Annotated in this window: 102 protein-coding genes and 1 pseudogene (2 of these 103 only partly in view); 46 read left to right on the forward strand and 57 right to left on the reverse strand. The window is 62.2% G+C overall.

Translation table 11 applies throughout. The annotated features are described in order from the left end of the window. The 8 genes from groL to BLR13_RS12525 all read left to right on the forward strand — a co-directional run. Positions 1-1,250, forward strand: the 3' portion of a protein-coding gene (groL, locus tag BLR13_RS12490; RefSeq protein ID WP_074823758.1) for a chaperonin GroEL. 400 nt of this gene lie to the left of the window's left edge; only the last 1,250 of its 1,650 coding nucleotides appear in the window; its start codon lies off the left edge, out of view; the stop codon is at positions 1,248-1,250. A gap of 123 nt (positions 1,251-1,373) precedes the next feature. Continuing rightward, positions 1,374-2,573 (forward strand): hypothetical protein, encoded by a 1,200-nt coding sequence (locus tag BLR13_RS12495; protein ID WP_074823757.1) that lies wholly within the window; start codon positions 1,374-1,376, stop codon positions 2,571-2,573. 330 nt (positions 2,574-2,903) lie between these two features. Next, complete coding sequence (locus tag BLR13_RS12500) at positions 2,904-3,113, forward strand: dodecin (protein ID WP_091977472.1); 210 nt, start codon at positions 2,904-2,906, stop codon at positions 3,111-3,113. 239 nt (positions 3,114-3,352) lie between these two features. Next, a complete protein-coding gene (gene bfr / locus BLR13_RS12505) occupies positions 3,353-3,835 on the forward strand; it encodes a bacterioferritin (RefSeq protein ID WP_074823754.1) in 483 nt (160 codons plus the stop codon). Positions 3,836-3,841: 6 nt separating this feature from the next. Next, entirely contained in the window at positions 3,842-4,102 is a 261-nt protein-coding gene (locus BLR13_RS12510; RefSeq protein ID WP_074823752.1) for a hypothetical protein, read from the forward strand. Positions 4,103-4,373: 271 nt separating this feature from the next. Further along, on the forward strand, positions 4,374-6,518 hold the full coding sequence (locus BLR13_RS12515) for a GAF domain-containing protein (protein ID WP_079586385.1): 2,145 nt from the start codon (positions 4,374-4,376) through the stop codon (positions 6,516-6,518). Positions 6,519-6,635: 117 nt separating this feature from the next. Next, a complete protein-coding gene (locus BLR13_RS12520) occupies positions 6,636-8,174 on the forward strand; it encodes a phytoene desaturase family protein (protein WP_074823751.1) in 1,539 nt (512 codons plus the stop codon). Between the two features lie 109 nt (positions 8,175-8,283). Then, positions 8,284-8,967: a nitroreductase gene (locus BLR13_RS12525; RefSeq protein ID WP_074823748.1), complete on the forward strand. Its 684-nt coding sequence runs from the start codon at positions 8,284-8,286 to the stop codon at positions 8,965-8,967. An 18-nt stretch (positions 8,968-8,985) separates the two neighbouring features. On the opposite strand, the gene BLR13_RS12530 is transcribed toward BLR13_RS12525, so the two are convergent. From BLR13_RS12530 to BLR13_RS12550, 5 genes are all read right to left on the reverse strand, one after another. Further along, positions 8,986-9,906: a DMT family transporter gene (locus BLR13_RS12530; RefSeq protein WP_074823746.1), complete on the reverse strand. Its 921-nt coding sequence runs from the start codon at positions 9,904-9,906 to the stop codon at positions 8,986-8,988. Positions 9,907-10,015: 109 nt separating this feature from the next. Then, positions 10,016-10,435, reverse strand: coding sequence for an META domain-containing protein (locus BLR13_RS12535; protein ID WP_074823744.1), 420 nt, complete (start codon positions 10,433-10,435; stop codon positions 10,016-10,018). Between the two features lie 151 nt (positions 10,436-10,586). Further along, positions 10,587-10,880 carry a hypothetical protein gene (locus BLR13_RS12540; protein ID WP_074823741.1) on the reverse strand — a complete coding sequence of 98 codons (294 nt, stop codon included), beginning with the start codon at positions 10,878-10,880 and terminating at the stop codon, positions 10,587-10,589. Positions 10,881-10,903: 23 nt separating this feature from the next. After that, positions 10,904-11,146: a PilZ domain-containing protein gene (locus BLR13_RS12545; RefSeq protein ID WP_074823738.1), complete on the reverse strand. Its 243-nt coding sequence runs from the start codon at positions 11,144-11,146 to the stop codon at positions 10,904-10,906. Positions 11,147-11,597: 451 nt separating this feature from the next. Beyond that, a complete protein-coding gene (locus BLR13_RS12550) occupies positions 11,598-13,262 on the reverse strand; it encodes an L-lactate permease (protein WP_074823736.1) in 1,665 nt (554 codons plus the stop codon). Positions 13,263-13,575: 313 nt separating this feature from the next. On the opposite strand from BLR13_RS12550, the gene BLR13_RS12555 reads away from it, so the two are divergent. Continuing rightward, a complete protein-coding gene (locus tag BLR13_RS12555; protein WP_074823734.1) occupies positions 13,576-15,312 on the forward strand; it encodes an ABC transporter ATP-binding protein/permease in 1,737 nt (578 codons plus the stop codon). A gap of 4 nt (positions 15,313-15,316) precedes the next feature. Here BLR13_RS12555 and BLR13_RS12560 read toward each other — a convergent pair whose 3' ends face one another. The 7 genes from BLR13_RS12560 to BLR13_RS12590 all read right to left on the reverse strand — a co-directional run bounded on the left by BLR13_RS12560 (position 15,317) and on the right by BLR13_RS12590 (position 23,224). Beyond that, positions 15,317-15,829: an HPP family protein gene (locus BLR13_RS12560; RefSeq protein WP_079586384.1), complete on the reverse strand. Its 513-nt coding sequence runs from the start codon at positions 15,827-15,829 to the stop codon at positions 15,317-15,319. Between the two features lie 64 nt (positions 15,830-15,893). Further along, on the reverse strand, positions 15,894-16,916 hold the full coding sequence (locus tag BLR13_RS12565) for a TorF family putative porin (protein ID WP_074831592.1): 1,023 nt from the start codon (positions 16,914-16,916) through the stop codon (positions 15,894-15,896). 397 nt (positions 16,917-17,313) lie between these two features. Beyond that, complete coding sequence (locus tag BLR13_RS40110) at positions 17,314-17,685, reverse strand: histone (protein WP_074823732.1); 372 nt, start codon at positions 17,683-17,685, stop codon at positions 17,314-17,316. A 222-nt stretch (positions 17,686-17,907) separates the two neighbouring features. Beyond that, a complete protein-coding gene (glcF, locus tag BLR13_RS12575; protein ID WP_074823729.1) occupies positions 17,908-19,236 on the reverse strand; it encodes a glycolate oxidase subunit GlcF in 1,329 nt (442 codons plus the stop codon). Continuing rightward, positions 19,233-20,516 carry an FAD-binding protein gene (locus BLR13_RS12580; protein WP_074823727.1) on the reverse strand — a complete coding sequence of 428 codons (1,284 nt, stop codon included), beginning with the start codon at positions 20,514-20,516 and terminating at the stop codon, positions 19,233-19,235. The genes glcF and BLR13_RS12580 overlap by 4 nt, the downstream gene beginning before the upstream one ends. 8 nt (positions 20,517-20,524) lie before the next feature. Beyond that, on the reverse strand, positions 20,525-21,703 hold the full coding sequence (locus tag BLR13_RS12585; RefSeq protein WP_074823724.1) for an acyltransferase family protein: 1,179 nt from the start codon (positions 21,701-21,703) through the stop codon (positions 20,525-20,527). Positions 21,704-21,730: 27 nt separating this feature from the next. Next, the gene (locus BLR13_RS12590; protein WP_074823722.1) at positions 21,731-23,224 is read right to left on the reverse strand and encodes an FAD-linked oxidase C-terminal domain-containing protein; all 1,494 of its coding nucleotides are present in this window, start codon (positions 23,222-23,224) and stop codon (positions 21,731-21,733) included. A 283-nt stretch (positions 23,225-23,507) separates the two neighbouring features. Between BLR13_RS12590 and cycA the strand changes: the two genes are divergently transcribed. Further along, positions 23,508-23,915, forward strand: coding sequence for a cytochrome c-550 CycA (gene cycA / locus BLR13_RS12595; protein ID WP_074823719.1), 408 nt, complete (start codon positions 23,508-23,510; stop codon positions 23,913-23,915). A 48-nt stretch (positions 23,916-23,963) separates the two neighbouring features. On the opposite strand, the gene BLR13_RS12600 is transcribed toward cycA, so the two are convergent. Both BLR13_RS12600 and BLR13_RS12605 read right to left on the reverse strand, forming a co-directional pair. Further along, positions 23,964-24,257 carry an antibiotic biosynthesis monooxygenase gene (locus tag BLR13_RS12600; protein WP_074823716.1) on the reverse strand — a complete coding sequence of 98 codons (294 nt, stop codon included), beginning with the start codon at positions 24,255-24,257 and terminating at the stop codon, positions 23,964-23,966. Between the two features lie 178 nt (positions 24,258-24,435). After that, positions 24,436-25,401 carry an alpha/beta fold hydrolase gene (locus BLR13_RS12605; RefSeq protein ID WP_074823713.1) on the reverse strand — a complete coding sequence of 322 codons (966 nt, stop codon included), beginning with the start codon at positions 25,399-25,401 and terminating at the stop codon, positions 24,436-24,438. Positions 25,402-25,665: 264 nt separating this feature from the next. Between BLR13_RS12605 and BLR13_RS12610 the strand changes: the two genes are divergently transcribed. Beyond that, a complete protein-coding gene (locus BLR13_RS12610; protein ID WP_074823710.1) occupies positions 25,666-25,845 on the forward strand; it encodes a hypothetical protein in 180 nt (59 codons plus the stop codon). A gap of 125 nt (positions 25,846-25,970) precedes the next feature. Here the strand turns inward: BLR13_RS12610 and BLR13_RS12615 are convergent, their stop codons facing one another. The 3 genes from BLR13_RS12615 to ykgO form a co-directional block, all read right to left on the reverse strand. Beyond that, entirely contained in the window at positions 25,971-26,159 is a 189-nt protein-coding gene (locus BLR13_RS12615) for a hypothetical protein (protein ID WP_349517922.1), read from the reverse strand. 198 nt (positions 26,160-26,357) lie between these two features. Further along, positions 26,358-27,026, reverse strand: coding sequence for a tetratricopeptide repeat protein (locus tag BLR13_RS12620; protein ID WP_074823706.1), 669 nt, complete (start codon positions 27,024-27,026; stop codon positions 26,358-26,360). Between the two features lie 111 nt (positions 27,027-27,137). After that, positions 27,138-27,263 (reverse strand): type B 50S ribosomal protein L36, encoded by a 126-nt coding sequence (gene ykgO, locus BLR13_RS12625; RefSeq protein WP_002718645.1) that lies wholly within the window; start codon positions 27,261-27,263, stop codon positions 27,138-27,140. Between the two features lie 332 nt (positions 27,264-27,595). Between ykgO and BLR13_RS12630 the strand changes: the two genes are divergently transcribed. Then, positions 27,596-28,624, forward strand: a complete 1,029-nt coding sequence (locus BLR13_RS12630) for an acyl-CoA desaturase (RefSeq protein WP_074823703.1) — start codon at positions 27,596-27,598, stop codon at positions 28,622-28,624. A 145-nt stretch (positions 28,625-28,769) separates the two neighbouring features. Here the strand turns inward: BLR13_RS12630 and BLR13_RS12635 are convergent, their stop codons facing one another. Together BLR13_RS12635 and BLR13_RS12640 are read right to left on the reverse strand one after the other, a co-directional pair. Beyond that, on the reverse strand, positions 28,770-29,207 hold the full coding sequence (locus BLR13_RS12635; protein WP_074823700.1) for a MaoC family dehydratase: 438 nt from the start codon (positions 29,205-29,207) through the stop codon (positions 28,770-28,772). A gap of 12 nt (positions 29,208-29,219) precedes the next feature. Continuing rightward, the gene (locus tag BLR13_RS12640) at positions 29,220-29,696 is read right to left on the reverse strand and encodes a MaoC family dehydratase (RefSeq protein WP_074831591.1); all 477 of its coding nucleotides are present in this window, start codon (positions 29,694-29,696) and stop codon (positions 29,220-29,222) included. A gap of 131 nt (positions 29,697-29,827) precedes the next feature. On the opposite strand from BLR13_RS12640, the gene BLR13_RS12645 reads away from it, so the two are divergent. From BLR13_RS12645 to BLR13_RS12665, 5 genes and pseudogenes are all read left to right on the forward strand, one after another. Beyond that, the gene (locus tag BLR13_RS12645; protein WP_074823697.1) at positions 29,828-30,712 is read left to right on the forward strand and encodes an amidohydrolase family protein; all 885 of its coding nucleotides are present in this window, start codon (positions 29,828-29,830) and stop codon (positions 30,710-30,712) included. A 47-nt stretch (positions 30,713-30,759) separates the two neighbouring features. Further along, entirely contained in the window at positions 30,760-31,593 is an 834-nt protein-coding gene (locus tag BLR13_RS12650; protein WP_074823694.1) for a dienelactone hydrolase family protein, read from the forward strand. A gap of 80 nt (positions 31,594-31,673) precedes the next feature. Then, positions 31,674-32,495 carry a dienelactone hydrolase family protein gene (locus tag BLR13_RS12655; protein ID WP_074823691.1) on the forward strand — a complete coding sequence of 274 codons (822 nt, stop codon included), beginning with the start codon at positions 31,674-31,676 and terminating at the stop codon, positions 32,493-32,495. 99 nt (positions 32,496-32,594) lie between these two features. Further along, a complete protein-coding gene (locus BLR13_RS12660; protein WP_074817123.1) occupies positions 32,595-33,842 on the forward strand; it encodes an IS701 family transposase in 1,248 nt (415 codons plus the stop codon). Positions 33,843-34,065: 223 nt separating this feature from the next. Further along, a pseudogene (locus tag BLR13_RS12665) lies at positions 34,066-35,225 on the forward strand (IS30 family transposase). A 150-nt stretch (positions 35,226-35,375) separates the two neighbouring features. On the opposite strand, the gene BLR13_RS12670 reads toward BLR13_RS12665, so the two are convergent. Continuing rightward, positions 35,376-37,136 (reverse strand): adenylate/guanylate cyclase domain-containing protein, encoded by a 1,761-nt coding sequence (locus tag BLR13_RS12670; RefSeq protein ID WP_074823688.1) that lies wholly within the window; start codon positions 37,134-37,136, stop codon positions 35,376-35,378. A 317-nt stretch (positions 37,137-37,453) separates the two neighbouring features. On the opposite strand from BLR13_RS12670, the gene BLR13_RS12675 reads away from it, so the two are divergent. Next, complete coding sequence (locus tag BLR13_RS12675) at positions 37,454-38,308, forward strand: Bug family tripartite tricarboxylate transporter substrate binding protein (protein ID WP_074823684.1); 855 nt, start codon at positions 37,454-37,456, stop codon at positions 38,306-38,308. Positions 38,309-38,531: 223 nt separating this feature from the next. Here the strand turns inward: BLR13_RS12675 and BLR13_RS12680 are convergent, their stop codons facing one another. Together BLR13_RS12680 and BLR13_RS12685 are read right to left on the reverse strand one after the other, a co-directional pair. Continuing rightward, positions 38,532-38,717 (reverse strand): hypothetical protein, encoded by a 186-nt coding sequence (locus BLR13_RS12680; protein WP_138833647.1) that lies wholly within the window; start codon positions 38,715-38,717, stop codon positions 38,532-38,534. Positions 38,718-38,914: 197 nt separating this feature from the next. Next, complete coding sequence (locus BLR13_RS12685; RefSeq protein ID WP_074823678.1) at positions 38,915-42,169, reverse strand: AMP-binding protein; 3,255 nt, start codon at positions 42,167-42,169, stop codon at positions 38,915-38,917. Positions 42,170-42,781: 612 nt separating this feature from the next. Here BLR13_RS12685 and BLR13_RS12690 point away from each other — a divergent pair. Both BLR13_RS12690 and BLR13_RS12695 read left to right on the forward strand, forming a co-directional pair. Then, complete coding sequence (locus tag BLR13_RS12690; protein WP_074823675.1) at positions 42,782-43,522, forward strand: haloacid dehalogenase type II; 741 nt, start codon at positions 42,782-42,784, stop codon at positions 43,520-43,522. Between the two features lie 4 nt (positions 43,523-43,526). Next, on the forward strand, positions 43,527-43,994 hold the full coding sequence (locus BLR13_RS12695) for a YbaK/EbsC family protein (protein ID WP_074823673.1): 468 nt from the start codon (positions 43,527-43,529) through the stop codon (positions 43,992-43,994). A 132-nt stretch (positions 43,995-44,126) separates the two neighbouring features. Here BLR13_RS12695 and BLR13_RS12700 read toward each other — a convergent pair whose 3' ends face one another. Beyond that, positions 44,127-44,498 carry a hypothetical protein gene (locus tag BLR13_RS12700; RefSeq protein ID WP_074823668.1) on the reverse strand — a complete coding sequence of 124 codons (372 nt, stop codon included), beginning with the start codon at positions 44,496-44,498 and terminating at the stop codon, positions 44,127-44,129. Between the two features lie 123 nt (positions 44,499-44,621). Continuing rightward, the gene (locus BLR13_RS12705) at positions 44,622-45,611 is read right to left on the reverse strand and encodes a tripartite tricarboxylate transporter substrate binding protein (RefSeq protein ID WP_074823666.1); all 990 of its coding nucleotides are present in this window, start codon (positions 45,609-45,611) and stop codon (positions 44,622-44,624) included. A gap of 347 nt (positions 45,612-45,958) precedes the next feature. Here BLR13_RS12705 and BLR13_RS41690 point away from each other — a divergent pair, with 347 nt between their 5' ends. Next, the gene (locus BLR13_RS41690) at positions 45,959-46,222 is read left to right on the forward strand and encodes a hypothetical protein (RefSeq protein WP_074823663.1); all 264 of its coding nucleotides are present in this window, start codon (positions 45,959-45,961) and stop codon (positions 46,220-46,222) included. A gap of 227 nt (positions 46,223-46,449) precedes the next feature. Here the strand turns inward: BLR13_RS41690 and BLR13_RS12720 are convergent, their stop codons facing one another. Continuing rightward, entirely contained in the window at positions 46,450-47,364 is a 915-nt protein-coding gene (locus BLR13_RS12720) for a LysR family transcriptional regulator (protein WP_074831589.1), read from the reverse strand. 115 nt (positions 47,365-47,479) lie between these two features. Between BLR13_RS12720 and BLR13_RS12725 the strand changes: the two genes are divergently transcribed. The 4 genes from BLR13_RS12725 to BLR13_RS12740 all read left to right on the forward strand — a co-directional run bounded on the left by BLR13_RS12725 (position 47,480) and on the right by BLR13_RS12740 (position 50,871). After that, positions 47,480-48,232 carry an SDR family NAD(P)-dependent oxidoreductase gene (locus BLR13_RS12725; RefSeq protein ID WP_074823660.1) on the forward strand — a complete coding sequence of 251 codons (753 nt, stop codon included), beginning with the start codon at positions 47,480-47,482 and terminating at the stop codon, positions 48,230-48,232. Positions 48,233-48,301: 69 nt separating this feature from the next. Next, positions 48,302-49,000, forward strand: coding sequence for a pirin family protein (locus tag BLR13_RS12730; RefSeq protein WP_074823658.1), 699 nt, complete (start codon positions 48,302-48,304; stop codon positions 48,998-49,000). A gap of 152 nt (positions 49,001-49,152) precedes the next feature. Then, positions 49,153-49,752 (forward strand): NAD(P)H:quinone oxidoreductase, encoded by a 600-nt coding sequence (wrbA, locus tag BLR13_RS12735; RefSeq protein WP_074823655.1) that lies wholly within the window; start codon positions 49,153-49,155, stop codon positions 49,750-49,752. A gap of 171 nt (positions 49,753-49,923) precedes the next feature. Then, positions 49,924-50,871: a DUF5996 family protein gene (locus BLR13_RS12740; RefSeq protein ID WP_074823652.1), complete on the forward strand. Its 948-nt coding sequence runs from the start codon at positions 49,924-49,926 to the stop codon at positions 50,869-50,871. A gap of 111 nt (positions 50,872-50,982) precedes the next feature. Here the strand turns inward: BLR13_RS12740 and BLR13_RS12745 are convergent, their stop codons facing one another. After that, complete coding sequence (locus BLR13_RS12745; RefSeq protein WP_074823650.1) at positions 50,983-51,165, reverse strand: hypothetical protein; 183 nt, start codon at positions 51,163-51,165, stop codon at positions 50,983-50,985. Between the two features lie 358 nt (positions 51,166-51,523). Here BLR13_RS12745 and BLR13_RS12750 point away from each other — a divergent pair, with 358 nt between their 5' ends. Next, entirely contained in the window at positions 51,524-52,645 is a 1,122-nt protein-coding gene (locus BLR13_RS12750) for a glycosyltransferase (protein WP_074823647.1), read from the forward strand. A gap of 281 nt (positions 52,646-52,926) precedes the next feature. Beyond that, on the forward strand, positions 52,927-54,294 hold the full coding sequence (locus BLR13_RS12755; RefSeq protein WP_143039744.1) for a hypothetical protein: 1,368 nt from the start codon (positions 52,927-52,929) through the stop codon (positions 54,292-54,294). Here the strand turns inward: BLR13_RS12755 and BLR13_RS12760 are convergent. The 5 genes from BLR13_RS12760 to BLR13_RS12780 all read right to left on the reverse strand — a co-directional run bounded on the left by BLR13_RS12760 (position 54,284) and on the right by BLR13_RS12780 (position 60,198). Further along, on the reverse strand, positions 54,284-54,748 hold the full coding sequence (locus tag BLR13_RS12760) for a hypothetical protein (protein WP_074823642.1): 465 nt from the start codon (positions 54,746-54,748) through the stop codon (positions 54,284-54,286). The two genes, BLR13_RS12755 and BLR13_RS12760, sit on opposite strands and share 11 nt — an antisense overlap. A gap of 21 nt (positions 54,749-54,769) precedes the next feature. Next, positions 54,770-57,376, reverse strand: coding sequence for a lipopolysaccharide biosynthesis protein (locus BLR13_RS41695; RefSeq protein ID WP_244525165.1), 2,607 nt, complete (start codon positions 57,374-57,376; stop codon positions 54,770-54,772). A 73-nt stretch (positions 57,377-57,449) separates the two neighbouring features. Beyond that, positions 57,450-58,103 carry a PIG-L deacetylase family protein gene (locus BLR13_RS12770; RefSeq protein WP_074823639.1) on the reverse strand — a complete coding sequence of 218 codons (654 nt, stop codon included), beginning with the start codon at positions 58,101-58,103 and terminating at the stop codon, positions 57,450-57,452. After that, on the reverse strand, positions 58,103-58,900 hold the full coding sequence (locus BLR13_RS12775; protein ID WP_074823635.1) for a sugar phosphate nucleotidyltransferase: 798 nt from the start codon (positions 58,898-58,900) through the stop codon (positions 58,103-58,105). Before BLR13_RS12775 ends, BLR13_RS12770 begins: the two co-directional genes overlap by 1 nt. Beyond that, positions 58,897-60,198 carry a class I SAM-dependent methyltransferase gene (locus BLR13_RS12780; protein ID WP_074823631.1) on the reverse strand — a complete coding sequence of 434 codons (1,302 nt, stop codon included), beginning with the start codon at positions 60,196-60,198 and terminating at the stop codon, positions 58,897-58,899. Before BLR13_RS12780 ends, BLR13_RS12775 begins: the two co-directional genes overlap by 4 nt. 198 nt (positions 60,199-60,396) lie before the next feature. On the opposite strand from BLR13_RS12780, the gene rfbC reads away from it, so the two are divergent. Next, positions 60,397-60,927 (forward strand): dTDP-4-dehydrorhamnose 3,5-epimerase, encoded by a 531-nt coding sequence (gene rfbC / locus BLR13_RS12785; RefSeq protein ID WP_074823628.1) that lies wholly within the window; start codon positions 60,397-60,399, stop codon positions 60,925-60,927. A 19-nt stretch (positions 60,928-60,946) separates the two neighbouring features. Here rfbC and BLR13_RS12790 read toward each other — a convergent pair whose 3' ends face one another. The 4 genes from BLR13_RS12790 to BLR13_RS12805 all read right to left on the reverse strand — a co-directional run bounded on the left by BLR13_RS12790 (position 60,947) and on the right by BLR13_RS12805 (position 66,765). Continuing rightward, positions 60,947-62,245 (reverse strand): DUF4910 domain-containing protein, encoded by a 1,299-nt coding sequence (locus BLR13_RS12790; RefSeq protein ID WP_074823625.1) that lies wholly within the window; start codon positions 62,243-62,245, stop codon positions 60,947-60,949. A 39-nt stretch (positions 62,246-62,284) separates the two neighbouring features. Next, positions 62,285-63,370, reverse strand: coding sequence for an NAD-dependent epimerase/dehydratase family protein (locus tag BLR13_RS12795; protein WP_074823623.1), 1,086 nt, complete (start codon positions 63,368-63,370; stop codon positions 62,285-62,287). A gap of 153 nt (positions 63,371-63,523) precedes the next feature. Continuing rightward, positions 63,524-64,480, reverse strand: coding sequence for a GNAT family N-acetyltransferase (locus BLR13_RS12800; protein WP_074823620.1), 957 nt, complete (start codon positions 64,478-64,480; stop codon positions 63,524-63,526). A 383-nt stretch (positions 64,481-64,863) separates the two neighbouring features. Continuing rightward, entirely contained in the window at positions 64,864-66,765 is a 1,902-nt protein-coding gene (locus BLR13_RS12805; RefSeq protein WP_244525166.1) for a glycoside hydrolase family 55 protein, read from the reverse strand. A gap of 264 nt (positions 66,766-67,029) precedes the next feature. Here BLR13_RS12805 and BLR13_RS41700 point away from each other — a divergent pair, with 264 nt between their 5' ends. Further along, positions 67,030-68,832, forward strand: a complete 1,803-nt coding sequence (locus tag BLR13_RS41700; RefSeq protein ID WP_244525167.1) for a WecB/TagA/CpsF family glycosyltransferase — start codon at positions 67,030-67,032, stop codon at positions 68,830-68,832. A 15-nt stretch (positions 68,833-68,847) separates the two neighbouring features. Beyond that, positions 68,848-70,059: a non-hydrolyzing UDP-N-acetylglucosamine 2-epimerase gene (wecB, locus tag BLR13_RS12820; protein WP_074823617.1), complete on the forward strand. Its 1,212-nt coding sequence runs from the start codon at positions 68,848-68,850 to the stop codon at positions 70,057-70,059. Between the two features lie 55 nt (positions 70,060-70,114). On the opposite strand, the gene asnB is transcribed toward wecB, so the two are convergent. Continuing rightward, positions 70,115-72,055 carry an asparagine synthase (glutamine-hydrolyzing) gene (asnB, locus tag BLR13_RS12825; protein ID WP_074823614.1) on the reverse strand — a complete coding sequence of 647 codons (1,941 nt, stop codon included), beginning with the start codon at positions 72,053-72,055 and terminating at the stop codon, positions 70,115-70,117. Between the two features lie 155 nt (positions 72,056-72,210). Here asnB and BLR13_RS12830 point away from each other — a divergent pair, with 155 nt between their 5' ends. After that, positions 72,211-73,452, forward strand: coding sequence for a glycosyltransferase family 4 protein (locus BLR13_RS12830; protein ID WP_079586378.1), 1,242 nt, complete (start codon positions 72,211-72,213; stop codon positions 73,450-73,452). A gap of 30 nt (positions 73,453-73,482) precedes the next feature. On the opposite strand, the gene BLR13_RS12835 is transcribed toward BLR13_RS12830, so the two are convergent. Continuing rightward, on the reverse strand, positions 73,483-74,724 hold the full coding sequence (locus BLR13_RS12835) for an acyltransferase family protein (RefSeq protein WP_074831585.1): 1,242 nt from the start codon (positions 74,722-74,724) through the stop codon (positions 73,483-73,485). A gap of 257 nt (positions 74,725-74,981) precedes the next feature. Between BLR13_RS12835 and BLR13_RS12840 the strand changes: the two genes are divergently transcribed. The 3 genes from BLR13_RS12840 (at position 74,982) to BLR13_RS12850 (ending at position 80,492) form a co-directional block, all read left to right on the forward strand. Further along, positions 74,982-76,436, forward strand: a complete 1,455-nt coding sequence (locus BLR13_RS12840) for an O-antigen ligase family protein (RefSeq protein ID WP_244525168.1) — start codon at positions 74,982-74,984, stop codon at positions 76,434-76,436. A gap of 211 nt (positions 76,437-76,647) precedes the next feature. Further along, positions 76,648-78,921, forward strand: a complete 2,274-nt coding sequence (locus tag BLR13_RS12845; RefSeq protein WP_074823604.1) for an AAA family ATPase — start codon at positions 76,648-76,650, stop codon at positions 78,919-78,921. 356 nt (positions 78,922-79,277) lie between these two features. Further along, positions 79,278-80,492: a polysaccharide biosynthesis/export family protein gene (locus BLR13_RS12850; protein ID WP_074823601.1), complete on the forward strand. Its 1,215-nt coding sequence runs from the start codon at positions 79,278-79,280 to the stop codon at positions 80,490-80,492. A gap of 86 nt (positions 80,493-80,578) precedes the next feature. On the opposite strand, the gene BLR13_RS12855 is transcribed toward BLR13_RS12850, so the two are convergent. After that, a complete protein-coding gene (locus tag BLR13_RS12855; protein WP_074823598.1) occupies positions 80,579-81,184 on the reverse strand; it encodes a 3-keto-disaccharide hydrolase in 606 nt (201 codons plus the stop codon). Between the two features lie 259 nt (positions 81,185-81,443). On the opposite strand from BLR13_RS12855, the gene BLR13_RS12860 reads away from it, so the two are divergent. From BLR13_RS12860 to BLR13_RS12870, 3 genes are all read left to right on the forward strand, one after another. After that, on the forward strand, positions 81,444-81,878 hold the full coding sequence (locus tag BLR13_RS12860; RefSeq protein ID WP_074823595.1) for a cupin domain-containing protein: 435 nt from the start codon (positions 81,444-81,446) through the stop codon (positions 81,876-81,878). A 48-nt stretch (positions 81,879-81,926) separates the two neighbouring features. Next, complete coding sequence (locus BLR13_RS12865; protein WP_074823592.1) at positions 81,927-83,078, forward strand: amidohydrolase family protein; 1,152 nt, start codon at positions 81,927-81,929, stop codon at positions 83,076-83,078. A gap of 132 nt (positions 83,079-83,210) precedes the next feature. Then, positions 83,211-83,552, forward strand: coding sequence for a hypothetical protein (locus BLR13_RS12870; RefSeq protein ID WP_074823588.1), 342 nt, complete (start codon positions 83,211-83,213; stop codon positions 83,550-83,552). Positions 83,553-83,561: 9 nt separating this feature from the next. On the opposite strand, the gene BLR13_RS12875 is transcribed toward BLR13_RS12870, so the two are convergent. Continuing rightward, positions 83,562-87,698, reverse strand: a complete 4,137-nt coding sequence (locus BLR13_RS12875; protein WP_079587901.1) for a bifunctional diguanylate cyclase/phosphodiesterase — start codon at positions 87,696-87,698, stop codon at positions 83,562-83,564. A 409-nt stretch (positions 87,699-88,107) separates the two neighbouring features. Between BLR13_RS12875 and BLR13_RS12885 the strand changes: the two genes are divergently transcribed. The 3 genes from BLR13_RS12885 to BLR13_RS12895 are packed head-to-tail and all read left to right on the forward strand — an operon-like array spanning position 88,108 to position 91,369. Beyond that, on the forward strand, positions 88,108-89,160 hold the full coding sequence (locus tag BLR13_RS12885; RefSeq protein WP_074823585.1) for an Ldh family oxidoreductase: 1,053 nt from the start codon (positions 88,108-88,110) through the stop codon (positions 89,158-89,160). A 25-nt stretch (positions 89,161-89,185) separates the two neighbouring features. Continuing rightward, entirely contained in the window at positions 89,186-90,553 is a 1,368-nt protein-coding gene (locus BLR13_RS12890; protein WP_074823581.1) for an LLM class flavin-dependent oxidoreductase, read from the forward strand. A gap of 30 nt (positions 90,554-90,583) precedes the next feature. Further along, positions 90,584-91,369, forward strand: a complete 786-nt coding sequence (locus tag BLR13_RS12895) for a fumarylacetoacetate hydrolase family protein (RefSeq protein WP_074823578.1) — start codon at positions 90,584-90,586, stop codon at positions 91,367-91,369. Here the strand turns inward: BLR13_RS12895 and mctP are convergent, their stop codons facing one another. From mctP to BLR13_RS12915, 4 genes are all read right to left on the reverse strand, one after another. Continuing rightward, positions 91,370-92,866: a monocarboxylate uptake permease MctP gene (gene mctP / locus BLR13_RS12900; RefSeq protein WP_074823575.1), complete on the reverse strand. Its 1,497-nt coding sequence runs from the start codon at positions 92,864-92,866 to the stop codon at positions 91,370-91,372. It abuts the gene before it with no gap. 10 nt (positions 92,867-92,876) lie between these two features. Then, positions 92,877-93,056, reverse strand: a complete 180-nt coding sequence (locus BLR13_RS12905; protein ID WP_074823572.1) for a DUF3311 domain-containing protein — start codon at positions 93,054-93,056, stop codon at positions 92,877-92,879. 152 nt (positions 93,057-93,208) lie between these two features. Continuing rightward, the gene (locus BLR13_RS12910) at positions 93,209-93,823 is read right to left on the reverse strand and encodes a hypothetical protein (RefSeq protein WP_143039743.1); all 615 of its coding nucleotides are present in this window, start codon (positions 93,821-93,823) and stop codon (positions 93,209-93,211) included. Positions 93,824-93,922: 99 nt separating this feature from the next. Then, positions 93,923-94,915 (reverse strand): Bug family tripartite tricarboxylate transporter substrate binding protein, encoded by a 993-nt coding sequence (locus BLR13_RS12915; protein ID WP_074831583.1) that lies wholly within the window; start codon positions 94,913-94,915, stop codon positions 93,923-93,925. 170 nt (positions 94,916-95,085) lie between these two features. Between BLR13_RS12915 and BLR13_RS12920 the strand changes: the two genes are divergently transcribed. Next, positions 95,086-96,156, forward strand: coding sequence for a peptidyl-alpha-hydroxyglycine alpha-amidating lyase family protein (locus tag BLR13_RS12920; RefSeq protein ID WP_091976472.1), 1,071 nt, complete (start codon positions 95,086-95,088; stop codon positions 96,154-96,156). A 25-nt stretch (positions 96,157-96,181) separates the two neighbouring features. On the opposite strand, the gene BLR13_RS12925 is transcribed toward BLR13_RS12920, so the two are convergent. From BLR13_RS12925 to BLR13_RS12935, 3 genes are read right to left on the reverse strand one after another with little or no spacing between them, the layout of a single operon-like run. Next, entirely contained in the window at positions 96,182-97,369 is a 1,188-nt protein-coding gene (locus BLR13_RS12925) for an acyltransferase family protein (protein WP_079587900.1), read from the reverse strand. 44 nt (positions 97,370-97,413) lie between these two features. After that, the gene (locus tag BLR13_RS12930; RefSeq protein WP_074823567.1) at positions 97,414-98,697 is read right to left on the reverse strand and encodes a serine hydrolase domain-containing protein; all 1,284 of its coding nucleotides are present in this window, start codon (positions 98,695-98,697) and stop codon (positions 97,414-97,416) included. Positions 98,698-98,755: 58 nt separating this feature from the next. Beyond that, positions 98,756-99,667, reverse strand: coding sequence for a LysR family transcriptional regulator (locus BLR13_RS12935; protein ID WP_074823564.1), 912 nt, complete (start codon positions 99,665-99,667; stop codon positions 98,756-98,758). Positions 99,668-99,807: 140 nt separating this feature from the next. On the opposite strand from BLR13_RS12935, the gene BLR13_RS12940 reads away from it, so the two are divergent. The 3 genes from BLR13_RS12940 (at position 99,808) to BLR13_RS12950 (ending at position 103,235) form a co-directional block, all read left to right on the forward strand. After that, positions 99,808-101,046 carry an HlyD family secretion protein gene (locus BLR13_RS12940; protein ID WP_074823562.1) on the forward strand — a complete coding sequence of 413 codons (1,239 nt, stop codon included), beginning with the start codon at positions 99,808-99,810 and terminating at the stop codon, positions 101,044-101,046. A gap of 57 nt (positions 101,047-101,103) precedes the next feature. Continuing rightward, positions 101,104-102,705, forward strand: a complete 1,602-nt coding sequence (locus BLR13_RS12945) for an MDR family MFS transporter (protein WP_074823560.1) — start codon at positions 101,104-101,106, stop codon at positions 102,703-102,705. A gap of 68 nt (positions 102,706-102,773) precedes the next feature. After that, positions 102,774-103,235: a carboxymuconolactone decarboxylase family protein gene (locus tag BLR13_RS12950; protein ID WP_074823557.1), complete on the forward strand. Its 462-nt coding sequence runs from the start codon at positions 102,774-102,776 to the stop codon at positions 103,233-103,235. A 138-nt stretch (positions 103,236-103,373) separates the two neighbouring features. On the opposite strand, the gene BLR13_RS12955 is transcribed toward BLR13_RS12950, so the two are convergent. The 11 genes from BLR13_RS12955 to BLR13_RS13005 all read right to left on the reverse strand — a co-directional run bounded on the left by BLR13_RS12955 (position 103,374) and on the right by BLR13_RS13005 (position 113,966). Further along, entirely contained in the window at positions 103,374-104,231 is an 858-nt protein-coding gene (locus tag BLR13_RS12955; RefSeq protein ID WP_074823555.1) for a D-amino-acid transaminase, read from the reverse strand. 129 nt (positions 104,232-104,360) lie between these two features. Continuing rightward, positions 104,361-105,092: an amino acid ABC transporter ATP-binding protein gene (locus tag BLR13_RS12960; protein WP_074823554.1), complete on the reverse strand. Its 732-nt coding sequence runs from the start codon at positions 105,090-105,092 to the stop codon at positions 104,361-104,363. Positions 105,093-105,101: 9 nt separating this feature from the next. Next, entirely contained in the window at positions 105,102-105,794 is a 693-nt protein-coding gene (locus BLR13_RS12965) for an amino acid ABC transporter permease (protein WP_074823551.1), read from the reverse strand. A gap of 10 nt (positions 105,795-105,804) precedes the next feature. Continuing rightward, on the reverse strand, positions 105,805-106,536 hold the full coding sequence (locus BLR13_RS12970; protein WP_074823550.1) for an amino acid ABC transporter permease: 732 nt from the start codon (positions 106,534-106,536) through the stop codon (positions 105,805-105,807). A 234-nt stretch (positions 106,537-106,770) separates the two neighbouring features. Then, positions 106,771-107,682: an amino acid ABC transporter substrate-binding protein gene (locus BLR13_RS12975; protein ID WP_074823547.1), complete on the reverse strand. Its 912-nt coding sequence runs from the start codon at positions 107,680-107,682 to the stop codon at positions 106,771-106,773. Between the two features lie 236 nt (positions 107,683-107,918). Then, positions 107,919-108,830, reverse strand: a complete 912-nt coding sequence (locus BLR13_RS12980) for an amino acid ABC transporter substrate-binding protein (RefSeq protein ID WP_074823546.1) — start codon at positions 108,828-108,830, stop codon at positions 107,919-107,921. A 20-nt stretch (positions 108,831-108,850) separates the two neighbouring features. Further along, complete coding sequence (locus BLR13_RS12985) at positions 108,851-109,705, reverse strand: alpha/beta fold hydrolase (protein WP_074823543.1); 855 nt, start codon at positions 109,703-109,705, stop codon at positions 108,851-108,853. Next, a complete protein-coding gene (locus BLR13_RS12990; RefSeq protein ID WP_074831579.1) occupies positions 109,702-110,118 on the reverse strand; it encodes a hypothetical protein in 417 nt (138 codons plus the stop codon). The genes BLR13_RS12985 and BLR13_RS12990 overlap by 4 nt, the downstream gene beginning before the upstream one ends. Before the next feature lie 120 nt (positions 110,119-110,238). Beyond that, positions 110,239-111,072: an IclR family transcriptional regulator gene (locus BLR13_RS12995; RefSeq protein WP_074823541.1), complete on the reverse strand. Its 834-nt coding sequence runs from the start codon at positions 111,070-111,072 to the stop codon at positions 110,239-110,241. 57 nt (positions 111,073-111,129) lie between these two features. After that, a complete protein-coding gene (locus BLR13_RS13000) occupies positions 111,130-112,470 on the reverse strand; it encodes an MFS transporter (protein WP_244525169.1) in 1,341 nt (446 codons plus the stop codon). A gap of 89 nt (positions 112,471-112,559) precedes the next feature. After that, positions 112,560-113,966, reverse strand: coding sequence for a M20 family metallopeptidase (locus BLR13_RS13005; RefSeq protein WP_244525170.1), 1,407 nt, complete (start codon positions 113,964-113,966; stop codon positions 112,560-112,562). A gap of 149 nt (positions 113,967-114,115) precedes the next feature. Between BLR13_RS13005 and BLR13_RS13010 the strand changes: the two genes are divergently transcribed. Together BLR13_RS13010 and BLR13_RS13015 are read left to right on the forward strand one after the other, a co-directional pair. Further along, entirely contained in the window at positions 114,116-114,742 is a 627-nt protein-coding gene (locus BLR13_RS13010; RefSeq protein ID WP_079586372.1) for a carboxymuconolactone decarboxylase family protein, read from the forward strand. A gap of 75 nt (positions 114,743-114,817) precedes the next feature. Beyond that, on the forward strand, positions 114,818-115,343 hold the beginning of the coding sequence (locus tag BLR13_RS13015) for an LLM class flavin-dependent oxidoreductase (RefSeq protein WP_074823539.1). 863 nt of this gene lie beyond the right edge of the window; the window shows 526 of its 1,389 coding nt (coding positions 1-526); the start codon lies at positions 114,818-114,820; its stop codon lies off the right edge, out of view.

Consider the following 115,343-nt stretch of genomic DNA (forward strand, 5'->3'; position numbering starts at 1 on the left):
GCGCCAAGCCGGTTGCGGCCTCCTCCGAGGTCGCCCAGGTCGGTACCATCTCGGCCAACGGCGATGCCGCCATCGGCAAGATGATCGCACAGGCGATGCAGAAGGTCGGCAATGAAGGCGTCATCACGGTCGAGGAAAACAAGTCGCTCGATACCGAAGTCGACATCGTCGAGGGCATGAAGTTCGATCGCGGCTATCTCTCGCCCTACTTCGTCACCAATGCCGAGAAGATGACCGCCGAGCTCGAAGACGTCTACGTGCTGCTGCATGAGAAGAAGCTCTCCGGCCTGCAGTCGATGCTGCCGGTGCTGGAAGCCGTGGTGCAGTCCGGCCGTCCGCTGCTGATCATCGCCGAGGACGTCGAAGGCGAGGCGCTGGCCACCCTGGTGGTCAACCGCCTGCGTGGCGGGCTCAAGGTTGCCGCCGTCAAGGCGCCGGGCTTCGGCGATCGCCGCAAGGCGATGCTGGAAGACATCGCGATCCTGACCGGCGGTCAGCTGATCTCCGAGGAGCTCGGCATGAAGCTCGAAAGCGTCACCGTCAACATGCTCGGCCGCGCCGGCAAGGTGGTGATCGACAAGGAGAACACCACCATCGTCAAGGGCGCCGGCAAGAAGAAGGACATCGAGGCCCGCGTCCAGCAGATCAAGTCGCAGATCGAGGAAACCACCTCGGACTACGACCGCGAGAAGCTGCAGGAGCGCCTGGCCAAGCTCGCCGGCGGCGTCGCGATCATTCGCGTCGGCGGCGCGACCGAGATCGAGGTCAAGGAAAAGAAGGACCGTGTCGAGGACGCCCTCAACGCGACCCGCGCGGCGGTCCAGGAAGGCATCGTGCCGGGCGGCGGCGTGGCGCTGCTGCGCGCCAAGAAGGCGGTCGGCCGTATCCAGAACGACAACTCGGACGTCCAGGCCGGCATCAACATCGTGCTGAAGGCGCTGGAAGCCCCGATCCGTCAGATCTCCGAGAATGCCGGTGTCGAAGGCTCGATCGTGGTCGGCAAGATCCTCGAGAACAAGTCCGAGACCTTCGGCTTCGATGCGCAGACCGAAACCTATGTCGACATGGTCGAGAAGGGCATCATCGACCCGGCCAAGGTGGTGCGTACCGCCCTGCAGGACGCCGCTTCGGTGGCCGGCCTGTTGGTGACGACCGAAGCCATGGTCGCCGAACTGCCGAAGGAGCCGGCTCCGGCGATGCCCGGCGGTGGTGGCGGCGGCATGGGTGGAATGGGCGGCATGGGCTTCTAAGCCCCTCCCAGATCCTGCTAAACAGATCGAAGGCCGCCTCCGGGCGGCCTTCTTTTTTTGGTGATGTTGTAGAGGTTTGCTAGGTACTGAACTTATCGATTCTGTCGCTTCAGGGAATTTCATATGCGCGCGCTGATGCTTTGCCTGCTCGGTCTGTTGACGGCCTCCCCGGATCTCGCTTTCGCCCAGATGAAACTCCCGACCAGGACCGCGCCGGGCTCAAGCGAAGTACGATATTTCACCTCGATCGACGGCCTGATGGACGGCAATGCCGACGTGGTCCTCAAGGAGACCCGCCAGGGCAAGGCCGTCACCGCGGCCGTGCTCGACGTCTGCTATCCCGCCGAGAAGGGTTCCGACCGCAAGGAGCGTTTCGTCGCCAACCTCGCCGTCAACGGCCAGAACCTGACCGGCACGACGCAGACCACCGGCGACAAAAAGCCTGTCACGGTCAAGCTGCTGCGCAAGCCGAGCGGCGACGGTTTCGAATTCCGCGGCCAGATCACCATCGGCACCAACGTGATCGAAGTGACTTCGACAGATAATTCCGATCTCAGCGAGAAGGAATTTCTCGATAACCAGACCAGCGACGACGGCATCACGCCACAGCCCAAGGACTTTACCGAAGTCTCGCCGGAATCGGTCGGCGTGCGGGTCAAGCTGGACACGGCGCTGGATTTCCTCAAAAGCCTCAGGGGCGAAGGCGTCGAGGTCGGACTGGGCAGCCTCGCGATCTCCTGCGACGCGCTGCGCTCCGGCGAGCAGACCATCAACCTCACCGTCGATCCGGAGCGCGCGGGCGCCCTGATCGCCAAAACCAAAGCGGCGCCGGGCGTGACCGCCGTGGGCTGGACCAGCGGCACCGTCGAGATGGACCGCACGATCCGGTTTGCCGCCGCCGAATGGCGCGATGGCGACAAGATCAACAAGGACAAGATCGCATCCGCAATATCGGGCGTGCTGAGCAGGACACTGTCGGCCAAGGCGGCCAGCGCCGACTGGAACGTCAACACCGGAAAGCTGAAACTGACCTTGAAGCGTCCGAGCCAGACCTATCCCGCGCTCGGCCTGACCGAGAGTCTCGAGATCACCGCGCTGGTCTCGTCGGACAAACCGGGCATTTCCGACCGGCTGATACTGTGGATCTCGAGCCCGGTCATCACGACCACGGATGAAAGCACCGGTCCCAAGCTGAACCTGTCGGAAGAAGCTGCCGGCGACGAGGAAGGCGGCGATCCCAAGGACGACAACGGTTCGGTCGACGCGCTGGCCAAGGAATTCAAGGGCCAGCGCTGGGACGCCGACAAGTCGGTCTGGAAGTAGCGCCCGCGCCGTCCCGGCATGGAGTTGCGGCCGCGGCAGCGCACCAGGCCGCAACAGTGCGCTTCGAACTTGTCGATCAATGTCCCCCGTTTGAGTTTCTTTGAGGCGCCAAGACCTTTTGAGGCGCCAAGACCTGGGCTCTTGAACAATAGCAACGGCAATTGCTGCAGTGCATGCGTCTCTGCCTGACCTTTCTCGTACATCGCGCGAGAACGCTCGTTCGGAATGGACTTGGCTCGCGATCGGATTAAGACTCCGGGTAGAAGGAGATAAGTCCAGGTTGCCCCACTGACATCACAACGGAGGTTCGTCATGCCGGTTGCTGCTGAAATGAAGGGTCACGTCTACAAGATCCTGGAGCTCGTGGGATCTTCCGAAAAAAGCATCGAAGACGCCATTCAGAATGCCTTGGCCCGCGCATCGAAGACCATTCGCGACATGAAATGGTTCGAAGTCACGCAAACGAGAGGGCATATCGAAAATGGGACTGTTGGCCATTACCAGGTCACACTGCGCGTTGGATTTACTCTAGAGGAGTAAATTTCGGCAAAACACCCAGAGTCGATTTTGAAGCGCTGCGATGCTTGGCTGCATGAGCTTTTGCGACCATCCGCTTCTGCACCAATGCGAAGCGTCGCGATGTAGGCTGCACGGGCGCCATAGGGGTACATTCGCAGCAACGCCATGAGCCGGAACGCTGGCGATGGCCGACCGGTGATCGAATGAATAGGCTCCGTCCACGCTACGCATCGGAGGCGATCGGCAACAGGGAGTGGTCCATGAAAGGTAACCCCAAAGCTATCGACTACCTGAACAAGGCGCTGCGCCACGAGCTCACCGCAGTGAACCAATACTGGCTGCATTATCGCCTGCTGGACAATTGGGGCTACAAGGGGCTTGGAAAGCAATGGCTTAAGGAGTCCATCGAGGAAATGCAGCATGCCGACAAGCTCATCGAGCGGATCATCTTCCTCGATGGCAACCCCAACATGCAGACCCTCGAATCCCTTCGTATCGGCAAAACGGTGAAGGAGGTGCTTGACCGCGATTTAAAGGCAGAAATGGAAGCGCGGGCGCTTTACCAGGAAGCGGCAACCCACTGCCACGATGTGAAAGACTATGTGACGCGCGACCTGTTTGAGCAGCTGATGCACGACGAGGAGCATCATATCGATTTTCTTGAAACCCAAATCGACCTCGTTGCCAGGCTTGGCCTTGAGCTCTACGCCCAACATCATATTGGCATGCTCGACCAGACCTGACGGCGATTGCATCGCGATCACCGGAGCGACCAGAGCGGATGTTGCCTGGCAGCCAAGCCGGCCGGCACCGAGTGGAACGCCAATACCGGAAAGCCGAATCTGACGTTCAAGCGGCCGAGCCAGATCTACCCGGCGCTCGGTCTCACCGAAAGCCTCGAAGTCACCGCGCTGGCGTCGTCGGACAAACCCGGCGCGTCGGACCGGCTGATGCTGTGGATTTCGGGCCCGGTGATCTCGACCACCGAAGAGGGCACCGGTGCGAAGTAGAACCTTTCGGAAGAATCCAGCGGCGACGAGGAAGGCGGCGAGCCCAAGGATGACAATGGCTCGGTCGAGGCGCTGGCGAAGGAGTTCAAGGGCCAGCGCTGGGACGTCGACAGATCGCTCTGGAAATAGCCTCTCTCGTCATTCGTTGCCCTGAGGCGGCCGTGCCCCAGCACGGGCCCTCGAAGGGCCACAACCCACCGCCCGGCCAATCCAGCCCCTTCCAGAACGATGCCGTAACCCGATAGAATGCCTATTCTGACGTGGGGTGGAAATGGCGCGGCTTTCAACGACGGGCGGCAAAGCGAGCAAGGCGAAGGCCCGCAAGACAAAGCCTCGTAAGGCAGGTCCGGCAAAGGGCCGCAAGACTTCCAAAGCCAAGACCTCAAAGGCCAAGACCACGAAAGCCAAGACCGCCAAGACCAGGCGCCGCACGTCCCCGGCGGCCACCTTGCACAAGCGACTTTCGGTCTCCGATCTGGAATCCCAGCTCGACTTGCGCACCAAACAGCTCGACGAAGCTCTGGCACAGCAAGCCGCGACCGCCGACATCCTGAACGTCATCAGCAGTTCGGTCGCGGACACCGCGCCGGTCTTCGAGCAGATCCTGGACAGTTGCGAGCGGCTGGCGGCCTTCGAACGAATGGCAATTTTCCTGCTCGGGGAGGATGGCCTGGTCCACATCGGCGCCTATCGCGGAAGCACCGGTGAAGCGCTCAGGGCCACGTTCCCGCAGCCGCTCGCCAACACGCCGATGGCGCTGGCATTCGAACGCCAGCAGATCCTTTTTTTCGGCGATGTCCTCAACAATCCGGATGCGCCGCAATCGCTTCGCATCGTTGCGTCGAGGATGGGCAGTTTTTCGGTACTGGTCGCGCCTTTGCTGTGGGAAGGGCGGGGCATCGGCGCCTTTCATGTTTCCCGGAATGCGGACGCCACCTTTACCGACAGGGAAGTGGCGCTGTTCAAGACCTTTGCCGACCAGGCCGTGATCGCCATCCAGAACGCGCGGCTGTTCAACGAGGTGCAGGCGCGCACCCGCGACTTGAGCGAATCCCTGCAGCAACAGACCGCCACCGCCGACGTGCTCAAGGTGATCAGCCGGTCGACATTCGATCTGCAAACCGTTCTTGAAACGCTGATCAGGTCCGCGGTCGAGTTGAGCGGCGCCTACCGGGGTTCGATTTTCCTGCGCGAGGGCGATGTCTTTCCGCTCAAGGCGGCTTCCCATACCACGCCTGAATTTCTGCAATATTGGGCGGCGAATCCGCCGCGGGCGGGTCGTGGCTCGGCAACCCAACGCGTCATCGCATCGGGGAAGGTCGAGATCATTCCCGATGTTCTCGAAGACCCCGAAATGGAAATGCCTACCGGCGCGCTGGCGAGGATTCGCGCAACGCTGGGCGTACCGATGCTGAGGGACAACAAGGTCGAAGGCGTGCTGGTACTGACGCGGCCCGAACCCGGTCAGTTCAGCAAAAGCCAGATCGATCTGGTACAGACCTTTGCCGACCAGGCCGTGATCGCAGTCGAGAACGTGCGATTGTTTGACGAAACTCAGGCGCGCAGCAAGGAACTCGCCGCCTCGCTCGAAGAGCTCCGCACAGCCCAGGACCGGCTGGTGCAGACCGAGAAGCTGGCCTCGCTCGGCCAGCTCACCGCCGGGATCGCGCACGAGATCAAGAACCCGCTCAATTTCGTCAATAACTTCTCGTCGCTATCGGCTGAACTGATCGATGAACTGGACGAGGCGCTGGCGCCGGCAGCACTTGATCAGAAGACGCGCGACGAGGTCAGCGAATTGACGGCGATGCTGAAGTCCAATCTGGAAAAGGTGGTACAGCACGGCAAGCGCGCCGACTCCATCGTCAAGAACATGCTGCTGCATTCGCGCGAGGGTTCCGGCGAACATCGCCCTGCCGACATCAACGCCCTGGTCGAGGAGAGCCTCAACCTTGCCTATCACGGCGCGCGGGCCGAGAAATCGGCCTTCAATATCACGCTCACACGCGACCTCGATCCGGAGGCGGGCGCGGCCGAGCTATACCCGCAGGAGATTACCCGGGCCCTGCTCAACTTCATCGCCAACGGCTTCTATGCGGCCACCCGGCGCAAGTCCGAGGCAAACGACGAATCCTTCGAGCCTCGGCTGAGCGCGACCACGAAAAACCTTGGCAAATCGGTGGAGATCCGCATCCGCGACAACGGCACCGGCATCCCGCCTGACGTCAGGGAAAAGATGTTCAACCCCTTCTTCACCACCAAACCGGCCGGCGAAGGCACCGGGCTCGGGCTTTCCATGAGCCATGACATCATCGTCAAGCAGCATGGTGGCAGGATCGACGTCGAGACCGAGCCCGGGCTATTTACCGAGTTCATCATCACGCTGCCGCGCCATGCGGCAGCGTCGCCGGCGTGAGCCTCCCGCGCACCTGACCCATGCAGCGACGCATTTGACATGCCGGCTTCCGAACGGCAATGAACGTTTGCGATAAGTGTATGAGTTCCCAAGGAATTCCCAAGGATTTCACCTCGTATGGCGCCTTATGATGTAGTGGTGATCGGCGCCGGCCTCGGCGGCCTGACGGCCGGTGCGATCCTGGCGCGCGAGGGCCGCAAGGTGCTCGTCATCGAGCGCGGCAACTCGGTCGGGGGTGCTGCGTCGAGCTACAAATCCGGCGAGCTTTTTGTCGAGGGATCGCTGCACGAAACCAGCGACCCGCACCACCCGCGCGACCCCAAGCACGACGTGCTGACGCGTGCGGGCGTGATCGACAAGGTGACCTGGGTTCCTTCCGGCGCATTCTACCAGGCGCGCGGCGGCCCGATCGGCCAGCCTTTTTTGATGCCCGACAATTTCGACGCGGCGCGGCAGGCGCTTTCGCAACGCTTTCCGGAAGCGCGCAAAGGGATCGATCAGTTGCTCGGCGAGATGCAGGGGATCGTCGACGCGATGGCGACGATCTCGCAAGGCAAGGACGCGCTGAAGAAGCCGCGCCAAGCCCTGCACGCTTTGTTCAAGCTGCTGCCTTGCGCGCGCGACTGGTCGTTGTCGCTGTCGCAGAAGCTCGACCGGGTGTTCGGCGACAGCGAAGCCGTCAAATGCGTGCTCGCTGCCAACCTGTCCTATTTCCATGACGACCCGACCACGCTGTGGTGGATGTATTTCGCGATGGCGCAGGGCAACTATCTGCAGGGCGGCGGCCGCTACGTGCAGGGCGGCTCGCAGCGGCTGTCGAGCGCGCTGGCCCGCGCCATCAAGGTTGCCGGCGGCGACGTGCTGGTGCGGCGCGTCGTCAGCGGCATCGCGCTGGATCAGGCGGCGAAAACCGTCACCCACACCGCCAAGGACGGCAGCGATCCCAAGACCGTCGAATGCCTGCGGATCGTCGGCAACGCCGCGCCGGCGGTGCTGGAGCCGTTGATGGAAGCGGACGCCGCGGAGAAGCTGGGCCGGAGTTATGCGCGGCAAACCCCGTCGGCGTCGCTGTTTGCGCTGACGCTCGGGCTGTCGAAGCCGCCGCGCGAGTTCGGCGTCACCGCCTACTCCACACAATTGCTGCCGCCCTGGATGAAACAGCTCGCCGACTACGGGCAAGGCGCGGCGCTGATGGCCGAAGAGCCCGGCCAACGCATGCCGCCGATGTCGGTGGTCGATTATGCGGCGATCGATTCCGGCGTGGCGGCGCCACCTTATGCGCTGTCGGTGCTCGGCCCCGATCTGCTGTCGAACTGGGACAGTTCCGACATGGAGGCCTATCGCGAGAAGCGCGGCCGCTGGCAGGTCGCGATCGTTCGCTATCTGTCATCGATCTATCCCGGGCTCGGCGACGCCGTGGTGGCGTCCTCGTTCAACAGCGCGCTGTCGGTCCGGCAATATCTCAACGCGCCGGATGGCGCCGTCTACGGTTTTGCGCCAACCCCGCCGGCCTCGATCTGGCAAAACCCGTTCCGCTCGCCGCGCACGGCGATCCCAGGGTTTTATCTGGCCTCCGCCTATGCAGGGTTCGGCGGCTATACCGGCGTAATCCAGTCGGCCGGCGTTTGCGCCGACATGATTTTGCGCGAGGGTTAGGACGCGCGTACTCCTGAAGCCAGGGCTGCCGTCTCTCGGAAACGCTATAGACAAGACCAAAGCCGTGAGAGAGAACGCAGACCTCGCGCCAATTTCAGGAAATGCAAAGATGAAGTTTGATGACGTCATTCTCGGCCGGCGAAGCATTCGCGGTTACAAGCCCGATCCTGTCCCGCGGGAATTGATCAAGGAAATCCTGACGCTGGCGATGCGCGCGCCATCGTCGATGAATACCCAACCCTGGAATTTCTATGTCATCACCGGCGCACCGCTGGATCGCATCCGCCAGGGCAACACCGAGCGCAATCTGACAGGGGTGCCGCACTCGCGCGAGTTTCGAATTGGCCAGCCATTCGAGGGGGTGCATCGCGAACGCCAGATCGGCGTTGCCAAGCAGTTGTTCAGCGCGATGGGTATAGCGCGCGATGACAAGGAGCGGCGGCAAGACTGGGTCATGCGCGGCTTTCGCCAGTTCGACGCGCCCGTGTGCGTGATCATCACCTATGATCGCGCGCTCGCGTCCAGCGACGATACGGCCTTCGACTGTGGCGCCGTGGCTACCGCGCTTGTCAACGCGGCCTGGGCGCGGGGGCTTGGTGCCGTGATCAACAGCCAGGGGATCATGCAATCCCCCGTGGTGCGCGAGCATGCCGGGATCGCGGACGATCAGGTGATCATGAAAAGTATCGCCCTGGGCTGGCCGGATCACAGTTTTCCTGCCAATGCCGTTGTATCCGAGCGCAAATCGGTCGATGAAGCGACGACCTTCGTGGGATTCGAGGGTGGAGCCTAGAAGCAGTCCGAACAAGGACTATCGCTGCCGCTGCGCCAGATAAAATCCGAACAAGACAGTCGCCAATCCCGCCATCTGCAATGCGGTCGGCGGCTCACCCAGCAGCAGCCAGCCGAACAGCAATGTCAACGCCGGCACGGTCGCCGGAAAAATCGCGGCGCGGGAAGCGCCGAGATGCTGGATCGAAGCCGTGAACAGATACATCGCCGCGGGCCCGGCCAGGACGCCTTGTCCCAACGCCTGCAGCGCATTCTCATGAAGGCCCAGCGCCGCGACGCGGGCCAGTCCGCCCGATGCTGCATAGAACGGAAACAGCAGGAGTGACAGCACGCTGATGACGACGGCCGCGGAGACGGCAGAGACCCGCCAATACCGCACCAGCGTGCCAAAACCCGCGAACATCAGGCCGGTGAGGACGAAGATCAAATCGCCCTGCACGCCGTCGAGCCCGATATGCGCGATCGACTCGCTGCCGATCACGCCGAGACCGGCGACGATGACAAGCGCGCCCGCCAGCCGCGACGGCGAAATGTGCTCCCTGAGCAGGAAGGCTGCGAACAACAGGCCGCCCAAGGTCGCGCAGGAAGGCTGGATGACGCTGCCATGCCCCAGCGGCACGAACATGAAACCGGCATAGCTGATGAGCGACATCACCGGTCCGCCCAGCACCATCAGCGCCATGCCGCGGCCCCAACCGATGCCGCAGAGATCGCGCAGACCGGCGCGAAACACGAACGGCAGGAAGACAAGGCCCGACCACAGGAAGCGATGCATCAAGAGGTCGACGGGCGTGAATCCCGCTTTCAGACCGTGCCGCGTCGCCACAAAGCCCAGCGCCCAGAACAACGCCGCGCCGATGCCACAGGCGACGCCAAGCAGGCCCGGTGTCGTATCTGATGTTTGCACGGAAACGTCCGCGCCGCTGGCCGGCTCGTTCATCGCGGACGCTTAAGTCAGTTCGGTCAGCGGCTCAACCCACGGGAATGCAAGGCTGAGGAGCACGATGCGCCCCAGAGCCTTTTCCGTTCCGATGGAATCGGAAAACGCTCTAATTCGTGTTGATGCGAAACCGCAGCGTCCTGGCGCCGACGAACGAGACGAAATCGCCCTGCCGCTTCCAGGTGGCCGCGTCCGTCAGCGCCGCGATCAGATCGTCATCGGCCTGCGCCCGGTCCGGCGCACAGGTGCGGTTTTCCATCTCGCCCGCGACGAAAATCACGGTATTGCCGGCCACCGAAAACTGGCCCTTGCCGCCCTTGCACCAGAGTTCGAGCACGACTTCGCCGGCGTCGCCGATCTCGATATTCGGGATCCGCTTGGAACCGGGCTGGCGCCCGACATCGAGCGTCATTTCGCTGCCGAACGGAAAGCCGTCATCGGCGTGGGCGGGGCTGAAATGGGGGGCGACAGCCAGCAGCAACACCGTTGCGACGCCAGCCTGCTTCAACAAACGCGCGAGTGAAATCATAAAGCCCCTCGAAATATCCAGGCACCCAAAACTGCGCGCCGTTCTATTGAACAACGAGGTGATTGGCTAGGGTGTTTTGATGTTCCGATAATCCGTCAGGTCACGGAACTGTCTTGCGCAAACCGGCTTTGTGCGCGATCGTTGCCGGCTGTTATGATTCAGCGCCGGCCAGGGATTCGATCCATTCCACGAGGCGGGTGACTTCGGGATAGAACGTAAAATCCTGTTCTCCGACCGCTACTCCGAGAAAGGCCCGGCCTTTTTCATCACGCATCGTCCGCCTCAGGCGTCGTGCAAAAAGCAATAACTGTTCATCGGACGGCATTGGCTTTGCGGATTTGCGATCCGTTCGCCGCTCGATCCCGGACCGCCGCTCCCCAAGCAACTGCTTCTCGCTCTCCGAGCGCGTATCGATTCCGGATCGTCTTTCGCGAATAGTCATCATTCAGCCTCCTGCTCGACAGCGGCCTAATCGAACGCGACACCGATGCGAAACTCTCTGCGCCAGACCACGTGACAGGGCAGCTTCAATTTCTCCTCGGGCAGTATCAAGTTGAACGCCGCCGGGACGATCCCGGTGAGTTCGGAAATCTCCAATGCCGCGCCGGTGACCGATATGTCGCGGATCGTGCACGGCGTTTTCATGCCGCCATATTCGATTTTGGCGGGCTTCATGACTCGATGACGAGGTGCAACTCGGGTTTCAACCATCCGCGTTCCCCTACCGAAATGATTATTCCCAGAAATCAATCAATCGAAGCTGATCCGAAGCCGACGCAACAGAGGGCGGCTGCTCCGGTGCAGCGGATGCAAATCAAAACAACAAATCAAATCAAGCGACATGCGCACGGCACGAAATGCGTATGGCAGTGCCGTGTTGGATAATTGCCATTGTGCGACAGCAAAATTAACGCAGATTTAATGCCTATCTTTTGATCAGAAATGATGGCGCATTCATCCGGGCATCATCGCGGTTCACCCGAGAATGTCAGCCGAAGCCCAGCACCGACAACTGCATTCCCGTGCGAAGGCCCGCAATTGCATCGTGATCCCCTTGATTGGCCGGTGATGATGCGATGCGGCAAGCAAAAATACGGCACTGAAACGAAAATCCCCGCGGCACCGCCGCGGGGATCCTCGATGAAGCGCTTCGCCGGCAATCCTATTTCAGGACCATCAGCGTGAACGGATAGACGTAGGCCTGCAGCGTCACGAACAGGCCGACAAGGCAGGCCAGCACGATCGAATGCAGGAACACGTAACGCAGGATCGAGCCTTCGTGGCCGTACCAGTTGGTCGCGGTCGAGGCGACGACGATCGATTGCGCGTCGATCATCTTGCCCATGACGCCGCCCGACGAGTTGGCGGCCGCCATCAGGATCGGCGACAGGCCGAGCTGTTCGGAGGTGATCTTCTGCAGGTTGCCGAACAGCACGTTGGATGCCGTGTCCGATCCCGTCAGCGCGACGCCCAGCCAGCCGAGCAAGGTGCCGAAGAAGGGATAGAGCACGCCGGTCGCGGCGAAGGCGAGACCGAGCGTGGCGTCGACGCCGGAGAGCCGCGTCAGCGTGCCGATCGCGAGCATCGCCGAGATCGTGATCAGCGAGATCGCGCACAGCTTGATGGTGCGGCCGTATTCACCAATCAGCCTGGCCGGACCGACGCCCATCAGGAAACCGGAGATGATCGCCGCGATCAGCATGCCGGTTCCGGTGAAGGACAGATAGGTGAAGCCGAACACCGCGCCTTGCGGGGTCGGCTTGGCCGCGACCGGGGCCACCACGTTGATCAGGTTGTGCAGCTCGGGCACCGGATAGTTCCAGACGAAGATCGAGTTCGCCCAGGTCTTGAACGCGCCATTGCCCCAGATCAGCATCACGATGCAGACGATGATCCACGGCAGCAATGCGCTCCACAACTCGCTTTGGGTCAGCGGCGTCTTGTCGAGCGGCTTCGGCGTCGTCATGGTCGCGGCCGACTCGTCGGTGCCTCGCAAGGCCGGCGACAGCCAGAGCTGCTTCGGCTGCCAGACTTTCAGGAACAGGATCAGGCAACCCATCGAAATCAGCGACGCGCCGATGTCGACGATCCAGGGATTGATGTAGTTCGAGATCACGAATTGCGGGACGGCAAAGGAAACGCCGGTGACCAGGATGGCCGGCCATACGTCCTTCATGCCCTTCCAGCCGGCGAACGCGCACACCACCCAGAACGGCACGATCAGCGAGAACAGCGGCAACTGCCGGCCGACCATGGCGCCGAGGATATAGGGATCGAGACCGGTGACCTGGGCGAGGCCCGCGATCGGCGTGCCGAGCGCACCGTAGGCGACCGGCGCCGTGTTGGCGATCAGCGACAGGCCGGACGCGGCCAGCGGCGAGAAGCCGAGGCCGAGCAGGATCGAGCCCGTGATCGCGACCGGGGTGCCGAACCCCGACGCGCCCTCGAAGAAGGCGCCGAACGAAAACGCGATCAGGAGGAGCTGCAGCCGCCGGTCCTCGGTAACGCCGCCGACCGCGCGCTTCAGCAATTCGAAGCGGCCGGTCGAGACCGTGACCTGATAGAGGAAGATGACGTTGAGCACGATCCAGCCGATCGGGAAGAACCCGGACACCACGCCGAGCAGCGAGGCACGGATCGACATGCCCGCGGGCATCGTGAAGACCGCGATCGTGATGATGTTGGCGACAACCAGCGCGATGATGGCCGCAATGTGCGCCTTGACCCTGCCGCTCGCGATCAGCACCAGCAGCAAGACCACCGGAATGGCGGCGGCGACGGTCGACAACACGGCGTTGCCGAGCGGATTGTAGATCTGATTCCACATAAGCGGATCCTCCCCCACGCTATTATGCGACGCGGCCGCCTGCGTGAACGGTCAGGCGCGTCTTGCGTGATCGCGGGAGTCCCCCTGGGAAATGGTGCAAGATCGCCTGCGAATTGGGCACCGCCAAAATCGCTCACAAGCTCGCGAAGTAGGAGGGCCCCCCGCCCCTCGCCATTGCGGGCATGCTAGGGTTGACTCGAACACCGGGACAAGATGACGCTGCACATGAAACCTACGACTTTAGTCTAGCATTCCCGCCGATTATCCCGATTTTTCAGGCCTTTGAAGGCCATCCCCCGGAGACGGTAAATCTGTGAACAACATCCGCTCGACGCTCGCGACCGTATGGCGCATCGCCGTCCCCTACTTCCGTTCCGAGGACAAATGGGCCGGCCGCGGCCTGCTCGCCGCGGTGATCTCGATCGAACTGGCGCTGGTCGCCATCGACGTGCTCCTGAACCAGTGGAGCAACCGCTTCTTCAACGCGCTGCAGGAGTACAATTTTGACGTCTTCGTCCGCGAGATCGGCGTCTTCTGTCTGCTGGCGGCCTGCTTCATCGCGCTGGCCGTCTACCAGCTCTATCTCAATCAGTGGCTGCAGATCCGCTGGCGGCGCTGGCTGACCCGGCATTATCTCGGCGAATGGCTGCACCGCGCTAATCATTATCGCATGCAGTTGCAGGGCGACACCGCCGACAACCCGGACCAGCGCATCTCCGAGGACGTCAAGCTGTTCATCGAGCGGACGCTCGACATCGGCCTGAACCTCCTCAATTCGGTGGTGACGCTGCTCTCCTTTGTCGTGATCCTGTGGGGCCTGTCGGCGGCGGCACCGCTGCATCTGTTCGGCAAGGACTTCGACATCCCCGGCTACATGGTGTGGGGCGCGCTGATCTATGCGATCTTCGGAACGGCGCTGACTCAGTGGATCGGTTCGCCGCTGGTCCAGCTCGGCTTCCAGCAGCAGCGCTATGAGGCCGACTTCCGCTTCAACCTGGTGCGCGCGCGCGAAAACTCCGAACAGATCGCGCTGCTGAAGGGCGAGGGCGCGGAGCGCCAGCAGCTCTGGCAGCGCTTCAACAACGTGGTCGAAAACTGGTACGGCATCATGAGCCGCACCAAGCGGCTGACCGCGTTCACCGCGAGCTATTCGCAGGCCGCGGTGATCTTTCCCTACATCCTGGTGGCGCCGGCCTACTTCGCCAAGAAGATCCAGCTCGGCGGCATGACCCAGACCGCTTCCGCTTTCGGCAGCGTGCAGAAGGCGCTGTCGGTGTTCGTCACCATCTATCGAACGCTGGCGGACTGGCGCGCCGTCGTCGCCCGCCTCGACGGATTCGAAACCTCGATCGCCCGCGCCGCCGCGTTTGCGGACGGCGCCGGTTCGATCGGCGTAGACTCATCCGGCGGCGGCAAGGCGATCGACCTGCGCGGGCTCGAGGTGCGGCTGCCCGACGGCAAGCCGCTGGTCGCCGCCGACGGCCTCAGCCTTCGCAGCGGCGAGCGCACGCTGCTGACGGGTCCATCGGGGTCCGGCAAGTCGACGCTGTTCCGCGCCATCGCCGGCATCTGGCCGTTCGGCCAAGGGTCGATCGCCATTCCCGCGGACGCCTCGCTGATGATGCTGCCGCAGCGGCCGTATTTCCCGATCGGAACGCTGCACGGGGCGATCGCCTATCCCGGCAAAACCGAAAGCTTCAGCGCCGACCAGATCCGGGACGCGCTTGACCTGGTGGGGCTGCCGCAGCTCGGCATCCGACTGCAAGAAGATGCGCACTGGAACCGGATGCTCTCACTCGGCGAACAGCAGCGCCTCGGAGTGGCGCGCGCGCTGTTGCACGCGCCTAGCTATCTGTTTCTCGATGAAGCGACGGCTTCCCTCGACGAGCCCTCGGAAGCGGCGTTGTACAAGTTGCTGGCGGAGAGGTTGCCGCAGACCACCGTCATCTCGATCGGCCACCGCTCGACGCTGGATGCCTTCCATCAACGCAATATCGGCATGGTCCGCGACGGCGATCGCTTCGCCTTGCGGGACGGCAAGCCGGCCTAACCAACTAGAGCCAGCACCGCGGCCAGTTCTGGCGCCGCACCCAGCGGTGCCAGACAAAGGCGAAGGCGGTCAACAACACGGCGCCGGCCAGCACCGGCGCAAGCAGAAACGTCCCTGGCAGATTGCCGGACACCACCAGCAGCGGGTTGATGCCCGCCGGCGGGTGGAAGGTTCCGGTGAGGTACATCGCCAGAATGGAGAGACCGACAGCGGCGGCCGCCGCCCAGGCCTGCGGTCCCGTCAGCTTCAGCACGGCGAAACCGACCAGTGCCGTCACCAGATGGCCGCCGATCAGGGCGCGCGGCTGCGCCGGCTCGACATCAGGAGATCCGATCACCAGCACGATAGAGGTCGCGAACGGAATCACGGCCAGCGGATAATGCGCTGCAACCGAAAACCATTCCATGGCACCGATGGCGATCGCGCCGCCGAGGCCGGCGACCGCCCCCGCCAGCACATTGCGATGATCGTTGCCGGAAATCGCCTCGCCCAGCGCGCGCCGCCAGTCTCGTTCCATCCGGCCTCACCTAAAAAGAAAGGGGCGGCAGATTGCTCTGCCGCCCCCGGTCTTCAAGAAGATCTTACTTCAGGTTGGTCATCGCGGTCAGGTCAGCCGAGAGCTTGACGATACCGGTCGCGCCGCACCAGTTGGACTCGAAGCCACCCGGATTGATCGCAGAAATGCTGCCAACAGTCGCCCTCGTTGCAGTGTTGTCGCTGGTGAAGGCGTTGCAGGCACCTTTCGAGAGATTGGTGTCGGAGTAGCGCAGATCCAACGTGAATACCTTGTAGGTGAAGCCGACGCCGACGTTCCAGGTGTTGTAGCTCGGCTCAGGAATACCGGCAGCAAAGGCCGGGTTGATCGCGCCGGTGCCGTAGAAGGCGTCAGAGGTACCAAGCCACTGACGGCCGAACTCGCCGGAGATGTACATGCCGACGCCGGAAGAGCCGAAGGTCGTGCTCGGCGCGGTCCATTTGCCGGTGATCGAAGCGTAGTTGCCCCAGGCGCCGAGGTTAAGGAAGTTCGGCGAATAGTACTCGTTCAGGCCGACCGCGAACTGATCGTTGAGGGTGATGTTGACCTTGGCATAGCCTTCATAAAAGCTGGCGCTCTTCTTGGCGAAATTGCCGTTGATCGGCAATCCACCTACTCCGGGGACACCGAAGTCGATGTCGCCACCGCAACGTCCGTTCACAGAAGTTCCCTGTGAACCGAAGCACTGCCCACCCGGATAGAGGTAGCCCCAGACGCCGAAGTCGAAGGCGAACATGCCGATGGTCGGGCGGATACCGCCGTAGATGTCGACTTCAGCCGCCGCGCGGTTGGCGAAGGAGATGCTCTCGCCGGCCAAGCCGACATAAAGCTGGGTGTCCTTGTTAATGTTGTAGCGCGGCTCGAAATAGGCGGCGACCGAGGGCTTGTGGTTGGACTGGGTGACGCCGCGGAAGATGTAGTCGTTCATGATCGCGCTGCCAAAAGCAACGTCCCAGGGATCGAACGCGGCCGGCGGCGGAGCCTTCACAGCCTTGACGGCCATATCCGCAGCGAGAGCCGAACCCGAAACCATTGCCAGCGCCGTTGCCAACAAAGCCACTTTCTTCATGACGATCCCCATCACCTTTCAGACAGTCCCGTTCCGGCGCCCCCCGGGGCATGCGATAACCGACTGCAACCAAATTTCGTAACGTGATTGCAATCTGGAACGCCGCGCCGCGCCCGTGAAGCAAAAAAGTCAAGCATGTGCCGCCTTTTTAGGCGTTTGGATCGTTTCAAAAAATGTTGTCGGCGGGTGTTGCATTCCGAGCACAATTTCGGCGGTTTTCCTGCCCTTCGGGATGCATCTGAAATCTGAAAGACAGCGGAGACGGCGGCTGTCGGACAGCGATTTCCGCGAATCAATCGTCCGTAGAAATCCGGGGGCCGCGCCCAAGAGATGCGCTCAAACCAAAAGGGCCGCAGCGGTGCTGCGGCCCTTCGAGCGGAGTGTTGCTGGCAATGACCTAGTGCTGGTCGCCCCCGTTGGACGATCCCCATGACGGGGGTGACGGCTCCGGGGTAGCCCAGCTCGGGGCGGGCGCGGGTTCCGGTGCGGGCGCAGGTGCCGGGGCTGCCGCCGGCTTGGGGGCCGCCGCCTTCTTTTTCTTTGCCGGGCTCTTCTTGGCAGCCTTCTTCGGCGCGGCTTTCTTGGCCGACTTCTTGGCGGATTTCTTCACGGCCTTCTTGGCTGTCTTCTTGGCAGCCTTTTTGGCCTTCTTCGCCGATTTCTTGGCGGTCTTTTTCGACGACTTCTTCGCAGATTTCTTCTTCGCCGCTACCGCCTTCTTGGCCTTTTTAGCCGTCTTGCCTTTCTTGCTCTTCTTCGCCTTAGCCATCGTGGTCCTCCTGTTGCCGCTGGTCCATGAGCCTGTCGTTGCGTCGGTCGTCTGGTGCGTAGGTCGTCTGGTGTGTCGGTCGTCGAGCGCTTCGAATAGTCCATCAAGTTGGATCGTTGCGAGTTGGATCGTTGAGCCGGATCGTCTGAGCATGGTCATTTCAGAAACCCGTTGTCCGCTGTTCCGGACACGCTCGGGGCCGATCGATCCGTTCAATTTCGATCAGTTCAATCCTGCCCCTCTCAATTCAGGTTTTGGACCTCCTGTCGCCCAATCGAGAAGCTCAATGGTGTGCACCACAGGAACTGACGTACCGCCGGCAATTTGAACCATGCACCCGATATTGCCCGCAGCGATCATGTCCGGTTTGACTGTCGCAATATTGGCGATCTTTCGATCGCGCAATCTGCTCGCAATGTCAGGCTGGAGAATGTTGTAGGTCCCCGCCGAACCGCAACACAAATGGCTCTCGGGTACATCTTTCACCACGAATCCATTCTTGGAAAGCAATTCTTTCGGAAGCTGCGTGATTTTCTGCCCGTGCTGCAGCGAACAAGCCGAGTGATAAGCGACCGTTACGTCGCCTCGCTGTGTCGATGGAAGAAGATCGAGGCCGCTGAGATACTCGGTGATATCCTTTGCCAGAGCGGATATTTGCGCTGCGGGGCCAGCGAATTCGCGATCCTCGCGCAGCATGAAACCGTAATCCTTGATCACCGTCCCGCAGCCCGATGCGGTCACCAGGATGGCGTCCAGCCCGCCTTGTTCCGCTTCCCTTTGCCACACGCTGACGTTGCCTCGGGCCCGCGCCAGCGCGTCGCCGTCCTGCCCGAGGTGATGGGTCAGCGCGCCGCAGCATTGCTCGTCCTTGACCAGCACGACCTCGATGCCGTGGCGCGTCAAAAGGTTGATGGCGGCCTGGTTGATCCGCGGCGCCAGCACCTGCTGGGCGCAGCCCTGCAGCAGCGCGACCCGCCCCCGCCGCTCGCCGACGGCCGGAAAAACGCTTCCGCCTGATGGCCCCGGCGCCGGCAGACGGCTCGGCGCCAGCGCCAGCATCGCCTTGATCCGGCGCAGCAGCGACGGGGTCGCCGCGGCCTTCGGCGTCGGCAATAAAGCGGCGAACGGCCGGCCGAACCGCGCCAGGATCATACTGGCGCGAAACAGTTTTGGCCGCGGCAGCACGAAGGCCAGTACCGCGCGCAGGATCCGCTCCGGCAGCGGCCTGGAGAAATCCCGCTCGATCCGGACCCGCGCCTGGTCGACCAGGTGCATGTAGTTCACCCCCGACGGACAGGTGGTCATGCAGGCCAGGCAGGAGAGGCAGCGGTCGATGTGCTTGACCACCTCCGGCGTCGGCGGCTTGTCCTTTTCCAGCATCTCCTTGATCAGGTAGATGCGGCCACGCGGGCTATCGAGTTCGTCGCCGAGCAGCACATAGGTCGGACAGGTCGCGGTGCAGAAGCCGCAATGCACGCAGGCGCGCAGGATCTTGTCGGCTTCGGCGATATCGGGATCGGCGAGCTGGGCGAGCGAGAATTCGGTTTTCATGAGCGAGATCCCCGCGTCAGCCGGCCGCGGTTGAGGATGGTCTTGGGATCGAAGCTGTGGCGCACCCGTTCGCTCAACAAAGCAAGCCCGCCCGGTTGCGGATGGAATACATCGACGTTGCGCCGGACCGGTTCGGACGCCCGGACCAGCATGGCGTGGCCGCCGGCGGCCTCGACGCGCTGGCGCACCAGCGCGGCTTGCGCGTCCGGCCTGGGCGGCAACGCCGCCCAGATCAGGCCGCCACCCCAGTCGTAGATCACGTCGCCCCCGGTATCGCGCGCCAGCGCCTGGCCAAGGGCGCCACCGGCGGCCGGCGGACAGACGATCCGCCACACCGGCCACGCCCCGAGCGAGCCGCGCGCCGCGAACGGCTCGATATCGCGGATCGCACGCCAGACCGCGTTAGAGGCCGTATCCTGCAAAATCTCCACCGCCCCAAACGGCGCGAGTGTCTTGGACAATGAAACGGCGCGATCCGCGACCGAGGCGGCAATGCCTTCCAGCCGGATCAGCGTCACCGCCTGGTCCTGAGACCCAAGGCCCTGAGACCCAAGGCTCTGAGACTCAAGGCCCTTGGACCCCAGATCCGCCAGCGCGCCGCCGGCCGGCCGGAACGCCGAGGTCGGCAGGTGCGCGGCACCCGAGACGTCGAACGGCGAGCCGAGTGCCGCCGTCATCGCCCGATTCGCGGTCAGGTCGTCGAGGGCGCGCAGCATCAGCGTGCGCTCGCTTTCGGGCTTCGGCATCACCTTCAACGTCACTTCGGTCATGACCGCCAGCGTGCCCCACGACCCCGTCAGCAACTTGCAGAGATCGTAGCCGGTGACGTTCTTCACCACCCTACCCCCGGTCTTGAAGCTGTCGCCGAAGCCGGACACCGCATGCGCGCCCAGCAGATGATCGCGCGCGCCGCCGGCCTTGATGCGGCGGGGACCGGCGAGGCCCACGCCGATCATGCCGCCGATGGTGCCGTTGCCGGGCATGCCGAGCAGTAGCGAGGTGTCGACCGGCTCGAACGCGAATTGCTGGTTCTTGGAATCGATCAGCGACTGCACGTCGGCAAGCGGGGCGCCGGCCTGCACCGTGATGATCAGTTCGTTCGGCTCGTAGGCCGAGACCGCATTCAGCGCCGACAGATCCAGCAGCGCATTGGTCGCCATCGGCTGGCCGACCTGACGCCTGGTGCCATGGCCGACGATCTCGAGCGGCTGCTCGCTGGCGATCGCCGCCCGCACCACCTGTTCGACGTCCTGGGCGTCACGTACCTTGAGAGTGTCCATCGGAAGCCCTAGACGATTGCGCGCAACGGCGACTGCCGCAGCACGAAGGCGGATGCCGCGAAACTGCCGATCGCCGCAAGGAACGTCAGCAGCATGGCTTTCACCACCGCGCCCAGTGCGACCGGATGCAGCAGAATGGCGAAGCCGATCAAGATCGGCGGATGAATCAGGTAGATGCCGAACGCATTGTCGGAAAGCCGCCGTGCAACCGGTCCTTGCACGTCGAAATAACGTCGGTAGATCGCAAGCATCAAAAGACCCATTCCCACACAGACCAGCGCTTCCCACAGGCATTTTCCGGCACTCACCGGATTGAACCCGCCCGCATATTGCGCAGTCTCGCCCTGCAAGCCACCGCCAAACACGATGAGCGCAGCAAATAGCGGGACCGACAACGCCAGCGCGAGCGATCCCCACAGCAAAGACAGGCGCGCGGGAAATTCCGTGATCCAGTTGCCGCGATAGCCGAGGACGCCGGCCGCAAACATCAGGACGTATTGAGGGAAGTCGCCTGGGTGCATGTTGAGGATCGAGGCGTTCCCGCTTACGCCGACACGGACCAGAAAGGTCGAAGCCGCCATCACGGCGATGAAGGCCGCCACCGCTATGGCGCCACGGCGATCGCCGGCGAGTTCGATCCGGGACTCCTTCCACCCGGTCAGCCGGACCAGCGCGTAGACGATGGCAAACAGCAGAAGCGCGGCGCAGAACCACATCGGTCCGGTTTCCGAAAGCCACTCGCCGTCCCTGAGATGAAGCAGCCATTGGTGCCCGAAGCCACCGTCGCCCCATGTCGAGGACAGGAAATACTGGGTGAGCGGGCCGATCACGAGCATATACAGCAGTGTCGGCAAACCGAGCCGGAAACAGCGGTCGCGGAGAAACCGCGAAAACCCCTTCCGATCGTAAGCGGCGGCGGAAAAATAGCCCGCAATGAAGAAAAGCACCGCCATGAAAAATGCCTGCAGGAAACTCTGGTAAACGCCGAAGAAAACCGTGGTGCCGAAACCTGTCTTTTGCCGGTCCACGTAGTACCAGTTTCCGAACGGACTATAGGTGTCGCATGCATGCATGCTGAGCACCAGAACGATCATCGTCCATCTGATGTTGTCGATGAAAGCCAGGCGAGAAGCGGTGCGCTCTTCGCTCGCCGCGCGTGTCATCCCACCGATCGAGAAATCCGTCATGCGTGCCTCGGGTCGCTGCCAGGGCCCTCAGAATCGCGGAAGTTCGGGAAATGCCAGCTTGCCGCCGTGCACATGGACGCGGCCGAGTTCGGCGCAGCGGTGCAGCGTCGGAAACACCTTGCCGGGATTGAGCAAGCCCTGGGCGTCGAACGCGCATTTCAGCCGCTGCTGCTGGTTGAGATCGATCTCGGTGAACATTTCCGGCATCAGGTCGCGCTTCTCGATGCCGACGCCATGTTCGCCGGTGAGCACGCCGCCGAGTTCGACGCAGCAGCGCAGGATGTCGGCGCCGAAGGCTTCCGCCTTCTCCATCTCGCCGGGCTTGTTGGCGTCGTACAGGATCAGCGGGTGCAGATTGCCGTCGCCGGCGTGAAACACGTTGGCGACGCCGAGTCCGTATTTTTCCGACAGTTCGCGGATGCGCGTCAGCGCCTTCGGCAGCGCGCCGCGCGGAATGGTGCCGTCCATGCAGAGATAGTCGGGCGAGATGCGTCCCACCGCCGGAAACGCCGCCTTGCGGCCGGCCCAGAACAGATTGCGCTCGGTCTCGGACGTGGAAATCTGGCAGGTGGTCGAACCGCAGCCCTGCGCGATCGCCTCGACGCGGCGGATCAGTTCATCGACCTCGACGCTCGGCCCGTCGAGCTCGATGATCAGCAGCGCCTCGACATCGAGCGGATAGCCGGCGTGGACAAAGGCTTCGGCGGCGTGGATCGCGGGCTTGTCCATCATTTCCATGCCGCCCGGAATGATGCCGGCGCCGATGATGCGGGCCACGCACTCGCCGGCGGCCTCGACCTCGGCAAAACCGACCATCAGCGCGCGGGCGGTCTCCGGTTTCTGCAGGATCCGCACCGTGATCTCGGTGATGACGCCGAGCAGGCCTTCGGAGCCGGTGATGATGCCCATCAGGTCGTAGCCGGCATTTTCCGCCGACTTGCCGCCGATTTTCAGGATCTCGCCCGACATCAGCACGATTTCGCAGCCGAGCACGTTGTTGGTGGTCATGCCGTATTTCAGGCAATGCACCCCGCCGGAGTTTTCCGCGACATTGCCGCCGATCGAGCAGGCGATCTGCGACGACGGATCCGGCGCATAATAGAACCCGGCATGCGCCACCGCCTGGCTGATGGCGAGATTGGTGACGCCGGGTTCGGTGACCACGACGCGGTTGTCGAAATCGATCTCGCGGATGCGCTTGAACTTGCCCAGGCCCAGCAGCACGCCGTCGGCCAGCGGCAGCGCGCCGCCGGACAGCGAGGTGCCGGAGCCGCGCGGCACCACCTTGATGCCCTGCTCGGAACAGTATTTCAGGACTTTCGAGACCTGTTCCGAGGTGTCGGGCAGCACCACGACCATCGGCGGCTGGCGATAGGCCATCAGCCCGTCGGACTCGTAAGGCAGCATTTCGGCCGGCGTATCGATCACGCCCTCGCCCGGCACGATCGCGCGCAAGGCGGCGACGATGGCGTCGCGGCGATCCAGCACCGCCTGATCGGAGGCCGGCATCATGATGGCCATGCGCGTGTCCCTCCAGGGCGTTAAATTTCAAGGCGCTGGATTCCAGGCCGTCGGATTCCAAGCCCATGCGTTATCGATTTGTGGTGCCAAATCAAGCACGTCTGAGCAGATTTGGGTAGGCCACCAAGGTCGGATTGCCGTACCGGGCAACGATGAGTTCTCTCTGGGGCAAGTCCATCGTCATGAAACCTGTCAAGGTTTCATGACTTGTCCTGTCGAAGCCGGCCATGCCACAAGCGAGTCGCAGCGATAGTCACCCCACCGAAGAGACGAAGAGCATCCCATGATGAAACCGACCTTGAGCGCGCTGATTGCCCTCACCTCCCTGACTTTAGCGGCGGCGGGCGCGCTGGCGCAGGACGTCGACCTCGCCGCCGGCAAGGCCTCGTTCAACAAGTGCCTGGCCTGCCACGCGATCGGCGACGGCGCCAAGAACAAGGTCGGCCCGGAACTGAACGGGCTCGACGGCCGCCATTCCGGCACCGCGGAAGGCTATTCCTATTCGGACGCCAACAAGAACTCCGGCATCACCTGGAACGAGGCCCAGTTCAAGGAATATATCAAGGACCCCAAGGCCAAGATTCCCGGCACCAAGATGGCCTTCGCCGGCATCAAGAGCGAGACCGAGATCAACAACCTCTGGGCCTTCATCTCGCAATACGACAAGGACGGCAAGACCAAGTCCAAGTAAGGCTCGCCGGCGATTCCGCACGAGAATCGCCGGCCGGTCTCGGCGACGTTACGCCAGCGTATGCACGATCACCGGCCCGGCCACCGCCGTCGCCGGCCCGGTGAGCAGCTGCTCAAGATCGTGCTCGATCCAGGCCAGCGCGCGCTTGTTGGATTCCTCGGCGCCCGCAAAATTGTTGAACAGGCTGATCGCGATCACCGTGTCGTCGGGCGTATAGACCACGTAATAGCCCATGAAGCCCTCGACCCCGCTAATCACGGGAATGGCCCCCTCCTTGATCCGGCGTGTCAGCTCTTCGACCTTGCCGGCCTTTGCCTTGCCTTGACGTATGGCGGCGTACATGGCGCTCTCCCTCAAAGGTCAGCTGCCCGTAAACGAGAAACTTTCACGCGGTCGCATGCTGGGCGGGACGAGCAGCGGAATCCCGCAACAGTCGCCATCGTGCAATGGCTAGGCTACGCCGATCCCGCCAGGATGGAAGACGGCGCGAGCAGAGGCGGACCCGGGAATTGCCGCCGCCCTAATTGACGGCCGCCGCCGTGCTTGGCGCCATCGCGCCGATCATCGCCTCAATCTCGGCCATCACGCGATCGGGCGCGGCGTTCTGCACCATGTGACCGACGCCGGGCAGCACGACCAGTTTGGCATTGGGCGCGGTGGCGGCCAGCGGCTGCGAGTGGATATGGGTCGACACGGTCTTGTCGGAGCCGTCCCCCGAAATGATCGTGACCGGCACCTTAATCTCGGCATAACGCGGCGCCTGCCCGGCGACGGCGGCCTTCAGCGTCGCCAGGTCGTGCGCATTGGCAAGAAATTCGCGCGGCCGCAGCAGCAACATCGTCGCGGTCTCGCGGACATATCCGTCCGGCATCGCCTGCGGGAAGAACACGCTGCGCGCGCCGGGCTCGGCCAGAACGGCGCCGAGCGGCAGCGTGATCGTGTAGGCCAGTAGCGGGCCGATCACCGGCAGGGCCACGATCTTGTTGTAGCGTCCGACGCCGCCGGGCCATGGATAGGCCACCGGCGCCAGCATCACGAGGCCCGCGACCGCTTGCGGATAATCCAGTGCCATCCGTGCGCCCAGCGCGCCGGCCCAGGAATGCACCACGAAGATCGCCGTGGTGATGCCAAGCCTGGCCAGCGCCTCCGCGACCATCCGGCCCTGGATTTCCGGCGTCGAGTCGTCGAGGCGCGCGCGGGTGCTCCAGCCATGCCCGGGACGATCGATCAGGATCACGCGGTGATTTTTTGCGAGGCCCTCGCCGAGCGGCCGCCGCATCGCTTCGAGATTGGAACTGGCGCCATGCAGCATCACGATCGGCGGACCGGCCGCATCGCGCGGGCCGAGTTCGACGATGTGAAGGCTGGCCCCGGAAACCTCGACGATGGCACCGCGCACAGGATGCGCCCGCTGCACCAGCAGCACACCGGCCTGCGTGATCAGCGCCAGAACCAGCAGCGCAGCCCCGATAATCACCGCCACCATGGCAAATGCCTGAAAAATCTTTCGCACCAATGAGCTACGGCCGGAGCCTGCGCGGGGTTTCGGAACGGCTATCCACAGGACGCAGCCCCTGTGGATAACGGGGTCATCCGGCCGTCATCGCAACTTTATACGAATGCGTTGACACTTTCGCCATGTGTCGGCGTGCCTGATGGGGCAGCCGGCGCCCGAAACTGTACCCGAAATCCACAGGAACAGCGGCCGCGGCCACGACTTTTGTTCCAGAGTACAATCGGAGAACTAGCCATGATTTCCAATGCAAGCGAAGCGGCCATCGACCAGATCGTGGCAAACTGCAACGGCGACATTCGCGGGGCGCTGAAGGCGCTGTTGCTGGTAAATGAGCGGCTCGAGGCGGAGCTGGCGGAGTTCTACGCGGCCGTCGGACTCGACGGAATGGCCCGCGGCAGCAACGCCGTGCACTAGAATTTCCAGGATACCCGCCTAGCTCGAAAACGCTCTAATCGTTCTTGTCCGCTTTGTCCGCGTCCCGCGCTTCGTCGGGCGGTTCCGGCGGGCATTCGCGAATGGTCGAGCGCGCCAGCTTGGCGTCATCGTTCGACCGATAGGGGCCGGCTTCCAAACGTGACGTTGCCGCCGACCTGGCTGTTGACGACCGGGTTGCTGGTAATGATCTCGCATTTGCCGCTCGCGCGATCGCCGGTCACCCAGTAGCCTTGCGCGAAGGCGACGTTTCCGGCCGCGATCAAACTCGCGCCGGCCAGCAGCAATGACTTCATGGCTACGCTCCCAACACGCTGAGAAAAAGACGCTGTGACGCCAGATAATAGCGCGTCGGCGAGCTGTGTTCCCGTACCTCGGCACGCTGTCCGAAGTTGAGGTTAACCGGGGCTCTCTTTAATTGGGCATGATCTTATCGGAAAACCGGTACCCACTTTGCGCTTGCGCGGCCCTCCGGGTCCGGATCATGCCCGGAATCAGATATCGCGGCCTTCGACCTTTTCGGTCAGCGTCTTGACCAGCTCCGGCACCTTTTCCAGGTGCGGATTGACGGCGAGCGCCTTGCGGAACGCATCGAGCGCGCGCTTCTCGTCGCCGATGTCCTGCATGATCATGCCGAGGCCGGCCAGCGCGCCGAAATGGCGGGGTTCGCGGATCAAAACCTCTCGGATGTCCTCGAGCGAATGGGCATAGTCGTTCTTCAGATAAAACAGCGTCGCGCGCCGGTTCCACGCCTCGACGTAATCCGGGCGCAGCTTGACCACGGCATCCAGGAGCTTGATCGCAACATCCATCTGCTGCGCGTCCATCGCCGCCTTGGCGCGCAGCATCAACAGCGCCGCGGTATCGCTCGGGGTCTGCATCCACATCGCCCAGATCCGCGCCTCGACATGTTTGGCGCTGGCTTCATCGGGGGCGGCCTTCAGTGCACCGAACAGGAAATCCAGTCCGCGGCTGCGATCGGCGCCGATCTTGGGCAACTTGGCCGGCGCTTCCGGCAGCTTCTTCTGGCTCTTCGGCGGGGGGATGACCCGGGGATCGCGGGGAGAATCGCTCTGGGCAAAAGCCGTCAGCGGCACGGCTGCAATAACAGCGGCGAAGATCGCAATCCGGCAGTCTCTGGCATCCGGGAATCTCAAAGCCATGCGCCAAGTCTAGACGCGCAAAATCGCGCTGCAAAGCAGCACGTCGTCAAAGACCTGTGAAGCGAGGGGTGCTGGCGCAAAAACCCGCAGCCTAGGCTTAGCCTTGTCGGCTTAACCTTGGCGGGCCTTGAAGCGGCGCTGCACCTTGTTGATCACGTAAACCCGGCCCTTGCGGCGGACCAGACGGTTGTTGCGATGGCGACCGCGCAGCGATTTCAACGAGTTACGGACCTTCATGGGACAATCCTGATGCTTCGAAAGGCCGTGTTGAAGGCCGAACCTGAATACCTGCCCGATAGTGGCAAAATGGGATTAACCCCGCCAGCGGCGATCCGCCCGGGATGCGCGGTTTCTAAGCCATCGCGGGGCCGGATGTCAATCAACCCTGCAATGGCGCCTCAATCCGTTCTCCGGTTCCGCTATGGAACTGATTCTCCAGCGATTTTTGTCAAAGGCGAGCGTCAATTAGTCTCAGATTTTTGGACCCCGAAGCAGGTTCGAACCGTATAAGAGGCATCAGGGCCCGCAACGCGTTGGCCAGACCTCCTGCGAAATGGACCCATCCCGGAATGACGACCGCTCCCCGGCCGATCGCAAAAGCTGCGGTACTTGATCCCACCGACCTGGCCCCTTCCCTGGCGAACTCCCGGATACCGCTGCCGGCGGGCGTGCGGCCGTTTCAGCTCAACTGGCCCTACATCATCGTGATCGGGGCCTATCATGTGCTGGCGTTGCTCGCGTTCCTGCCCGGCTATTTCAGCTGGAGCGGACTGATCCTGGCCATCGCCGGCACCCATTTGTGCGGGCTGTTCGGCATCAACCTTTGCTACCACCGGCTTCTGACCCATCGCGGCCTGAAATGTCCGAAATGGCTGGAGCACGGGATGGTCGTGATCGCGATGTCGTGCCTGCAGGAAACGCCGGCGCGTTGGGTGGCAATCCACCGCCGTCACCATCAATTCGCCGACGAACAGCCGGATCCGCATACGCCGCTGGCGAGTTTTTTCTGGAGCCACATCGGCTGGATCCTGGTTCACCAGCCCGAACTGTCGCGGCTCGGGATCTACGAACGCTATGCCAAGGACATCCTGCGCGATCGCTTCTATGTCGCGCTCGAGCGCCACAACTGGCTGGTGTGGATCAATCTGCTGCAAATGCCGTTGTTCTTCGCCTTGGGCTTCGCCACGGCATGGCTATCAGGGGAAACGCCGGCCGCGGCTACACAGACCGGACTGAGCATCCTGATGTTCGGCGTGTTCGTGCGCACGGTGCTGGTTTGGCATATTACCTGGGCGGTCAATTCGGTGACCCATGTGTGGGGCTATCGCAATTACGAGACCGACGAGGACAGCCGCAACAACATCGTTGTCGGCCTGATCTCCAACGGCGAAGGCTGGCATAACAACCATCACGCCGACCCGCGCTCGGCGCGCCATGGTCATCGCTGGTGGGAAATCGACAACACCTGGCTCACCATCCGCTTTCTGGCGCGTATCGGCCTCGCCACCGACGTGGTGGCGCCGAACGCGCATCTCGCCGGACGGCCCAGGGGCAGCCGGCTGACGACCCGCGGAACGACTGGCGTTCCCGCCGAGTAGACGGTCCCAACCAAAAATATCAAAAACAACCCCATGCAAAGTAGCAAGGTGCTCGCTGGCGGGGAGGCTTTACAGCGAAAACATTTTGACACGTCGGGCAAATCACCGGCACTATTCCAACCTCGCGCTGCAACTCCCGCCGCCATCAATCGTGCGGAAATTCCACCATGGCCTCACCGGTCGCGACCTTTTCGCCGGCCTGGTTGCGGACCATGACGTCGATCAGCACCCAGCGCGAACTCTTGGTCACCTGCTTCGACTTGACGATGCCGGCCGGCTGGATGGTGTCGCCGGGCCGCACCGGCTTGACCCATCGCGTTTCCAGCCGGCGATGGATGGCGCCGCGCGGATAGGCCCAGTCGGTCAGCATCCGCGAGATCAGCCCGAAATTGTTCATGCCGTGCATGATGATGCCGCCGAAATTGGTCTTGCCGAAACTGCCCTTCATGTAGTCGTCGTCGAGATGCAGCGGGTTGTAGTCGAGCGAGGCGTCGCAAAACAGCCGGATGGATTCGCGAGAGACCGCGAAGGTGGGTCCGTCGATGGAGTCGCCAGCAGTGAGATTTTCGAATGTGGTGGTCATCGCGCCCTCCTTTTACACCGGCCGGATCGTCCAGCCGCGGCCGGAACAGATCACTTCATTGCGCTGATTGAAGAAGACGTTGTCGTGCACCACGAACAGCCGTTCGCGCTTGATGAACTTGTCGAGCGCGCGGGCCTCCAGCCGGATCACGTCACCCGGCCGCGCCGGGATGTTGTAGCTCCAGGACTGCCCGGCGTTGACGGTGCCCGGCGAGCGCATCCAGTCATCCGCCGGCGTGCAGGAGAACATCAGCAGGATATGGATCGAGGGCGGCGCAATCAGCCCGCCATAGCGGGTGGTCTTGGCATAGGTCTCGTCGAAATAGATCGGATGGTCCTCGCCGACCGATTTGCAGTACAGCTCGATCGCTTCTTTGGTCAGCGTGTAAGGCAGGGTCTTGCGCGGCGCGCCGGGGACGATGTCGTCCCATGCCTTGCGCAAATTGGCGTCTTTCCAGAAATCGGTCTCGAAGGCCTCCGCCTCCGACACGCCTCCAGGCTTGCCTTGGGCCATGCCGCACTCCCTGATGTCCGTGCTTTGTTTCTGCCGCCTTGCGGAATTTGTTATATAGTATAATCAATTTACCCAGCCCAAAAAGCAAGCCGCCTGGAAACCCCGAAATGCCCAAGCTCAAACTGCCCGATATCGAAAAAGTCGTCGCCATCGACATCCACACCCATGCGGAAGAACCGTGCGGCATGCATGGCGACGACGGCTATGACGATTTCCAGGCGCAGATGGCCGACTATTTCAAGTCGCCGAACAAGCATCCGCCGACCGTGCCGGAAACCGCGGCCTACTACCGCTCCAAGAACATCGCGGCCGTGATCTTCCCGGTCGACGCCGAGCGCGAAACCGGTTTTCGCCGCTACAACAATTACGAAATGCTGGAAGCCGCCGCCGACCATCTCGACGTCCTGATCCCCTTTGTCAGCATCGATCCGCACAAGGGCAAGCTCGGCGTGCGCGAGGCGCGCAAGCTGATCGAGGAATACGGCGTCCGCGGCTTCAAATTCCATCCGACCATGCAGGGCTTCTATGCCAACGACCGCATGGCCTATCCGCTCTACGAGGCGATCAACGAGGGCGGCGCGATCGCGCTGTTTCACACCGGGCAGACCGGCGTCGGCTCGGGCATGCCCGGCGGCATGGGCATGCGACTGAAATATTCCAACCCGATGTACATGGACGACGTCGCGGCGGATTTTCCCGACCTGAAGATCATCCTCGCCCACCCGTCCTTTCCCTGGCAGGAAGAGGCGCTGTCGGTCGCGACCCACAAGCCGAACGTCTATATCGACCTCTCCGGCTGGTCGCCGAAGTATTTCCCGCCGATCCTGGTGCGCTACATCAACTCGATCCTGCAGGACAAGATGCTGTTCGGTTCGGACTGGCCGGTGATCACGCCGGACCGCTGGCTCGCCGATTTCGCCAAGCTCGAGATCCGCGACGAGATCAGGCCCAAGGTGATGAAGGCCAACGCCCGGAAGATTTTGGGTATATAAGAAGCATCGCCATCGGCGGGGGCAATGAAGCGCGATGGAGGTCCGTCATGCACCTCGTCAAAGCGGCTGCTTTCGTTATCGTCCTTCTGGCCGGAACCGCGGCTGGTTGCCGTGCCATCGCCGAGCCTTCCGCCAGCCTGGTCGATTTCGAGACGCCGCTGTCGAAGCCGCAGCCGCTGCAGGGTTACCTGCGGCAACCGGCCGGCGCCGGTCCCTCGCCCGCCGTGGTGCTGCTGCACAGTTGCAATGGCAACGCCCAGCGGCTCGACGAACGCTGGGGCCGGCGGATTGCCGCCTGGGGCTATGTCACGCTCACCGTCGACAGTTTTGGTCCGCGCGGCCTGAAGAACACCTGCAGCGGCGGCGCACCGGTCGACCTCGCGCTCGATGCCTACCGCGCGCTGGGCTTTCTGGTGCAGCAGCGATTTGTCGACCCGGCCCGCGTCGCCGTGCTCGGGTTCTCGCAAGGCGCATGGCAGGCGCTGTCGTCGGTCGAACGCGGCATCCTCGAGCAGGCCTCGCCGAACAAATTCCGCGCCGCGATCGCCTTCTATCCGCACTGCCTCGGCTTCAAGGGTGACATGACGGTGCCGACGCTGGTCCTGATCGGCGAGCTCGACGATTGGACGTTGGCAACGGAGTGCCGCAATATGGTAGACGGTCGCGACGACTGGGGCATATCACGGCAGAAGGACCGGGGCGTTCCGATCAAACTGATCGTCTATCCCGGCGCCTATCACGCCTTCGATGCGCAGGGCCTTGCGACACCGATGCAGTTGCTCGGACACCATCTCGAATACAATTCGTCGGCGACGGACCAATCGATCGGCGCGGTGCGGGATTTTCTTGAGGCAACGATGACGAGATCAGGCCCAAGGTGATGAAAGCCAACGCCCGGAAGATTTTGGGTATATAAGAAGGCGTCCGACGCGCGGCGGACGGTTGAGCAAGATGGTGGCCTGTGACAAGCCTCGCCAAAATCGCTGCCGTCGTCGCCGCCCTCCTGACTGGAAATGCGGTAGAATGCATCGCGGCCGAACCGGCCCCGATCGTCGTCGAAATCGAGAGCCCGCTTGACAGTCCACATCCGCTTCAGGGATATCTGAGACATACCGGCGTTGCTGGCCCCTCGCCCGCGGTCGTCCTGTTGCATAGCTGCAATGGGAATTGGCGACGGCTCGACGAACGTTGGGGAAAACGGATTGCGTCCTGGGGTTATGTAGCACTCACCGTAGACAGCTTCGGACCGCGCGGCATCAAAAGCTGCGGTGACAAATATCCGAATGATCTGGCCGCCGATGCCAACCGTGCCCTGGACTTTCTGGTGCGGGATCCGGCAATCGATCCTGCTCGTGTTGCGGTGCTTGGTTTTGCACAAGGCGGTCGGATGGCTCTCATGTCGGTCGAGTACGGCTTCATGGAGCAAACATCTCCAAACAAATTTCGTGCTGCCGTCGCCTTCTATCCACCATGCCGTGGCTTTAAAGGTGACATAACGGTGCCGACGCTGATCCTGATCGGCGAACACGACGATCTGACGCCTGCCGAAGATTGCCGCAAGATGGTAGACGGTCGCGACGACTGGGGCATATCAAGGCAGAAGGACCAGGGCGTTCCGATCAAACTCATCGTCTATCCCGGCGCCTATCATGCCTTCGACGCGCCAGGCCTGACGACGCCGATGCAGCTGCTCGGACACCATCTCGAATACAATCCGTCGGCAACAGACCAATCGATCGGCGCGGTGCGGAAATTTCTGAAAACGACGATTGGCGGGAACTAGCACTACTTTGGCAGATTCTGGGAGTTGATCGGCGGGACTGGATTCCCGAATCACGTTTTCAATGATTCATGGGTGGTCGGCTTTTTGGAGGGCTGACCGGTGGATACGACGTCGAGGTGGGAAGATGAGCTTGGACGCTGGCTCGAGCCATTCCTGGATCGTTTAGGTCACAAGGCTCGGCGGCGGATGTGTCCGCTATATGTTTCAGGACTCATTGGGCCGGGCGACCGCAAGAGCGTCCAGCCAATGGCGGCGCGGCTGGCGCCGGGCGACTATGATCAATTGCATCATTTCATCGCTGATGGCGTCTGGGACGCGGCGCCGTTGGAAGCAGAATTGCTCGTTCAGGCCGACCGGCTCGTCGGCGGCACAGATGCAGTGCTGGTCATCGACGATACATCGATGCCGAAGAAGGGCGATCGCTCGGTTGGTGTAGCTCCGCAATATGCATCAACTCTCGGTAAAACGGCGAATTGCCAAACATTGGTGTCGCTGACGCTTGCGCGCGGTGAAGTGCCGGTAATGGTGGCGCTACGTCTCTTCCTTCCCGAGAATTGGACGAGCGATCCGGTACGTCTGAAGCGCGCCGGCGTTCCAATCGAGCATCGCGCGGCACGGTCCAAGCCGGAGATCGCGCTGGCTGAGATCGATCGCGTGATCGCAGCCGGTGTTCGCTTCGGCTGTGTGCTGGCGGACGCGGGATACGGATCGAGCGCGCCGTTCCGTCATGCTCTGAGCGAACGCGGCCTCTTATGGGCAGTTGGTATGTCGCGGCGCCAGAAAGTCTATCCGACCGATGTCACCATGATCTTTCCAACGGAGAAAGCCCGTAAGCCGCGCAAACACCATATCCCGGATATGTCGCCAGTTTCAGCCGAGACGATGCTGGTCGGCGTAAAGTGGCAGAAGATCAGCTGGCGCGGGGGTACGAAAGGCCCGCTGACATGCCTTTTCGCTGCGCGGCGCGTCCGCATCGCGGATGGCCCAAAGCACCGCGTGTTCGATAAAGGTGTCGAGCGTATGCCTGGCGATGAAGTGTGGATCCTGGGCGAACGACGATCGAGCGGAGAGCAGAAGTACTACATCTCGAATCTGCCCGCTGACGTTCCGCTTAAGACACTGGCAGCTGCCGTTAAGGCGCGTTGGATTTGTGAACAGGCGCATCAGCAATTGAAGGAAGAACTGGGGCTCGACCATTTTGAAGGCAGGTCGTGGGCCGGATTACACCGGCATGCCCTGATGACGATGATCGCCTACGCCTTCCTTCAATCCCGCCGCCTCACCGCAGCGGGACGGAAAAAAAAGAGTCTCAGGCCCACCGCCACAACCGAGCATGCCGGCCATTAGACAAGCCATCCTCAACCTCTTCGTGCGGCCCCCACCACTACGATGCACGCACTGTGAGATGCTGCTCGCAGGCAGCCTTAAGCCAAATCTGCCAAAGTAGTGCTAGGCCGTGTACGCGTAAAATCGAGATTCATTGGCGCGGCTTGACCGATGTCCGCTATCCGACGGCGGTCTCAACCGATCGACGCAACACTTTATCTTAGAGGAAAAGATGGAGTGTGGGATGGAGCGGAGATTTCATAGAGGGTTTACCACGGCCGAAAAGACGGAATTATGGGACCGTTGGAAGCGCGGGGAGTCGCTGAAGGCGATCGGACGAGCTTTTGGTAAGCAGTCATCGTCGATCTATTTTGTGGTTTCCCCGCATGGAGGGTTTCGTCCTTCGGAGCGACGTCGCTCCAGGCTGGCATTGACGCTTGCGGAACGCGAGGTGATTTCCAGGGCGTTACGGCACGCCAATCGTCCCGGTCGATCGCCAAATTACTTGGCCGCTCGCCCTCGACGGTGAGCCGTGAAATGAGCCGCAATGGCGGCTGTGATCGCTACCGGGCGACAGTTGCGGACGAGAATGCCTGGGCACGATCTCGTCGTCCAAAATGTTGTAAGCTGGCGACCAATCCGCGGCTTCGGCAGGTGGTGGCAAGGAAGCTCAGATTAGATTGGTCACCCGAGCAGGTCGCCGGCTGGCTGAAGAGAACGTTTCCTGAAGACGAGTGCAATCAGGTGTCACACGAGACCATCTATCGCGGCCTGTTTGTCCAAGCGCGCGGCGTGCTCAAAAAAGAGCTGCTTTGCCATCTTCGATCGACGCGCTCGATGCGTCGCTCCAGACCGGTTGATCCGAATGGCGATAGACGGGGACATATGAAGGATGCCGTCTCAATCCGTCAGCGACCGGCTGCGGTTGAAGATCGGGCGGTGCCTGGCCATTGGGAGGGCGATCTGCTGTCCGGGCCGAATAACAGCTACATCGCGACCTTGGTCGAGCGTCAAACGCGTTACGTGATGTTGGCCAAGGTGGCAGGCAAGGACACCCGGACTGTAGTCGATGCGCTCATCAAGCAGTCGAAGAAGCTACCAAAAGAGCTGTATAAGTCCCTGACCTGGGACCGGGGCAAGGAACTGACGGATCATCGCCGCTTTACGATGTCGACCAACATCGATGTCTATTTTTGCGACCCGCAAAGCCCGTGGCAGCGCGGGTCGAACGAGAATACCAATGGCCTGCTGAGACAGTATTTTCCAAAGGGCACCGATTTGTCGGTGCATTCGCAAGCCCATCTGAACAAAGTGGCTCGTCAGCTAAACGAACGACCACGCGAGACCTTGCAATTTGAAACGCCAGCAGAGAGATTTAACGCCTGTGTTGCGTCGACCGGTTGAGCCGGCAGACGCTTTGCGGACTGCCCCCAATGAGCGGACATTCTCAGAGTCCGTCGGCATGTCTCAAAGGTGCAACAAGCAAACTTCGGCCGAGCGACCACCGCGCAAGACGACAGGGCGACTGTCTTGCCGCTGCGCCTTTCGCCAAGACTATGGTGGAAGGCCGGCCTTTCGCAGCCCGTCAACCAGGTGCTCCAAGTCTTCGGCGCGTTTGAGAATGGATACCTGCTGCTGGGTGCCGCTGATGCTGTATCTTGGATTCAGGCGTAGAACCTCGCTTGCCTCTGCACGAGCATCTTCCATTCGTCCCAGTTGAGCGTATGTCGCGGCCAAGAAGGCGTGGCCATACTGGTGATTCGGCGCGCGGCCAATCGCTTCAGTCAACCAATGTTGGGCATCGTGGTACTCCTTGCGGTGGTAGTGAGCTACGCCGGCCATCAACGGTGCAAAATGCGGATGGAATGGATCAAGGCGCATTTGCGACTTGGCGATGGCAATAGCTCTGACCGGCTCTCCCACCGAGTAAAATATCTGCGCAAGGCGGTAATCCGCGAAATTGGGGTTTAGCGCAAGCGCTCTTTCGGCGGCGGCAGTCGCTGCGTCGAAGTCACGCTTCCGGATGATGTTGTAGCCCAATTCGGCATAGGCTTCGGGCAGGCTCGGATTGAGCGCAATTGCCGTGCGCGACAATTTGATAGCCAAGTCAAGGATAGTCGGGCTCAAATATTCATCGTTCAGGGGATTGAGCCAAGCCACCCGGTGAGTGCTGGCCAGCATTGCATAGCAACGGGCATATTTCGGATCGATGGCCAGCGAATCCGCAAGATGCCCTCGTGTCCTCAATAATTCCGCCATTTGCCACGAGGACTGGAACGATATCCAGGCCGCAGCCGCGCGCATGTAGTGATCGTAGGCCTGCCAAGTCGCGGGCGGCTTGAGCAAGGTGCGTTCGGCTTCCGCCATGTTCACATGCGCGACCAGAATTGCGGCGATTGTCCGCGCAACGTCGTCCTGAATCGCAAATACATCCTCTAACTTCTGATCATAGTGCTCGGCCCAGCGGTGGACGCCACTTGCAGCATCAATCAGCTGCGCCGAGATCCGAACTCGGTCATTGCCCCGCCGAACGCTGCCCTCTAGAACATAGCGCACGCCGAGTTCTTGCCCCACCTGACGCAAATCAACCGCTCTGCCCTTGTATCGAAAACTCGAATTGCGGGCGATCACGAACAAGTCGGAGAAGCGGGACAACTCGGTGATAATGTCTTCCGAAATTCCATCCGCAAAGTACTCCTGCTCCGGGTCGCGACTCATATTCTCAAAAGCCAGGACAGCGACCGATGGCTTGTCGGGAAGCGCAAGCGCCAATCGCGCCGGAGCATTGCCGAACGACACGCGATAGACCCGCACCGGTCGCGCAATGTTCTTCAGTTGATGCTCGCCACTATCTTCGAATTCGACGTCAAGCTTATCCTGCGTATCTTCTCGGACGCGTTGCGACACACAGATACCGCCCGGCTCGCAAAGCGCCTCGAGCCGAGCCGCAACATTTACCCCGTCTCCAAAGATATCGCCGCCTTCTATAATGATGTCGCCGGCATTGATGCCAATGCGGAACTCGATCCGTTTCTCAATTCGCACATCGGTGTTTCGGATGATCATGCCACGCTGTATCGCAACGGCGCATCGCATCGCGCTGACCACGCTGGCAAACTCCACCAACACTCCGTCGCCGGCGCTTCTGATGAGCCGTCCGCTGTGCTTTTCGATCTCGGGATGGAGGAGCGCGGACAGATGTTCGTTCAGCCGGGCGTGCGTACCCTCCTCATCAGCACCCATTAGGCGGCTGTAGCCAGCCACATCGGCCACGAAAATAGCACTCAGTCGCCGTTCCACACGGTCTGCGGCCATAAAAGCTCGCCCTGATCCGATCCGATCTTTAATCAAAGTCTATTGTCGGAAGCAGGAGGTGTCTATCGGGCTCCGAACACCGGTGTCCTTCAGGCCGTGCCAGCCCGCGTACGAGATCGGCGAGATCGACCTCGGTATCGAATTCTGCCTGTTTTGACAGCGACCGCGTGCGATTCGCGGACGGATGGGGCGCGCCCGCAGCGGGCCGGACAGCGCCAAGCTGGTCAGATAACGTTCTTTCGGAGGTTGCGGCCTTGAAGGGCGCGTGGTCCAGTTGTCTTTGAAAAACGCGATACTCGTCGAAAAAGGATTACCGCATGACGAGACTCACGCCGCTATTTCTCGCCGCGCTTGTGATGCTCTCCAGTCCCGCACTGCCGAATGATGGGCAGATTACATTGGTTGTGGGATTTGCGGCAGGGGGAACCTCTTCAACCGCAGCCAGAATCGTTGCTGAAGCAGCAGAGCAGATTACGCGAACCTCGACGATCGTGGAAAATCGACCTGGTGCAGGAGGGGGAATCGCGGCGGATTGGGTACTTCGGCAAAAGGGGACGCAGACACTCTTGTTCATGTCCTCCACGTCGTCGCTCAGAACGTCTCCTCAAAGCGGGCTCGTGCCCATCGGAATTTTGGCGACCTTCCCATACGTTGCTGTCACGAGAAAAGACGCTCCCGCGCATCTTGCTGAATACATGCAGGAAGCCTCGCGCGAGGAGAAATATCGCACCGTAGCCACCGCAGGCGCCGGCAGCATTCCCCATCTCATAGGTACAAAGCTTTTCAACGACTACGGAGTGCCGATGGTACACGTGCCCTATCAAGGGTCGGCGCCGGCGATCCTCAGTGTCCTTGGGGGGCACGTCGCGGTTGCGATTGTTCCTTTTCCAGACTTTCTCCCCTTTCAAGATTCGCTTCGCATTCTTGCGCAAACCGGCAGCGGGATTGAGACGGAAGGATGGGTCGGCATCTTCGCTCCGCCGGAAACATCAGCGGAGGACGTCGCCCGACTCTCCGAGATTTTCCGGCAAGCATCGCAACGTGCTCAGGATAAACTACAAAATGTCGGATTTGAGCACGTATGGCGATCCGGTGCCGAGGCACGAGCGATGCATGAGAAAGATTACACCCAGTGGACGCCAATACTTAAGGTGCTCGGAATTCAACCCTGACACAGCCGCAACGGTGGCCGGCCATGACGTGACTAAGGGCTTCACACCCTGCCGTCCGGAGCAGCGTCGATTTTGCGTGCCCTTTGGTCAGGCGCTCCGCCGTCTTTTCCGCATTCGGCAAGCCCATGTTTCGGGGCTGCCTCGAGCTCCGATCACGGAGCCCCGGCACGGATGAAGCACGGAGACCGGGTTGCAGCCTTGTCGGGCGCTAGCGGCCCGGGCACTAACGGCGCTTTGATACTTTCTGGACCGTCTTGAGCGCTTGGTTGACGCCCTTCAGCGATTCATTCACACCCTCCAGCTGCGCTTGCAGAGCATCCCTGCGCTTCTGTAGGTCCTTTAGCAGTGCTTTCCTTTGCGCCGCGCTCAATTCCTCGAAGTCGATGAGATCCACTGCAAATCTACACATGTCCGCCTCCAAGTGGCAAAACTAGATTTGATCAATCCCTTGTCCAGTACGCGGCTGAATTGTCGACAATTTCTAGTGGATAATCAAGCTGGATGATACTCGGATCGGACGAATTTTGGGCGACCTTGCGCGTGGCAGGACACCGGCACAAAGCGTTGCACTTTTTTCACCGGCTTGGTGCGACTGACCTGATCGTTTCAAGGATCCATCAATCGGCCAAGCTGCTCGTTGGGGTTTGCGGCCGCATTGGCCAAGATTGCCGTGTAATCGGCAATCCAATTCTGGACGGTGTTTGGCTTGAACAAGTCGTCCTTACGTCCGCATATGCCGGTAATCCCCGACGGGGTGTCCTTGAGGGTTATCGAAAGCCAAGCGCGATCGATCGGCATGGCGGACCGTTCTTCCTGGTAGCCGAACGGCCGAACCGTCAGATCGGGCGGCCGGAGCGCGCGGCGGAACGCAACTTGGAGAACGAAATAAACTTGAACGAGTGATGCCGGGCACAAGCCGGTTTCTTCCGCTAGTCGGCCGGCAATGATATCGAAGGGTAGTTCTTGTCTGGCGTAAGCCTCCAAGACGGCCTTGCGTACGCGATTGAGCGCTTCGCTAAAGGTCAGATCAGCATCAAGTTGGGTGCGGATGATGGTTGTGTTCGCGAACGGACCGATCACGCGTTCTGTCCTGAGTTGAGGCCGATTGGCCATCAAAGTCGCTACGCAAATGTCGTTGCGCTGGCTCCGGAGCAGCAGCATGGTCTTGAAACCGGCGAGTAGACTCATGAACAGAGTTACGCGCCGGTCACGGCTCATGGCGCTCAGCTGCGTCACCAGATTGTTCGATATTTGAAATGGTTCCTGGAGAACGCGCGAGGTCAATTCGCCTCCAACGCTGCTTTTCGGGGCCGCAAATGGAGGCGAGGCTTTGTCGAGGCACCGCTTCCAGTAAGCGAACTGTCTGTTTGCTTCCTCGGTGCTGGACCACAAACGCTGCCAGCGAGCGAAGTCGGAAAACTGAAACGGTGGTTCGGGCAGCTGCGCCTTCGCACCGGAAATCGTAGCTGCATAGATCTCCGAAAGCTCCTCCATGAAGATTGCCATCGACCAGCCATCAATGATGATATCGTGCATGACCAGAAGCAAAACATGGTCCCTAACGTCGAGCCGGAAGATATAGGCCCGGAACAGTGGCGCATTGTTCGTGTCGATCGGCGCCAAGGAGCCCCGCTCGGCTTCCAACTTCGCCTTTACCAGCAGAAGTTCCTTGGCCCGGGCATCTCCGGTATGCGCCGGGGCTGCATAATCCTTCACGGTCAGGATTGATCTGACATCGACGTCCGGCACGACGCGAGCGAGAGGAACCTCACCCTGCCAGATAAACACTGTGCGCAGAATATCGTGCCTACGCACGAGCGCGGCAAGGCTCTGCTCGAGCACGGGAATGTTTAGTCGGCCCTGCAATCGATAAGCGAACGGCAGATTGAACTGAGGCAAACCGGGTAGTTTTCGCTCGATGCGTAGCATGCGCTCCTGCACGATGGACACCGGCTGTGGACCATCTCGATCAGCGCGCGAGATCTCCGTTGGCGGATCGTGCGGGCGCGCCAACGAGCCGGCCCCCTGTTTTGATGAGTCAAGGCGAAGCGCAAGAGCCGCAACGGTCGACGAATTGAAGATATCCTCGAACGACAGGGTGATGCCGAAGCGCTCTTCCACACGCAAAATCATCTGCGTCATGGCAAGTGAATCTACCCCGAGCGCGAAGACATCCTGGTCAACGCTGATCTGATCGATGTCCAGGATGTCTTTCCAGATACCGGCCAGCTGACGCTCCAATTCCGAGCTGGGGGCAACTCCCTTGCCGCCGTCCTGGATTGGTCGGGTCTTTGAAAAGACGGCCGCAAGTTCATTGCGCTTGATCTTCCCGCCGGCGCCTTTCGGGATCTCCGGCACAATCAGGATGAGGCCAGGGACCTTAAACCCGGCCAGGCGTCCTCGGGCAAAGTCTCGGAGACTTTGTGCGCTCACCTTTGCGTCCTGACGCAGCATGATAGCGGCGGCGACGTCCGCGCCTAATCGCTCGTGAGGAACAGGGAAAACAGCGGCTTCGATCACAGCCGGGTGGCTCAGCAAGGCGCCCTCTACCTCGGCGGGGGCAACCTTCTGCCCGCCCTTATGGATGATCTCCTTGATGCGACCAACGATGAAGAGATACTGGTTGGCGTCCAGGTATCCGAGGTCGCCGGTCCGGAACCAGCCGTCCTGAAATGCGGACTCGGTAGCTGCGGCATCATTGTCGTACCCTCTAGTTATGGTGGGACCTCGCAACGCGATCTCTCCACGTTTGCCGGATGGCAAGGGACGGCCCGCACTGTCCAGTATCGCGATCTCGGGGCCCGCCGGCCGGCCGACTGAACCGCGCTTTCGCCGCTGCAAGGGATTTGCAGCTATCTGGGTGGCGGCCTCCGTCATGCCGTAGGTGTCGATAACGGGAACACCAAACAACGCTTCCAGTCCGTCGAGCACTTCAGGCGACAGAGACGTCGAAGCCGAACGAACGAGCCGCAAGGAAGACCGCTGCGCAGCCCGCCTGTAGGGATCCGCCGCTGCCAATAGCGCGCGATGGATTGCCGGTACCGCCGTGTACCAGGTTGGTCGAAACTCCGTCAGCCAGCCGAAGAACGCTGATGCATCGAAGCCTGGCGGACAGACCGCACTGGAGCCTGCCGCAAGCGTGGCCAGAAGTCCCGATATCAAGCCATGCCCATGAAAAAGAGGCAGCACGCTCAGCAATCGGTCGCGGGCCTCAAGCTCCAAGGCGGCGCCAACATTGTCGGCTGACAGACAGACGCTCGCATGGGTCAGAGGGACCGTTTTGGGCCGCGACGTACTGCCAGATGTCATCAGGATGAACGCGTCGTCAGCGCCGGACGCAAACTCATCGTCAGCCAGCCGTTGCGGCGCCCGACCGACAACAGTGAACGCGCCGGCCGCCTCGTTGGGCCGCATCGACACATCGATCACGGGCACGCCCTGGATGTGGGCGGCGCGTCGGCTGGCCGAGTTCAAGTCACCGTGCGTCAATAGCGCCGCTAGGTGCAATTCGCCGAAATAACGTTGGTATTCATCACAGGTGAAACCCGGATTGAGAGGTACACAAACTGCGCCGGCTGCAACCGTGATCGCCGCTACTGCAGCCTCTGGTCCGTCCGACAACACCACCGCGACCCTGTCAGTTCGGCGCACGCCGATGTTCCGCAACCCGAAAACCACCTCATTCGCCTGCGTCCACAGCGCGCCATACGCCATCGGGAGGCGCGCGGGGGCCAGAATGGCGTGGCGCTCCGGCGCATTTTCCGCATGGTCGGCGAGGAGATCTCGAATGCACGAAAAGGGGCGTCTGCCGGCGCTCTTGCGTGCGATACCTTTCTGCAATTCCCTGACAATATCCGACAATGCCGCCCCTCCTCGTCAATGTCGCTCCGTACCCTGCGCTGTCGAAGTCATTTCCCAGAACCCTCAGGCACATCGAAGCGCGAGAATGCGCGGATAACATCGTCGGGCAATCGACCGCAGGCGCCTCGGCTGCGCTCAGGCAAGTTGCCCGTTCTGACAGCATCTTAGGAAGCTCAACGCTTATAGCAGTATGTTGGGCCGCTGTCCGGCATGGCCGACGACCGTTTCGGGTCATTCGCGTCGATTTTGCCATATCTTCGATATGTCCGCTATCCGGCTCATTTCGGACCTGTACACTCGACGTTGCGAACCGAGTAGGCGTGATTCAAGCTGTTGAAATCAAGCGCGATGCAGTTCGCTGATCGAGTATATGACGCAGACTGGCCAGATCGCGCCATGATCGGCGCGGCGCGTATGCGGCGGTCGTCATCGGCGTGCCCGCGATCTCGCTGGTATCCAGGCGCAAAGCGTCAGCGTCGCAGTGCTGGTGATTCTGGCAGTCTGCGTTGCCGCCAGTTCACACCGGCGTGGTTCCGAGGTAAATCGGTGGATACCGACAAACGAAACTCGCCGCGGCCAACCGCGGCGCAATCAGACAGAAGAGTATCTATCGTGCCTATCAAAGCCGTCGTGTTCGATGCCTATGGCACGCTCTACGACATTCAATCCGTCGCCACCGTCACCGAACAGGCCTTTCCAGGCTATGGCGAGATCATCACGCAGATCTGGCGCATCAAGCAGCTCGAATATACCTGGCTGCGGTCGCTGATGCGGCGTTACGAGGATTTTTCCGTGGTGACGCGGGAGTCGCTGGCCTACACGCTGCGCTGCCTCGGCCTGAAATACGACGAGCAGGTATTCGCCGGCATCATGGACAAGTATCTGCACCTCGATCTCTATCCGGACGCACTTGCCTCATTGAGCGCGATGAAGGACAAGAAGCTCGCGATCCTTTCCAACGGCAGCCCCGATATGCTGAATGCGCTGGTGAAGAATTCCGGCCTCGACCGCCTGCTCGATGCCACCATCAGCATCGACGCCAACAAGATCTTCAAACCCAGCCCGGATGCCTACACCTTGATCGAATCCACATTGCAGATCCCGCCGAACGACGTGCTGTTCATCTCCTCCAATCCCTGGGACGCCTGCGGCGCCAAGGCGTTCGGGCTCAACGTCGCCTGGATCGAGCGGGTGAGCCCGGAGGCGATGGCACAGGCCTGTGTCAATAGCGAGCTCGTCGCGCCGCTGACGATGTTCAAGGCACTCCGCACCCAGATGGACGAACTCGGGCTCGCGCCCGATCATCGCATCCACGCCCTCTCCGAACTGCCCGCATTGGTGGCAAGGTCCTGACCCCATGAGCATCGAGTCCGTTCGCGCCTTCTTCGCCGAGAAGGCGTCCGACATTTCCGTGATTGAATCGACGATGAGTTCGGCGACCGTGGTTCTCGCCGCCGAAGCCTATGGCGTCGAGCCGGCGCGGATCGCCAAGACGCTGAGCTTACGGGTCGGCGACCGCGTGGTGCTGATCGTGGCGGCCGGCACCTCGCGGATGGACAACAAGAAGGTGAAGGCGCAGTTCGGCGGCAAACCGAAGATGCTCGGCGTCGACGAAGTTGCCGAAATCACCGGCCATGAAGTCGGCGGCGTCTGCCCGTTCGGACTGAAGACGCCGCTGCCGGTCTATTGCGACGTCTCGCTGAAGGCATTCGACATCGTGGTGCCGGCCGCAGGCTCGACCCACAGCGCGGTGCGCATTGCACCTGAACGCATGGCGGAACTGACCGCGGCCGAGTGGGTCGATGTGTGCGAGCACAAACCTTAGAGCCCCGTTCCGATTCATCGGCACAGGGCTCCAAGATTTTTGTTTTGACGCGTTTTCTACACGCGAACCGGTGTCCACCCACGGATCAAGTCCGAGGGCATGCTTCGCTTGAAAACGCTCTGAGCGACGACGCTAGTCGTCGTTATCGTAGGACGGCCTCGGCTGAACGAGAGGTGCCGGCTGCGCCGCGCGCGGCCGCTGCGTTGTCGGCGGCGGCGGCACGCGGGTTGGCGGCTGCTCGGCGCTGGCATTGGATTCGAATACCGCACGGCAGGAGTTGCCAAGCGACGGCGTGTTCTGCCGCAGACAGGCCACGATCCGGGTCACGTCGGGAATCTGATCGCTGCACAGCCGCATCACGTCGGGAGTGCAGGCCATCTGCTGCGCCCAGGTTCCGCGATATTCTTCCGACCAAGCGGGACTTGCCGCAGCGATACCGATCATCGTCGCAAGGCCCAAGGAAAGGTTCAGGGAACAGGTGAGGACAATCCGCTGCGTTGGCATGGATGGGTCCTTTCGTTGTCATATGAATTGACGCGGAGGTTCCGCGCGGCGATGGGCGCGAACCTGCCGTGGGAATGCGGCCATCGCACGTTAACGGTTACAAAAAAATGTGAAGCGGGTTCCCTACTCCACCTTGCCGATCTTCTTCACCGCCGCGACCAGCCGCGCGCTGTCCTCGGCGACAAACTTGGAAAATTCCGGCGCATCTTGATAGGCGATCGGACTGCCGGCGGTCTCAAAAGTCTTGACCACCTCGGGCGCCCTCACCGCCTGCGCCATCGCCTCGCGCAGCCGCGTCATGATTGGCGCCGGCAAATTGCTTTGCGCGAACAAGCCGGCCCAGATGTAGAATTCGACATCCTTGTAGCCGAACTCCCTAAAGGTCGGCAGATCGGGGAAACTCGCGACGCGCTCGGCGCCCCAGTTCGCCAGCACCCGCATCTTGCCGTCGTCGACCTGCTGCTTCAGCGTGCCTGGCGCCGAAGCCAGCGCCTGCACCGTGCCGCTCAACAGCGCCGTCAGCGCCGGACCGGCGCCGCGGAACGGCACGTGCAGCAACTTGATGCCGGCGCTGGCGGCAAACATTTCCATCGCGACATGCAGCGTGCCGTAGGGACCGGACGAGCCATAGGGAATCTGTCCCGGGCGTTTTTTGGCGTCGTCGACGAAATCCTGCAGCGTCTTCCACGGCGCCGAAGCCGGTACCGCCAGCAACGTCGGATCGGCGAGCACGCGCGCGACCGGCGCGAATTGCGCGACTTCATACGATACCGGCCGGTCGAACAGCCGGTCGGCTTCGGGCAGCACCGCCAGCGACGACAGCGTCATCAACAATGTGTAGCCGTCGGGCTCGGCGCGCGCGGCCTGCGCATTGCCGACCGATCCACCGCCACCGCCGGCGCGGTTGTCGACGATGACGGGCTTGCCGAGAATCCGCTCCAGCGCCTGCGCTGTGGGACGCGCCGCGAGGTCGGCCTGCCCGCCCGGCGGAAACGGCACGATCATGGTGATGTTGCGCGAGGGAAAGGGGGCTTGGGCGAAGGCCGGGTTCGAGAGCGCGGTGTGTGCGAGCGGGAGTGCGGCGGCGGCTTTGAGCAGGTCGCGGCGGTTCATCGGCAGTTCCCCCAAATGATTTTGTTTTGCTTGTTGGAGGTAACCTAGCCTGAACCCACAGGGTCGGCAAAGGCGCTCTTTGCCGCTTCAAGAAGAAGCAAGCGGCTTTGCGCAAGTCCATAAGTCAAGCGCCGAGCTTGGCGGACCAGAACGCGAGAGAACCAAAAATCATCATCGCCCGTAACGGGTCGCTGGCTACAGCCGCATGATGTGAGGGCCAAGGTAGGCAGACCCTCCTTTGATCTAGGTCAACGTCAGCGATCCTTTGGCGCCCACGCTATGTTGAGCCGCACCTGAGGCGGCTCCCGTCACCTTTCAGTGACGCAAGTACGAAGAGGAGGTCTGCCATGCATCCGAGGAAGCGTCCTTCGATCAAGTCAGCGACTGTTGCCGGGATTGCTGCTAGCGCCTTGTTGGGGCTAGCAGGTCTCACTCTCAATCCAGCCCCAGCCAAGGCGGTCGTGTACTGCCAGTACGTTGAATATCCGACCGGCTGCGTTGCCCGGGCAGGCGCCGTGCTCAGGCCTCGTCCGGTGGCGCGCGCTGCGGTCCGTCATAACGCCGGTGGCAATTTAAATGGTGGCGTCAATCGCGTTGGCGTACGGCGGTAAAACACTGGTTTGCGGGTCACGACCTTGGCGCGGCAGACGGCAAGCCAGGTTCGTGACCCACTTACATTTTTGTCATTCAGCAATTCTCCTGTTCTCGGAGAACGGACGGAAGCCTGCTTATGGCACTTTGCGACATGGAGCCATGTCCAACCTGAGTCCGCCGTGCGCACCAAAGCCGACGTCCGGCAGCCGCTTTCCCTGGTTTAGGTGTTCACACTCCGGCCGCCCTACCCACCCCGCCCCTTCCCCTTCAAAAACTTCTTCGCCAGAAACTCCGCCAGCACCTCGACGCGGGCGGGGCGCGGGCCGCCGGGCGGGGTTACCAAATGCACGGCACCTTCCGGTTGCTTCCAGCCTTTCAGGATCACCTCGACCTCGCCCGACGCGATCGCATCGCCGATGATGAAGTCCGGCAGATCGGCAATGCCGAGCCCTGCGACGACCGACGGCAACAGCGCTTCGCCGTTGTTGACACGGAGTTGTCCGGCGGGGCGCACGCTCGCCTCTTCGCCCGATGCGTTGGTGTAGTGCCAGAGGTTGGGTGTCGACAGATAGGTGTAGCCGAAGCATTTGTGCTCAGCGAGATGCATCGGATGCGTCGGCCGGCCGTGACGCTTCAAGTAGGACGGCGCCGCCACCGTGTAGCGTGGCATCGCGCACAGCCGCCGCGCGATCAGCGAAGAGTCCGGCAGCCGCGCGATGCGCAGGCCGGCGTCAAAACCTTCGCCGATCAGATCGACCGTTGCGTCGCTGAGGTGGAGATCGATCGAGACTTCCGGATAGGCTGCGAGGAATTCCGGCAGCAGCGGCGCCACCGCCTTGACCCCGAACGTCATCGGCACTGCGAGCCGCACCACCCCGCGCGGCGCGGTCGCTTGCGACAGCGCTTCGTTTTCGACCGCCTCGGCGTCGGCCAGCAGGCGTGCCGCGTGGGCGGAGAGTTTTTGTCCGGCGTCGGTCAGCGCCAGCCGGCGCGAGGTGCGGTTGAACAGCCTTGCCCCGAGCCGCTGCTCCAGCCGGCTGACCGCCTTCGACACCGTGGCCTTGGACAGCGCGAGTTCGGTTGCGGCGGACGCAAACGACCGTAATTCCACGACTTTTGCGAAAATCGCGAGCGCTTCGAAATCCGGCAGTTTGGACATGGCTGTCGCCTCAAAGACCAATATTGGAAACAATGAGTTTCATTAGTTTCTATTTCTATACCACGACGGGAGGCATATCCAATGGCCATCGGAATTCAAGCAACGGAGAAATCCAATGACCAAGAAACTCTCGGGCAAGGTTGCCCTGGTTACCGGCGGCTCGCGCGGCATCGGTGCGGCCAGCGCCCGCGCGCTTGCCGATGAAGGCGCCAACGTCGCCATCAGCTATGTCTCCTCGCCCGACAAGGCCGAAGCGGTGGTCCGCGAATTGAAGGCCAAGGGCGTGGAAGCCCGCGCTTACAAGGCCGACCAGGCCTCCTCGGCCGAGGTCGAACAGTTGGTGAAGGACGTCGCCAGGCAATTCGGCCGGCTCGACATCCTCGTCAATAATGCCGGCGTCGCTGTCAGCGGCGCGGTCGACGATGCCAACGCCGATACCGCCGCATTGGCCCGCCAGGAAGACATCAACGTTCACGGCGTCATTACCGCGATCCGCACGGCGTCGAAACTGATGGGCGAAGGCGGACGTATCGTCACCGTCGGCTCCGGTATCGCCACCCGCGCCTCGTTCCCCGGGCTTGCCGATTACGCCGCGTCCAAGGCTGCGATCGTCGGCTACACCAAGGGCGCATCGCGCGACCTCGGCCCGCGCGGCATCACCGTCAACGTGCTGCAGCCCGGATCGATCGATACCGACATGAACCCGAAGGATGGCGGCGACTTCGCCGAAGCGCAGCGCACGCAGCACGCGCTGCAACGCTACGGCACCGCCGAGGAAATCGCAGCCGGCGTCGTATTCCTCACCAGCCCGCAGGCCTCGTTCGTGACCGGCACCGTGCTCAACGTCGACGGCGGCTTCGGCGCCTAATTCAAATCCCGACAGCTGCGCGCACAGCGCCCGGCACCTCCGCAGAACATTCAACGAAGGAAATATCCCATGATCGAACTCAGACCATTTGCAAAACTCGGCGGCGCCGACCACGGCTGGCTGAAGGCCAAGCACCACTTCTCGTTCGGCAGCCACTACGACCCTGATAATATGGGCCACGGCAGCTTACGGGTGTGGAACGACGACGAGATCGCGCCGAACACCGGCTTTCCCGCCCATCCCCACGCCAACATGGAAATCATCACCTATGTCCGCGAAGGCGCGATCACGCACCAGGACAGCCTCGGCAACAAGGGCCGCACCGAAGCGGGCGACGTGCAGGTGATGAGCGCCGGCAGCGGCATTCGTCATTCCGAGTACAATCTGGAGCCGACCAAGACGCGGATTTTCCAGATCTGGATCGAGCCGACCAGCAGGGGCGGCCAGCCAACCTGGGGCGCCAAGCCGTTTCCGAAGTCGGATCGCTCCGGCAAGCTCGTCACCATCGCCAGCGGCATTGCCGGCGATGCGGATGCGCTGCCGATCCGGGCCGATGCGCGGGTGCTCGCCACCACGCTGAAGGCCGGCGAGAGCGCGGAATACGACGCCAGCAAGACCCGCAACCTCTATCTGGTGCCGGCGGCCGGCAGCGTCGAAGTCAACGGCGTGCGCGTCAACGCCCGCGACGGCGCCGCGATCCGCGATGAAGCCAAGCTCACCATCACGGCGCTGGAAGATTCCGAACTGGTGCTGGTCGACGCGGCGTAAGCCTCACACTCGTCATGCCCGGGCTTGACCCGGGCATCCATCCTTCTTCGAAAGACTCCTTCCGAAGCGTGATGGATTGCCGGGTCAAGCCCGGCAATGACGGCTCGCTTTCAAATCAAACCGAACCAACCCCCACTCACAGGAGAGCCATCATGGCCAAAGTACTCGTGCTCTATTATTCCGCTTACGGTCACATCGAGGCGATGGCGAATGCCGTCGCCGAAGGCGCGCGCGAAGCCGGCGCCACGGTCGATATCAAGCGCGTACCCGAACTGGTGCCGGCCGATGTCGCCAAGGCGTCATATTACAAGGTCGATCAGGCCGCTCCGATCGCCAAGATCGAAGAACTCGTCAATTACGACGCTGTTGTCGTCGGCACCGGCACCCGCTTCGGCCGGATGTCGTCGCAGATGGCCAATTTCCTCGACCAGGCCGGTGGCCTCTGGGCCAAGGGCGCCCTGCACGGCAAGGTCGGCGGCGCCTTCACCTCGTCCGCGACCCAGCACGGCGGCCAGGAGACCACGCTGTTCTCGATCATCACCAATCTCTTGCACTTTGGCATGACGATCGTCGGCCTCAACTATGGTTTTGCCGGCCAGATGAGGCTCGACGAGATCACCGGCGGTGCGCCTTATGGTGCCACCACGATCACCGGCGGCGACGGCAGCCGCCAGCCGAGCGAAAACGAGCTTGCCGGCGCGCGCTATCAAGGACGCACGATCGCGGAGACGGCAAAAAAACTGCATGGCTGACGCGATAGCGGCGGCGTTCTCCTTCTCGAACGCCGCCGCGGCCAGCGGCGCTGTCTGGAATGCACCAGATCGTGAGGCTCCAGATCGTAAGGCTGGACCTGGGCTTTAGGTGCGCGACACCAAACCGTGATAGCCTTCTGCCTTCACGATCAGCACGCACGGGATCCAGCCATGAGCAGCATTTCACAAGCCCCGTGGCCGGAGCTGCCGACCACAGCGTGGCGTGACACCTGTGCGACGGTGCAGCTATGGACCCAGATCGTCGGCAAGATCCGGCTGACCAGGACGCCATGGCTGAACCATTCCTGGCATGTGACGCTCTACGTCACCCCGCGCGGGCTGACGACCTCGCCGGTGCCGGATGGCAGCAGAACCTTCCAGATCGATTTCGATTTCATCGATCACGCCTTGCGCATCGCGACCAGCGATGGCGCGCAACGCGAATTCGCGCTGGCCGGGCATTCGGTCGCGAGCTTCTACGCCGCCACGCTGGCAGCCCTGACCGAACTCGGCATTGCCGTCAGCATCGACGAGATGCCGAACGAATTGCCGGAGCCGGTGCGGTTCTCGCAAGACACCATGCACGCGTCCTACGATCCCGATGCGGTGCGGCGCTTCCTGCAGATCCTGGTGAATTGCGACCGCGTCTTCAAGCAATTCCGAACCGGCTTTCTCGGCAAGGCGAGCCCGGTGCATTTCTTCTGGGGCAGTTTCGATCTCGCGGTGACGCGTTTCTCGGGCCGCCGCGCACCGCGCCATCCCGGTGGCGTGCCGAACCTGCCCAATGACGTGGTGCAGGAGGCCTATTCGCACGAAGTCAGCAGCGCCGGCTTCTGGCCGGGCGGCGGTGCCATCGATTATCCCGCGTTCTATTCCTATGCCTATCCGGAGCCTGCGGGCTTCCGTGCCGCGAAGATAAAGCCCGACGCGGCGTTCTTCAGCGAAGCGCTCGGCGAATTCGTGCTGCCCTACGATGCCGTGCGCGCGGCCGCCGATCCCGACAAGGCGCTGCTCGATTTCCTGCAAAGCACGTATGAAGCCGCGGCGGTGGCTGCGAAATGGGACCGCGATGCGCTGGAATGCGGCCTGGGCCGGCCGGGTGTGGTGCGACAGATTTAGTTTGGCAGCTTCGTAGGGTGGGCAAAGCGAAGCGTGCCCACCGTCTCTGTTGAGAATGTTGATGGTGGGCACGGCGCAAGGGCGCCTTTGCCCACCCTACGAACCAACGGATCAATGCTTGATGATCGTCTGCTTTATTTCCGCGCCGCAGTCGGCGCATTCATAGGTGAAGTCGATCTTCGCCATGCTCCAATGCGGCTCGACGTCGCGCACGAACATTGAAAGTCCGACGCAGCTCGGACAAATGACGAAAGCAGGCTCGATGTCATCGTGATGATGGATATAGGCTGGCATGTCGGAACTCCCCATGGAAGCATTCACCAGTAGCCCGTGACCCGACTCACAGCATACGCGCGTCCAGCAAATCCGATCATGAACTCTGGCGAACACAGGAAGAACGACAGCACAATCTTGGAATGTGTGACAGATTTGCACGACCGTGTCCGCGCGGCCACAACAGGTTAATTCTCGTTTACGAAATGCGGGTTCTGACTCATGAAACCCATCAGCCAGCGGCGCGCGCCGAACGACTTACATCGAATTAACGGTGTCGCGCGAGATCTGCCGGCGCGCATTGTCACTGTGGCCGAAACATGATTTGTTGCTTTTTTGTCGCACCCACAAACGTCGAACCGATCGTAGGCGCGGACTCGTGCACGGCAAGGTATTGCTCCTATCGCAGCGCCGGATTTCCGATCTGGTCGCGTTTTGCCTCGCCTATGAGTTCGAGGATACGTTCCAGGCCGTCACCGGTGCCGAGCGAATAGACGCCACCGATTTACCCTCCCTCGAATTCTGCCGCCGAGCCTACAAGCTGGCGCGCGCCGCCACCGGATCGCCCCGCGCAGCACTTGGGCTTGCGCCGTCGCCGCGGGGCAAGGTGGTGCTGGAGCGCGATTACGAACTGTTCTTTCCGGTCTTCAGCAACGCTTTCGAATTGTATTCGTTGGCGACAATTCCCAACTGGCGCCAGCGCTGCGGCAAGGCCGCCTGCTTCATCACCGAGGTCTGGACCGACCAGTTACCGGAATATCTGCTCGAGCTGCTGTCCGGCTTCGATCATATCTTTCTCGGGCTGCGGCATTGCGTCGACGACGTCGCGCGCATCACCGGCCGGCCCTGCAGCTACCTTCCGCTCGCAACCGACGTGCCGCGTTTCGCGCCGGCGGCGCTGGATCAGCCGCGGCCGATCGATGTCTGCAACATCGGCCGCCGCTCACCGGTCACGCATCAGGCCCTGCTGGCCGATGCCGAGCGACGGCAGAGCTTCTACTACTACGATACGGTGGCCGCGAGCGGCTCCGACCTGAAGCAGCGCACGTTCCGCGTCGACAACCCTGGGGAACATCGTCTGATGCTGGCGGCGATCCTCAACCGCAGCCGCTATTTCATCGCCAATCGCAGCCACGTCAACAATCCCGAATTCACCGCGGGTCGCGACGAAATATCCGCACGCTTCTACGAAGGCGTCGCCGCAGGCGCGGCCATGATCGGCGAGGCGCCGCGCACCGATGAATTCAAGCGGCAGTTCGACTGGCCGGATGCGGTGATCCACCTCCCGTTCGATTCCCCTGATATCGCCGATATCCTGGCGGATCTGAACGGCAACCCCGTGCGGTTGCAGACGGTGCGCGCCAAGAACGTCCGCGAAGCCGCGCGCCGGCACGACTGGCTGCATCGCATCGGAATCGTGTTCGACATCCTCGGCCTGGCGCCGACCGACGGCATGGACGCCCGCGCCGATCGGCTCGACCGGATCGCGTCGCAGGCCTAGGCGATATCTTTCACCACCGCGATCATGTCCGCGCCGGAAACCGGCGGTTGCCGGCGGCATCCGCCATCCGAAAGTTAATGAACCCTCGAAACATATGGTTAACGAATTCATGAAATTGTGGAGCAACGGACGGAGGGCTCATTACTTCCGCTGACAGCCTCGATTTGCGGGACTGGCACAGCCTCGACGTCCCCGTGTTTCGGATGCCCGACGTCGAGTTGCTGGCAAAATTGCTTCCGGCCTGACTCGGGCTCCGACAGTTATGGCCGAGGTTCGCCGTGATGCGTAATTTGTACAGTGCCGGTCATCGCAGGTCGGATCCCGAAGCTGGCATTCAGCACGCGGGCACCGCGCCGTCGCGGCCAGCGCCACGACGGCATCGGGCTGGACCGCAACGCCGCGAACAGAATGCCGCCGCAGAAGAGCGCAGCCCGGGTACGCCGTTTTCCCATTCGCCCGATCGATCGCGCCACAACGGCAGCCTCCCGAGCGATGACGGGCTTCGCATCGAAGCCGAGCGGCATCAGAAATCCGAACTCAAGCGCCTCCGCGAGGAGGTGCTCGATATCGCGCGCGAACTGAAAGGCATGCAACGCCTCGAAACCGGGCGTCCCGGTGCCAAGGGCTTTGACGGGCCGCCCGCGCGGGAGTTCGGGGTCAGGACCAAGTCACCGGGTGTCTCGCGCAGCGTTCGCCCTTCGCAATCCCCTGTCCGCCCGCCGGAGCTGCGACCGCAGCCGGCCCGGCAAGACCTCCGCGCCGGCACCGTCGATGCGAAGACCAAGGCAGCGCCCGCACGCGCGAAAACGCCGCCGCCGTTGATCGTCCCCGGCGTCCGGAAACTCGCGAAAAATCCTGGGGCGCGGACCAAAGGCATTCGCCTGAACCTCGCCGCCAAGGTCGCGTTGCTCACGGTGCTGATGCTGGCCGGAACCGGCCTGATCACCATGAAGCTCTGGGGCGGAATGCCCTGGCTGGCGCCTGCGCGCCAAAAAGTCGCTGACATGCTGGTCCACGTCTCTTCGCAGGTCTCCTGGCCGGTGGCCAAGGCCGCGCACGCGGCGCCATCGAACTCCACGCCGATCGCCCGCCAGTTGCCCGCCTTCGCGGCTCCCGACACCTACGGCGTCTACGCCGTCAGCGACGGACAATTGACGCCGCTCGAACCGTTGCCGATCCGCGTTCCCGATGCGCGCGTGTCGATCTCGAGCACGATCTCGAAACCGGCTCCGGCGCCGCTCGCGAACGGACACCTGTCCTTTGTGGTCTATCACCGTGAACTGGCCACCAGCGTCCCTGAAACCGCTTCGGTGCGTATCGTCGCAAAAGTCATGCAGGCGACCGCGTTCGCCGGCGGCAAGCCGAAGTCGATGGCGATTGAAGACACCTGGGCGGTACGTGGCGGAGCTGTCGATCTGCGGATTGCGCCGGTGCCCGGCAATCAGGAAATGGTCGTGATCCGGGCAGCCGATCCGAATTTCACGCTATCGCCGGGGCGTTACGTCCTGATGTTCAAGAACCAGGCCTATGACTTCAGCGTCGCGGGAACCGTCAGCGACACCGCGCAATGCCTGGAGCGCGCCGACCTGCAGGACCGCTCGGTCTATTCCGAATGCCGCGAACTTCCGGCGCAGCCGGTCAGCTTTTAGCGAGAACCTGCGCCTTCAACTGCGGCGCGGGAGGCGCCGCATTGATCCTGCGCCAGATCAGCAATCCGGCGCCGCCACCGATCAGGCAAATCGCCGTCAACACCCATTCGCCAGTCCGCAGGCCGCCGCCAGCGACGGCATAGGGCCACAGCCCGAGACCGACCCAGAACAGCTTCTGCCATTGGTAGCTGTCATGCAGCTTGGCGATCTGGCGACGATCGGACCAGATCTGCTTCGCCTCAGTAGAAAATGGCAGGAGCTTCCGCAGCACGGCCGGGATCACCCGCAGTCCGATCAACAATGCGAGAAACAGGGCCAAGTCGATCCAGATCCGGTCAACATCGCCGGACAGCGCACGAAAGACCGGCGGAATGCACAGGCCAAGCGCCACGCGGGAAACCGCGCCCGACTGGCCGCTGTCGAGTTCGACAAGATATCGTTCGAGATGTTGCATCGGAATGCCCAACGTCTGAGGTCAAGTACTGGCTGGTGAACGAGCGGCACGAAAGTCGCGCAGCACGGAAAAGACGAGCCGCAGCGGGTCGGTAACCCCAAAGATACCGATCACCACGGCAAAGTAAGCCGCCGCGCAAACCATGGCGGAGAGGAAAACGCGCATGAACTGCGACAGCTCGCCGAGAAATTCCTGCTGCACCACGAAGCCCACGGCGACGGCGGCGAGCGCCGCGATCGTCTGCGGACCGACGGCCTGCAGCACATCTCTTGTGCCGATGCCGACCGGGCGTCCGGCATAGACCAGCGCCGGGACGAACAAGGCAAACATCGCAATCGTATAGGCGATGGCGACACCGGTAATGCCGAACGGCAAGCCGGCCGCCAATGCCAGCAGCTGGAACACGGCGCTGAAGGCGCCCCACCACATCCACCGATCGGCGCGCCCGGCCGCGACGTGAATCCATCCCATGGTGCGCTCGACGCCATGGGCAATGCCTCGCACGGCGAAGATGCACAACAGCGGACCGGCAGGCGCCCATTTCTGCCCGAGCAACAACACCACGAAATCCTGCCCGGTCACCGCGAGCACCGCAAAGGCCGGCGCGGAGAAGAAGCTCAACGACGACAGCGCCATCGTCCAGGAACGCTTGAGTTCGTCGATATCGTTCCGCAGCTTGCTCAGGCTCGAGGCCGCGATGTTGTGCAAGGGTTCGGTGAGAATGCTGAGCACGTTGCTGTATATCGTGAACGCGTTCTGGAAATAGCCGAGCGGGCCCGCGCCCAGGAAATAGCCGATCGCAATCCGATCCGCCGATTTCGCCAGATAGTCCGTCATGGTGAAGCCGGTCACGCCTAAACCGAAGCCGACCAGTTCCTTGACGTCCGACGAGAAACGCGGCCGCCCGGGGACCCAGTGGCAGCTCATCCATACGAAGACCACCGTCAGGGCCGCGGTCACAACCGGCTTGGCCACCAGCGACCAGTAGCCCCAACCCGTCAGCGCCATGGCGACGCTGACGATGCTGCCGATCAAATTCGCGGAGATATCGATCATCGCGATGTGACGGAACTGCATCGCCCGTCGCATCAGCGCGTAATGCTGGGTCGACAGGGCGGTCAGGATGAAGGTGGCCGACAGCACCAGCGCGATGCCGGTCAGGGACGGCTCACCGAAAAATACCGCAACGGCGCTGCTGCCACCGGCAAGCAGAACGGTCAGCACGAGCGCGATCGCGATGTTCAGCCAGAACAGGGCGCTGATGTCGGCCTGGGTGATATGCGTCTTTTGCGTCGAAGCTTCGCTGGTGCCGAGATCGATCAGCATCGGCGCGAAGCCGACCAGCGCCACCACCATCGCCACAAGACCGAAGTCGTGGGGACTGAGCACGCGCGCCAGCAGGATCGTCGAGGCCAGTTGAACGAAGATATTTGCGCCGCGCGCGGCGATGAAAATCACGCCGCTGTGCAGCGAGGCCCGGCCAAGGCCCGCATAGGCCTTGTTTTCCGTGAAATACTTGTCGGCGCCGGGCTCAGCCAAGATGATCGTCCTTGCAGGTATCTGCGGTGAGTCCGCCTTGACCATGGCTTTGGGCACGCGCTCCAGCCAGATTTCGCGCCAATAGGGATAGATCGCGCGTGGACAGAAGCGGCGGCAGATCGCGTAGCGCGCTTCACAGACCGCATCCTTGAGGATGATGGCGTCGGTCTTGAACCGGATCATCTTGCCGGACGCTTCGTCGATGATCTGCTTCTGCCGGCGCTCCACTTCATACTCGCGCTCGGTAAACGGCACCATCTCGGCATCGAAATACAGCCCGCGGTTCCGATAGGTGGAATCCAGGGTCTTCAGGATTTCCTTATAAGGCTTGACGCGAACCTTCTCGCCGACTTCCAGATCCAGCGTCGCGCGCGGCACCGGGGTTCCCTTGGGAACGCCGTACGGCCGGATCGGATAGGGCACGCCGCCGATCGCACGCTGGAACTGATCGTAGGCCCAGCGCATCGCAAAGCCCACGCCGACGCCGGCTTCGGCGACTGTGCGGTACATGGAGTACAGCAAGCCGATTGCGAGCTCGGTCAGGCGCACATTGCCCGAGGTGTAATCCTCGATGTACTGCCGTACATCCCACCACGGCAGCGGTTGCGTGGCGAACTTGATCTGCGTGTTCTGACAGACATAGAGCTGCTCAGTCTCGCCGGGCGCCATCGGAACGCGGATGCTGGAATGCAGAACGTCTTCGGTACATCCGGCGGCGCTGGTTGGCGCAAGCGGTGCTGCAGCCGCGTCAACCTTTGCCGGCTGCGAGCTGATCGGATTCAGCCATTCTTCCTTCCAGAAGATCAGGCAACCGGCCTCGCAACCATCATGCGCCGCGCCGTTGCAGCGGATGTTCGACAGATGGACGGTGTTGGCCATCTTGCGGCCGCCGATGCCGAGTGCGGGATCGCAGGTCTTGTGCGCGCGCTTGCCCACCTTCACCCGGGCGCCGCAATATTTGAGCATCTCCGGCATGAACGGCAGTTCGTCGAGCCGCCCGTTGGCGTCCAGCGTCGCCAGAATTTCTTCCTTTGACTTGACCTGGACCCACTCATCGGCGTGAATCTGCGGGGAATGTTCGTTGCACATCGCGATGTTCACTCGAATAAATTTGTTAAGTCTCGGTCGGTACTGCGCCAGCGCGAACTTGCGCGCCGTATCGTCAAATCAGGGCAAGCTTGCGCCCAAAAAACGCTTCGGCGTAACGCTCCGGCGCGCAGCACTCCATGCCCCTGATCCGCGCCAACCCTCGAAATGTTTCGTCGTCGAACCATTTTTTGGAGCGCTGGCTGCCGAAATGCGAAATCAACAGCTCGATCTTGCGCTTCAGCGCCGCGGCGGACACCGGCACGTAGACGTTGGGTTGGCCGATATCGCCATCCCACTTCGGAATTTCATATTCCAGGATCTGGTGATCCCGGAACGTATTCCACGTCAGCTGGCAGACCTTGCGATGGTCCTGATGCGCATCGTCGCGCCGGTGGGTCAGGATCAGATCCGGGTTCACCTTCAACTTCAGCGCTTCGAACCATTGCTTGATCGCTTCACCCTGCTCGGGGAAGAATCCGTCGCGAAACGACATCACCTCGACCTCGGCCCTGGCGGCTTTGGCGAGAAAGTCGGCCGCGGATTTTTTTGCCTCGTCGTCGCGGATGCCGCCGCCGCTCAGCACGCACCAGTGCACGTCGAGCTGCACCCCGCGTTCCATCAAACTGAGCAGCGTGCCGCCGGCGCCGATTTCAATATCGTCCGAATGCGCTCCCAGACAGAGAACCGAGAGACGCTCGCCCGGTTTGGCAAGCTGCAGCCCCTTCATCACGCGGCCTTGATATCAGGCAGCGTCTGTTGAATACGCCACGGTGTGTCGCCACGTTCCACCATGTCCTCGAGAACCTGGCGGTCGCGCAGCGTATCCATCGCGCGCCAAAAACCCTCATACTTGTAGGCCATCAGGTGACCGCCCTCGATCAGGCGGTTGAACGGCTCCAGCACGAGCTCCTCGCCATCCCTGATGAAGTCGAAGATCTCTTTCCGGAAAATGAAAAACCCGCCGTTGATCCAGATATCGGATTCCTGGCTCGATCGAATCCGCTGCACCGAGCCGTCTTCGTCGAACTCGGTGAGGTGGAAGCTGATCGGCGGGTGGATGGCGATGAAGCAGGCGATCTTGCCGCTGGCCTTGAATTTTTCGACCATCTCCGGCAGCGGCGCGTCGGTCAGCCCGTCGCTGTAGTTGGCGAGGAAGATTTCCTCGTCCTTGACGAGATGTTTGACCGCCATCAGGCGTTCGCCGATGTTGCGCCAGGTGCCGGTATCCACCAGCGAGACGCGCCAGTCCGGCGGCCGGTCGCCGAGGATCTCGACCTTCTTGCCGAACTCCGAAATGACGCAGTCGCTGTTGGCGGTCTGCCGGTAATTCAGGAAGTAGTCCTTGATGACGTTGGCCTTGTAGCCGAGGCAGAGAATGAAATCGTCATGCCCGTACTGGCTGTAATACTGCATGACGTGGCACATGATCGGCTGGTGGCCGACCGGCACCATCGGCTTCGGAATGCTTTCCGAATATTCCCGAATCCGGGTTCCAAGTCCGCCGCAGAAAAGAACGACCTTCATTTCGAAAGCTCCTTCGAGACTTCCTTGGGATCGATGACGTGCACGCTCGGAATCGGTACGATGAACTTGCAGCCCCAGTCGCCGACGTGACGCATCTGCGCTACGATCTCGTTCTTCAGGTTCCAGGGCAGGATGAACAGATAGTCCGGCTTGACCTCGTTGATGACCTCGACCGGATAGATCGGAATGTGCATGCCCGGCGTGTAGCGGCCGTGCTTGTAGGGATTGCGGTCCACGGTGAAGTCGAGGAAATCGGTGCCGATGCCGCAGTAGTTGAGCAGTGTATTGCCCTTGCCCGGCGCGCCATAGCCGCAGATGCGGGCGCCCTTGTCCTTGCACGCGATCAGGAACGACAGCAGCTTGCGCTTGGTATCGTGAACGCCGGCGGCGAAGCGGGCGTAGCTCGCAATGTCCTCGAAGCCGATCTGGCGTTCATGGGCCAGCAGCGCGATGACTTTCGGCGACACGGCGTGCGCGGCGCCGTCGCGGCAGAGATAGACCCGCAGCGATCCGCCATGGGTGCCGATCTCCTCGACGTCGAATACCTTGAGGCCGTGACGCTTCGCCATGCGATCGATGGTGACCAGCGAGAAGTACGAGAAGTGCTCGTGATAGATGGTATCGAACTGATTCTCGTTGATGAGCTTTTCGAGATGCGGAAACTCGAGCGTGATCACGCCCTGCGGCGCCAGCAGATGCGCCATGCCCGCGGTGAAGTCGTTGAGGTCAGGCACCTGCGCCAGCACGTTGTTGCCGATGATGAGGTCGGCGGTCTTGCCTTCGGATGCCAGCCTCTGCGCGAGGTTGAGACCGAAGAACTCGACCAGCGTCGGGATGTTCTTCTTGCGCGCTACCTCGGCGACGTTGGCGGCCGGTTCGATGCCGGTGACGGGAACGCCGAGCGGCAGGAAATGCTGCAGCAGGTAACCGTCGTTGCTGGCGATCTCGTAGACCCGGCTGTGGGCGCCGAGCGCCAGCCGACCCTTGATCATTTCGCAGTAGCGCCGCGCATGCTCGACCCAGGAAGTCGAATAGGAGGAGAAGTAGGCGTACTCGGTGAAGATATGCTCGGGCTGGACGTATTCCTTGAGCTGCACCAGGAAGCAGCTATCGCACACCAGCGCATGCAGCGGATAGAACGGCTCCATCGCATCGGTCTGCTCGGCCGTCAGGAAGCTCTCGCAAAGCGGAGACATTCCGAGGTCCATGAAGCTCGTATTGAGAGCTTTGTCGCACAGCCGGCAACGACCGTGTGTGGTTTTCGACGCAATCAATTGTGAGAAAGAATGTGCGTTCATGGGCCTGCGCTTCGCAAAAATGAAATGGCTGCTCGAACGAATTCTAGGTATCGTCGGCATCATCTATTGCATAAGCGCGTTTGATTTAAAGCGTTGTCCCGTATTATGGTAAAATTCGAAGTAGTTACCAATATTTAAGCCGACATTCGTTAGCGTGCTGGCTGGTTAATTTCGGGACAATTGGGACGACGAAAAATCATGCGGTTCGAAGCGATCGGCCTCGACGGTGCGTGGCTCGTTCATCCAGAGCGGATGCAAGACAGCCGCGGCTATTTCGTGCGCACGTTCTGCGTCAACGAGTTCCGGGAACACGGCCTCGAGACCGGATTTCCACAGCACAGCGTCTCCTCCTCGTCCAATAAGGGGACAGTTCGCGGCATGCACTTCCAGCGAGATCCTCACGGCGAAGTGAAGCTGGTGCGTTGCCTCACCGGAGCGATCTGGGACGTGATCATCGACATCCGGCCGGAGTCGCCGACCTTCAGGCAATCGCGCGGCTTCGAACTCTCAGGCGAAAACGGACTGCAGCTCTATATCCCCAAAGGCTTCGCCCACGGCTTCCAGACGCTGCACGACGATACGCGGGTCAACTACATGATCTCGGAATTTCATGTACCCGGCGCCGCCGACGGCATTCGCTACAACGAACCGGCGTTTGACGTGAAGTGGCCGCTGCGGGTGACGATGATTGCGGAAAAGGACCTGAGCTGGCCGGATTTCAAGGCCTGATCCGACCTGCGCGCCACGCTCAGGCGGGCTTCAACAGCCCATGATCGCTCAACAGCTTTGCCGTCCTTTGCACGACCGCAAACGGCAGCTTTGCCCGCTCCGCGATGTCGAGCAATGAGTGGGTGCCGTCAGACTGATTGAGGATCCAGAGCATCGCCATGTTGGCGGCCGCGGCGTCCTTGTCGCCCCCGATCGCGCCATAGAGCCCGCGCTTGCCTAGCTGCGGCTCGCCTTTCGGCGAGGTGTTGAGGTAAGTCGCGTTGGCCTCGATCGCGCCGATGGTCTCGTTGATCAGCCGGTAGGATTCGCCCAGCGCCTCGGGCCGGATGAAGTCGAGATTGTCCGCCGAAGTATGATATTCGGGAATGGCGCCGAACTTGCTGCGCGAAAAAAGTCCGACCGGCAGGTTGAACCCCGGCGAGCAATATTGCCGCTCGTCATAACCGTACGGATAGAAGTCCTCGATCACCGGCGACAATCCGGAATGGTTCAATGAGTGGATCATGGCGCGGTCGATTTCCGCATTTCCCCGCCGGCTCTTCTTGTAGGTCGGGCCGCCGCCGTCTCCGACCATCGAAACGACCAGCCCGTGCTTGATCCGATGAGCGCGATCTTCGTTGCGGGCGAGCCAGGTGATGGCGCCGATCGTGCCGGGCGCGAACAGGAAGCGGTAGCTATACCGGGTACGCAAACCGGAAATGCGTTTGGCCAGATGCGTCAGCAGCGCGATACCCGAGCAATTGTCGTTTGCCAGCGAGGGATGGCAGACATGGGCGGACAACAGGAACTCGTCCTCCGTCTCTCCCTTGTGGAAGTATTCGCCATAGGTCAGATGCCCGTCGGTCAGGCTGGAGTCGATCGAGACCTCGTAGGTCTCCTCGCGCAGCGCCTCGAATTGCCGGTGCGGCATGCAGAACGCCCAGTTTTCCGCGTAATAGGACGTTCGGTACGGAATCAGGTCGGGCTGATCAGGCAGTGTATAGATGTGCTTTTTGAGCTCGGCGAGCGACATGCGCTGTCGCACCGGCACGCTGTAGCTCATGACGTGCAGGTTCGACCGGTTGAAGTCGACGATCTTTTCGCCGCGTGCGTTCTTGATCCAGGCGTCGCGAATGTTCCATTCGCGCGGAATGGTCCAGTCAAGGACCGGCGTTCCCGTGGCAACTTCGTGGAGTTCGAGGTCGATATGCGCGCCGACCTCGCGCAGGGTCTGCCGGACCCCATCGCCGGTGATGCTCCGGCAAATCGGGAAAATCCTTGCGGCGAGCGCAAGGATTTCGGTTCCGACATCGTCGACGAGAGGTTTGTCCAGGGACATCCCGCTTCTTTCATGGGCCGTCTGGCCCGCCGCCCGGCCTCAGGAACCGGCCAGCAGCGGCGCGGTGCCGGCTGAGGCTGAAGTCCTGGTTCCGGTCGAGCGGTGCCGCAGATCGGTTTCGAGGATTCCGTCAGCCAGCAACTTGTTGATGTGGCCAATGCGCTGGTAGCGCGGGCCTTCGAATTCTTCCAGCGTCAGGGCCGATGCACGATACGCCTTGTAGAGCTGTTCGGCACCCTTCTTCGCATCCCATTGCGGCTTGAAGTTCGGCAATCGGGTCTTGATCTTTTCGAAGCTGACGCGGTACGAGCGGGTATCCGGACCGGCGCCGTCGGCGAAATCGACCTCGCAGCCGGGCACCACGTCGGCAACGATCTTCGCGAGATCGCGGATCTGGTAGTTGTGGGCGGTCTGGCCGACGTTGAAGGCTTCGTTGAATACCGCATCCACCGGCGCCTCGAGTGCGGCGATGAAGGCGCGCGAGATATCCTCGATGTGCACGATCGGACGCCACGGCGTGCCATCCGACTTCATGTGGATCTTCTTGGTGGTGATCGCCCAGGCGACGAGATTGTTCAGCACCACGTCGAACCGCAGCCGCGGCGACACGCCATAGGCCGTGGCCGGCCGCAGATAGACCGGGCAGAAGCCGTCGCCGGCGAGCTTGGCGATGCCGCGCTCGGAAGCAACCTTCGACTCGCCATACGCCGTCACCGGATTGAGCGCGCCGGTTTCGTCGATCATGCCTTCGCCCGACTTGCCATAGTTGCTGCAGGACGAGGCGAACACGAAGCGGCTGACGCCCGCCTTCTTGGCGAGTTCGGCAAGGCGCACGCTGGCGCGATGATTGATTTCGTCGGTCAGGCCCGGCTTCAGGTTGCCGAGCGGATCGTTGGAGAGTGCGGCCAGATGAATGACACCGTCGATGCCCTTGAAGTCGGCGATCTCGGCGTCGCGGGTGTCCTTGAGGATGGTCGGCACATCGCTGATGACGCCGCCTTGCGAGAACGTGCAGCGCTCATAGAGATCGCTGTCGAGGCCGATCACTTCGTGTCCGGCCTGCTGCAACATCGGGGTCATGACCGAGCCGATATAGCCGAGATGTCCAGTCAGCAAAACGCGCATTGTTCACACACCCTGTTTGTTTTCGATAATTGAACAACGGTGTACACGATATCAGATCGTTAATTCACGCGCTCGATGAAACCGTAGTTAATCCAACGTCGTAACCGGCACCCGATCGCGGGCATTAAGGTTTACGAAGTGTTGGTCGCAGCTTCACCACAGCGCGAACTGCGCCATTCCGTTGCGAGGCGATATTCTTCGCATCAGCGCCCGCGGTATTCTTCGAATGGTGTGCTGGACGCGGTAATTGGCCGTCGAACGCACGATGTCGAAACGATTGGCCACTTCGCCACCGAACGCCACCATGAAGCGGTACCTGGCATCATTTGCGATGCCGCCGTCGAAATCGAAACAGAGGCCGAGCGAATGGGCGAGCTCAATTCCGCTCCAGAGCAGCAGACTGACGGCGCCGGGATGCGCCACGTTCTTGTCGCGCGTCGACAGAAAATAGTGGACGTATTTGTCGTCCCAGACAAAGAACACCTTGGCGTGCGTGACACCCTCGGCATCGACGGCCGCAACGATCTTGCATTGCCGGCGGACGCTGGCTGCCGCAAAGGCAGGCGCCAGCAATGCCAGGTCGAAATAGGATTCGGCACCTTCCAGATTTGCTTCGTAGAAGCTCGCAAACTTGTTCACATCGTCGAGCTCGCAAACCGTCAGGCGCTCCCGGGCGCGGCGAATGATGTTCTTGGTCTTGTCGCGCAGGCCCGCCCATAACGGGTCGATGGACTCGCTCCTGCAATCCAACAGAAAGGTCGGATGCACCTTGACGTCGTAGCCCGCGGCCAGAAACGGCGCGAGGTCGCCAAAGCCGGAATCCAGGGTCATTTCGACATGATCGTGACCGGCAACCTGTTTCAACAGCTCGGCGACGATCGAGTGGGTCGAGCGGATTCGCGTTTCCGTCTTGCCTGCCTGAGGTGCCACGACCGGTCCGAGAAAGCGGGTGATCTGCGGCATCTCGCAGATCTTCACATTGCCTTCGCAGCGTTCGACAAATCGCAGCGACCCGGCCAGACGGCCGCCGCGATGGCACGTCACCTCGCGCCAGCGTCCGGGCGCCAGCGCATTGAGCCACCAGTCTTCATGGAAAATGGATTTGCGCATCAGATCGCGAGCCAGACCGGTTGACGGACATGAAACAGACGCGCTTTCGCCAACCAACGACGGCAGCCGCCGGACAGCACCGGCCTGCAGCAAGTATCTGTCGGTGGTTGCCCCAAGCGTTTCATGTTTTTGCTTTTGCCGAACAAGCCTATCATAGCGCGTGCTGCGTTGCCTTTTCACGCGACGCATCGACGCAAGCAGCATTTCGGTAGTGTCGCGCCCCTATAACAACTGCTTTACCCAGTTAGTATTAACGGCTCCATGGCCGGCATCGTGGGATGAACGATCGCGCCTGCCAGATGGTAATCAAATTCGATCAAACACTTCGGAAACGGAACCGCGCAGCGGGTGCCACGCCCTACTTTCGTCGCATCGCATCGGGCTCACGGTTGCGTGAACGGCGTTCCGGCGTCGTAGCGCGCCTTGGCCGGCAACGCGTAGAGCTTGGTCGGGCCTGCCGCGTCCACCCATGGCCAGGTGTAACCGCGCCCGGCGTTAAAGAAGGCGGGCTTTCCGGCCAGATATAACGAGTCGGGCAGCGTGTGATCGGCGATGGCCGGATCCCATTTCACCGTGTTGGTGAGGTAATCGAAATTGCCGTGGCGGATGGCGGTGGCGGATACCTTGGCGTCGGTCGGATAGGGAGTAACCGCGTCCCAGCCAAGCATCCAGATTCCCGGTTTGCCGCCGGCAAAGCTGGTTTCGTAAACCCATCCGCCCATCTGCCCGGCGGCCCCGAGCACATTTCCGGCAAACGATATCCAGTAGGAATTTGCCATCAGGCCGGCCGCGCGTTGCGGTCCGTTGCGGGATTGCGTGGCGTCGTCGATTCTGCCGCCGGCCTGGTTGTCGAACGGCGCGCGGATGCCGCGCAAATGATTGCGAAAGAAGGTGAGGTAGACGCTGTTGCCGTGGGTGTTGTCGCTGTCGGCGTTGTGGCCGTAATTGCCCTCGAACAGAACGTGATGAGGTCCGACCATGTGGCTGGCGTTCAGCCCCGCCTCGATCCAGGATCCCTGCGTGTTGATGTAGCTCATGTCCATGTAGTTGTAGCCGATCACGGAGCCGGCGCCGGCGGATCGTGCCGCGATGACCTTGTTGGCCCTGACCGCGATGCCGTTCTCGATCAGCACCTCGGAGGATCCTGCCGACAGGCTGATGGCGTAGCCACCGCCACCGGGCTGCGCCCAAGCGGCATCGTGCACGTAGAACTCGCGGAGCTCGATGCGAAAGGAACTGTGAATCGCAAAGCCCTCGTCGTGCCACACCGTGTTGTCGATGTTTCTGGCCCAGGATTGCGCCGCCCAGTTGAAGCGAAGGTTGCCGGCGTCGCCGCCGGTCAGCTTCATGTCCTCGACGCCGGCGTTCATCACATGCGGCCGCGAATACATGGACAACTGCGCGGTGTGGCTGGATCGGTAGCTGATGTGAATCGGCGTCGTGAAGGTGATAGTATTGCCGGCAATCGAAGCAATCTGCTTGATCTCGGCGGTGGGCCGATCCGGCCGCGAAAACCAGGAGCCGGCGGTTTGCGGCGTTGTCGGAAACGCATCGGGTGCGAAGTCGTCGACATATTGAACCGTTGGCTTGTGCTTGTTCCAGACCACGCGCCCATCGGACGACGCCCAGATCTGTCCGCGCCCTTGCGGGTCGGAGAGCCATTCGGCGCCGGAAGCTTCGTCGAGCAGCACGATCTGTCCTGGCCTGAAGCCGGCGATGTCACTCACCTTGACCGCGTAGGTGCCTTTGACGGCATCGGCGGTGAGATTGGTCGAGCCGTGCGCATCACTGACATTGTCGGTCGACGAGAACAATGAAGGACCAACAAGGATCAGCGGTGAAGGTTTGGCGCCGACTTCCGACTGGAATGGTTTGGCACCATCGGTCTTTGCCAAGGTTGTCTGGCCGGGCCCGGCACCCCGCAGCGTGATCCCCTTGTTGATCACAAGGTAATTGCCGCTGTTGATCAAAAACGTTCCGGCCGTCAGTTGCACCACCTGCCCGATCGGACAGACGTTGATGGCGGCTTGTATCCGCACTGTGTCATCGGATGCAGGATTGTTCGGAGATAGCGTCGCGCATAGCGTCGAGCGCGCCGGAATACCGCCCACGGCCATCATGCCCGGTTTCCAGGTTGTTGCCCGATCCGCTGGCAGGAAATTGCTCGTCTCATTGCCAGCGGCGGCAACACGCGAGGGCGTGCAGAGCGCGGCACCCGTGACTGCGATCGCCACGGCGGCGAGGAAGTAGACGAGCGATGGACGCGGCGTTGCGGTCACCTTCATTTGGTTAAGTCCCTTGCGCGCGACGAGTCGAGTGACGCGCAGTTGCTGCCGTCGCACACTGGTATGACATTGGTGTTTGTGCGTCCCCAGCGGAAGCTCGGCTTAATATTAACGTACAAACCGCATGCCCCGAACGGTCACGAACCGCGTCCGGCATGATACCTGCTCAATACGTCTCATCGCGCCCAAGCACCTGACCGCTTTGTCCCGAATAAGGACAGAACGGCCAAAACCGGCGCATCGACAGACAAGTGATGTCCACCGATGAAACATGAACCCAACCGCGAACTGTTCCGAAGCCCGGCAGACGCGCATGAGCTGCTCAACGTGAGCCGCTCGCGACGTTATTTGCTGGTGTCGCCCTGCCGGGACGAGGCGCAGTACCTTCGCCGCACCCTCGACAGCGTGGCGCTGCAGTCGGTGCCGCCGGCGCTCTGGGTGGTCGTGGACGACGGATCGAGCGACGAAACCCCGGCGATCCTGGAAGAATATTCAAAGCGGCTGCCTTACCTGCGTGTGGTCAGGCGCGACGATCGCGGCGGCCGCAAGGTCGGTCCCGGTGTCATCGAGGCTTTCTATGCCGGCCTGGAGCAGGTGCAGCTCGAGGACTTCGACTATGTCTGCAAGCTCGACATGGATCTGGACCTGCCGGTTCGCTACTTCGAGGTCCTGATGGAGCGGATGGAAAGCAATCCGCGCATCGGCACGACCTCCGGCAAGCCGTGGTTCGTCCACCCGCGGAGTGGCGCGTTGGTGCCGGAAGTCTGCGGCGACGAGATGTCGGTCGGCATGACCAAGTTCTACCGGATCGCCTGCTTCAAGGAGATCGGCGGCTTCGTGCGCCAGGTGATGTGGGACGGCATCGACTGCCACCGCGCGCGCATGCTCGGCTGGATCGCCGAAAGTGTCGATCTCGAACCGATCCGCTTCGTTCATCTGCGTCCGCAGGGCGCCAGCCAGCAGGGTATCTGGACCGGACGGCTTCGCGCCGGGTTCGGTCAGTATTTCATGGGCACCTCGCCGCTCTATTACCTCGCCGTGGCCACCTACCGCTTGACGGCGCATCCGGCGCTGATCGGCAGTGTCGCGATGTTGTGGGGTTACATCAGAAGCTGGCTCAACGGCCTGCCGCGCTACGACGATCCCGAATTCAGGCAGTTCCTGCGTTCCTATCAGCACGCTTGCCTGCGCATGGGCAAACGCGCCGCCACCGCCCGTGTCAACGCCGAGCGAGCGCATCTCTGGCATGAGAACCACCCGACCGCGGGTCATGATGAAACCTCGGTGAAGGACAGCGAACGCGCCGAACTGATGGGCCTCAAGTTCGACACCGTGACCATCGAGGCGGCGGTGGCCCGATGTCTCGAGCTGTGCCAGGAGCCGCCCTCCTCCAATACGGTCATCACCGCGAACGCTTCACACCTCTGCATGATGCGCCGTGATCCGGAGCTGGCAACGGCCTGCCGTGCGGGACGTCTGATCCTCGCCGACGGCATGTCGGTGGTCTGGGCGCTCCGCGCCTCGGGCCAGCCCGTGCCCGAACGCGTGGCCGGTGTCGACCTGATGGCGCGCCTGCTGGCGGCTGCCGGTGAGCATCGGCTGCGAGTCTATTTCCTGGGCGCCAAGCGCGAAGTCGTCTCGGCCCTCGTGGAGCGTTGCCGGGCGCAACATCCGGGTATCGAGATCGCGGGCTTCCGCGACGGCTACTTCAGCCTCGCCGATCATCCGCGCATCATCGAGGAAATCCGGGCCAGCAAAGCGCACATGCTGTTCGTCGGCATGCCCACGCCGTTCAAGGAGACGTGGGTCGAACGTCACCGCGAGCGCCTGCAGGTGCCCGTGATCGTCGGCGTCGGCGGCAGCTTCGACGTGCTTGCCGGTTTCATCAAGCGCGCCCCGCACTGGGTTCAGATGGCGGGCATGGAATGGTTCTGGCGGCTGCTGATGGAGCCGCGCAAGCTCTGGAGGCGCTACCTCACCCTCAACAGCGAATTCAGCTGGGTTGCCGGGCTCGAGGTTGTCGCCCGCCGCTTCGGTCGGCCGCCGGCCGAACAGAGCCAGAAGTAACACAAGGAGCGAGCGATGACCGCAAAGCGCAACATCCTGGTCTTCATGGGCACGCGCCCCGAAGCGGTAAAGCTCGCCCCCGTCGTGGCGGCGCTGCGCGGCTCCAGCGACTTTCACTGCACCGTGGTGGCGACAGGCCAGCACAAGGAAATGTTCCGTCAGGTCGCCGATACCTTCGGCTTTGCGGTCGATGCCGATCTCGACGTGATGCGCCCCAACCAGACACTGGCGGGACTGACCGCCAGACTCCTGCATGGCATCGATGGCTGGCTGGAAACGGCACAGCCGGATATGGCGCTGGTGCAGGGCGACACCACCACCGTACTGGCGGCATCGCTTGCGTGCTTCTACCGGCGCATTCCGATCGGCCATGTCGAAGCAGGCTTACGCACCGGCAACATCTGGTCGCCCTTCCCCGAGGAAGCGAACCGCAAGCTCGCTACGCCCTTGGTCGCGCTTCACTTCGCGCCGACTGAAGGCGCACGCGACGCCCTGCTTCGTGAAGCGGTTCCGGAAGAAATTATTTCGGTCACCGGCAACACCGTCATCGATGCTCTACGCATTGAAGTCGCGCGCCAGGCCGCCGACCCGGCGATACGCGCTTGTATCGACAATGAACTGAGCCAGCTTCTCGGCGCCGACTGGGCGCGGGTCCCCACCGTGCTCATCACCGGGCACCGCCGCGAAAATTTTGGCGACGGCATCGAGCAGATCTGCCGGGCGATCGCCATTCTGGCCGAGCGATTTCCGGACCATCGTTTCGTCTACCCGGTTCATCCCAACCCCAACGTCCTGACGCACGTCAACCGCTTGCTCGGCGGCCTGCCGAACGTCCGGCTGATCGCGCCGCAGGGCTATCGCAACTTCGTCGCCCTGATGGCGCGCAGCAAGCTGGTGCTGACCGACTCCGGCGGCGTTCAGGAAGAAGCGCCCTCGCTGGGCAAGCCGGTCCTGGTGATGCGCGATACCACCGAACGTCCCGAGGGCGTCACGGCCGGCACCGCGCTTTTGACCGGCCCGAATGCACCCGCGATCGTCGAGCACGCCGTGCGGCTGCTGACGGATGAAACCGCCTACCGGCTGATGGCGACCGCGCGAAATCCCTACGGAGACGGGCACGCCGCCGAGCAGATCGTCGAGCGGATGCGCCGTTACTTTGCCGGCGATGCGGCGACGTCGGCGACCTCGCCCGGACTGCAGCCGGCGTTGATGGAACTGGTGAAGTAGTCCATCGCCTCCACCGTGTCGGCTCAAGCCGGCGAGGCCTCTGGGAAAACCGTCTTCAGCAATACACGCGGTTGCGGTGGCACCAGCGAATGAGGACGTAGACCGACCACACCCGCGACCAGTAGAAACCGGACGATCCGTCGAGGAAGGTTTTCCAGAGCCGCTCGACCGCCACCGGATCGAGACCGCACGGCGCGATCGCCTGCGGATCGCGCATGGTCTGGTCCATCACCTTCTTCAGGCCCTGCCGGATCCAGCGATCGAACGGCAGCACGAATCCGCTTTTGGGCCGATCGAACAGCGCCGGGTCGAGACCGCGCAGGCCGATCCGTCGCAGCATGTCCTTGCGGCCGAGCGGCGCATAACGCGCCTGATCCGGCAATCGATCGACGCTCTCGAACAGCACATGATCGACCAGCGGCACCCGCTGTTCCAGCGAGGCGGCCATGCTGGCCACATCGTTGTCGCGCAGCAGCCTTTCACCGAGAAACAGCCGCTGCTCCATCACGCTGATCGCCGACAGCGGCATGCGGCCTTTGGTTTCAGCAGTGAGCCGCTGGCGCATGGCGGAAGGCAAACCATCGGTCAGCACGTCGGCAAAACCGGGCGCCAGCATTTCACGCTGCCATCCCGGCAGGAACAATGCGCTGGCCAACTGATAGAGCGCCACGAGATCGTCGCCGTGACGGACCATTTCCGGAAGTTTTGCCCAGCGGGTCTGCGGCGGCACCGCCTGACCAGAGCGCCGCAACGGCCAGGTAGCGAGTTTCGCCGCGGCCACCTGCAGTTCGCGCGGCACCAAGCCCGCGCGTTTGGACCAACGCTGCAACACCGGCAGATCCCGGAAGGTCGGATAGCCCCCAAAGAGTTCGTCGCCGCCGGTGCCTGATATCGCCACGGTAAATCCGGCGTCACGAATTGCGCGCGACATGAAGTAAGCGTTCAGCCCGTCGAAGGTCGGCTGGTCGAGGCTATCCAGCGCAGCTTCCAGGTGAGCGACGAAGTGGCCTTCCGTCAGCACCACCTCGTGATGCTCGGTGCCGATGGCCGCCGCGATCTGTTGCGCGATCGGGCCTTCGTTGAGTTCCTGCTCTTCAAAGGCAAGCGTGAAGGTATGGATCGGACTTTTGGCCGCGCGCTGCGCCAGATTGGCCATCGCCGAGGAATCGACGCCGCCGGAGAGAAACACCGCCAGCGGCACGTCGCTGGCGAGATGGAGCCGTAGCCCCTCCTCCAAAATTCCGGCCAGTTCGTTCTCGGTCATGGTCGGATCGGGCGCATGATCGGGGATGCGCCAGAAATCCTCCTGACGAACCTGGATGCCCGAACCGTCGAACTCGAGAAGTTGCCCGGGCCAGAGCAGATCGACGCCTTTGACCGCCGTACCGGGTCCGGCCACGAAGCCGTTCCACACGCTGCTGGCGACCGCCTGCGGATCGAGGCGTGGCGTGCCCAGCAGTCCGGATGCCAGCAGCGCGCGAAGCTCCGAGGCAAAGACCACCGACCAGCCGCTGTTCGGATCCGACGACCGCGCCACATAGAGCGGCTTGATGCCCAGCTGATCTCTTGCCAGCAGCAGCCGGCGCTGCTTCTGGTCCCAGCAGGCAAAGGCGAACATGCCGCGCAACCATTTCACGGCATCCGGCCCGTGCAGGCCGAGCGCACGCAGCATCACGGCGGTGTCGCCGCTGGACTGGAACTGCTGGCCTTCGGACTCCAGACGCCCTCGCAGATCCCTGTAATTGTAGATCTCGCCATTGAAGGCGATGACGTGCCCGGTTACCGGGTCCAGCATCGGCTGCGCGCCCGCCGGCGACAGATCGAGGATCGCGAGCCGGCGATGCGCCAACAGCGCGCCCCAGCCGCGATCGTCAGGCGTCGAGGTCCAAATGCCGGCGGCGTCCGGACCGCGGTGGACCATGGCGTCGTTCATCCGCTGCAACGCTGCGCGGTTGGTCTGGTCCAGTCGTCCAATTATACCGGCAATGCCGCACATCAACTTGGTCCTTGAGAAGCGTGCTTATCCCACGATTTGCCCTGCACGTCGCAGACCGTGAGAGAGAAGCGCCTTGGCGGTTTGCCTTAACGTTAATCCAAACTGCCCCCTATTTGCGGCGGGCGAACCCGGCTGCTGCGCCTATAAGCAAGCCGATGAGCCCGGAACGCCTCAATATCCTCTATGTCTCGCAAATGCCGGCGAGCCCGCCGCGCTTTGGCGCGCAGGCGCGTCTGCATGGATTGATGACCCAGCTCGCGCAACGCCACGACATCACGGCGGTGATGCTGGTCGACGACGAGTTCGACATCGCGGAGTGCCGGCTCGCGATGCAGGCGTATTGCCGCGAGGTCGTGCTGATCAAAAACCCCTACGGCCGCGACGGCCTCGCCAAGCGGTTGCTGCAGCTGCGGTCGCTGGTTTCGACCCGAAGCTTCGAACGGCTGCGGGTCGTGGTGCCGGAGATGCAGCAGGCGCTCGACAAGGTGCTGCGCGCCAAACGGTTCGATATCGTCAACCTCGAATTCACCTTCCTCGGCCATTGCGACCTGCGTCAGGCGCCACCCGGCGCCAAGATCCCGGCCATGGTCGTGGACTCCCACAACATCGACTACGATCTGGCCCGACAATACACGCGCACCGGCGGCAGCTTGCTCCGCCGTCTGTACGCCGAGGCCAACTGGCGCAAGTTGCGGCGGGAAGAACTCGGGACCTATGGCCGCGCCGATGGCGTCTATCTCTGCAGCGTTGCGGACCAACAGCGCCTGCTCGACGATATCCCCGCGGCGCGCACGATGGTCATTCCGAATGCCGCCGACGTCGATTTCTATAGACCGCGGCCCACCGATCCACAACCGGACGGCCGCACCATCGTGTTCTTCGGGCTGATGTCCTACATGCCCAATATCGACGGCGCGACCTGGTTCATTCAGGAGATCTGGCCGCGGATCGCCGACGCCAATCCGGACGCGCGCTGCAAGATCATCGGCGGCTCGCCGTCACCGCAATTGCTGGCGCTGTCAGGGCCACGAATCGAGTTCACGGGTTTCGTGCCGGACTTGCGGCCGCACATCGCCGAAGCCGCAGCCGTGATCGTGCCGTTGCGGCTCGGCGGCGGCACGCGCCTGAAGATCGTCGAGGCGATGGCCATGGGCAAGGCCATGGTCTCCACGACGCTCGGCGCCGAAGGGATCGACGCAGTTCCCGGACGCGATATCCTGATCGAGGATCAGCCGCATGCGTTTGCAGACGCCGTGATACGACTGTTGGCAGAGCCTGAATTGGCGGCGCGGATCGGAAACTCGGCACGGCAACTGTCGGAAGCGCGCTATGCCTGGAGCGCCGCGGCGAGGGCGCTGGAAGGCTTCTATCGCCAAATCCTGGACGGCGCCGCTTAACCGGAATCGGTCGTCGCTCGCCTGTCTCGCTCAGGACGCGGGGTCCTTGGCGGTCGCGTAAAACCGCTTCAATCCAAGGAAGCGTTTCTCGAACAATTCGTAGCTGACATAGGCGATCGCCACCGACACGGCAGCACCCAGCGTAGCCTGCAGCGCGATCGCCGCACCATGCGAACCGAGCCAGCTCGTCAGCTCGCGCTCGGTGTGATTGACCGTCAGGTAATACGAAATGAAGTGATGGTAGACGTACAGGCCGTAACTGTAGGTGCCGAGGAAGACCAGCCAGCGGCTGCGGAAGAACCGCGAGATCGACGATCGCTCGGATGCCACCAGAGCCCCGATCAGCAGGCAGGCCAGCAGCACCTGGATGACAGCGGCGCGAACCGGCAACACCAGTTCCATGCTGTCGCGCGACACCAGCCGGGTCCAGACGAAGGTGATAAGCAGCAGCGCAGAGGCCACCATCGCCACCCACGGTAACGCTCGCACCAGCCGATCGAGCCCGCCGGGCTGCCGCGCCATCACGGCCAGCAACGCGCCGAGTGCAAGGCCGTCGAGACGGAACGGCGTCAGGACGTAGGTGGTCCACCAGCTCAACCCCATCATCGATCCGGTCAAACGGGCCAGCATGGCGCCGAACGAGACCGCCAGGCATACGGCGATCAGCATCCGCGGCCGGCGCGCCATCAGAAACACCGCGAGCGGCCAGACCAGGTAGAAATGCTCCTCGATGCACAGCGACCAGAGGTGTTCCAGATAGGAGAACGACCAATCGCCCTGGATCGCGATGTAGATATTGACCGCGTAGAGCCAGGCCCACGCCTGACGATCCAGCAGATAGTCGAGCGACGGCCCGCGCAGCACCGAGATCAGCGGAGCGACAAAGAACACCAGCGCCAACACGCCGTAGTACAGCGGGAAGATCCGCAACACGCGGCGCATGTAAAAATTACGGAAATAATTCGGCTTGTTGCGGGCGTCATAGAGGATGCCGGTGATCAGGAAGCCGGACAGGACGAAGAACAGCTCGACGCCGTAGGACCCGTAGTTGGTGACGCCGACGATGGCACGCTCGACCGCATTGGTCGGTTCCATATTGCCGAGGAAGTGAAGCAGCAGCACCATCAGGATAGCGAGGCCGCGCACGCCGTCGAGCACGGGCAAATGGCCGTGCAGGTCGAGCCGAGGGGTGGCGCTCGCCGAGGATGGCGCGCCCGGCGTGGCCCTTGGCGCGGAATTCGGCGACGAACTAACGAACGCTTGAACGAGCATCTGGCCAGCCTGTCGGTGCCTCTCGCGCTCCGGCAATGGCCGAGCAGCGATATCGGATGTGGCGCGTCGCTTATCGTCTTCTGAAAATGGCTGCGCGCTGCCGGAATCTGCGCAGTCGAAGCCCGCGATGTCGAGCAGAACGGCACGCCGGACCGGCAAGTATGAAATTAGGGTTAAGTGATTGGCGCGGCACATCCGGCATTAACTATCGCCGTGCTAGGAACGCACTTCAAAAGCGACCGCTGCTAGAGTGCCGCATGCCCAGAGCCGCCACGCATTCTCTCGAAATGGATGGAGCGCGATCGTCGACACGGACGATCGGCGGATACGCCCTCATTCCGATCCTGGCATGCGTCTACGCGACGATCGTGTTTCCGCTCATCATCGTCTCGTGCGATCCCACCGACTCGGCCTGCCTGATGGAAGCCCGGCCGGAGAGCAAGATTTTCTGGCCGGCGCTCGGCGCGATCTCCGCCGTTCTGGCGGTACGAAACTTCTCCCGGCTCCGCTTTCCTCCGCATATTCTCTGGTTGTTCGGCTACCTGGCGCTGGCCGGCATGAGCGTGCTGTGGGCCTTCAAGCCGGAGACCTCGTTCATCCGGTTTACGCAGCAGGCGATGATCGTCGTTTCCATCGTCGTGCCCGCACTGCTGGCGTCGCGAAAGGCCGATCTGGTCCGCGGCCTTTTTCTGTGTTTCGCGCTTGCCACGATCCTGAACGTGTTCTTCGTGCTCGGCAGACCGCCGATCGACACCAAGTTTGCGACCTGGGGCTATCCTGGATACTTCTCCGGAAAGAACTATCTCGGCGAATGCGAAGCGATCGCGGCGCTGCTGGCGCTTCACGAAACGCTCTATCCCGGCAAGCGGCGGGTGTTCGGCATTCTCATTGCCATTACCGCCGTGGTGCTGCTGCTGTTGAGCAACTCCAAGACGGCGCTCGGGCTGTTGTTTCTAACGCCGGCGCTGGCCGGAGCAACATTGCTGATCCGCAGGGCGTCGCGCATTTCGCCGGCGCTCATTCTGCTGTCGATCCCGGTATGCTGGCTGATCCTGACCACACTGACCGGCTTCAGCATCTATCGCATATCCTACATCCTCTACGGCGATCCGACCTTCACCGGCCGCTCCATCATCTGGGACTTCGTGGAGTCCGAAATCGAACACCGGCCGCTACTCGGATGGGGATATCAATCCTTCTGGCTGGTCGGCCCCGACGCGCCCAGCATCGTCGATGCGCCGGGCTGGGTGAAGGACATGCCCAACGGCCATAACGGCTATTTGGACGTGAAGGTCGAACTCGGCTACGCCGGATATGCGTTGTTCCTGGCGTTCATCTTCGCAACCCTGCACGCCATCGGGCGCGTGGCCGATCGCGCGCCTACCCGAGCCTGGCTTCTGCTCACGCTGGCGCTGCAGATCATCATCACCAACGGCCTCGAGAGCATATGGATGCGCGGCTTCGAGATGCTGTGGATCGTGTTCCTGATTCTGGTCGCCGAAATCGCCCGCTACTGGAAGCCGCTTAGAGCCGGAGCAGCGCGCGCCATCGGAAGATCAAGATCCGCCGGCCCGCGAACCGGCGCTGCTCCATTGCGTAGCACGCGGAGACCCGCGGTTTCCAACGCCTGGTACCGCTCCGTTAACGGCGGCGAACGCGCCGGCAGTCCATCCCCGATACCTCCGAGCGCGGGTACCGACCTCGCTCAATGAAACCCCAGATTGATTAATTAATGCACATTAACCATCGGTACTGATCAGCCAGAACTTCAAGCCAAACAAGGATATATTGCGGTCATCGCCGCTGTTGACGGGAAGCAGCGACGAGAATTGCGAATAGCGAGATCGCTGAGAGCTGATCAACGGCCGCTGATTTGCATGGCCCCTCTCAACGATTGAATAGTGCTCGAGTGGATGCGATCCAATGGATGCGAGAACAAGCGAACTGCCTCTTGAAACCGAGCACGATTATTCCGATGGATCGGAATTTTCGCAGCGGTCAAGCGCGCGTCCCTCGATTGGCGTCACCGATATTCTCGAGACCTTGCGCCGGAACTGGCGTTTTCCGCTCTATGGATTTTTGATCGGACTGGCGCTGGCGGTGGTCTATTTCGTCACGGTGCCGAATCCCTACAAGAGTTCGGCCCGCCTTCTGGTCGACCGGAGCGTGAGCCGGTATTTGCAGAACAACAAGATCGTCGATCAGCCGACGTTTGACGAACCGGAGATCGGCAGCCAGACCTTCGTGGTGTCGTCGGACAGTGTTGTCATTCCCGTCGTGCGATCGCTGGGCTTGACTCACGACAGCGAATTCGTCGGCCAGCCCAAGATGGGCGGCGCCCGAATTTCGGATTATCTCGGCGATCTCAAGAAGGCCGTGGGCAACATGCTCGGCATGAGCGTCGCGCCACCGGCCGACCCCGAGGCGGCGCTCGAGCGCGCCGCCGTCGAGGCCATCGGCAAGCGACTGACGGTCGCTCGCGAAGATATTGCCAACGTCATCAACGTGGCGTTCGAGTCGGAAGACAAGAACAAGGCGGCCAAAATCGCCAATGCCATAGCCGATAGCTACATCACCACAACTCTGGACGCCAAGCTCAAGTCGACCAGGGTCGCGAGCCAGTGGCTGCAGGATCGCCTGGTCGAATTGAAAAAGCAGGCCGCCGATGCCGATCGTGCGCTGCAGGACTTCAGGGGCGCCAACAACCTGAAAAGCGGCGGCGGCGGTCAGGGCGGCATGGATCAGCGAGCTAATCTGGAAATCCAGCTGGCCAATGCGCAGATCGCAACCGCCGAAGCCAAGAGCCGGCTTGATCGCATTCAGCAGAGTAGCGGCAGCGGGATAACGGCTATCGTCGGAACCGACGCGCTGCTTAATCCGGCCAGGTCCGGCATGATCAACTTCGCCTTGAACAACAGCGACCTCGTGAAACTTCGTTCGCAGTACCGCGAAGTTGCAGCGAGGGCGGCCGACGTGGAAGGCAAAGTCGGAAGCAAGCATGAGGTCGCCATCAAGCTCCGCCGTCAGGCCGAGGAGTTGCAGAGTGCAATAAGTAGCGAAGAACTGCGAATTGCCGATTCCTATTCCATAGAATACCAGGTCGCCAAGGCGCGCGAGACTGAGCTCGCGGCCACCGTCGCCAATCTCTCCGGTGGCACCAAGGCGGGCAGCGAATTGCGCGAGCTCGAAAGCTCGGCCGAAACCCTGCACAAGCTCTACGACGGTACCCTGCAGAAATACAAAGAAATCAACACGATCGAAACCGAAACCATGCCGGTCCAGAGCGCGCGGGTCATCACGCGTGCGGTCCCGGCGCTTTCCAAGAATTCCAAGAAGGGCTGGGCCGTCCTCGCGGGCAGCATGATGCTTGGTCTGTTCCTTGGCGCAGGCGCCGCGGTCGGCAGGGAATGGGTCGCCGACGTGTTCCGGACTCCCAGGGCGGTCGAGCAGGTCACCGACAACAAATGCGTGGTCTTGCCGCTGGTCGAGGCGACGTCGACGCCGATGGAAGAACTTGTCCTCGATGCCCCCTACTCCCGCTTCACCGAGGCGCTTCGCAACGTCAAGGCGCAGATCGATACCAACAGGAGCGTGCACGGCGCCAAGGTCATCGGCATCGTGTCCTCGCTGCCGAAGGAAGGAAAGACGACCGTCGGCGCCAATCTGGCGGCGTTGATGATCGCAGCGTCAGGTGCGCGTACCCTGGTCATCGACAGCGATTTCCACGTCCGAAGGCTGAGCGCGACGTTGGCGCCCGATGCGCGTGAGGGGTTGCTGGAAGCGCTGGAAAATCCCACCCGGCTTCCCTGGCTTGTCTCCAGGCGGCAGCGTTCGGGGCTTCATGTCCTGCCGTGCGTTTCCCCGGCCCGCATTCCAAACTCGGCCGAATTGCTCGGCTCGCCGATGATGGCGCAACTGCTGGCCGTGGCCCGCAAATCCTACGATTACATCATCATCGAGATCGCGCCTGTGATGTCGGTCGTGGATGTGAAGATGATCGAGTGCTTTGTCGATCAGTTCGTCTTCGTCGTCGAGTGGGGCGAGACGAAACGGGATCTCGTTCTCGACGCGCTCACCGAAGCCGAAGTCGTTCGCGACCGTCTCGCCTGTATCATTCTCAACAAGGCCGACCCGGTCGCGATCCAGAAGATCGAATCCTACAAGGGCATCAAGCCCGGGGATTATTACCAGAGCTGAGCTCCGGCGCTGCAAGCGCGCCCGGAGCCCTATCGGTTCCGCCCTGACGCCTGCCCAGGCCTACCCGGCGGAGCGACAAATCCAGCTCGCGGTCAGGACTGTCGATCGGGCATTTTACGCCCTGACACACCGGATTTCCCGCATCGCGCGACCACAATCGTTCGCAGAAATGCCCGCTGCACCGCGGCATTAACCCGCCTTTAAACATAAGCGAATAATTTTTCGGATGTAGCGTCTTGTTAACCCGGAGTCTCGCTCTCGTGGCAAAAAGACTAACCTTTTGCGACGAGCGAAAGGCAGACCCGGCAATTGCCACAGCGCGATCACCGCGCCTGCCACGGGACCTGCCCGGCGCGATGCGGTTGCTCGCCCGCACCGCCGTCCTGTCGGCGCTCCTCGTCCACGGCGGCTGCTCCTCCCTCCCGTCCTCGGGGCCATCAAATGCCCTGGCGCGCATGGATCAGGTCGACCCCGCCGCCCTGCCATATGCGATGGTCAAGGTCACGCCGGACATCGAAAATATCCTGGAGCGCAATTCGTTCAGAATAGGCCGGGTGTTTATCGACCGGCGCGGTCCAGCCGAAATTCGCTTCGGCATCGGCGATACCGTCAGCGTGACGATATTCGAGGCCGCGGCCGGCGGCCTGTTCATTCCAGTCGATGCCGGCGTTCGTCCGGGCAATTACGTTACGCTACCGAACCAGCCGGTCGACACCCAGGGCAATATCACCGTTCCCTATGCCGGCCCGATCAAGGCGCAGGGGCGAACCGCCGTGCAGGTGCAGACGGCGATCGTCAACGCGCTCAAGAACCGCGCGCTCGAGCCCCAAGCGGTGGTTGCCCTCGTCGACCAGAAGGCCTCCTCCATCAGCGTGCTCGGCGAAGTCGGCACGCCATCCCGCTTCCCGGCGAACGCTGCGGGCGAACGCCTGCTCGATGCCATTTCGCGGGCCGGCGGCCCGAGGAATCCGGGCTACGACACCTTTGTGATGCTCGAACGCGAAGGACGCCAGGCAACCGCGCCGTTCGGGTCTCTCCTCAACGAGCCGACCAACAACATCTACGTGCGGCCCCAGGACACGATCTACCTGTTCACGCAGCCGCAGACCTTCGTGGCCTTTGGCGCGTCGGGACAGCAGGGACAATTCGGGTTCGGCGCATGGCGGCTCTCGATTGCCGAGGCTCTGGGAAAAACCGGCGGACTTAACGACAATCTCGCGGACCCGGCGTCGGTGTATCTCTATCGCGGCGAGCCGCGCGAAGTCGCCGAACGGCTCGGCGCCGATTGTTCGCGGTTCAGCGGCCCGGTCGTTCCGGTCATCTACAATCTCAATCTGCGCGATCCGGCCGGCTACTTCCTCGCCACCAAGTTCGAGATGCACAACAAGGACGTCATCTTTACGTCGAACTCGACGTCGGTCGAGTCGAGCAAGCTGATGACGTATCTGCGATTGATTACGGCCACCGTGAACGACCCGCTGATGGCCGCCGTCAACGCCTACACCGTCAAGGGCCTTGCCACGGGTGTTGGCGGCACGACCGTCGTCAATACGACGTCCAGCGTGAAATAGCACCGACGACATCGCGGACAAAGAGCTCACCCGTCGAAGACGGATGAGCTCGTTGATGCCGAACGAGACGATCGCCAGCCGCGAGATTACAGCGGCTTGATCTGCACCTTGCGGAACTTGACCACGCCCGAGCCATATTGAAGCGCGATCGGCCCGCCCGCATTGTGCTTGCTGTCCTGCGCATCGACGGTCTTCTGGCCGTTGAGCACGACGACGAGGTGCGAGCCCTGGGCGGTAATCTCGTAGGTGTTCCATTTGCCCGCTGCCTTCGGCATCGGATCGACTTTGCCGACGTCGACGATCGCGCCGGTGCCGTAGCTCGGATCGGGCCGCTTGTCGAAGATATTGACCTCGTAGCAGATCTTGGAGTCGATCTTGTCCCTGGCATCGCAGCGGATGAAGATGCCGCTATTGGCCTCCTCGTCGACCCAGAACTCCGCCTTGATCTGGAAATCCTTGTAGGAATCCTTGCTGACGAGATAGGAGAGAACCTTGGCGTCGTCGAGCTTGTCGGCAACCAACGCGCCGTCCTTCATCTCCCAATTGGCCTTGCCGACTTCGGTCCAGTCGCCCTTTTTGCTGCTGTCGAGCAGCGTGATCCAGCCATCGCTCTGGCCCGATGCCACGCCCGAATATTGCAGGGCGGCGGCGCCGATCAGCAAACCGGCCGCGAGTGTCGACATACGCTTCATGTAGCAAGTCCTCCCTCGGTGCTTTTGTTGGGCCGCAACCTAGCACCGCAATGCGCGGCGTAAATCCCGTTTTCATGCTGCAGTTGCGTTGTGGGTCACTTCATTTTGTCGCACGCACCCGTCATGCCGGCGTCCACGCAGCTTGCCCCGCGGGAACCGGACCGGCTAGCATCGGCGGCAACAGAGATGAGCGCAAACAGCTCACACCATCGCAGCGGAGGAAATCACGCAAGCGACGAACCGGTTCTGGCGATACCTCGTGACGCCTTTCGTCTTTGCCAGCATGCTGGGCATCAGCTCCGCCGCGGAACTCAATTCCGCCGCCGTAGCCTACAAATTGCCAGACCAGATCCCGTGGAGCCCGGTTGACGCACGAGGCGGGCAAAACGCCGTCGTTGTTGGCGATCCAAGCAAGCCCGGCTTCTACATGGTCTATACCAAGTGGACCAAGGGCAATCATTTCAGCCGCCCGCACTTCCACCCCAACGACCGCTACATCGTCGTGCTGCAGGGCACCTGGTGGGTCGGCACGGGTCCGAAATTCGATCCGGCCAATACCACGCCGATGCCGGCCGGCAGCTTCGTCACCCATTTCGGCAAGCAGGTGCATTGGGACGGCGCCAAGGATGAAGATGCCGTTCTCCTGATCACGGGCGAGGGTCCGGCGACGTCAACGGCGGCGGAAGAGAAATAACCTGGCGCGGCAACTCTATTCCCGCAATTATTTCTCACGGAATTGTCCATGCTGTTTCAATGCAAAGTCTGCGGCCCCGCGACCGATCACGGCAGCGCGCCATCGCGCTCCGGGAAAGCAAAGCCGTTCAGCAAACCCTGGCGCACCATCGACATTCACTGCCATTGCATGGTGCCTGAGGCCAACGCGATGGTGCTGGAGGCCACCGGCATTCAGAGCGGCGGACACACGCCCAACGCCAACGCGCATGTCAACGATATCACCAGGAGCATCCAGCCGCAGCGCGGCAAGATCGATTTTCCGAAACTGACAGATCTGGCGACCCGCCTCGCCGACATGGACCGCGACGGCATCGACGTGCAGGTGATCTCGCCCTATCCCGGCCATTTCGTCTATGCAGCGCCGCCCGAAGTCGCCTGCGAGAGCTGCCACATGGTCAACGATCACATCGCGGAGATGGTGGCGAAACACCCCGACCGGCTGATGGGCATGGGCACGGTACCGCTTCAGGATCCCGGCATGGCCGTCGCCGAGCTCGACCGCACCGTGAACGAGCTCGGATTTCGCGGCGTCGAACTCTGTACCAATGTGCGAGGCGTCGACCTGACCCGCGCTGGCCTGGAAAAATTCTTCGCCCGCGTCGAAGAGCTCGACGTGATGATCTTCCTGCATCCGTTCGGCACCAGCCTGGTCGGACGCATGGAGGATCACTATTTCCCGAACACGATCGGACACCCCCTGGATTCCGCGCTGTGCGTCGGGCAACTGGTTTTCGACGGCTATCTCGAACGGTTTCCCAAACTGAAAATCTGCATCGCCCACGGCGGCGGTTATATCCCCGGCTATTGGGGTCGTTTCGACCACGCTTGGGCGCATCGCGAGGATTGCCGCGTCACCATCGGGAAGAAGCCGTCGGAATACCTGAAAAAGCTCTATTTCGACACCGTGGTGTTCGACGAGCGCGAACTCACGCATCTGATCGATATCTGGGGCGCCGATCACATCATGCTGGGCACCGATTATCCGTTCGACATGGCGGAGCCCGATCCCGTAGGCTTCCTGGGCCGGGTCACGGGCGTCAGCAAAAAGGACATGGCGCTGGTGGCCGGCGGCAATGCCGAGCGGCTGCTGGGTTTGCCGGCCAAAGCGGGCGCCAAGACAAGCTCCAAGACCCGCGCAAAGACGAGATCGCAGGCCTAGCAACCTTTCTCCCGTCGTCGCGTTTTACCGGGCCAGGCGGATCGAATGCACCGGCCGCATGGCCGGTTATAAGCGGCCGATGCGCATTGCACCGCGCGCGGATGCGGATATCATCGGATGTCAGGAGATTGAATGCATCCAGCGGCGAAACTGCAATTCGAGCGCATGATCGGCGAGTTCGTCCGATGGCGCGAAGTTCCCGAGGACGCGCGTTCGCCGGCTCCGGCATGGTGGTGGGGACCGGCGATGGAGTTGCGCAACATCCCGGAGCCGTTACCGGTCGAATGGTGCGCGGAGCTCGGACTGCCTGACGGTGCGACCTTTACCGCCGGCGCCGACGTCTTTCTCAAGGCGATGGCCGGGGAGACGCTGGTGCCCTGGCCCTATGATTTTCCGTGCAAGGCGGCGAAGGCGGACCCTGAGGTCCGCGAGTTGCATCCGCAGCCGTCGGACGACAGCGCTTTTCCACCCTGACCCGGGCTTTTATCTCGACGCGTTTTCTATACGCGAACCGGCGTCCACTTCGCTCGAAAACGCTACGGTATCCACTTCACCGTCATCGGCCTCGGGTTGCAGCGGCGGCGAAGCGAGCTGCAATTCGGCCCGCAGCAGATTGGCCATCTCCCGCGCCGGCAACGGCTTTGAGAACAGGAAGCCCTGCATTTCGTCGCAGGCGTGGCTGCGCAGGAACGCTTCCTGCTCCACGGTCTCGACGCCCTCGGCAATGACCGTCATCCCGAGCGCCTTGCCCATGCTGATGATGGCCTGCGCAATCGCCTGGTCCTCGGAATCGATCGGCAGGTCGCGCACGAAGGAGCGGTCGATCTTGATGGTGTCGATCGGGAACTGCTTCATCAGCGACATCGACGAATAGCCGGTGCCGAAATCATCGATTGCGAGGCGAATGCCGCGGCTCTGGATCGCATCGAGCACCTTGATCGCGCGCGACACATTGCGCATCACCATGCTCTCGGTGACTTCGAGCTGCAGCAGCACAGGCGACATGCCGCTGGCCAGCAGCGCCTCGTCGACATCGTGCAGCAAATGCGAGTCGGCGAACTGCCGCGGCGACAGGTTGACCGCCATCGTCACCGGCCGCAGGCCGCGGCGCTGCCACACCATGTTCTGCGCGCAGGCTTCCTTCAGCACCCAGCGGCCGATCGGAACGATCAGCCCGGTTTCCTCGGCGAGCGGAATGAACTGGCCCGGCGAGACGAGGCCGAGTTCGGGATGGTTCCAGCGCAACAGCGCCTCGACGCCGGTGATCTGGCGGCTCGCCATGTCGACCTTGGGCTGATAGTGCAGCGAAAACTGCTCGCGCTCCAGCGCGCGGCGCAGGGCGCTCTCCAACGTCAGGCGCTCGATCGACTGCGTCTTGATCTCGCGGGTGAAGAAGCGGAAGCCGTTCTTGCCGTCTTCCTTGGCAAGATACATCGCCATGTCGGCATTCTTGGTCAGCGTCTGCATGTCCGCGCCGTCGGACGGATACATCGCAATCCCGATCGAGGCCGTGGTGTGGCATTCGTGGCCGCTCAACTGCAGCGGCTGGCTGAGCACGGACAACAGCTCGCCGGCGATGCGTTCGACCTCGTGGCGTTCGGCGGCCTCTTCCAGGATGACCACGAATTCGTCGCCGCCGAGCCGCGCCACGACGTCGCTCGATCGCAATGCGCGCCGCAGCCTGCCGCCGATTTCCACCAGCAGCATGTCGCCGGCGTCATGCCCCAGCGAATCGTTGATGACCTTGAACCTGTCGAGATCGATGAACAGCACGGCAAACTGGCGCTGATAACGCTGCGCGGCGTCGATCGACCGCCGCAGCAACCCGTTGAACATGTCGCGGTTCGGCAGGTTCGTCAGGCTGTCATGCGACGCCAGATATTCGATGCGCTGGTCGGCCTGAGCCTTTTCGTCAACGCGGGCGAAGTTTTCCAGCGCGAACGACACGTTGTCGGCCAGCCGCTGCAACAGCTCGGCAAACTCCGGCGTGAACGTGTCCTTCTCGGTCGCCACGAAAACAAGAATGCCGACCACCTGCCCGCGCGCGTACAACGGAAACGACGCGCCGGATTTCGTGCCATCCTTGATCGCCTGGCCATAGAACGCCTGGCAGCGCGGATCGGCGAGATAATCGTTGATGATGCAGGCCGCTCCCGAACGGAACGCCATGCCGCACGCGCCGCGTCCTTCGGGGTGCGCTTCGTTGATGGACATCAATACGGCGCGTGCGCTGACCGCCGCCGGGCCGCCGGTCGCGACGACGTCGAGATAGTCGCTGCCGAACTTCGCCAGCGCGATGGTGGTCGAAGTGAACTTGCCGCCGGTGGCGGCTGCCGCACAGACCAGATCGAACAGCTCGCTACGGGACTTCGCCCGCATGATCGCTTCGTTGGTGGCGCTGAGAGCCGCGAACATCCGCCCCAGCCGTTCCTTCTGTTCCTCGGTCCTGGCCTTCTCGTCGGCGCGGTCGAAATTCTCCAGCGCGAACGACACGTTGTCCGCGAGCCGCTGCAGCAATTCGGCAAACTCCGCCGTGAATGTGTCCTTCTCGAGCGAAATGTAGACCATGATGCCGACCACCCGCCCCTGTGCGAACAGGGGGAAGGCCGCGCCGGAATTGGCGTCATCGTTGCGCGCCCGGGCGTGAAACGCCTGCCCTCGCGGATCGGCAAGATAGTCGTTGATAATGCTGGGCTGCCGCGAACGTATCGCCGTACCGCCGACCCCGCGCCCTTCCGGGTGCGCTTCATTGACCGACAGTTTCACTTCGCGCGCGCTGGCAACCGTAGGCCCCGCGGCAGCCACGACATCCAGATAATCGCTATCCGGTCGCGTCAGCGCGATCGAGGTCGAGGTGAATTTGCCGCCCTGCGCGGTGGCTTCGCACACCAGTTCGAACAGCTCGCCGCGCGACCTTGCGCGCACGATCGCTTCGTTGGTCGCGCTGAGCGCCGCCAGCATGCGCGCCAGGCGTTCCCTGTGCCCCTCGGTCCTCGCCTTCTCGTCGGCGCGATCGAAGTTCTCCAGCGCAAACGATACGTTGTCGGCCAGCCGTTGCAGCATTTCGGCGAATTCGGATGTAAAGGTATCTTTCTCGGAGGAGATGAAGAACATCACGCCTACGGGCTGGCCGGACACGAACAGCGGAAAGGCCGCGCCCGATCTTGCGCCGTCACTGAAAATGAATTTTTGAAATGCCGTGCCCCGCAGGTCGGAACGCAGATCGTTGGCGACGCAAGCTTTCCGGGAGCGGAACGCGTTCCCGCACAGCCCGAGCCCTTCCCGGTGAGCGGCGCTGAACGAAACCTTCACCCGGCGCATGTTTTCGGCGGTCGGTCCGGCCACGGCTACCATGTCGGGATAGTCGCTGTCGGGCCTCGCCAGCAGGATGCTGGTCGAATTGAAGCGCCCGCCCTTGGCGGCGGCTTCGCACACCAATTCATACAGTTCGGCGCGGGACTTCGCCCGCATGATCGCTTCGTTGGTGGCGCTGAGCGCCGCGAACATGCGCGTCAACCGCTCCTGCTGCTGGTCGGCAACGGCCTTTTCGCTCGCACGCTCGAAATTATCGAGCGCGAACGACACGTTCTCGGCAATCCGCGCCAACAACGCGATGATTTCATCGTCTTCCGCCCAGGATTTGCTGACAAAGAAAAGCAGCACGCCCACGCTTCGGCCGCCCCTGGTCAGGGGAACGGCGACACAGGCCATCACCCCGGTCTCGCGCTGGGCCTGCTGCCAGGGCCCGCCCTGCACGGTCGCTGCCAGATCGGTGTTGACGCAGGGGCGTTGCGTCCGGAACGCTTCACCGGAAATACCCTTGCCAAATTCGTTGTCGGGGTCGATCGAGAAGCGCGATCGCGTAATCAGATGGAGACTTTCGCCGGTGCCGGCAATCGGCTTCAGCCAGGTCGAGCCCGCCTCGGCCAGCAGGACGGCGGTGGCAACGGATTTTCCGCTGTAGACGGCGGCATCGCAAACGCGCTGATAGAGTTCCTGTTCGGTCTTGGCGCGCAGAATAGCTTCATTGGTGGCGCTGATGGCGCCGAACATCCGGTTCAGCCGCCGCATCGCCCGCTCGCCGTCCTTGCGCGCGGCCTCATGATCGAAATTGTCGAGCGCGAACGAAACGTTCGCCGACACGCGCTCCAGCATCGAAATGATCTGGCGACTGAGCGAGCCGGGTTCGCGCCGGGTAACGAGGAAGACGCCGACGCTGCGGCCATTGCAGGTCAGCGGCAGCGCCGCGGCAGCACCGACCTGTCCGGTCTTGGCGCCGTCGCGCCAGGCCATCGAGCGCGTGTCGTTGAGAAAGTCGTTGCTGACGATCACCTGCTGGTCGCGAAAGGCTTGTCCGCACACCCCCGAGCCCTCGGGTGTGCCGGCCACGGTCGAAATATCGATGCTGCGGAGGCGGGCGATGTCATCGCCACAACCGGCAGCGAAACGCAGCAGGTCGGTGCCCGGCTCCAGCAGGAAGACGGCCGAGCCCAGGAAGTCTCCGCTGAAGTAGGCGGCTTCGCTGACTTTCCGGTACAGTTCTTCGGGTGATTTGGCGTACAGGATCGCTTCGTTGGTGGCATTCAACGCCGCAAACGTACGCACGATTTCGGTCTTCAACGTCCCCAAGCTCCCTGCGGACAACACGGGCCAGCCCCCGCGGGATTTATGCGTCGGAGACGCCTAAATGGACGTTATTGGCCGCCGGAAGATGCGATTCAGAGTAAATGCCCGGCGAACGGCCTCCGCAGAAACACGGAAAAATTAAGACTCTGTTGGTGATGTCGCAGGCTACGGGCCGCGTGACGTGCCAGGCCTGCAATTTCCGTATCCCGCCACATCGGTTCCGCCTGATGAAATCCGGTCGCGCCAAGCGCATCCTGCGACATGGCTATCCAGACATTCTGCGCTTGCTCTCAAGCCACCGCTTTGAGACCATGCCATGGCGGACAACAAGCAAGATCCGCAACAAGCAAGACTGCAACAAGCAAGACCCGCCGCTCGCGCGGGCATTCGAAGAGGAAATCCCATGCCGATCGTTCAGGCCGACCGTCTCACGCGCATTGGCGCGGCGCTGCTGAGGGCCGCCGGCGCATCGGAGGAGGAAGCCGGCGTCGTGGCGGCCGGCTGCGTCAACGCCAACCTCGCCGGGCATGACTCGCACGGCGTGATTGCGATTCCGACCTATATCGACCGCGTCAAGGCCGGCCATATCGTGCCCGGCGCGAAGTGGACCATCGTGCAGGAATCGCCGACCACGACCGTGATCGACGGGCATTGGGGATTCGGCTTTCACGTCAATGCCAAGGCGATGGCCATGACGATCGAAAAGGCCAAGACCGCCAATGTCGCGGCCTGCACGGTGTTCCGGCAGAGCCATGTCGGACGCCTCGCCGCCTATCCGATGATGGCGATGCGGGCCGGCATGATCGGCATCGCGGCCGCCGATTCCGGCCGTTCGCCGAAGCACGTGGCGCCGTTCGGCGGCCGCGAGGCCCGCCTCGGCACCAATCCGATCTCGATCGCGGTGCCTTCCGACCTTGAAGCTCCCTTCTATCTGGACATGGCGACGTCGGCGGTCGCGGCGGGCAAGATCGCGCTGTCGGTGGCGCGCGGCGAACAGATTCCGCAAGGCTGGATCATCGATGCCGAGGGCCGGCACACCACCGACCCCACCCAGTACCGCAAGGGCGGCGCGCTGCTGCCGCTCGGCGGCAGCGAGGGCTACAAGGGCTCGGGCCTCGCCGCGATGGTCGAAGTGCTGTGCGGCCTGCTCACGGGCCTCGGTTTCGGCGTCGAACCGACCGGCCGCCACAACGACGGAACTTTCATGGCGGTGTTCAACGTCGCCGCATTTCGGCCGCTGAAGGATTTCGAAAAAGAGGTCGGCGAGTTCGCGCGTTATCTCAAATCGACACCGCCGTCGGAAGGCTCTCCCGGCGTGTTCTATCCGGGCGAGCTCGAATACATCCGCGAAAAGAAGCGGCGGGCCGAAGGCATCGAGATCGAGGACGCCACCTGGGACAAGTTGAAGGCGCTTGCCGCCGACTACAAGCTCGCCGCCGAACTCGACCTGAAATGAAACCCACCCGCACAAGGAGAATAACATGACACGGCAAATGGCGATGGTGGGCTTCCTGCAGGCCCAGAACTGCACCAATCTTCCGAGTTCGTGGCGTCACCCGGAGTCGCGCGACGATTCGATGTCGGCCGATTATTACCAGGAGATTGCCCGGATTCTCGAAGCCGGAAAATTCCATATGGCGTTCTTCGACGATCGCCTCGCGATGCCGGACCGTTACGGCAACGACCACGCCCATACCGTGGAATACGGCATCCGCTGCGTGAAGATGGACCCGATCGTGGTGCTGACCACGATGGGCATGGTCACCACCAAGCTCGGACTGGCCTCGACCTGTTCGACCACCTATTACGAGCCGTTCGACGTGGCGCGCCGGTTTGCCACCCTCGACCTGATGACCAACGGCCGCGCCGCCTGGAACGTGGTCACGTCGGTGAACGACGGCGAAGCCCACAACATGGGCAAGGACGCCCATCTCGATCATGATCACCGCTACGACCGCGCCGACGAGTTCATGGAAGTCGTGCTCGGCCACTGGGACTCCTGGGAAGACGGCTCGCTGATCGTCGACAAGAAGAGCGGGCGCTTTGCCGATCCGAGCAAGGTGAAGCGGCTCGATCACAAGGGGCAATTCTACAAGTCGCGCGGGCCGTTCACCGTGCCGCGTTCGAGCCAGGGCCACCCCGTCATCATCCAGGCCGGCGCTTCCGGCCGCGGCCAGCGCTTCGCCGGCCGGTGGGGCGAGGTGATCTTCACCGCAGCGCGCAACCTGGCGGCCGCCAAGCAGGGCTATGATGCCATCCGGAACGAAGCCGCCAAGGCGGGCCGCGATCCCGACCAGATGTTTCTCTGCAACCTGATCACCCCGGTATCGGGCGCCACCAAGGCCGAGGCCCAAGACAAGATGGCGTTGATCGAAAAGCTGCCGCTGGAGATCGACGCGCTGTCGTTGCTGTCGGAGGGGCTGAACTATGACTTCGCCTCCAAGGGCCTCGACGAACCCCTGACCACGGAAGAACTGCAGAGCATGCAGGGCATCATCGGTATCCGCGACGGCGTGCTCAAGACTTCCGGCAAGTCCAACCCCTCGGCTCGCGACTTCGTCACCTTCAGCGGACGCGGCCAGACCGCCGACGCCATCGTCGGCGGACCGAAGGAAATCGCCGACAGGCTGGAAGAAATGTTCGTCAACCGCGGCTGCGACGGCTTTGTGATCGCCGCCACCTATGTGCCCGGCTCCTACGCCGACTTCGTCAAGCATATCGTTCCGGAACTGCAGCGCCGCGGCCTGTTCCACAAGGATTATTCCGGCAAGACGCTGCGCGAAAATCTCGGTCTGCGGCGCCCCGCCGCCGGCGCTTGGAAAACCCCGCCGCAAGCCGCGGCCGAATAACAAGAACAAATAAGAACAAGAGGAAGACACATGCGTTGGCTCAAATTCACCGCCGCCGGCAAAACATCCTGGGGCCTCGTCGAGGGCGACAAGGTGGTCACCGTCAGCGGCGATCCCTTTGGCGAATGGCAGCGCGACGCGCAAACCCATGCGCTGAAGGATGTGAAGATCGAACTGCCGCTGATCCCGCGCACCTTCTATTGTGTCGGCCTCAATTACCTGAAGCACCTCAAGGAAGCCGCCGACAAGGCCGGTACGGTACCGAACGTGCCTGACCGGCCCGAAATCGGCTATCGCGCCCAGAACGCCCTGATCGCTCACGATGAAGATGTCGTGATCCCGGCCACCGCGACCGAGAAGATTCACTACGAAGGCGAACTCGCGGTCGTGATCGGCAAGAAGGCAAAGCACCTCACCGAGGCCAACGCGATGTCCTGCGTGTTCGGCTACACCATCGGCAACGACGTCAGCGAACGCACCTGGCAGAAGGCCGACCGCGGACTGTGGCGCTCCAAGAACGCCGACACCTTCAAGCCGATGGGCCCGTGGATCGAGACCGACGTCGACCTCGACAAGATGGAAACCACCATCCGCGTCAACGGCAAGCGGACCGGCCACTTCCACACCAACGACATGATCTTCGGCGTCGTACCGTTCATCGTCGAACTGACCAAATATTTCACGCTGTGGCCGGGCGACGTGATCTGGATGGGCACCGACGGCGCCTCCCCCGACATCAAAGCCGGCGACGTCGTCGAAATCGACATCACGGGGATCGGCACCCTGCGCAACAAATTCGTCGCCGAGAAGCGGTAATCAGGACCGCGCCGGCGCGCCGGCCCGGTTCGGCGAAACCAGCCCGACAATCACGGTCGCGACCGCGGCGACCGCGATGTTCAGGATCAGTGCGCCAAGGCCGACATAGAACACATAGCTGGCGCCGCCGAGATCGATTGTCGCCAGCGGCTTCAGGCCGTTGCTCCATGCCGTCCACGATCCCCAGCCGATGCCGGCCGCCCAGCCGAGCAGCAGGCCTTCGGCGCGGAACCAGCGCGTGAACAATCCGAACACCAGCGCCGGAAACGTCTGCAGGATCCAGAGGCCGCCGAGCAGTTGCAGGTCGAGCGCATATTGCGTCGGCAGGAACAGGATGAAGGCGAGCGCGCCGACCTTCACCACCAACGACGCGATCTTCGCCACGCCCGCCTCGCCGGCATGGCTGATGTTGGGATCGACATAGGATTTCCAAACGTTGCGGGTGAAGAGATTGGCGGCGCCGATGCTCATGACCGCCGCCGGCACCAGCGCGCCGATCGCGATGGCCGAGAACGCAAAGCCCGCGAACCAGGACGGGAACAGCACCTGGAACAGCATCGGCACCACGTCGTTCGGCGAGGTTACCTTGATATTGGCGGCATGGGCCATGTAACCGAGCAGCGCGATCAGGCCGAGCAGCAACGTGTAGGCCGGCAGCAGGATCGCGTTCTTGCGGATGGTGTCGGCCGATTTCGAGGCGAAGATGCCGGTTAGCGTATGCGGATACATGAAGGCGGCAAGCGCTGAGCCAAACGCCAGTGTCGCGTAGGGCAACATCTGCGCCGGCTTCAGGATCAGGCCGGTGGCACCGCCCTTGGCCGTAAAGGCATCGTTGGCGGCGGCGAACACCGCGCCATAGCCGCCGAGTTTTGCCGGCACGATGACAACGGCCACCAGCACCACGATATAGATCATGATGTCCTTGACGAAGGCGATCAGGGCCGGCGCGCGCAGGCCGGAACTATAGGTGTACACAGCCAGGATGATGAAGGCGGCGACAATCGGCAGTTCGCCGGTCAGCCCCATCGCCTTGATCACGACCCCCATACCGATCAGTTGCAGGGCGATATAGGGCATGGTCGCGACCATGCCCGTGATCGCAACGGCCAGTTCGAGCCCGCGCGAACCGTAGGTGCCGTGAACGACGTCGGCCGCCGTCACATGGCCGTTGGCGTGCGCCTTCTTCCACAACACGGGCATGACCGCGAAGACGAAGGGATAGACGATGATGGTATAGGGTAGCGCAAAAAAGCCGTAAGCGCCGACCGCATAGACCAGTGCCGGCACCGCGATCACGGTATAGGCGGTATAGAAATCGCCGCCGACCAGGAACCAGGTGATCCAGGTGCCGAACTGCCGGCCACCGAGCCCCCATTCATCGAGATGTTCGCTGACCGGTCCGGCCTTCCAGCGCGCGGCCAGAAATCCCATGACGGTGACGAGTGCAAAGAAGAAGATGAAAACCGAGAGCGCAACCCATTCGATCTGACCAGCCATCGCGCTGCCCTCAAGGTGCTTCGTCAGGCGTACGGCTGCGATACACCAGCCAGATCAGGAGCGAGGAGATCGGCACCCAGGCGAGCTGGTACCAGTAGAAGAAGGGAAAACCGAACAGCGAAGGCTCGGTGAAGTTATAGAAGGGCACCCACAACAGGCCGACAAACGGCAGCAGCAACAAGATCCACATCGGCGGCTCCAGCCTCGCGCCGGCTTACCTCACCGGCGTTCCCTTAACGCAATAATCTAGGAACCGGATCGTTGCGCCGCCAAGCGAATTCAGCATTGCTGCGATGCGATGCGCGATAAAGTGATTGGCGCGATCGTTCAACGGCGGCCTTGTCAGAACGCCGGCGCCTGGCCGTTTCGGCCATAGGTGATGCGCGGCGCCTGCACAGTGCCGTCCGGCTGCTTTTTCGCGGCGGCCACGAAAATCTTGGTGCCAGGCTGCACTTCTTCCCTCTTGCCCATCTCATAGGTGACCACGACCGTCTCCGGGGTGACGAGTAATTTCTTCTCGCCGTCCTTGTACTTCACTGACAGGGTCTGCCCGTCGACGCCGGTGACGGCCTGTTCGACATTTGCATTGGTCATCTTGCTCTTGGGCAACAGGTCCCAATCATAATGGCCTTCACCGGTGCCACGCATGGATTCCGGGAAAATGTGAACCTCAATGGCTTTCTGGACGCCGTCAGCCTGCATCATGCCGGCCGAGCCGACGAACATGCCTTGCTTGATGTCACTCATCCTGGACGGAACGATCACGACAAACAGCGGATTGTCGGTCAACGTCAGCTTCAACTCGGCGCCGTCGCGATTTTTGACCACATAGACCGGGCCCTCGATACGCTCGACGGTGCCGCGGATGCGGACGGTTTCCTGGGCCGATGCCGGCAGGGCCATGCCGATGGAAATGAGGCTGGCGGCCGTCATCATGCGTCGTGCCATAGCAAACATGGTCATCCTCCCTGTTCTTGAATCGGGCGTTGGCAACTCCTTGAGAGCGAGGTTCGGTTCGCCCAGGAAAGTCTAACCCCCGGGAGCAGCAGATATTCCCTACTCCGGCTTGATGCCGGCATCCTTGATGACCTGGCGCCAGCGCTCTTCCTCGCGAAGAAAATACCGGTCGAGCACGTCGGGCGGCTCGGCCACCATCACCAGGCCTTCGTTGACGCCGAGCTTCTTGAAGGCGTCGGATTGCACGGCCTTCGCGGCCGATTTGTTCAGACGGTCGATGATGTCGGGCGGCGTCTTCGCCGGCGCGTAGACGCCATACCAGGCTTCGGCGGCATAGCCGGGGACGCCGGCCTCCGACACCGTCGGCAATTGCGGGAATGCCGGCGAGCGTTCCGCCGAGGTCACGGCGATCGCGCGCAACTGTCCGGATTCGACCAGTGAAGCCGCACTCGCCACCGTCGTGAACATCACCTGGATCTGTCCGCCAAGCAGGTCGGTGATCGCAGGCGCAGCGCCCTTGTAGGGCACCGTCGTCAGGTTGACCTTCGCCATGTGCTTGAACAATTCACCGGCCAGATGCGCCGACGTGCCGGTGCCGTAGGTGCCGTAGGAGAGCTTGTCAGGCTCGGCTTTGGCCGCGGCGACGAGGTCCGCAATCGACTTGATCGGGGACGCCGGATTGACCACGACGAGATTGAACGAACGCGCCACCAGCGCCACCGCGGCAAAGTCGCCATGGGCGTCGTAGGGCAGTTTGGCCTGCAGGCTTGGATTGACGGCGTTGGCGAACGTCCCCATCAGCAGCGTATAGCCGTCAGGCGCGCTCGCCGCGACCGATTGCGTTCCGATGATGGTCCCCGCCCCCGGCTTGTTCTCGATGATGACGGAGACGCCGAGATCCTTCGACATCTCCTGCGCCAGCGTCCGCGCCACCACGTCGGTCCCGCCGCCCGGCGCGAACGGGACCACGATTTTGACAAGGCGTTCGGGATAGGCCGCGAAGGCCGCGCCGTTTGGAAGCGCGATCAGTAGCGCGCATGCTGCAAACGCGAACAGAACGGATGACTTCGCAGTGATGTTTCGGGCTTGCATGAGTCCTGACTTGCGGTGGGAATAAGGAAGCATCACCAAATCACGGCCGACCCCACAATGCTATGCGTCTGATGACCATCGGTCATGACGCCGGGATCGCGTGCCAATCGCGCGGCCATCGACTAGCATCCCGCCCAACAACAATAACCAGGATCCCGGGAGGATTTCACATGAGGCACTGGCTGGCCGGATTGATGCTGTTGATCGCGCCACAGGCGTTCGCGCAGCAGGCGGTTCCCACGATCGCGTTCGACTCCGTCCCCAATCCCTTAAAACTGCCGCCGAACATGTATTTCGGCGAAGTGTCGGGCGTGTCGGTCAATTCCAAGGGCCATGTGTTCGCGCTGTCGCGCGGCAACACCAGCGGGCCGGCCTATGCCGCCGCGGCGACGCAACTGCTGGAATTCGACGCGCAGGGCAAGTTCATCCGCGAGATCGGCAAGAACCTCTACGCCTGGTCGTTCGGGCATACCGTCAAGATCGATCCCCAGGACAACATCTGGGTGACGGATAAAGGCTCGGACATGGTGATCAAGTTCGATCCCGAGGGCCGCGTCCTGATGGTGTTCGGCCGCAAGCAGGAAGCCTCCGACGAGGACACCGCGCCGCTGAAACATCCGAAGCCGCCGCTGCCGTCCGAGGACGGCAGGTTCCGGCAGGTCACCGATGTCACCTGGGACAAGGCCGGCAACACTTTTATTAGCGACGGCTATATCAATTCGCGTGTCGCCAAGGTCGACAAGGACGGCAACTGGCTGAAGTCGTGGGGCGACCGCGGCAAGGAGCCCGGCCAGTTCAACACCCCGCATTCGATCGCCTCCGACGCCAACGGCAATGTCTATGTCGCCGACCGCGGCAATCACCGGATCCAGGTGTTCGACGGCGACGGCAAGTTCCTGCGCCAGATCACGATCGACGTACCGGTGCCGGCGGGCGCCAAGCCCGCGATTGGCAAGATCCCGGATGAGGCGATGATGGCCGGCGGCACCTTCTATCCGGGCTCGCCCTGGTCGCTGTGCATCACCCCGCCGCCGAACCAGGTGCTGTACAGTTCGGATGCCTGGCCCGGCCGGATCTACAAGCTCAGCCTCGATGGAAAGCTGCTCGGCGTGCTCGGCCAGTCCGGCAAGCAGTTGAAGCAGTTCGGCTGGATCCACGCGATGGCGTGCCCGTCGGAGAACGTGCTGTTCGTGGCCGAGCTGCTGAACTGGCGGGTGCAGAAGCTGCTGCTGAAGCCGTAGTCCAGTTCGTCATTGTGCGACCGCCTCAAATCATCCGCGCCACAAACGGAATTTTCCGCAGCAGCGCCGTGAGTCCCCAACTCAGCGACAGCGCAGCCGCGAACACGACCGCGGCCTTCACGACGGCCGGCCAAGAATAATCGTAGACGGGGTATTGCAGCCAGATAACAAAAATGTAGTGGGTGAGAAAAATGCCGTAGGCCTGCGGGCACATGGCGTCGAGCACCCTCGCGCCGGATGATGCGAAGCGCACCGACACCGCCAGCACCGTAAACGCCATCGCCGCGCTGAACAGCGCAAAGGCGAGGCCATAGGCTGACCGCCACCACAGCGACGGCGAATTGAAATCCACGACCCAATTGTGGCGGACGTACACCAGCAGCAGGATCGCGCCGTAGAACACCGATGCGAATACCAGCCACACCGGCCAGCGTTTTGCGATTTCGCCGTCCTCTGCCAAAATGCCGTCGCGAATGCGGACGACGCCGATGCCCACGCCGATCAGGAAATAACCCGCATACAGCAGGATACGGCTGGTCTGGATCGGCAGCGGATAGCCGCCCGGCTCCAGCCAACTGGTGTCACCGAAGACCAGATGCATCGGCAGGTAGATCGCGACCGACAGGGACAGCAATGCCACCAAGGCCTTCCATGGCCTGTCCCGCAGCGTGAGGATCAGCAGACCGAACGTCTTCGCCGTCCCCGGCATCAACGACAACAGCACGGCGGCGACGATATCGAGCGCCAGCAGCACCCACAGAAACCAGGCAGGGCCCGACGGCCACGGTCCGATGGTCAAGGTATGCCACCAGAAATGAAAGAAGTTGAAATCGGTGGTGCCGGGCAAATGATACCGCAGGAAGGTCGGGTAATAGGCGACCGGCATCAGCACGAAGATCGAAATCAAGAACGGCATTCCGAGCCGCCAGACGCGATGACGCCCGAAATTGGTCGGTCCCCTGCGCGCCAGGCTGGCATGGACGAACAGCCCCGAGATCAGGAACATGCACGCCATAAAGAAACTGTCATTGAACAGCACCACCAGATCGAAGCCGAGCCAACGCATACGGTCGCCGCTGCCGAAATGGGTGTAGTTGAGGACGGAGTGATGCAACAGCACCAACAGCGTGATGAAGGTGCGCGCGCGGTCGAGGGCAACGATGCGCTTGACCGTCTTGACGGCCTGATCGCTCCCGCCGGTCTTGCGCGGCATTTCAGCGCTTCTGTTCACGGCGCTCTTGTCTTGATTTTGCGCAATCATCTTTCGAACGCATCGTAAATCAGCTTCTTGACGTTTACCTGAACGTGCAGCCGATTGGATGGCGCATTTTCCAGCACCACAAAGAACATGTCCTCGGCGCGGTCGACCACCAGATAGGCGCCGGTGGCGCCATCCCACTTGATTTCACCGGGAGAGCCCGGCGGCGGCGGCACGGCGGTGCCGGGGTCGGTGCGGATCCCGAACCCATAGCCGAACCCAAAACCATCGCCAGGATAATAAAAGAAGTTCCGCTTCACCCCCGAGCCCGGGCCGACATGGTCGCTGCTCATGTCGGCGAACGTCCTGGGGCTGAGATAGGTCTTGCCGTCAAGTGTGCCGCCGTTCAGCAGCATCTGCCCGTAACGCGCGAGATCGGCGACGGTCGAGACCAGTCCGCCGCCGCCGGATTCCCAGCGGGTGACATCGAGCGAATTGCGCTCGACGTGGCGGTCGCTGTCCAGCGGCTGGGCGTAGCGCGCCCGCTCGGCCGGATCGGTCAGGAAGAACTTGGTCGTCGTCATTGCCAGCGGATCGAACAATTGCGTTTTTTCGAACTGGTAGAGCGACTGGCCGGACGCGACTTCGATCACGCGGCCGAGCACGTCGATCGAATGTCCGTAGTCCCATAGTGTGCGCGGCTGCTCGGCCAGCGGCACTTTGGCGATCCGCTCGGCAAATCCGGCATTGTCGAAATCACCGAGATAGATCCCGTCATAGGCGGACTTGACCAGGTTCCGCTCGCCATAGAAACCGTAGGTGATGCCCGACGTGTGCAACAACAGATCCTCGACCGTGATCGGCCGTCGCGGCGGCACGAGATCGAGCACGGCGTTGCCGGAATCGTTCTTGCGTTCGACGCCGACCTTGATACCGGCAAAGGAGGGAATGTATTTGCTGACGGGATCGTCGAGTTTAATGCTGCCGCGATCGACCAGCATCATCGCCGCCACGCTGGTCACGGTCTTGGTCAGCGAATGCAGCGGAAAGATCGTATCTGGCGTCAGGTCGATGCCGGCATCGACGTCGCGTTGGCCGAACCATTTGAAATAGACCGGCTTGCCGTGGCGCTGGATCAATACGAGGGCACCGGGAGTTTTCTTCGTCGCAACCTGCTCTTTCAGGAAATCGTCGATCCGCGACAGCTTTTCGGTCGACAGCGTCGCATTTGGCGGCGGCCCGAATTCGGCGGCAGGGAGCCGGCTCGCCGTCGAGGCAAAAGCGGCGATCGCCGCAACCAGAAGCGCACGATAGCCCATCGACGCTGACTTTCGCCGAACCATCCGCTTTCTCTCCAGTTTGGTGCGCGGACCTTGTGGCATCGAATCGCGCTGATCGCGATCACGAATACGGGTTAATCAGCTTCTGCTGTTCCGCGCTGTGATGGGCCAGCATGTCGATGAAGGTTCTGACCTTCGCCGACAGGTGATGACGGTGCGGATAGACCGCGTTCATGGATAATTCTACGGGACGATACTCCGGCAGCAGGCGCACCAGGTGGCCGGCCTCGAGATCGTCGTGAACCAAAAAACCCGCGGCAAGAGATATCGCGTGGCCGTGCAGCGCCGCCGTCCGCAGCGTCTCGCCGCTATTGCTGATCAGATTGCCGGACACCCGCACTGAAGCCGGCGCGCCCTTGCGGTCGACGAACCGCCAGTCGTCCCCCCAGGGATAGTTGACGTGGCGAACGCAATTGCGCTCCGACAGATCAGGCAGTCGCTGCGGCCGGCCATATTTCTCGATATAGGCGTGCGAGCAGCACAGCACTTGCCGCCAGGTGGCGAGGCTGCGCACGATCAGGCTTGAGTCCGGTGGCTGCGTCATGCGGATCGCGACATCGTATCCCTCGTCGATCATGTCGACCGTTCGCTCGCCCATCTGCAGATCGACCTTGACCTCGGGATAACGCGCCAGGAATTCGGCGACCACCGGCGCCACGAACTGCACGATGTGGGTCGCGCAATAGATCCGCAGCGTGCCGCGCGGCGTCAATTGCTGGGCGCCGGCGATGTCGTCGGCCTGTTCGATATCGGCGAGGATCTGGACGCAGCGGTCGTAATAGGCCTTGCCGACTTCGGTGAGGCTGACCTTGCGCGTGGTGCGCTGAAGCAGCCGCGCGCCGAGCCGGTCTTCCAGCGACTGCACATGGTTGCTCACCATCGTCGTCGACATCTCGAGGCGGCGCGCGGCGGCGGAAAACCCGCCGCTATCCACCACCCGGACAAAGGCCGTCAAACTGGTCAGCCGATCCATCGGCAAGCCTCCGATTGTCCACCATTACTGGATAATGCTTCCAATATTGCCGGGATTATCACACCCGGGCCGATATTGCATCTTCCGCACGTACCCCGCGCCCTCCTCCCGAGGACGCTCGCCAGAGCTGCGAGGATGCCATGTCGACCACGACCTATACCACTGACACCACATCGAAAATCAGCCTTCGCCCGTCGCAGAAGGCGGTCAAGCGCGCCGCGCTGGCGCTCCTCGTCGCCCTTGGAATCGCCGCCGCCGCGGACTTTGGCTACGGCTATCTCACCACCGGCCGCTACCTGGAATCGACCGACGACGCCTACGTCAAGGCCGACTCCACGATCATCTCGCCCAAAGTGTCCGGCTACATCGCGCAGGTGCTGGTCGGCGACAACCAGCCGGTGAAGGCCGGGCAGCTTCTGGCCCGGATCGATGATCGCGACTTCAGGTCGGCGCTCGATTCCGCCCATGCCGACGTCGATGCCGCCGAGGCTTCGGTGCGCAATCTCGATGCCCAGATCGCCCTGCAGCAGCCGGTCATCGAACAGGAAACCGCCGACGTCGCCGCCGCCGAGGCCAATCTGCAATTCGCAAGGGAAGAGCAGGCCCGCTACGACGGCCTGATGAAGACCGGCTCCGGCACCATTCAGCGCGCGCAGCAGACCGACGCCGCGTTGCGCGAAAAGAGCGCCCAGCTGCAGCACGAGAAATCCGGCCTGATCGCAGCGCAGCGGAAGGTCGACGTTCTCACCACCGAACGCGCCAAGGCCGTGGCGCAACTCGATCGTGCCCGCGCGGTCGAACAGCAGGCGGCGCTGAACGTGTCCTACACCAGGATATCGGCGCCGGTCGACGGCACCGTCGGCGCGCGATCGCTTCGGGTGGGTCAATTCGTGCAGGCCGGCACGCAGTTGATGGCGGTGGTGCCGCTGGACGCGGTCTATGTGGTTGCGAATTTCAAGGAAACCCAGCTCACCCATGTGCGCAACGGGCAGCCGGTCGAAATCAGCATCGACAGCTTCCACGGCACCAAACTGAAGGGGCATGTCGACAGCCTGTCGCCGGCGAGCGGCCTCGAATTCGCGCTGCTGCCGCCCGACAACGCCACCGGCAATTTCACCAAGATCGTGCAGCGCGTGCCGGTGAAGATTGTGCTCGACGACCACAACCTGACCGGTCTGCTGCGGCCGGGCATGTCGGCCGAGCCCACCGTCAACACCAAGGCGACGGTGCTGGCCGAAAGCGAAGCCAAGTCACGGCTGGCCTCGGAGGCCGCGCTGGCGCACCGAACGGCAGCTAAGGCGCCTTTTCAGCCAGCGATTACCAAGTCCTGCCGGACAATCCTTCCATATCCTACCCGATTATCGGATCTGAAAGCCTAATGCATCCTGCCTCTGCCTGAGCAAGAGGAGATCCCCGTGACCGCACTCCAGCCCACCATGAACACCGCTTCCGCCGCCAACCTCGGGGGCCATCCCGCGCAAGCCGCGGCGGCGCCGGCGATCTCGGCCAAGACCTGGATCGCGGTCATCGGCGCCACGCTCGGCGCCTTCATGGCGGTGCTCAACATCCAGATCGTCAACGCCTCGCTGGCCGACATCCAGGGCGCGATCGGCGCCGGGATCGATGACGGCGGCTGGATCTCGACCTCCTATCTGATCGCCGAAATCGTGGTGATCCCGCTCAGCGGCTGGCTCGCGCAGGTGTTCTCGGTCCGTCGCTACCTCCTGACCAACGCCGTCCTGTTTCTCATCCTCTCGGTGGCCTGCGCTTTTGCGCAGGACCTGCCGCAGATGATCGTGCTGCGCGCGATCCAGGGTTTTACCGGCGGCGTGCTGATCCCGATGGCGTTCACCCTCATCATTACGTTGCTGCCGAAGACAAAGCAGCCGGTCGGGCTGGCGCTGTTTGCGGTGTCCGCGACCTTCGCGCCCGCCATCGGCCCAACCATCGGCGGCTACCTGACCGAAAACTGGGGCTGGCAGTACATCTTCTACGTCAATCTGGTGCCGGGCGCCGTGATGATCGCAATGCTGTGGTTCTCGCTCGAAGCCAAGCCGATGAAGTTGTCGCTGCTGCGCGAAGGCGACTGGGGCGGCATCGCGACCATGGCCATCGGTCTCTCCGCATTGCAGACCGTGCTCGAGGAAGGCAACAAGGACGACTGGTTCGGCTCTTCCTTCATCGTCAACCTGTCGGTGATTGCAGCGATTTCGCTGACCGCCTTCCTGTGGATCGAACTGACCACCGCAAAGCCGTTGCTCAACCTGCGCCTGCTGGCCCGCCGCAATTTCGGCTTCGGCGTGCTCTCCAATTTTCTGATGGGCGTCGCCCTTTACGGCTCGGTGTTTATCTTGCCGGTCTACCTGTCCCGCATTCAGGGCTATAATTCCGAACAGATCGGCATGGTGCTGGCCTGGACCGGTCTGCCGCAACTCCTGCTGATCCCCCTGGTGCCGCGGCTGATGAAACGCTTCGACCCGCGGCTGGTCATTGGCGTCGGCTTCGCCCTGTTCGCCGCTTCCAACTTCATGAACATCTACATGACCAACGATTACGCCACCGATCAGTTGTTCTGGCCCAACGTGGTGCGTGCCGTCGGACAGGCATTGGCCTTCGCGCCGCTCTCGGCCGTCGCCACATCAGGCATCGAAGCGCAGAATGCAGGCTCGGCCTCCGCCCTGTTCAACATGATGCGCAACCTCGGCGGCGCCGTCGGCATCGCCGCGCTGCAGACCTTCCTGACCAAGCGCGAGCAGTATCACTCCAACGTGCTGATGCAGTCGGTGTCGATACTGGAGCAGGCAACCCGTACCCGGATCGAGCAACTGACGCAGTATTTCATCACTCACGGCGTCGCCGATCATGCGGAAGCGACGCATCGTGCGGTGATCGCCATCGGCAGGATCGTGCAGAAGCAGGCCTTCATCCTGGCCTTCAGCGATACCTTCTATCTGCTCGGCGCCGCGCTAATCGTTGCACTCATGGCAGCGTTGCTGCTGAAGAAGCCCAACCATCTTGCAGATGGCGGCGCGCACTGACTTTTTAGACGCGTTTTCTCGAAAACGCTTTTGGAATATACCTTCAACCCCGAGAAAGGAGAACGACCATGAAACCCCGGATGAACTACTACCAGGCTGCCCCCGACACCATCAAGGCGCTCAGCGCACTGGAAGCCCAGATCCAGGGCTCCGGCCTCGAAAAATCGCTGATCGAACTGGTCAAGACCCGCGCGTCGCAGATCAATGGCTGCGCCTTTTGCATCAACATGCACACCCAGGACGCCCGCAAGCAGGGCGAAACCGAGCAGCGGTTGTATCTGCTGAACGCCTGGCGCGAGTCGCCGCTCTACACCGACCGCGAACGCGCCGCATTGGCGTGGACCGAAGCGTTGACGCTGATCGCCGAGACTCACGCGCCCGACGATCTCTACAACGATGTCCGCGCCCATTTCAACGAAGCGGAGACGGTCAATCTGACCATGCTGATCGGGGCGATCAATGCGTGGAACCGGCTCGCGATCGCGTTCCGCGCGGTGCACCCGGTGAAGGTGGCGGCTGCGGTGGCGTGAGCGCGTAACTGTCGTGCCCCGCGAAGGCGGGGCATCCAGCACGCCGGGGCTTCTTGGTCAATTACGAACGTCTCTGGAATACTGGATCGCCCGCTCCAGTGCGCAATCGCGCACAAGGCGGGCGATGACGTACCGAGACTACACCGCCGTCTTCTTGGCGAACTCGACATAGATCTCGCGCAGCCGGTCGGTCATCGGGCCGGGCTTGCCGTTGCCGACCTTCTTGCCGTCGATCGTCACCACCGCCTGCACGAACACGGTGGCGCTGGTGACGAAGGCTTCCTTGGCGGCCAGCGCCTCTTCGATCGTGAACGCGCGTTCCTCGACGCGAAGCTGGCGCTCCTCGGCCAGCGCGACCACCGCCTTGCGGGTGCAGCCCGGCAGAATCTCGCTGCCGTTCTGGCGCGTCACGATCACGTCGTCCTGGGTCAGGATGAAGCAGGACGACGAACCGCCCTCGGTCACCTTGCCGTCCTCGATCATCCAGGCTTCGCCGGCGCCGGCGACCGCGGCGGCCTGCTTGGCCAGCACCTGCGCGAGCAGCGCCACGCTCTTGATGTCGCGGCGCGTCCAGCGCAGATCGGGCACGGTGATCACGCCGATGCCGGTCTTGGCCGACGGCGCGTTGATGATGTCCTTGACCGAGGTGAACATGACCAGCGTGGGCTTGACGCCCTTGGGAAACGCAAAATCGCGACCGGTGTCGGCGCCGCGCGTCACTTCCAGATAGACCATGCCGTTGACGAGATTGTTGCGGGTCACCAGCTCCCGCTGGATTTCCTGGATGCGCTCGATGCTTTCGGGCAAGGCCAGCTCGATCTCGCCGACCGAACGCTCCAGCCGCGCCAGATGCGAGGCGTTGTCGATCAGCTTTCCGTCCAGCACCGCGGCGACTTCGTAGATGCCGTCGGCAAACAGGAAGCCGCGGTCCAAAATCGAGACCTTGGCCTCTGACATGGGCACGAACGAGCCGTTGACGTAAGCGATCTGTTCCAAAGCGGATTCTCCCGGGGAGGCACGACGAAGACGGTCCTTCCTATACGCAAATTGTTAATGCCGATAAACCCTCCCGACGTCATTCCGGGGCGGCACGCGATTGCACCGAGCACCTCGGAACAATGAAGCCTAATGCGACAGAATCTTCGACAGGAATTTCTGCGCTCGGTCGCTCCGCGGACTGCCGAAAAAGTCCGTTTTCAGCGCGTCCTCGACGATTTCGCCCTGATCCATGAAGATCACCCGGTGCGCGACCTTGCTGGCAAAGCCCATTTCATGGGTCACGACCATCATGGTCATGCCCTCGCGGGCGAGATCGACCATGACGTCGAGCACCTCCGAGATCATTTCGGGGTCGAGCGCCGAGGTCGGTTCGTCGAACAGCATCGCGATCGGGTCCATGGCGAGCGCCCGCGCAATTGCCACACGCTGCTGCTGGCCGCCGGACAGTTCGGCCGGATATTTGTTCGCTTGCGCCTTCAAGCCGACGCGATCGAGCAGCTTTTCGGCCTTGGCGATCGCCTCGGCGTGCGACCGGCCCAGCACCTTCTCCTGCGCGAGACAGAGGTTCTCGATGATCCGCAAGTGCGGAAACAGCTCGAAATGCTGGAACACCATGCCGACTCGCGCCCGGAGTTTCGGCAGGTCGGTTTTGGGATCATTGACCTTGATGCCGTCGAGGATGATCTCGCCTTCCTGAAACGGCTCCAGCGCGTTGACGCATTTGATCAGCGTCGATTTTCCCGAGCCCGAGGGGCCGCACACCACCACCACCTCGCCCCTGGCGACGCTGGTGGTGCAATCCTTCAGCGCCTGGAAGGCCGGACCGTACCATTTATTGACGTGGCTGATTTCGATCATGCTGAGCCTTTACCGGACAATGGCAATGCGTGCCTGCAGGCGCCGAACGCCAAAGGACGCGAGACTGGAAATCGCGAAATAGACCGCGGCTGCGAACAGGTACATCTCGACCAGCCGGCCGTCGCGTTGCGCCACCTTGCTGGCGGCGCCGAGAAAATCAGGGATCGACAGCACGTAGACCAGCGAGGTGTCCTGGAACAGCACGATGGTCTGCGTCAGCAGCACCGGCAGCATGTTGCGGAACGCCTGCGGCAGCACGACATAGCGCATGGTCTGGCTGTAGGTCAGGCCGAGCGCGTTGGCGGCCGCCGGCTGCCCCTTGGAGATCGACTGAATGCCGGCGCGCATGATTTCGGAAAAATACGCCGCCTCGAACAGGACGAAGGTGATCAGCGAGGATGCGAACGCGCCGACGCGTATCGGCCGCGACGATCCCGTCAGCCATTGCCCGATATACGGCACCAGGAAATAGAACCAGAAGATGACCAGCACCAGCGGCAACGAGCGCATCAGGTCGACATAGAGGCCCGCGATGCGACCCAGCAACTTGAAGCCGGACAATCGCATCAGCGCGATCAACGTGCCGAACACCAGTCCGCCGACCGCGGAAAGCGCGGTGAGCGTCAGCGTAAACGTCATACCGTCGAAAAACAGGTAGCCCAGCGACCGGCGGATGACGTCGAAATCAAAGGTGCTGAACATCAGATGACCTTCACTTCCCGGAGATGTAGCCGGGGATGGCAACCCGGCGCTCGAGAAAGCGCATGGCGGTCACGACGACGATGTTGATGAGAAGATACAGCACCGTCGCGGCGGTGAAAGCTTCGAACACCTGGAACGAAAATTCCTGCATCGCACGGGCTTCGCCGGTCAGCTCGATCAGTCCGATGGTAATGGCAACCGACGTGTTCTTGATGGTGCTGAGAAATTCGGACGTCAGCGGCGGCAGGATGACACGGAAGGCGATCGGCAGCAGCACGTAGCGGTAGGCCTGCGTCGTCGTCAGCCCCAGCGCGGTCGCGGCCATCTTCTGCCCACGCGGCAACGAACCGATGCCGGCGCGGAGCTGTTCGGCCACACGTACCGACATGAACAGACCGACGCCGATTGCCGCCGTCCAGAACGGTGCGTTGGGCATTTGCTTCAACCACAATCCCGCCGTGCGCGGCAGCAGTTCCGGCAACACGAAAAACCACAGGAACAATTGTACCAATAGAGGAATGTTGCGGAAGAACTCGACGTAGCAGAAGCCGATCGCCGACGCCGTCTTCGACGGCAGCGTGCGCATCACGCCGACGATCGTTCCGATCACCAGCGCAATGATCCAGGCCAGCAGCGCGGTCTTGATCGTCAACACCAGCCCGGACAGCAGCATGTCGAGATAGTTGCCGGTGCCGTTCGGCGACGGCTCCCAGAAAATGTGCCAGTTCCAGTGATAGTTCACTTTCGTCCCCGCGAAGCGCTGCCGATGTCACGCGCCAACGCCTGCGAGATTAGCGCTTATGCGAACAACGTCCATGCAAATTTCCGGCCATTCCTCGGTGGAATGGCCGGACCTGATGAGTGATCCTCATCCTGAGGAGCGCGCCCATGCGCGCGTCTCGAAGGATGAAGGCCCGGCTGTGGCCTCATGGTTCGAGACGCCGCTTCGCGGCTCCTCACCATGAGGGTCTGATGTTTACTTATACGAATCCGGATCCGGCGAGTCCGAGGGCTTGGCGAATTCGTTCTTCAGCTCCGCACCGATCGGCGTATTGAGATTCAAGCCCTTTGGCGGGATTTTCTGCGTGAACCACTTGTCGTAGATCTTCTGGCCCTCGCCGCCGGTGTAGAGCGCAGCCGTGGCGTCGTCGACCACCTTCTTGAAGGCCGGGTCGTCCTTGCGCAGCATGATGCCGTACGGTTCCGGCTTCGAAAATGCATCGCTCGAAATCACGTAGGCATCGGGATCCTTCGATCCGGCAACGAAACTCGCGAGCAGGATATCGTCCAGCACGGCAGCCACCGCACGATCGGTCTCGACCAGCAGGAACGACTCGGCATGTTCCTTGGCGGGGATGATGTTGATGCCGAGGTTGCGCGCCGCATTGGCTTCGGTGAGCTGCTTGATGTTGGTGGTGCCGGAGGTGGAAGCCACCGGCTTGCCCTTGAGATCATCGATCGAGTTGAGCTTGCTCGACTTCTTGGAAACGAACCGGGTCGCGGTCAGAAAATGCGTGTTGGTGAACGCCACCTGCTTGAGCCGGTCGGTGTTGTTGGTGGTCGATCCGCATTCCAGATCGATGGTGCCGTTGGCCATCAGCGGAATCCTCGCCGAGGACGACACCGGGTTGAGCTTGACCTCGAGCTTGTCGAGCTTCAGCTCCTTCTTCACGGCATCGACGATCGCAAGGCAGATGTCCATGGCATAGCCGACCGGCTTCTGGCTGTCGTCGAGGTAGGAGAACGGGATCGACGACTCGCGATAGCCGAGCGTGATGGCGCCGGTCTCCTTGATGTTCTTGAGTGTCCCGGTCAGCTCCTCACTGCCCGCCTGTCCGGCGTAGCAGGCGATTGCAAGCGTGTACGCGACCGTACGCCATTGCCTCATTCGAATTCTCCTCATTGGACGATTCCGGACCGTTCGGCGACCGAACCGACTGTAAACGTCTACGCCCATGCAATGACCGGGCCATTGCACCCCAGCCAGACCTCATCCCCGCGTAACGGCTGCGCCGTTATCGCTGGAGGAGCGGCGTCTTCGCCGCGTCTCGAAGGATGAAGCCGCTAGCCGGGCCACATGGTTCGAGACGCCGCTTCGCGGCTCCTCACCATGAGGATGTGCACTTATTTATACGAATCCGGATCCGGCGAGTCCGAGGGCTTGGCGAATTCGTTCTTCAGCTCGCTGCCGATCGGCACGTTGAGGTTCAGCCCCTTCGGCGGAATCTTCTGCGTGAACCACTTGTCGTAAATCTTCTGGCCCTCGCCGCCGGTATAGAGTGCGGCGGTCGCGGCATCGACCACCTTCTTGAAGGCCGGATCGTCCTTGCGCAGCATGATGCCATAGGGCTCGGGCTTGGAGAACGCATCCTTGGAGATGACGTAATCGTCCGGGGCTTTCGATCCGGCGGCGAGGCTTGCCAGCAGGATATCGTCCATTACGAAGGCCACCGCGCGATCGGTTTCGACCATCAGGAAGGCCTCGGCATGATCCTTGGCCGGAATGATGTTGATGCTGAGATTGCGCGCGGCGTTGGCTTCGGTGAGCTGCTTGATGTTGGTGGTGCCGGCGGTCGAGACCACCGTCTTACCCTTGAGATCGTCAATCGAATTGATCTTGCTCGCCTTCTTGGTGACGTAGCGGCTCGCGGTCAGGAAGTGGGTGTTGGTGTAGGCGATCTGCTTCTGCCGCTCGGTATTGTTGGTGGTCGAACCGCATTCGAGATCAATCGTGCCGTTGGCGAGCAGCGGAATGCGGGTCGACGACGTCACCGGATTGAGCTTGACTTCGAGCTTGTCGAGCTTGAGTTCCTTCTTCACGGCATCGACGATCTTGTAGCAGATGTCCATGGCATAGCCGATCGGCTTCTGGCTGTCGTCCAGATAGGAGAACGGGATCGAGGAGTCGCGAAAGCCGAGCGTAATGGCGCCGGTTTCCTTGATGTTCTTCAGCGTCCCCGTCAGGTCCTCGGCTCGCGCCTGGCCTGCGCAAAGCGCGGCGGTGAACGACAAGCCGATGATAGTCGAGCGTTTCATACCTGTACTCCTCGTCTGGGTTACGTCGATTGCTTGAGAATCTCGCCGAGCACCGGCGAGATGTAGCGGCGAAACTGATCGGGATTTTCGCTCATCGGAAAATGGCCGAGCTGCTCCATGATGGTGACACTGGCGCCAGGGATCGCGGCGGCGGTCCGTTTGGTATCTTCCGGCGTGCAGGAGAAATCATACTCGCCGGTGAGCAGAAACAGCGGACATACTTTAGTATCGATCTGCGCCACCCGGCCGCGCAGGTCGCCGTCGACCCGGTAGAAATAGAGATCGCCCTTGAAGACGCCCGGACCGCCCTGTTTATAGCCCCACAGCGTCTCCATCCGCGAACTGGCCGGGCTTTGCGGCGCGATCAGGCCGGATACCAGCGCGGCGCAGACTTCGCCGCCATGGACATCGGGGCGGTTGAGCCATGTGGTGTCGTACCACGGCGCCTGGAAATCGGCTGCCTCGAGCCCGATCAGCGCGCGGAATTCCGCGGCATGGTCGATCGCGAGGTTGAGGACGATGCGGCCGCCGATCGAGCATCCCATCACGACCGGCCTGTCGAGTTTCAGCGCCCGGCAGAAGGCGCGGATGGTCTGCGTGTAGCGCGCCGTCGTGAGCTGATATTCCGAACCGTCCCAGCTATCAGGCGGGTTGGATTTGCCGTGCCAGGGCATGTCGAAGGCGATGATGCGGAAATTCTTCGCGAATGCTTCATCGGCGAGCAGATGCCGCCATTGCCTGTTGTCGGCGCCCGCGGTGTGCAGGCACACCAGCGGGATCCCCGTGCCGCTTTCCTCGAAATAGATGCGGTGCATCTCGCCATCGATATCGACATGGACGTAACGGCCCACCATCGCCTCGATATCGCCGTTCATGATGCCACCATGACGAAGTTCTGCCGCGGCAGCGCCAGCACGTCCTTGAAATATTGCAGGTTGGCGATGAAGGGATGCAGGTCGCCTTCCAGCACCGCATCCCCGCGCTTGGTCAGCGCCAAGAGATCGTGGAAGCCCGGCCGCGGCGCGGCCTGCCAATGTTCGGCCCAGGCCGTGGGCGAGGCGCGATAGGAAAATCGCCACGACCGCATCAAGACCGGCGCCGGGGTCAGGTCGACGATCCGTCCCTGACGGATCGAGGCGTGAAAGGGATGGCCGGTCGGTCCGAGCAGGCATTCGCAATCGAGAAAGCGGCCGCGTGCGATCAGCGCCGGCGTCTGGTCGAGAAGGGCCGGAATTCCGGCGAACGCCTGAATGACAGCGGCGTCGGTGGCGTTCGTAGTTGAAATCATGCGCTCCAGAGCGTGTCCCGCGGCGCCGGCATTGGCGAGCACAGGATGGCCCGAAGCTCGGGCCGTCGCAAGGTACCGCGACCTTTAGTCTGCCTTGATTATTGCTTGCCGCCGCTGCCCCTAGCCCGCCTTGATGACCTTCAACGTACTCGGCCGGGCCGGCTGCGCCATCGCCCGCATCAGGATCTGCACTTCCTTTTTCAGCATCTCGGCCAGCTCGGCCTCGCGCCGCCGGATACGGTCGCTGGAGGCGCCGATGCTCAAGGCCGCGACCACCAGCCCGGTGTCGTCGCGAACCGGCACGCCGACCCCGCCCATGCCGGGATAGGCGGCGTCGAGCAGCAGGGTGTGGCCGTGCTTGCGTGCCGCCGTAATGCGTTCGCGCAGATATTTCGGCGTGATGCGCGGCGACTTCGCCAGCCGCGGTATCAACACCTCGATGATCGCCTCGATCTCGGCATCCGGCAACCACACCATCAGTGCGAGGCTGCCGGCACCGACGCCAAGCGGCCGGCGGCTGCCGATCTGCAGGTAATTCGGCTGCAGCGGATGGCTGCCGACCGAGCGCGCCAGATACAGCGCCTCGACGCCGCTGCGCACCGACAACAGTGCGGTATCGGCGGATCGCTCCGACAGCCGCAGCAGGCTCGGCTGCGCCAGTTCGGCGATATCGACGGTGCGGCGCGCGCTGATCGCCATCACGCGCGCTTCCTGGCCGAGTTCATAGGTTTTCGCGCCGGCGACGCGGCTGACAAAGCCCTCGTCGATCAAGGAACCCAGAATGCGCAGCGTCGTCGCCTTGTTCAGCGAAGTCGCATCCGCAATCTCGGTCAGCCGCAGCGGCGAATTCTGCGCCAGCACGCGCAGGATCGCGCAGACCTTCTGGATGGCGTTGAACTTGTCGGCCTGCCCGACCACGGACAGCACCGGCTTTTTCTTGTGCGTCCCCGCCATCGTCTGGTCTCCGCTTTCCCCCGATCCTAGAGCGAGCGAAGCGCTTGCGACAGGCATTTATTTCGTCTGACAGACCGTTCTTTGTAGGATATCGGCCCGAATTTCGAGGCCATTCTCCAGCGTGGAAATATTATTCCGCAAGGCGAACCCGTCATCCGCCGACGTCCGCCGGATCGTGACCAGCGCGCAGAGGCTCACGATGCCGCACAGGGTGATGTAATAGCCGGGCGCGAGATTGCCGAAAAAGGCAAAGGTCCCCATCCAGGCCATGGTCACCGGCGACATGCCGCCGAATACCGTGACGCCGATATTGTAGCTCAGGCCGAGCCCGGTGCCGCGCGTCGCCGGCGGGAACAGTTCGGACATCAGCGCCGCGAGCGGTCCGAAGTAGAGCGCCTTCATGGTACCGAGGCAAAGCACGACCAGGATAATCACCATCGGCGTCGGCGTTTGCGTCAAGATCAGGAAGGCCGGAAAGGCCGATACCAGCAACAGCAGACAGAATGCGATCATGTGGGTGGTGCGCCCGATCCGGTCCGAGATCATTCCGGCGATCGGCGGCAGCACGGTGACCGCGATGCCGGCGGCCAGCGCCGCCTGGAAGCCCACCGACGGCGGCAGCTTGAGCGTTTTGACCACGTAGGTCGGCATGTAGACGATGAGGTAGTTGACCGAGGTCGTCACCGCGATAGCGCCGATGCCCAGCAATACCCGAAGCTTCTGCTCGGCGAACACCCGGGTCACGACGGATTCGCCTTTGGCGGCGGGAGGCGCGGTCGCATCGTCGATATTGTTGCGGATATAGATGCCGATCGGCCCGATCAGGACGCCGAACAGGAACGGAATCCGCCAGCCCCAGGATTCCAGATCGGCGGGGGTCATCGTCAAGGTGAGCCAGACGCCAAATCCCGACGCCAGCAATCCGCTCAGTCCCTGACTGGCGAATTGCCAGCTTGCCACGAAGCCACGCCGGTGCGGCATATGCTCGACCAGAAACGCGGTCGAGCTGCCGAACTCGCCCCCGGCGGAAAAGCCCTGCACCAGACGCGCGAGAATGACCGCGATCGGGGCGAGAATACCGATGGTCGCGTAACCCGGCATCACGCCGACCGCCAGCGTACCGAACGTCATCATGACGATGGAAACCATCAACGACGCCTTGCGGCCGAAGCGATCGGCATAGACGCCGAGCACAACGCCGCCGATCGGCCGCGCCAGATACGACAGGCCGAACGTGCCCAGCGTCAGCAGCAGCGATGCCGTCTGGTCCTCATTCGGAAAGAACGCTTTCGACACATAGATGGCGAAATAGCCATAGACGGCGATGTCGTACCATTCCAGCGCGTTACCGATCGAGGTCGCGACGATCAGCTTAGTAACGTCCTTTTGTTTCGGCACGCACGATACGTCTCGCACTTCGGTTCCCGACAACGCCATCTACGATATCCTTTTCCAAACCCGATTCCGTGTCGTCGCGCCGCATCCCGTCAGGACTTGCGCGGCGTTTCGCCGAGATCCCAGAACAGCCCCGCCATGATCGCCAGCGCTTCCTCGGTCAGCGGCAGCAGGATGTGCTCGTCCGGCGCGTGCTGCGAGCAACCGGGGTAGGAATGCGGCACCCAGATCGTCGGCAGCCCGAGCCCTTCGGCGAATACGCCATTGGGCAGCGAACCGCCAATATTCGGCAGGATCGCCGGCGACTTTCCGGTGGTCTTGCGGATCGAATTCGCCGCCCAGTTCACCCAGGGACTATCGACATCGGTTCGCGACGCGCCAAACCGCTGCTGGCCGGTGACGTCGATCATCGCAAAGCCATTGGCGTGCAGATAGTCCCTGACGGCATCGACGACCTTTTCGTATTCGGTGCCGACCACGAAGCGAAGCTGCAGCACCGCGCGCGCCCGCCCCGGGATCGCATTCGCCGGCTCCTCGATATTGCCCGACGACATCGCCAGCACTTCCAGCGTGTTCCAGGCATAGACGCGTTCGGCGGCCGACAGGTCGTCTTCGCCCCAATTTTCGGACAGCTGCGGCTCATCCGCCGTCGGCTTCACCTCCACTTCGGCCAGCACGGAGCGAATCTGGTTGGTGATGCGCGGCGGCCTCATGATCTCCAGCTTCATCCGCCCCCGGTGATCGACCAGTGCGGCAATGGCATTGGCGAGGATGGTGGCGGGGTTGGCGAGCAGCCCGCCCCAATTGCCGGAGTGATTGCCGCCTTCGCGCAGGTTGACATCGAGCGCAATGCGGACACCGCCACGGCAGCCGAGAAAGACGGTGGGACGGTCCGCCGACAGCCGGGGACCGTCGGAAGCCAGCAACAGGTCGGCCTTCAATTCCTCGTGCAAGGAGGCGCAGACCTGCGCCAGATCCGGCGAGCCGATTTCCTCAGAGGTCTCGATGATGAACTTGGCGTTGAAGCCGAGCTTGCCGCCCCTCGCCTCGTGCACCGCACGCAACGCCGCCATATTGATGCTGTGCTGACCCTTGTTGTCGGCGGTGCCGCGGCCGTAGACCCGCTCGCCTTTGGTCGTGGTCCGCCACGGATCGAGATTGTCCCGCCATTCGCCGGCCATGCCGCCGACGACATCGCCGTGGCCATAGGACAGCACGGTCAGCAGCGACGGGTCCTCGCGATAGTCGGCCAGCAGATAGGGCCCCTTGCCGATGGGCGATTCCACGATCCGCGTCGTAAATCCCATTTCTTCGAAGGCCGGCGTCAGACCCTCCACCAGATAGGCGCGCATCGGATCGCCCGGCAGCGGTTCCTGGCTCTGCGTCCTGAATCCGACCCTGCGGTTCAGCTCAGTGATAAACGCGCCGGAATGAAGATGCTCGCGCGCTTTCGCAATCGCGTCGGCTCTGGTCGCCATGGTCTTTTCCTTGGTACTCATGATTGTAGGGTCGCCAACCTATCGGGATAAATCGCCCGCTGGAAGTGGCGAGCGGGCTACCGAATGGGCCTTGCCAAAGCCGGCCGGAATGCAACAACTTGGACCTCATAGCCCGGCATCCGACCGGGCGACTATCAGGGAGGCCGTTCATGAAAACGATCCTGCGTGCGTCCGCGATGTGTCTGTTGTTTGCCGGTTCCGCCATGGCACTCACCGGTGAACGGATGGCGGAAATGCCGCTCGACAAGATGACGCCCGCCCAGCGCGCCGTGGCCGATGCCATCATGTCCGGCCCGCGCAAGGGGATCGGCGGCCCGTTCAATGCCTGGCTGCGCAGCCCGGTGCTGGCAGACCGGCTGCAGAAGGTCGGCGAATATATCCGTTTCGACACCTCGCTCGACAAGCGCGTCAACGAGATGGCGATCATCATGACCGCGCAGCACTGGGGCTCGCAATATGAGTGGTTTGCCCACGCCCCGCTGGCGATCAAGGCCGGCCTCGACCCGGCCATCGTTGCCGCGATCGGCGCCGGGAACAAGCCCGACAACATGAAGGAAGATGAAGCCATCGTCTGGGAGTTCACCACCCAGCTTCGCAGGGATCACGCTGTAGATGACGCGATCTATGGCCGGGCGCTCGAAAAATTCGGCGAACAGGGCATCATGGACCTGGTCGCGGTCAACGGCTACTACGACGTGGTCTCGATGACGCTCAACGTCGCCCGCGTCGCGCCGCCGGCTGGCGAGCAATTGCCGTTCAAGCAGGCCGGGCGGTAGACTGCTATCCACACCATGGTCGCGTGGCGCCGCCGCGCGGCCGTCCTTTAGAAGTTGCCTTAGAAGTTTCCTTGCATGAAGAAACAGATCCGGCTCAACGCCTTCGCCATGAACTGCGTGGCGCACCAGTCGCCGGGGTTGTGGACCCATCCGCGCGACCGCACCCTCGACTATAACCGCCTGTCGTACTGGATCGACCTCGCCAAGACGCTGGAACGCGGCCGGTTTGACGGGCTGTTCCTTGCCGACGTGCTCGGCGTCTATGACGTCTACGGCAACAGCCCCGATGCGGCCCTGCGCAATGCTGCGCAGACGCCTTCGAACGAACCGCTGATGCTGATTCCCGCGATGGCCGCCGTGACCGAGCATCTCGGCTTCGGCGTCACCAGCAATCTGTCGTTCGAACCGCCCTATCCATTTGCCCGCAGAATGTCGACGCTCGATCACCTCACCAATGGCCGCATCGGCTGGAACGTGGTGACCGGCTATCTCGACAGCGCCGCCCGCGGCGCCGGCAAGGACAAGCAGACCGCGCATGACGACCGCTACGACATCGCCGACGAATATATGGAGCTGGTCTACAAGCTCTGGGAAGGCAGCT

The organism is Bradyrhizobium ottawaense (assembly GCF_900099825.1).
Lineage (GTDB): Bacteria > Pseudomonadota > Alphaproteobacteria > Rhizobiales > Xanthobacteraceae > Bradyrhizobium > Bradyrhizobium ottawaense_A.

Excerpts from the sequence above, each read along its gene's own strand:
- BLR13_RS12495 (WP_074823757.1), top strand. The coding sequence starts at position 1,374 with ATGCGCGCGCTGATGCTTTGCCTGCTCGGTCTGTTGACGGCCTCCCCG.
- BLR13_RS12500 (WP_091977472.1), top strand. The coding sequence starts at position 2,904 with ATGAAGGGTCACGTCTACAAGATCCTGGAGCTCGTGGGATCTTCCGAA.
- bfr (WP_074823754.1), top strand. The coding sequence starts at position 3,353 with ATGAAAGGTAACCCCAAAGCTATCGACTACCTGAACAAGGCGCTGCGC.
- BLR13_RS12515 (WP_079586385.1), top strand. The coding sequence starts at position 4,374 with ATGGCGCGGCTTTCAACGACGGGCGGCAAAGCGAGCAAGGCGAAGGCC.
- BLR13_RS12520 (WP_074823751.1), top strand. The coding sequence starts at position 6,636 with ATGGCGCCTTATGATGTAGTGGTGATCGGCGCCGGCCTCGGCGGCCTG.
- BLR13_RS12525 (WP_074823748.1), top strand. The coding sequence starts at position 8,284 with ATGAAGTTTGATGACGTCATTCTCGGCCGGCGAAGCATTCGCGGTTAC.
- BLR13_RS12530 (WP_074823746.1), bottom strand. The coding sequence starts at position 9,906 with ATGAACGAGCCGGCCAGCGGCGCGGACGTTTCCGTGCAAACATCAGAT.
- BLR13_RS12535 (WP_074823744.1), bottom strand. The coding sequence starts at position 10,435 with ATGATTTCACTCGCGCGTTTGTTGAAGCAGGCTGGCGTCGCAACGGTG.
- BLR13_RS12540 (WP_074823741.1), bottom strand. The coding sequence starts at position 10,880 with ATGATGACTATTCGCGAAAGACGATCCGGAATCGATACGCGCTCGGAG.
- BLR13_RS12545 (WP_074823738.1), bottom strand. The coding sequence starts at position 11,146 with ATGGTTGAAACCCGAGTTGCACCTCGTCATCGAGTCATGAAGCCCGCC.
- BLR13_RS12550 (WP_074823736.1), bottom strand. The coding sequence starts at position 13,262 with ATGTGGAATCAGATCTACAATCCGCTCGGCAACGCCGTGTTGTCGACC.
- BLR13_RS12560 (WP_079586384.1), bottom strand. The coding sequence starts at position 15,829 with ATGGAACGAGACTGGCGGCGCGCGCTGGGCGAGGCGATTTCCGGCAAC.
- BLR13_RS12565 (WP_074831592.1), bottom strand. The coding sequence starts at position 16,916 with ATGAAGAAAGTGGCTTTGTTGGCAACGGCGCTGGCAATGGTTTCGGGT.
- BLR13_RS40110 (WP_074823732.1), bottom strand. The coding sequence starts at position 17,685 with ATGGCTAAGGCGAAGAAGAGCAAGAAAGGCAAGACGGCTAAAAAGGCC.
- glcF (WP_074823729.1), bottom strand. The coding sequence starts at position 19,236 with ATGAAAACCGAATTCTCGCTCGCCCAGCTCGCCGATCCCGATATCGCC.
- BLR13_RS12580 (WP_074823727.1), bottom strand. The coding sequence starts at position 20,516 with ATGGACACTCTCAAGGTACGTGACGCCCAGGACGTCGAACAGGTGGTG.
- BLR13_RS12585 (WP_074823724.1), bottom strand. The coding sequence starts at position 21,703 with ATGACGGATTTCTCGATCGGTGGGATGACACGCGCGGCGAGCGAAGAG.
- BLR13_RS12590 (WP_074823722.1), bottom strand. The coding sequence starts at position 23,224 with ATGGCCATCATGATGCCGGCCTCCGATCAGGCGGTGCTGGATCGCCGC.
- cycA (WP_074823719.1), top strand. The coding sequence starts at position 23,508 with ATGATGAAACCGACCTTGAGCGCGCTGATTGCCCTCACCTCCCTGACT.
- BLR13_RS12600 (WP_074823716.1), bottom strand. The coding sequence starts at position 24,257 with ATGTACGCCGCCATACGTCAAGGCAAGGCAAAGGCCGGCAAGGTCGAA.
- BLR13_RS12605 (WP_074823713.1), bottom strand. The coding sequence starts at position 25,401 with ATGGTGGCGGTGATTATCGGGGCTGCGCTGCTGGTTCTGGCGCTGATC.
- BLR13_RS12610 (WP_074823710.1), top strand. The coding sequence starts at position 25,666 with ATGATTTCCAATGCAAGCGAAGCGGCCATCGACCAGATCGTGGCAAAC.
- BLR13_RS12615 (WP_349517922.1), bottom strand. The coding sequence starts at position 26,159 with ATGAAGTCATTGCTGCTGGCCGGCGCGAGTTTGATCGCGGCCGGAAAC.
- BLR13_RS12620 (WP_074823706.1), bottom strand. The coding sequence starts at position 27,026 with ATGGCTTTGAGATTCCCGGATGCCAGAGACTGCCGGATTGCGATCTTC.
- ykgO (WP_002718645.1), bottom strand. The coding sequence starts at position 27,263 with ATGAAGGTCCGTAACTCGTTGAAATCGCTGCGCGGTCGCCATCGCAAC.
- BLR13_RS12630 (WP_074823703.1), top strand. The coding sequence starts at position 27,596 with ATGACGACCGCTCCCCGGCCGATCGCAAAAGCTGCGGTACTTGATCCC.
- BLR13_RS12635 (WP_074823700.1), bottom strand. The coding sequence starts at position 29,207 with ATGACCACCACATTCGAAAATCTCACTGCTGGCGACTCCATCGACGGA.
- BLR13_RS12645 (WP_074823697.1), top strand. The coding sequence starts at position 29,828 with ATGCCCAAGCTCAAACTGCCCGATATCGAAAAAGTCGTCGCCATCGAC.
- BLR13_RS12650 (WP_074823694.1), top strand. The coding sequence starts at position 30,760 with ATGCACCTCGTCAAAGCGGCTGCTTTCGTTATCGTCCTTCTGGCCGGA.
- BLR13_RS12670 (WP_074823688.1), bottom strand. The coding sequence starts at position 37,136 with ATGGCCGCAGACCGTGTGGAACGGCGACTGAGTGCTATTTTCGTGGCC.
- BLR13_RS12675 (WP_074823684.1), top strand. The coding sequence starts at position 37,454 with ATGACGAGACTCACGCCGCTATTTCTCGCCGCGCTTGTGATGCTCTCC.
- BLR13_RS12680 (WP_138833647.1), bottom strand. The coding sequence starts at position 38,717 with ATGTGTAGATTTGCAGTGGATCTCATCGACTTCGAGGAATTGAGCGCG.
- BLR13_RS12695 (WP_074823673.1), top strand. The coding sequence starts at position 43,527 with ATGAGCATCGAGTCCGTTCGCGCCTTCTTCGCCGAGAAGGCGTCCGAC.
- BLR13_RS12700 (WP_074823668.1), bottom strand. The coding sequence starts at position 44,498 with ATGCCAACGCAGCGGATTGTCCTCACCTGTTCCCTGAACCTTTCCTTG.
- BLR13_RS12705 (WP_074823666.1), bottom strand. The coding sequence starts at position 45,611 with ATGAACCGCCGCGACCTGCTCAAAGCCGCCGCCGCACTCCCGCTCGCA.
- BLR13_RS41690 (WP_074823663.1), top strand. The coding sequence starts at position 45,959 with ATGCATCCGAGGAAGCGTCCTTCGATCAAGTCAGCGACTGTTGCCGGG.
- BLR13_RS12720 (WP_074831589.1), bottom strand. The coding sequence starts at position 47,364 with ATGTCCAAACTGCCGGATTTCGAAGCGCTCGCGATTTTCGCAAAAGTC.
- BLR13_RS12725 (WP_074823660.1), top strand. The coding sequence starts at position 47,480 with ATGACCAAGAAACTCTCGGGCAAGGTTGCCCTGGTTACCGGCGGCTCG.
- BLR13_RS12730 (WP_074823658.1), top strand. The coding sequence starts at position 48,302 with ATGATCGAACTCAGACCATTTGCAAAACTCGGCGGCGCCGACCACGGC.
- wrbA (WP_074823655.1), top strand. The coding sequence starts at position 49,153 with ATGGCCAAAGTACTCGTGCTCTATTATTCCGCTTACGGTCACATCGAG.
- BLR13_RS12740 (WP_074823652.1), top strand. The coding sequence starts at position 49,924 with ATGAGCAGCATTTCACAAGCCCCGTGGCCGGAGCTGCCGACCACAGCG.
- BLR13_RS12745 (WP_074823650.1), bottom strand. The coding sequence starts at position 51,165 with ATGCCAGCCTATATCCATCATCACGATGACATCGAGCCTGCTTTCGTC.
- BLR13_RS12755 (WP_143039744.1), top strand. The coding sequence starts at position 52,927 with ATGCGTAATTTGTACAGTGCCGGTCATCGCAGGTCGGATCCCGAAGCT.
- BLR13_RS12760 (WP_074823642.1), bottom strand. The coding sequence starts at position 54,748 with ATGCAACATCTCGAACGATATCTTGTCGAACTCGACAGCGGCCAGTCG.
- BLR13_RS41695 (WP_244525165.1), bottom strand. The coding sequence starts at position 57,376 with ATGTGCAACGAACATTCCCCGCAGATTCACGCCGATGAGTGGGTCCAG.
- BLR13_RS12770 (WP_074823639.1), bottom strand. The coding sequence starts at position 58,103 with ATGAAGGGGCTGCAGCTTGCCAAACCGGGCGAGCGTCTCTCGGTTCTC.
- BLR13_RS12775 (WP_074823635.1), bottom strand. The coding sequence starts at position 58,900 with ATGAAGGTCGTTCTTTTCTGCGGCGGACTTGGAACCCGGATTCGGGAA.
- BLR13_RS12780 (WP_074823631.1), bottom strand. The coding sequence starts at position 60,198 with ATGAACGCACATTCTTTCTCACAATTGATTGCGTCGAAAACCACACAC.
- rfbC (WP_074823628.1), top strand. The coding sequence starts at position 60,397 with ATGCGGTTCGAAGCGATCGGCCTCGACGGTGCGTGGCTCGTTCATCCA.
- BLR13_RS12790 (WP_074823625.1), bottom strand. The coding sequence starts at position 62,245 with ATGTCCCTGGACAAACCTCTCGTCGACGATGTCGGAACCGAAATCCTT.
- BLR13_RS12795 (WP_074823623.1), bottom strand. The coding sequence starts at position 63,370 with ATGCGCGTTTTGCTGACTGGACATCTCGGCTATATCGGCTCGGTCATG.
- BLR13_RS12800 (WP_074823620.1), bottom strand. The coding sequence starts at position 64,480 with ATGCGCAAATCCATTTTCCATGAAGACTGGTGGCTCAATGCGCTGGCG.
- BLR13_RS12805 (WP_244525166.1), bottom strand. The coding sequence starts at position 66,765 with ATGAAGGTGACCGCAACGCCGCGTCCATCGCTCGTCTACTTCCTCGCC.
- BLR13_RS41700 (WP_244525167.1), top strand. The coding sequence starts at position 67,030 with ATGAAACATGAACCCAACCGCGAACTGTTCCGAAGCCCGGCAGACGCG.
- wecB (WP_074823617.1), top strand. The coding sequence starts at position 68,848 with ATGACCGCAAAGCGCAACATCCTGGTCTTCATGGGCACGCGCCCCGAA.
- asnB (WP_074823614.1), bottom strand. The coding sequence starts at position 72,055 with ATGTGCGGCATTGCCGGTATAATTGGACGACTGGACCAGACCAACCGC.
- BLR13_RS12830 (WP_079586378.1), top strand. The coding sequence starts at position 72,211 with ATGAGCCCGGAACGCCTCAATATCCTCTATGTCTCGCAAATGCCGGCG.
- BLR13_RS12835 (WP_074831585.1), bottom strand. The coding sequence starts at position 74,724 with ATGCTCGTTCAAGCGTTCGTTAGTTCGTCGCCGAATTCCGCGCCAAGG.
- BLR13_RS12840 (WP_244525168.1), top strand. The coding sequence starts at position 74,982 with ATGCCCAGAGCCGCCACGCATTCTCTCGAAATGGATGGAGCGCGATCG.
- BLR13_RS12845 (WP_074823604.1), top strand. The coding sequence starts at position 76,648 with ATGGATGCGAGAACAAGCGAACTGCCTCTTGAAACCGAGCACGATTAT.
- BLR13_RS12850 (WP_074823601.1), top strand. The coding sequence starts at position 79,278 with ATGCGGTTGCTCGCCCGCACCGCCGTCCTGTCGGCGCTCCTCGTCCAC.
- BLR13_RS12855 (WP_074823598.1), bottom strand. The coding sequence starts at position 81,184 with ATGAAGCGTATGTCGACACTCGCGGCCGGTTTGCTGATCGGCGCCGCC.
- BLR13_RS12865 (WP_074823592.1), top strand. The coding sequence starts at position 81,927 with ATGCTGTTTCAATGCAAAGTCTGCGGCCCCGCGACCGATCACGGCAGC.
- BLR13_RS12870 (WP_074823588.1), top strand. The coding sequence starts at position 83,211 with ATGCATCCAGCGGCGAAACTGCAATTCGAGCGCATGATCGGCGAGTTC.
- BLR13_RS12885 (WP_074823585.1), top strand. The coding sequence starts at position 88,108 with ATGCCGATCGTTCAGGCCGACCGTCTCACGCGCATTGGCGCGGCGCTG.
- BLR13_RS12890 (WP_074823581.1), top strand. The coding sequence starts at position 89,186 with ATGACACGGCAAATGGCGATGGTGGGCTTCCTGCAGGCCCAGAACTGC.
- BLR13_RS12895 (WP_074823578.1), top strand. The coding sequence starts at position 90,584 with ATGCGTTGGCTCAAATTCACCGCCGCCGGCAAAACATCCTGGGGCCTC.
- mctP (WP_074823575.1), bottom strand. The coding sequence starts at position 92,866 with ATGGCTGGTCAGATCGAATGGGTTGCGCTCTCGGTTTTCATCTTCTTC.
- BLR13_RS12905 (WP_074823572.1), bottom strand. The coding sequence starts at position 93,056 with ATGTGGATCTTGTTGCTGCTGCCGTTTGTCGGCCTGTTGTGGGTGCCC.
- BLR13_RS12910 (WP_143039743.1), bottom strand. The coding sequence starts at position 93,823 with ATGTTTGCTATGGCACGACGCATGATGACGGCCGCCAGCCTCATTTCC.
- BLR13_RS12915 (WP_074831583.1), bottom strand. The coding sequence starts at position 94,915 with ATGCAAGCCCGAAACATCACTGCGAAGTCATCCGTTCTGTTCGCGTTT.
- BLR13_RS12920 (WP_091976472.1), top strand. The coding sequence starts at position 95,086 with ATGAGGCACTGGCTGGCCGGATTGATGCTGTTGATCGCGCCACAGGCG.
- BLR13_RS12925 (WP_079587900.1), bottom strand. The coding sequence starts at position 97,369 with ATGCCGCGCAAGACCGGCGGGAGCGATCAGGCCGTCAAGACGGTCAAG.
- BLR13_RS12930 (WP_074823567.1), bottom strand. The coding sequence starts at position 98,697 with ATGGTTCGGCGAAAGTCAGCGTCGATGGGCTATCGTGCGCTTCTGGTT.
- BLR13_RS12935 (WP_074823564.1), bottom strand. The coding sequence starts at position 99,667 with ATGGATCGGCTGACCAGTTTGACGGCCTTTGTCCGGGTGGTGGATAGC.
- BLR13_RS12940 (WP_074823562.1), top strand. The coding sequence starts at position 99,808 with ATGTCGACCACGACCTATACCACTGACACCACATCGAAAATCAGCCTT.
- BLR13_RS12945 (WP_074823560.1), top strand. The coding sequence starts at position 101,104 with ATGAACACCGCTTCCGCCGCCAACCTCGGGGGCCATCCCGCGCAAGCC.
- BLR13_RS12950 (WP_074823557.1), top strand. The coding sequence starts at position 102,774 with ATGAAACCCCGGATGAACTACTACCAGGCTGCCCCCGACACCATCAAG.
- BLR13_RS12960 (WP_074823554.1), bottom strand. The coding sequence starts at position 105,092 with ATGATCGAAATCAGCCACGTCAATAAATGGTACGGTCCGGCCTTCCAG.
- BLR13_RS12965 (WP_074823551.1), bottom strand. The coding sequence starts at position 105,794 with ATGTTCAGCACCTTTGATTTCGACGTCATCCGCCGGTCGCTGGGCTAC.
- BLR13_RS12975 (WP_074823547.1), bottom strand. The coding sequence starts at position 107,682 with ATGAGGCAATGGCGTACGGTCGCGTACACGCTTGCAATCGCCTGCTAC.
- BLR13_RS12980 (WP_074823546.1), bottom strand. The coding sequence starts at position 108,830 with ATGAAACGCTCGACTATCATCGGCTTGTCGTTCACCGCCGCGCTTTGC.
- BLR13_RS12985 (WP_074823543.1), bottom strand. The coding sequence starts at position 109,705 with ATGAACGGCGATATCGAGGCGATGGTGGGCCGTTACGTCCATGTCGAT.
- BLR13_RS12990 (WP_074831579.1), bottom strand. The coding sequence starts at position 110,118 with ATGATTTCAACTACGAACGCCACCGACGCCGCTGTCATTCAGGCGTTC.
- BLR13_RS12995 (WP_074823541.1), bottom strand. The coding sequence starts at position 111,072 with ATGGCGGGGACGCACAAGAAAAAGCCGGTGCTGTCCGTGGTCGGGCAG.
- BLR13_RS13005 (WP_244525170.1), bottom strand. The coding sequence starts at position 113,966 with ATGAGTACCAAGGAAAAGACCATGGCGACCAGAGCCGACGCGATTGCG.
- BLR13_RS13010 (WP_079586372.1), top strand. The coding sequence starts at position 114,116 with ATGAAAACGATCCTGCGTGCGTCCGCGATGTGTCTGTTGTTTGCCGGT.